Here is a 112,414-nt window from a genome sequence, read left to right on the forward strand (position 1 = left end):
CTGGCTCCCGACGCCGAGCTGGTCGCCGAGGAACACGATGAGGGCGGCGACGACGACGTTGGACAGGAACGAGACGAGGAAGACCTTGTCGTCGAACATGCCGTCGAGCATCGCGCGCAGGCCGCCGAAGAGCGCGTCGAGCGCGGCGACCACGGCGATGGGCAGGTACGGCTGGAGGTAGACGGGGACGGTGGGCTGCAGGACGAGCCCGGCCACGATGCCCACCACCAGTCCGACGACTGCGATCATTCGACGCTCTCCTGCCGTTCCTCGGTGGTGCCGGCCACGTCCCCTGGCGCGGGATCCTCGGGCGAGGACCCGTCGCCGGCGGGGTCCGGGTCGGATTCTACGGGCGCGCCCGGGACGCGCGCGAAGTACAGGGTGGGGTTGGGCCGGCCAGGGATCTCGAGCCTGCTCTGCGCGGTCACGCCCGACTGGATGCCGTACTGCGTGCTGAGCAGCCGCAGGTAGTCCGACGCGCCGGTGCGCACGAGCGCCGTCCGCATCGCGTCGGCGTCGCCGACGGCCTCGACGTGGTACGGCGGGACGAGGGGCTGCAGGTCGACGAGGATCGCGTCGCCCGCGCTGCGGATCGCGGACAGCCCCGTCAGGCGCTGGTCGTTGATCGCGACGGCCTCAGCCCCTCCGGACCACAGGGCGTTCACGACGCGCTGCAGGTCGGAGTCCTGGACGAGGTTCGCCGAGGACGTGTCGTCCGCCCCGAGCCCCCCGCTCGCGTCGTCGAGGGTGACGACGACGCCGGGCCCCTCGACGGCCTGGGACCCGGTGGCCGCGCCTTCCCGCTGCAGGTCGGCGAGCACGTCGTCGCTGAGGCCGCCGAGCGCCTCGTCCTGCAGCGCCTCGATCTCCGCGGAGACCTCGTTGGAGCGGGTCGCGAGCGCGTCCGCGTCGGCCTGCCGGTCCGTGATCTCCTGCTCGAGCGTCGCGCGAGCCTCGATGACCGCGGGCTGCGGCGCTCGCAGGTCGAGGGTCGCGGCGGTGGTGACGAGGCCGAGGACGACGGCGAGCACGACGAGGAGGACGGTCCGCCCCCGCCCGCGCGGCGCGTCGCCGTCCCTGGCGCGGCGGGCCGCGGCGGCCGCGTACCCGGGGTCGAGCGGGCGGTGCATCACCTCGTTGAGCAGCGTCATGGACGCGTCGACGGGGCCGGTGCGCGCGGGCTGCGGGTCCTGGCTCACGGCGTCCCCTCCGGACCGTGCGCGCCCGCACCGGTGCCGAGGTCGCCGCTCGCCGCGAGGGATCGGGTCTGCGCGACGTACTGCACGCCGGCCAGCCAGTACAGGCCGATGCCCCACCAGGTGAACGCCCACCCGACGACCGCGGCCACGTCGCCGAGCCAGCCCGGCATCTCCGCGAGGAGCAGCAGCGGGAACGCGTACAGCAGGGCGAAGGTCCCGGCCTTGCCCGCGAAGCTCACGGGCAGGGGCCCGTACCCGTGGCGGGCGAGCCACGGCAGCAGGCAGACGAGCAGCAGGTCGCGCGCGACGATGACGACCACGAGCCACACGGGCACGACGTCGCGCCACGCGAGACCGAGCAGCGTGACGAGGATGAAGAGCCGGTCCGCGGCGGGGTCGAGCATCTGCCCGAGGCGGCTCACCTGGTCGAGGCGGCGGGCCAGCACCCCGTCGAGCCAGTCGGACGCGCCCGAGACGGCGAGGACGACGAGCGCCCAGACGTCGTAGCCCTCGACGATGAGGACCGCGAACACCGGGACCAGCAGCAGGCGCAGGAAGCTGATGACGTTCGGGACGGTCACGACACGGGAGCTGACCCGCTGCCCTGGTGCCACGCTCACCGCCCCTGCTCGTCCTGCCTCGCCTGAGGATCGCGGCTCGCGCCGCGCGACCATCCTACGTACGGCGCACCCCGCCCGGGGTGCGCATTTCCGGGCGGGCGGGACGCGTCGTCCGAAATCACCCCGTCGCGTCCCGGGGAACGGTCTGCGGACGCGCGTCGCTCACCGGGTGAGCGACGTCACCGACCCGGTCACGGCCCCGGTCCGCCCGCTCCGGTAGGATGGTGGTCACCTGTGGAGTTCGTCGCTCGTCCCGCGTGTTCTGTGAGAGTGGCCGGATCCCCCGCCCGCACGGCCGTCATCGGCCGCGGTCGGCGCCCGGCCAGGTGTGTTCGGGAGTGCGACCTGCGAGAGCCGACCTGGCGACCGCACGCCACTCCCCACCCCGACACGAAACGGTCCTCACCGCCCCATGACTGCTGACGTCGTCGCGCCCTCGCGCGCCCTCGACCACTCCTCCACCGACTCCACCCCCGCCGCTCCCGCGGTGGACGACGCGACGTTCGCGTCCCTCGGGCTCCCCGCCGCGCTCGGGCGCGCCGTGGCCGACCTCGGCTTCGTCACGCCGTCGGCCATCCAGGCGCAGGCCATCCCCGCGCTCCTCGCGGGCCGTGACATCACCGGTGTCGCGCAGACCGGCACCGGCAAGACCGCCGCGTTCGGCCTGCCGCTGCTCGCCGCGATCGACCCCACGCTGCGGCGCGTGCAGGCGGTCGTGCTGACCCCGACGCGCGAGCTCGCCATGCAGGTCGCCGACGCGATCGAGACGTTCGCCGCGCAGCTGCCCAGGGTCGACGTCCTCGCGGTGTACGGCGGCTCGCCGTACCAGCCGCAGCAGCGGGCGCTCGCGGCCGGCGCGCAGGTCGTCGTCGGTACCCCGGGTCGTGTGATCGACCACATCGAGCGCGGCACCCTCGTGCTCGACGACGTGCGCTTCCTCGTGCTCGACGAGGCCGACGAGATGCTCCGCATGGGCTTCGCGGAGGACGTCGACACGATCTTCTCCCGCGCGCCGCGCGAGCGTCAGGTCGCCCTCTTCTCCGCGACCATGCCGGCCCCGATCCGTCGGGTGGCGGCCGAGCACCTCAACGACCCGGTCGAGATCGCGGTCTCGCGCCAGTCCTCCACCGTGACGAGCGTCCGCCAGACGTACGCGGTCGTGCCGTTCCGCCACAAGACCGGGTCGCTCGCCCGCGTCCTCGCGACGTCGGACGCCGACGCCGCGATCGTCTTCACCCGTACGCGCGGCGCGGCCGAGGAGGTCGGCTCCGCGCTCGTCGAGCGCGGCATCTCCGCCGCCACGATCTCGGGCGACGTCGCGCAGAAGGACCGCGAGAAGATCGTCGAGCGACTGCGCTCCGGCGCCCTCGACGTGCTGGTCGCGACCGACGTCGCGGCCCGTGGCCTCGACGTGGACCGCATCGGCCTCGTCGTGAACTTCGACCTTCCGGGCGAGCCCGAGGCGTACGTGCACCGCATCGGCCGCACCGGTCGTGCGGGCCGCACGGGCGAGGCGCTGAGCTTCGTCACGCCGCACGAGCGCGGGCGTCTGCGCGCGATCGAGCGCACCACGCGCACGCCGCTCCAGGAGGTCGAGATCCCCTCCCCCGCGGACGTGTCCGCGCACAAGGCGCGCCGCCTCCTCCAGCAGGTCCCGGAGCGTCGTGAGGCCGGGCGCCTCGCGATGTACGCCGACATGGTGCGCACGTTCGTCACCGAGCAGGACGTCGACCCGGTCGACCTCGCCGCCGCGCTGGTGGCGCTCGCCGTCGGGGACGACGGCCCGCGTGCCCTCGAGGAGCAGGAGCGGTTCGAGGCGGAGCGGGCGCAGGCCCGCGACCAGGCACGCTCGGCCCGCACCGAGCGCTCCGGCGACCGTGGTGCGTCTCGCGGCGACCGCGCGTCGGGCCGGCGCGACGGTGACGGGACGCGCGGCATCCGTCGCGACGCCGTCGGGACCCGGTACCGCCTGTCGGTGGGTCACACGCACGGCGCGCAGCCGGGCGGCATCGTCGGTGCGCTGACCAACGAGGCGGGTCTCAACGGGTCGGACGTCGGCAAGATCGACATCTTCCCGTCGTTCTCCCTCGTCGACATCGCCGCGCCGCTCGACGACGCGACGCTCGACCGCATCTCGCGGGCCCGGGTGGCGGGCAAGTTCCTGCGCATCCGCGTCGACGAGGGCGCGCCGCCGGCACGGGGCCGCGCACCGCGCCCCACGGGCGACCGTCCCCGCGGCGCCCACGGCCCCTCGGGTCGGAGCGACGAGCGTCGCGACCGCGCGGACCGTCACGACGACCGCAAGCCGCGCCAGCGCACGTCGTACTGACGACCTCAGGCCTGACGAGCCGAGGAGAGGCCCCCACCCGGACCGGGTGGGGGCCTCTCCCGTGCAGCAGCCTCAGCGGGACGACCGTCCCCGCAGCGTCCCCGGGGGCGATCGCGACGCGGCACGGATGCCGACCCGTGCTAGCGGTCGTGCCCTTCGCGCGCCTCGCCGTGCGCCTGGACCAGCGCGGCGAGGCGACGCGACTCGAGGTCGCCGCGTGCGCCGTCGGCCCGCTGGATCCCCATCACCGCGAGCGTGGACCCGTCCGCCAGGTCGAGACGCACCCAGGGGTCGCCGCTGCCGAACCGCACCGACACCACCTGGGCCCACTCGAGCTCGCGCGTGTAGATGACGTTGCGCACGCGCAGACCCGCACGGCTCGGCACGGCGTGCACCCCGCCGAGGCGCCACAGGAGCCACGCCGCGAACAGCGCGAACGCGGCGAGAGAGAGCCGGTTCACCCACGACGTCCCGAGCGGGCCCGTCGCGAGGACACCCACCACGACGCAGGCCCCCACCACCACTACGCCCGTCGCCCACGCCGACACCAGGCCGAAGCGAGGCCGGAACACCCGGTACGGATCGTCGCGGCGGTCTCCGGGCAGCCCCGCCTCCGGGAACGGCGCACCACTCATGCCGCCACCGTCTCACACCACGGCACGACCCACCGCGGCTCCGGGGCGGCGCACCGTGCGCCCGGCAAGCGGGCCGACCGACGGGGCCGTCAGATGCGGCAGGCGTGGATCGACGTCACCAGGATGGCGCGCGCACCCACGTCGTACAGGGCGTCCATCACCTGGTTCGTCCGGTCGCGGCGCACCATCGCCCGCACCGCCGCCCAGTCCCGGTCGTGCAGCGGCGAGACCGTCGGGGACTCCAGGCCCGGCGTGATCGCCACCGCCTGCTCCACGAGCGACACCGGCACGTCGTAGTCCATGAGCACGTACTGGCGCGCCGTGAGCACACCCTGCAGACGACGGCTCAGCACCTCCACACCCGCCGGCACGTCCGCCTCCGCGACCGCGCGCGGACGGATCAGCACGGCCTCCGACTCGAGGATCGGGTCACCGAAGACCTCCAGCCCCGCGCCCCGCAGCGTCGTGCCCGTCGACACCACGTCCGCCACGACGTCCGCCACGCCGAGCTGCACCGCCGACTCCACCGCGCCGTCCAGGTGCACCACCGTCGCGTCCACGCCGTGCGACCGCAGGTGACCCTCCACCAGCACCTCGTACGACGTCGCCACCCGCAGCCCCTGCACCTGCGCCAGCGACGTCACCGCCCCCGTCGGGGCCGCGTACCGGAACGTCGACCCGCCGAACCCGAGCTGCATGTGCTCCACGGCGTCCGCCCCCGAGTCCAGGAGCAGGTCACGACCCGTGATCCCGACGTCCACCGTCCCCGACCCCACGTACACCGCGATGTCGCGCGGACGCAGGAAGAAGAACTCGACGTCGTTGTCCGGGTCCGCGAGCACCAGCTCGCGCGAGTCACGCCGCTGGCGGTACCCCGCCTCGCGCAGCATCTCGACGGCGGGCTCGGACAAGGACCCCTTGTTGGGGACGGCGATACGCAGCATGGTGGAACCTTCGTTCAGGGGAGACGGTGGGCACAGGAGCACGGGCGGGAGATCGGACGAGCGGCGCTCGCGGACGGCGGCAGGTCACGCCACCCGCGCGGGCCGCTCACAGATGCTCGTACACGTCCTGCAGGCTCAGGCCCTTCGCGAGCATGAGCACCTGCAGGTGGTACAGCAGCTGGGAGATCTCCTCGGCCGTCTTCACGTCGCCCTCGTACTCGGCGGCCATCCACACCTCGGCCGCCTCCTCGACGACCTTCTTCCCGATCGCATGCACCCCGGCGTCCAGCTCCGCGACCGTGCCGGAACCGGCGGGTCGCGTCGTGGCCTTCTCCGAGAGCTCGGCGAACAGGGACTCGAACGTCTTCACACGACCCAGGGTATCCGGCGCCCCCGGCAGACCCGTCGCGGGTCCGCCCACCGGGCACGACGTCACACCGACCGACGACGCAGCACCCACCGTCACAGGGACCGCAGCGCCACGACCGTCGCCACCGCCGCCTCCGCCGCCTCCGCACCCTTGTCCTCGCGCGAACCCGGCAGACCCGCACGGTCCAGCGCCTGCTGCTCGTCGTCGCACGTCAGCACCCCGAACCCCACCGGCACCCCCGACCGCACGCTCACGTCCGTCAACCCCAGGGTCGCCGCCTGGCACACGTACTCGAAGTGCGGTGTCCCCCCACGGATCACCACACCCAGCGCCACCACCGCGTCCGCACCGTGCTCCACCGCCCGCGCCGCCGCCACCGGCAGCTCGAACGACCCCGGCACCCGCACCACCGACACGTGCGACACGTGCGCCGCCGCCAGCGCGCGCCGCGCACCCGCCACCAGACCGTCCATCACCTCCGTGTGCCAGCTCGCCGCGACCACCGTCACCCGCAGCCCCGACCCGTCCACCTCGATCGACGGCGCACCCGCACCACTCATCGCCCCTCCTCCGTCTCGCCCGACCCGTCCGACACCGACACAGCTGCCCCGACCCCACCCGGGGCCTCGATCGTCTCCAGCAGGTGACCCATCGCCACCTTCTTCGTCACCAGGTACGCCCGGTTGTGCTCCCCGTGACCCACCTCGATCCGCTCCGTCCCCGCGACGTCGATCCCGTGCGCCACCAGACCCGTCACCTTCGCCGGGTTGTTCGTCAGCAACGTCACCCGCGACAGCCCCAGGTCCGCCAGGATCGCCGCCGCCGCCCCGTACTCCCGACGGTCCGCCGGCCACCCCAGCTCCAGGTTCGCCTGCACCGTGTCCAGACCCGCGTCCTGCAGCTCGTACGCCCCCAGCTTCGCCAGCAGGCCGATCCCCCGACCCTCGTGCCCCCGCAGGTACACCACCGCACCACCCTCCGCCGCGACCCGCCCCATCGCCACCCGCAGCTGCGGACCGCAGTCGCACCGCAACGACCCGAACGCATCCCCCGTCAAGCACTCCGAGTGCACCCGCACCACCGGCGCCACCTCACCGCCGGCGCTCGCGGACGGGCGGGTCGAGACCGGCCCCCCCGGCACCTGCTCCGCCGGGACCAGCGCCACGTGCTCCGCCCCCGTCCGCAGGTCCCGGTACCCCCGCACGCGGAACACGCCGTGCTCCGTCGGCAGCGCCGCCTCCGCCGTCCGGTGCACCCGCCGCACCGACAGCCCCCGGTCCACCCCCGCAGCACCCGACGGCTCCGTCGCCGCAGGGTCGTGCACCCGCCGCCACGCCACCAGGTCCGCGATCGTCAGCAGCACCAGACCGTCCCGCTCCGCCAGCGCCGCCGCGTCCTCCAGACGCATCATCGACCCGTCGTCGCGCACCAGCTCCGCGATGCCCCCCACCTCGCCCGCGCCCGCCAGGCGCACCAGGTCCACCGCCGCCTCCGTGTGCCCCGCACGGTGCAGCACCCCGCCCGGGACGGCCCGCAACGGCAGCACGTGCCCCGGCCGGATCAGGTCGCCCGCACCCGACCCCGGGTCCGCCAGCACCCGCAACGTCCGCGCCCGGTCCTGCGCCGAGATCCCCGTCGTCACACCCGACGCCGCGTCCACCGTCACCGTGTACGCCGTCCGCCGCGGGTCCTCGCTCCGCGGCACCATCAACGGCAGCTCCAGCGCGTCCGCCCGCGCCGCCGGCATCGGCGCGCACAGGTAGCCCGACGAGTGACGGATCGTCCACGCCACCCACTCCGCCGACACGTCCCGCGCCGCGAACACCACGTCCGCCTCGTTCTCCCGGTCCGGGGAGTCCGCCACCAGCACCGGCCGCCCCGCACGGAGCGCCGCCAGCGCCTCCTCGACCGTGCCCAGCCGCACCCCGCCCGACCCCGCAGCCGCGGCGCTCGCGGCCGTGCCCGTCACCGCGTCGTCCGCCACGGCGTCGCCCCCGCTCACGACGACGCTCCGGTGGCGAGCAGCCGCTCGACGTACTTCGCGAGGACGTCGACCTCGAGGTTCACGCGGTCCCCGGGGGTCAGCGCGCCGAGGACCGTCGCCTCGAGCGTCGTCGGGATGAGGGAGACGCCGAACGTCGTGTCGTCGACGTGCGTGACCGTGAGCGAGACCCCGCTCACCGCGATCGACCCCTTCTCCGCGACGTAGCGCAGGAGCGCGGCCGGCGCGGAGAAGACCAGGTCGTCCCAGCGGTCTCCCGGGTCGCGGCTCGCGAGCGTCGCGACGCCGTCGACGTGCCCCTGCACCACGTGGCCGCCCAACCGGGCGTCCACGCGCACCGCCCGCTCGAGGTCGACCCGCGACCCCGGACGGAGGTCGCCGAGCGTCGTGCGGCGCAGCGACTCCGGCATGACGTCGGCACGGAACGTCCCGTCGTCGCCGAGCGCGGAGACGGTGAGGCACACGCCGTCGACCGCGATCGAGTCACCCGGCGACGCGTCCGACGTCACCAGCGGCCCCTCGATCGTCAGCACCGCGTCCGTGCCTCCGCCGCCCGGGAACGCGATCTCGCGCACCGAGCCGATCTCCTCGACGATCCCCGTGAACATGCGGTCTCTCCTGCCTCTCAGCCGATCCGTCTCGACACCGTCAGCGCGTCGTCACCGACACGCCGTACCTCGATCGTGCGGAACCGCCGCGCGGCCCCGATCGTCGTCACGCCCAGGTCGCCCACGACGCGCAGACCGGACCCCAGCAGCACCGGGGCGACGTAGGCGTGCAGCTCGTCGACCGCGCCCGCCGCGAGGAACGCCGTCGCGAGCGTCGGACCACCCTCGACGAGCACGTGCCGCACGTCGCGCGCGGCGAGCTCCGCGAGCACCTCGGCCACGTCGTGCGTGCGCACGTGCACGAGAGCGCCGCCCTCGCCGCGCAGCCGCGCGCGCGGTGGGATCCCCGAGCGCCCGACGACGACACGCAGCGGCTGGTGGTCGGCGAGCCGCTCGACGCCGTCGGGACCCGGCAGGCGCGCGGTGAGCGCCGGGTCGTCGGCGCGGACGGTGCCCGAGCCGACGGCCATGGCGTCGACGGTCGCCCGGACGCGGTGGGCGTGCGCACGCGACTCCGGGCCGGTGATCCAGCGGCTCGTCCCGTCCTGCGCGGCGACGAACCCGTCGAGCGTCGTGGCGGTCTTGAGCGTGACGTACGGCGACCCGCGGCGTACCGCGGTGAGCCACACGTGCAGCAGGGCGGACCCCTCGGCTGCGCGCACGCCCCTCACGACGCGGACGCCGGCGGCACGCAGGCGTGCGGCACCACCCGCCGCGGCGGGGTTCGGGTCGTCGACGGCGTGGACGACCTCGGCCGCACCGGCCGCGAGGAGCGCGTCCGCGCAGGGTGGGGTACGTCCGACGTGCGCGCACGGCTCGAGGGTCACGACCGCCGTCGCGCCGCGCACGTCGACCCCGCGCTCACGGGCGTCGGCAAGCGCCGCGGCCTCCGCGTGCGGCGTGCCCGCCCCCCGGTGGTACCCCTCGGCGAGCACGACGCGCACCCGGGTGTCGACGGCGTCGGCGGCCGCTCCGTCGGGCACGGGGCCCGCACCCGTGGGCGGGGCGAGCAGGACGCAGCCCACCCGCGGGTTGGGGCCGTACGCCGGGCCGCGCGCGGCGAGCTCGAGCGCGCGCGACATCGCGCCGTCGATCGTCAGGTGCTGCGCGCCCATCGGTCCTCGTCCTGCCGGGCACGGGTACTCCGGGGCGAGGGCGGGCGCGTCGCCAAGGCCCGTGGGACCCGACGCCGACGCTCACCACGGCGGGTCGGCTCGCCGAGGTCGACGGCTCACGCGGAACCGGACGACCGTCCGGGTCACACGTGGCCGGCTCCCCCGAGGGGTCGACCGCGCCGCACGTGCTTCCTCCCATCCGGACTGTCACCGTCGGTCCTGGAGTTCCACCAGGTCAACCGCGCGTAGGGCGCGGGTCGCGGACTGTCACCGCCGGCTCGGAATTGCACCGACCCCGGAGCACGTTCGTGCGTACTGCTGCCGTCCAGGATGCCACACCGGCACGGGCCCTCCCCCATGGTCCGGTGGCCGGACGGACGTGAACATGAACGTGAACACGAGCGTGAACGCCGACGCGCGGGAGCACGAGCTCGACCCGGGCGGCGTTCCTCGGGCGCCGGCCGAGGCCGGTCCTTCCGTGCTGGTGGTGGGTGCTGCTGGGTGGTGATCTGTGGCGAAGTGCGCTTGGCACACTTTTTTTGAAGGACGGACGTCGACGGCGATCGCGTAGCGGCAGCCGTTGCGACGGTCCCGCTCGCCGGGACGCGTCAGCGCGACGTCAGTGGACGTGCGCCGCCTCGGCCAGCTCCCGCAGCGCCTGGATCTCCCCCGGGATGCTCTCGGCCCCGTAGACCGCCGACCCCGCCACGAAGACGTTCGCGCCGGCGTCGGCCGCGCGCTCGATCGTGGACCGCGACACTCCCCCGTCCACCTGGATCCAGACGTCGAGGCCCGCCTCGCTCACCGCCTCCCGCGCGCGGCGGATCTTGGGCAGCGTGCCGTCGATGAACGACTGGCCGCCGAAGCCCGGCTCGACCGTCATGACGAGGATCATGTCGACCTCGGACAGCAGGTCGAGGAACGGCTCGACGGGCGTCGCGGGGCGCAGCGCGACGCCCGCCCGCGCCCCGAGCCGGCGCAGCTCGCGCGCGAGCCGCACGGGCGCCGTCGCCGCCTCCGCGTGGAAGGTCACCGACGCCGCGCCGGCCTCCGCGTACGCCGGCGCCCAGCGGTCCGGGTCGTCGATCATGAGGTGCGCGTCGATCGGCACCGGGGAGACCTGGGCGAGCCGCTCGAAGACCGGGAGCCCCAGCGTGAGGTTCGGCACGAAGTGGTTGTCCATGACGTCGACGTGCGCGTAGTCCGCGGACTCGATCGCGCGGAGGTCCCGCTCGAGGTTGGCGAAGTCGGCGGACAGGATGCTCGGGGCGATGAGGGCTGCCATGGGCACCAGCCTAGGGCGCCACCCTCTGCGCGCCGCACCCTACGATCGCCCCGTGGACTCCTCCCCTCCCCCGCCGCGTGCCACCGTCCGTCCGCTCGTCGCCGCCGACCTCCCGCGCGTCGTGGAGATCTTCGCCCCGTTCGTCCGCGACACGCAGGTGACCTTCGAGGAGGAGCCGTGGGACGTCGGGCGCTGGGAGGCCAAGCGACGCGAGCTCGCCGACGGGGGCCTCCCGTTCCTCGTGGCCGACGTCGACGGCGTCGTCGCCGGGTACGCCTACGCCGCCCCCTGGCGGCCGAAGGCCGCGTACCGGCACACCGTCGAGGACACGATCTACCTCGACCCCCGGTACACCGGTCAGGGCATCGGCACGGCGCTCCTCGACGCCCTGCTCGACGCGCTCCGCGCCTCGGGCGTGCGCCAGGTGGTGTCCGTCGTCGCCGACGTGCCCGACGCCGCGGGCTCCCTCCCGCTGCACCGCCGGTTCGGGTTCGTGGAGGCGGGACGGTTGACCGCGGTCGGCTTCAAGCACGGCCGGTGGGTCGACACGATCCTCCTGCAGCGCACCCTGACGACACCGGCGGACGACGCCGGGACCGCCGGGACCGCCGGGACGGTTCCTGGCTAGAGGCTCGCCGCCTGGCGGCGCAGGGTGGCCGTGCGCTCCTCGACCGTGCGCCACGCGCGCCGCCCGACCCCGGGGTGGGCGTCACGGTCGACGTCCGCGAGCGCCCCGGCGAGGTCGTCGAGGGTGCGGGTGACGACGCGGTGGGCGCGGCGTCGGGGCAGCCCCCAGGTGGTGCCTTCGGCGACGAGGTGCTCGGCGGTGAGGGCGTCCATGTCGCGGGTGCCGGCGACGTCCATGGCGAAGGTGCGGGAGGCGTGGGGGTGGTGGAGGTGCATGGAGACGTCGTAGGCGGGGGCGAGGCGGACGGTGCCGTCGTCGTGGCGCAGGAGCGAGATGTTCTTGGCGTGGGCGTCGGTGTTGCCGATGGCGAGGTTGAAGGTCGTGAGGGCGAGGAGGGGGTCGGGCCGGGTGCCGTCGTCGCGCAGGACGCGGGCGATGCGGGCGAGGGAGGGCAGGGCGCGGCCGTGCTGGAACTTGCGTTCGGGGTCCCGGGTGTTGATCCCGAGCGCTTGGGCGGTGTCCTCCTGGTGGACGCGGCGGATGCCGGTGGGGTGCGGGACGCGGTCGTAGCGGGTGACGACGATGCAGCGTTCGCCCTCGATCTCGGTGACGTGGGCGTCGACGGTGGTGAGGCCGGTGCGGCGGGCGAGGTCGAGGCTGGCGGCCTCGGTGTTGACGAGGTCGGCGGTGGGCGAGTCGGAGGGGCGGGCGAGCTTGAGGATGTGGGTGGTGGGGCTCGTGCCGTGGGGCCGGGCCCAGCCGTGGTGGTCGCGCAGGAGCGTGATCTTGGGCTCCATGCCGGGCAGGGAGCTGGTGAGGTGCTCGTGCCGTTCCGTGCCGCCGGCGCGGGCGGCGGCGGCGCGCAGGAGGCGTGCCACGGCGGCGTCGCCGAGGGGTTCGGGTGGTGCGGGTGGGGCGGGGGTGTGCCCGGCGGCGGTGAGGAGGACGGCGCCGGCGGTGTCGTGGCCGTAGCGGGCGAGGAAGGCGAGCGTGTCGTCGGGGTCGATGCCGGCGTCGATGGCGAGGGCGTCGCGGGTGCGTCCCTCGGGCAGGAGCCCGTCGAGCCAGGCGGCGACGCGGGCGGGGTGGGGTGGTGGGTCGTCCGGCGCCGTGAGGGGCAGGAGGTGGGACAGCACGCGGGCGTTGCGTCCCCAGCGGTCGAGCGCCTCGGGGGTCCAGGTGAGCGTGACGCGGTGGGTGCCGTCGGCGCTGCGGGCGTCGGCGGGTGCGAGGGTCGCGACGGGGGTGTCGTAGAGCCAGGCCGTGACGGTGGGTGTGAAGGTCACGGGCGCTCCTGGAGGCGCAGGTCGACCTCGAGGACGTCGAGGAGCTCGAAGAGCCGCTGGACCCAGAGGTTCTCGACGCCGTTCTCGAGCTCGGAGAGGTACTGGCGGGTGATGCCGAGGTCGTCGGCGACCTGCGCCTGGGTGAGGCCTCGGGCCCTGCGGACGTGGCTCAGGTAGGTGCCGAGGTCGCGCGGGTTGCGCGGCGTGGTCCAGGTGTCGGCCATGAGACCCTCCGGTGTCGTGATTCGCTGACGCGACCGTTGGGTCAGGTTAACACGACACCGGATCCACGGCGTGATATCCCGACACCCGGCGCGATCAGCCGGCCGTGCGTCGCAGGAGCGTGAGGTGCATGGCGTCGGTGCCGTGGACGTGCGGCCACAGCTGGACGTCCTGGCGCGCACCCAGGTCCACGGCGTCACGGGACTCCGGCCGGACGACACCACGGACCACCGCGGGCGTGTCCAGGATCTCGACGTCGTCGCGGCGGCGCAGCACGTCCGCGACGACCACCTGGGTCTCCGCGAGGTGCGGGGAGCACGTGACGTAGGCGACCACTCCCCCGGGCCGCACGGCGTCGAGCGCGGACGCGAGCAGCGCTCGCTGCAGGCCGGTGAGGACCGCGAGGTCTCCGGGGGTGCGCCGCCAACGAGACTCGGGTCGGCGGCGCAGCGCGCCGAGGCCGGTGCACGGGGCGTCGAGCAGCACACGGTCGTAGGCGGCGGGCTCGTCCTGCCCGACGTCGCGCCCGTCCCCGGTCCGCACGGCCTCCACCGCATGGGGCGGCACGGCCGCGAGCGCCTTCTCGACGAGGCGGGCGCGGTGCGGCTGGACCTCGTTCGCGACGAGGCGGGCCCCGCGCTCGGCGGCGAGGGCGCCGAGGAGCGCGGCCTTGCCGCCGGGGCCGGCGCACAGGTCAAGCCAGCGGGCGTCCGGGCCGACCGACGGGCCGTCCGCGCCGCCGTCGCCGAGCGGGGCGGCGGCGAGGGCCAGGGCGACGAGCTGGCTGCCCTCGTCCTGCACGCCGGCGCGCCCGTCGCGCACGGCGCCGAACGCGGCGGGGTCGCCGCCGTCGAGGACGAGCGCCGTGGGGGCCCAGCGGCCGGGGGTGGTGCGGTCGTCGGCGAGCTCGTCGGGGTCGGCGAGCCCGGGGCGGGCGACGAGCGTGACGCGGGGCGCGTCGTTGTCGGCGGCGAGGAGGTCGGCGAGCTCTCCTGGGTCGCGGCCCGTGCCGGCGAGGGCGTCGCGCAGGGCGCGGGCGACCCACACGGGGTGCGAGCCGGTGGCCGCGAGCGCCGTGAGCTCGTCCGGGGCGTCGGCGGCGACCTGGGCGAGCCAGTCGTCGAGCGGGGTGCGCGCGACGCGGCGCAGGACGGCGTTGACGAGCTGGGCGCTGCCCGCCCCGGTGCACGCGCGGGCGAGGCCGACGGTCTCCGAGACCGCGGCGTGCTGCGGGACCCGCATGCCGAGGAGCTGGTGGGCGCCGAGCCGCAGGATGTCGAGGACGGGCGGGTCGAGGCGGCCGAGGGGTCGGTCGAGGCACCGCGCGAGGATGGCGTCGTAGCGTCCGCGCAGGCGCAGGGTGCCGTAGGCGAGCTCGGTGGCGAACCCGGCGTCGCGCCCGCGGATCTCGCGCTGGCGCAGCAGCGGGGGCAGCACGAGGTTGGCGTAGGCGTCGGAGCCGTCGACCTCGCGCAGGACGTCGAACGCGGCGGTGCGCGCGGGGTCGGTGCCCTTGCGGCGCTGCGACGGGGCGACGGAGGAGCGGCTCGCCTCGCCGCGGGAGCGGGCGGCGCCGCGCTGGCGCCCGCGGGCGTCGCGGCGGGCGTCCTCGGCACCGCCGTCGCGGCTCGAGCGACTGCTGCCGGAGGCGGCCGTCGAACGCGTGTTCGACGCACCGGTCCCTCCTCGTGGGGCCGGGTTCGAACGTGAGTTCGACCCCGTGTCGTCACGCGCGCCTCGATCGGGGCGACCGCTCGAACGTGCGTTCGACCCCTGGTCCCGTCGGCGGTCGTCGGACCCGCGCGTCCCGCTGCCCGCGGTCACGCCGCCACCTCCGCCGCGCCGAGCACGAGGCCCTCGCGAAGCCGTGCGCCGCGCGCCCAGTCGGCGGCGGGCATGTGCTTCTTGCCCACCGGTGCGACGTCGCCGAGCTGGACGGCGTGCGTGACCGTGCCGACGAGGACCTCTCGCTTGCCCGCCCTCAGCGCGCCGGGTGCGAGGTCCGTGACGTCGGGGCGCGGCGTCACCGGGCCGAGGCCGAGGCGCGTCGGACCTCCCGACGCGTCCGGGACGGTGGTCCAGGCACCCGGGGCGGGCGTGCAGCCGCGCACGAGGCGGTCGACCGCGAGCGCCGGCACGTCCCAGCGCACACGCGCGTCGGAGGTCGTGAGCTTCGCGGCGTGGGACACGCCGTCGGCGGGCTGGGGCTGAGGCCGCAGGGTGCCGTCCTCGAGCGCGTCGAGCGTCGCGACGAGCAGCCCGGCGCCCGAGACGGCGAGGCGGCCGAGGAGGTCGCCGGAGGTGTCGCGGGGGCGGATCGTCTCGGTCGTGGTCCCGAGGACGGGGCCCGTGTCGAGGCCCTCCTCGAGGACGAACGTCGTCGCGCCGGTCACCTCGTCGCCGGCGATGATCGCGCGCTGCACCGGCGCCGCACCGCGCCAGGCGGGCAGCACGGAGAAGTGCAGGTTCACCCATCCGTGCGTCGGCACGGCCAGGACGTCGGGGCGCAGGATCTCGCCGTACGCCACGACGGGCGCCGCGTCGACCTGCAGGTCGCGCAGCGTGGCGAGGAACTCCTCGCCGCGGGGTCGACCCGTCAGGACGGGGACACCCGCCTCCTGCGCCCGCACCCGCACGGGGCTCGGCGTGAGGCGACGCCCGCGTCCCGCGGGGGCGTCGGCGCGCGTGAGCACGGCGACCACCTCGTGGCGGGAGCCGAGCAGGGCGTCGAGAGAGGGGACCGCGGTGTCCGGGGTCCCGGCGAACAGCAGGCGCATGGGCCCGAGTCTAGGTCCCGGGCCGCGGGACGACGGCGCCCGGGGACGCGGCGCGACCGTGCCGCGGGCCCGGGACGGGCGGCACCGGCGGCCGGGCGGACGGGCGCGCGGCGGTCAGCTCGGGCGGGGACGGGCGACGTCGACACCGAGGTCCCGCAGCAGGGCTCGCAGGCCGGGCGTCCCCCGGAACAGGTGCGTACGGAACCCGAGCCGGGCGGCGGCGTCGACGTTCGCGGCACTGTCGTCGGTGAAGAGGGTGCGTCGCGGGTCGAGGCCGAAACGCCCGATCGCACGCTCGAAGATCGCGGGGTCCGGCTTCGCGAGACCTTCCCGGCCGGAGACGAGGACGTCGTCCATCAAGGTGGTCGCGGGCGCGGCGTCGGCGGCGTGGTGGAAGAGCTCGGCGGACCAGTTCGTCAGCCCGTACAGACGCAGCCCCAGCCCGCGCAGCTCGTCCACGAGCTCGGCCGAACCCTCCACGGGTCCGGAGAGGGTCGCGGTGAAGTGCGTGAGGTACCGGTCGAGCAGGTCGACGTGGTGCGGGTGGCTGCGGGCCACCGCCGCGCGGGCCTCGGCCCACGTCGCCCCCGCGTCCCTCCCGTGGTTGAGCGCGGGGAAGTCGACGTCGGCGAAGAACGTCTCGACGGCCTCGGCGTCGTGCCCGTCGTACGCGCGGTACGGGTCCCAGCCGACCAGGACGTTGCCGAAGTCGTACAGCACGGCGTCGACCGCTCGTGGGGCGGCACCCGTCTCGCGGTGGCGGTCGGTCACAGGATCTCCTTCGGGTCGAGCTGCACACGGACGGAACCGCTCTCGCGTCGTGCCGAGCGGACGGCGAGCGAGGCGCCGAGCTGGCGGGCGAGCTCGCGCCCGTCCCGGTGCGGGACGCGCACGACGGCGCGCACCGGACGAGCGGCACCGCCGGCGAGGTCGGGGGCGTCGTCGGGCCGCGAGGGGGCGACCTCGACCGGTCCGAGCACCGTGTCCGGTCCCGCCAGCCCCACCCTGTCGAGGACCGCCGCCACCGCGGCACGGTCGCCCGTGACGGCGGCGACGCGCACCGCGGGCGGCAGCGCGAGCTCGGCACGCTCGTCGAGCTCGCGGTCCGCGAGACCCGCGGGGTCCCACCGGACGAGCGCGTTCGTCGGCGCGGGCGCGGCGTCGCCGACGAGGAGCACCTGACCGCCGTCGCCCGCCGGGCGCACGAGCGAGGCCGCGGCGAGCCAGCGCGCGAGCGCGTCCTGCGCGACGTCGAGCCCGACGTGCGCGGTGCTCACCGCGGCGTCCAGCAGCAGGGCGGCCGTGTACCCGCCGTCGGCGACCGGCTCCGCGCCGGGCGTCGCGACGACGAGGGCCGGCTCGCCGCCCACCGCGGCCAGCACGCCGCCGGCCGCCCCCGCGCCGGACATCCGCACCGGCACGCCCGGGAACGCGCGGCCCAGCTCCTCCGCCGTGCGCTGCGACCCCACCCGGACCGAGCGCAGACCCGTCCAGTGGCACTCGGGGCAGGACCAGCCGCCCGCGAGCGCGCCGCACCACGCGCACTGCGGCGCCGCGCCCGGCCCCGGCAGGGCGAGCGGGCCGTGGCAGGCCGTGCAGCGCGCGGGCGTGCGGCACCGCGCGCACGCGACGACGGGAAGGTACCCCGACCGCGGCACCTGCACGAGGACGGGTCCGTGCTCGAGCGCGGACCGGGCCGCGCGCCACGCCGCGGTGGGGATGCGCGCCGCCGCACCCGGGCCCTCGGCGGCGAGCTCGACCGACGTCAGGGCGCGCACGCGCGGCGCCCGGGACCGCACGACGTCGCGCGCCGCCGCGAGGTCGTGCGCCCACCCGCGCGCGAGCAGGGCGTGCCCCGCGACGGTGCGCCCGTGACCGCCCAGCAGGTACGCCGCGCCCTCCTGCTCGCTGCGCAGCGCGAGGACCTCGCGCGCGTGCGGGTACGGGGCGCGCGGCTCCGCCAGCGTGTCCTCGCCGTCGTTCCAGCACACGACGAGCCCCAGGTCCGCGACGGGCGCGAACGCCGCCGCGCGCGTGCCGACGACGACGCGCGCGAGCCCGCGCCGGACCGCGAGGAAGCCCCGGTAGCGCGGCGCGGGTCCCTCGTCGGCCGTCAGCCGGACCACCTCGCCACCGCTCGCGGAGTCCCACGCACCCAGGCCCGCCGCCGCGAGCGCCGCGCACACCTGGTCGACGTCACGCGCGTCCGGCACGACGACGAGCGCGCCCCGTCCGACGCCACGCACCACGCGCACCGCCTCCGCGACCGCCGCCGCCCAGTGCGTGACGGGCAGGACCGTGCCCGCGCCCCCGCGTCGTCGACCGCGACCTGCCGCTCCGTCCCCGGCCGCGGGTCCGCCTCCCTCAGGGCGGTCCGGCGCGGGGGCGAGCCCCGGCAGCGCGGTCCAGACGGCGCGCGGCGCGCCACCGCGCGCGAGGTGGGCGAGGAACGCGGGACCGGCCCGGTAGGCGCCCCACACCGAGGCCGCGCCAGGACCGGTGGGCGCCGTCGCCGGCACGCCGGACGACGGTCCGGGCTCCGTCCCCGTCGTGGTCCCGGTCGTCGTGACGTGCGCGGTGGACTCCTCCGCCGCGTCGCTGCCGGCCGGCACCCGGACCGTCCCCGCGGTCAGCCCCTGCTCGGCGCGCGCGTGCCGGGGCGGGACCGCGAGACGCAGCACGTCCGGCAGGGTGCCCGCGTACAGGTCGGCGACGGAGCGGGCGAGCCGCAGCACCTGCGGCGCCAGCACCGTCTCGGGCGACACGACCCGCCGCACGGGCTGCAGCCGGCCGAGGTGCTCCGAACGGTCGAGCCGGGCCAGGACGTACCCGTCGACGTCCCGCCCGGCGAACCGCACCTTGACGCGCGCGCCCGGCTGCGCGGCGTCGGACATCGCCGCCGGCACGAGGTAGTCGTACGGACGGTCCAGGTGAGCGGGCGCGAGGTCGAGCACCAGCTGGGCGACCGGGAGCTCGGTGGCGAGCTCCAGCGCCCCCACGGGCGTCGTACGCCGCGGCGCCTCGGGAGCGGGGACGTCGATGCCGGGGAGCACGTCCTGGACCGTGCGTGCGGGGTCGCCGACGTCCTCGCCGTCCGCGTCCCGGAAGGGCACGCGCCCTCCCGCACCCCGAACGGTCCCGTCCTCGCTGCTCACGACCTCATCCCACCACGGCCCACCCGCACGGCCGGAGCCGGGCGCGGGCAGGACGTGCGGGCCGGTGCGGCGCTCAGACGGCGGACTGCAGGGCCGCGACGCGGTCCGTGCGCTCCCACGTGAAGTCCGGCAGCTCGCGGCCGAAGTGGCCGTAGGCCGCCGTCGCGGCGTACACGGGGCGCAGCAGGTCCAGGTCGCGGATGATCGCCGCCGGACGCAGGTCGAAGACCTCGCGGATCGCGGCCACGATGCGCTCGACCGGCACCGTCTCGGTGCCGAAGGTCTCGACGTACATGCCCACCGGGTGCGCCTTGCCGATCGCGTACGCGACCTGCACCTCGCAGCGGCGCGCCAGGCCCGCCGCGACCACGTTCTTCGCCACCCAGCGCGTCGCGTACGCGGCCGACCGGTCCACCTTCGACGGGTCCTTGCCGGAGAACGCGCCGCCGCCGTGACGAGCCATGCCACCGTAGGTGTCGACGATGATCTTGCGGCCCGTCAGGCCGGCGTCGCCGCGCGGCCCGCCGATGACGAACGTCCCCGTCGGGTTGACGAAGAGCCGCGTCTCGCGCGTGTCCAGGTCGACGCCAGCGGCCTCGAGCACCGGGGCGACGACGTCCTCGGCGATCAGGCGGTGCAGCTTCTCCTGCACGACGTCGGGGTCGTGCTGCGTGGACAGCACCACGGTGTCCAGGGACACGGCCCGGTCGCCGTCGTAGCCGATCGTCACCTGCGTCTTGCCGTCCGGCCGCAGGCCGGGGACCGTGCCGTCCCGGCGGACCTGGGCGAGGCGCTCCGCGAGCCGGTGGGCGAGCCAGACCGGCAGCGGCATGAGGCTCGGCGTGTCGTCGCTCGCGTACCCGAACATCAGGCCCTGGTCGCCCGCGCCCTGGGCGTCGAGCGGGTCGTGCCCCGCGGCCGCGTCGTCGCGATCCTCGAGGCTCTTGTCCACCCCCTGGGCGATGTCCGGCGACTGCTGGCCGATCGACACCGACACGCCGCACGAGTCCGCGTCGAACCCGATCGCGGACGACGTGTACCCGATGCGCCGCACGACGTCGCGCACCACCTGCGGGATCTCGACGTACGCGTCGGTCGTGACCTCCCCCGCGACGTGCACGAGACCGGTCGTGACCATGGACTCGACCGCGACGCGCGACGTCGGGTCCTGCGCGAGCATCGCGTCGAGGATCGCGTCCGAGATCTGGTCGCAGACCTTGTCCGGATGACCCTCGGTGACGGACTCGGACGTGAAGAGACGGAGATCAGCCATGGCGCACAGCGTACCGTCCCGCAGGGTGGGCGCAAGCATCCGACAGGTGAGACATCGCGTCTAGCGGGCGGCCGCCGCCGCCCGGGTCACGACGGCGTCCCACACGGCGTCCGCGACCTCCCGCTTCGAGCCGGACGCCGTGGCGACGACCTCGCCCGAGCCGTCGACGATCGTCACGTCGTTCACGTCGACGCCGAAGCCCCGACCGTCGCCCACCGCGTTCACGACGAGCAGGTCGGCGCCCTTGCGCCGCGCCTTCTCCCGCCCGTGGTCGAGCACCGAGCCCGCGCCGTCCCCCGTCTCGGCCGCGAACCCCACGACCACCTGTCCCGGGCGCAGCCGCTCGTGCGCGAGCTCGGCGAGCACGTCCGGGTTCTCCACGAGCACGATCGGCGCCGGCCCCTGACCGGGCACCTTCTTGATCTTCGCCCCCGGTGCGCTCACCGGACGGAAGTCGGCCACCGCGGCGGCCATGACGACGACGTCCGCCGTCGCGGCCGCCGTCCGCACCGCCTCGCGCAGCTGCGCCGTGGTCTCGACCGGGACGACGTGCACGCCGGGGACCGGTGCCGAGGCGGTGCCCTCGTCGGGCCCCAGCACCTCGCCGTCGAGGTTCGCCGCGACGAGCGTCACGCGCGCCCCGCGCGCCTGCGCCGCGCGCGCGAGCGCCGCACCCTGGCGACCGCTGGACCGGTTGCCGATGAACCGCACGGGGTCGATCGGCTCGCGGGTCCCGCCCGCGGACACCACGACGTGCAGCCCGGCGAGGTCCTGCCCCTGCACCGGCGGCTCGCCCTGGCCCGGGTCCGTGGCCGGCACCGGGTCCGCGGCGCCCGTCGCGATCTCGAGCGCCGTGCGGGCGATCTCCTCGTGCTCGGGCAGCCGTCCCGGTCCCGTGTCGGCGCCCGTGAGCCGGCCCGACGCCGGCTCGATCACGTGCACGCCCCGGGCCCGCAGCGTCGCGACGTTCGCCACCGTGGCGGGGTGCTCCCACATCTCGGTGTGCATGGCGGGAGCCATCACCACCGGGCAGCGCGCCGTGAGCAGGGTGGACGTGAGCAGGTCGTCCGCGCGCCCCGTCGCCGCCCGCGAGAGCAGGTCGGCGGTCGCCGGGGCCACGACCACGAGGTCCGCGCCCTGGCCGAGCGCGACGTGCGGCACGTGCTCCACGTCCTCGAACACCTGGTCCGTGGCGGGCTCGCCCGACAGGGCCTCCCACGTGGGCGCGCCCACGAACCGCAGGGCCGACGCCGTCGGCACGACCCGCACCCGGTGCCCCTGCTCGCGCAGGAGCCGCAGCAGCAGCACGGACTTGTACGCCGCGACACCGCCGCTGACGCCGAGCACGATCCTCATGGGGCTCCTCGCGCACGAGACCGCCCCGCCCGGCAGCAGCCGGGCGGGGCGGTCGGTGACTCAGTCCTCGGAGCCCTCGGCGGGCTCGGAGCTCTCGATCGTCAGGAGGCCGGCGCTGATCTCGCGCATGGCGATCGACAGCGGCTTCTCCTGGTTGCGCGTCTCGAGCAGCGGGCCGACGTTCTCCAGCAGGCCCTCGCTCAGCTGCGAGTAGTACGCGTTGATCTGACGCGCGCGCTGCGCCGAGTAGATGACGAGCGCGTACTTCGAGTCGACGTGCTCGAGCAGGTCGTCGATCGGCGGGTCGGTGATGCCCTCGGGGGCGGCGACGGTTCCGGACACAGTTCGCTCCGTGGGGTTCTCGGGTCCTGCAGCCGGTCGCTGCAGCGGTTTCGTACGGTGGTGCGGCGCGCGGGAGGGGATGACGCGGCCGACGACGACGCCCGCGACGGTCGTCCCGGGAGGTCGGCGGCGGCGGCTCGCCGCACGCACCGACCTCCCAGTCTACTCCGTGCGCGCCGCCGCCCGCTGCGCACCGCTCCCTGGTGCCGGCCCGGCGCCGGGTCCCGCGTCGACTGGACGCGGCTCGAGCCCCATCACCCGGACGAGCTCGTCGGTCGCGCGGTGCACGTCGTCGTTGACGATGACGTGGTCGAACTCCGACTCCGCGGCGAGCTCCACGCGCGCGGTGGTCAGCCGCCGCTCGCGCTCCTCCGCGTCCTCGGTGCCGCGCCCCACGAGGCGGCGGACCAGCTCGTCCCAGCTCGGTGGGGCGAGGAACACGAACCGGGCCTCGGGCATCGACGCCCGCACCTGCCGTGCCCCCTGCAGGTCGATCTCGAGGAGCGCGGGCACCCCCGCGGCGAGCCGGTCCTCGACCGCCCGCCGCGGGGTGCCGTAGCTGTTGCGGCCGTGGACGACGGCCCACTCGAGCAGCTCGTGCTCCGAGACCATGCGGGCGAACTCGTCCGTGCCGACGAACAGGTAGTGCACGCCGTCCTGCTCGCCCGGGCGGGGGTCGCGCGTCGTCGCCGACACGGACAACCAGACCTCCGGGTACCGGGCGCGGATGTCCGCGGACACCGTGCCCTTCCCGACGGCGGTCGGTCCCGCCAGGACGGTCAGACGGGCAGGACGGGGCACGGGCGGGTGTGCGGAAATGTCAGCCAAACCTCTCGATGAGGGCCGCGGACTGGTGGGGGCCGAGGCCGCGGACACGACGTGTCTCGGCGATCCCGATCTCCTCCATGATCGCGCGAGCCTTCACCTTACCCACGCCGGGCAGCGACTCCAGCAACGAGACGACCTTGAGCTTGCCGATCATGTCGTCCGTCTGCCCGCGCTCGATGACCTCCTTCAACGAGCCCTGCGAGTACTTCAGGCGGTTCTTCACCTCGGCGCGGACCCGTCGGGCCTCCGCGGCCTTCTCGAGCGCGGCCGCGCGCTGTTCTGGGGTCAAGGGTGGTAGTGCCACTCAAGTCACCTACTCGTCGTCAGGCGGATGGGCCCACTCTGCCGGATCCGCGCGGGTACCGCACGCCGGGTCGTTCCCCGGCCCACCTGCGCGGACGTCGGCCCTTCGAACGTAGCGACCCCGCACGCGGCAGGCAACGACCGGGAACCGCGCGTCGGGGCGCCGTCAGGGCACGAGCCGCGCCGCGAGCGCGTCCCGCACGTCGTCCGTGACCCCGCAGGCCGCGAGGTACCCGTCGATGTCGCCGTGCTCGCGCTCCGCGAGCTCCCACGCGCTGCTCAGGTAGTCGGGCTCGACCGTCAGCAGAGGACCGAGCGCGGCCGCGTCGAGACCCGGGATCGGCGGGACGACCGCCGCGAGCCCGTCGGCTGCGGCCGCGCTCGCGAGGTACTCCGTCATGCGGTCGTCCTCGCCGACGCCCGCGACGTGCTGGGCGAGGGCGACCACCCACCCCGTACGGTCCTTCCCGGCAGAGCAGTGCACCACCACGGCTCCGGGCGCGGCCGCGAGGTCCGCGAGGACCCGGCCGACCGTCGCCCGGATCCCGGGGTCGCGCACGAACGTCTCGTACACCCCGAGCATCATGCGCCGCGCGACGACCGCCGGGTCGGGCGCCGTGACGAGGCTCGCGACGAGCGCCGCGGGGTCGGCCGACCGGCTCCCGCCGACCTCGTCCGACCCGGACCCGAGGCCGCGCGCGGGGTCCATGCCCCGGCGCAGCACCGTCACCCCGCCGGGCACGACGTCGACCCCGTCCCGCTCGAGCTCGTCGTCGCCGCGCAGGTCCAGCACGGTGGTGACCCCGAGGTCGGCGAGCGCCGCCTGGCCGCTCGCGGTGAGGCGCGACAGGCTCGCCGTGCGCAGGAGGACGCCCGGGCGCAGCGGCCCGGTGCCCCCCACGGGCACGGCGCGCCCACCGACGTCGCGCGCGTTCCAGGTGCCCTCGATCTCCAGCGCCCCGGGCACGGCGGGGCCCGGTGAGGCCGTCGGCGCGCCGAGGGGCGGGATCGCGGTGGTCGGGGCGGTGGCGCGCGTCGCGGCGTCGTCGGTGCTCATGCGGGCAGTGTCGCAGGTCGTGGCCCCGGCCACCCCCGCACGGGCCCGGTCCCCCGTCCCGGCGGCGCGCCGGTGCGGACCGGTACCGGCGGGCCCCGGGATCAGCCGCGCAGCGCGGCCGTCGCCTCGTCGGACGCCGCGCGCGCCGACGCGCGCAGGGCCGCGACGTCGGGCCCGGCGCGCAGCACACCGCGCGAGCTCGAGGCGAGGACCTGGCTGCGCGCGGCGCCGAACACGGCGGCGAGCTCGGCCGCGCCGGCACCCTGCGCGCCCACGCCCGGCGCGAGCAGGGGCCCGTGCACCGCGGCGAGGTCGCTCCCGGTCCGGGCTGCGGCGTCGCCGACCGTCGCCCCGACGACGAGGCCGATCGACCCGAGCGCGTCACCCGCCGCCACGGCCGGCGCGTTGAGCAGCGCCGCCTCGCGCGCGATCTGCGCCGCCACGGTCTCGACGTCCGCCCCCGCACCGCGGCGCGCGTGCTGCACCTCGTGGCCCTCCTTGTTGGAGGTCAGGCACAGCACGAACAGTCCACGTCCCGAGCCGAGCGCGAGGTCGACCGCGGGCTGCAGCGAACCGAACCCGAGGTACGGCGACACGGTGAGCGCGTCGGCCGCGAGCGGCGAGCCGTCCCGCAGGTAGGCGTCGGCGTAGGCGGCCATCGTCGAGCCGATGTCGCCCCGCTTGGCGTCCATGACGACGAGCGTGCCCGCCGCCCGGGCCGCCGCGACGACGTCCTCCAGGGCGGCGACGCCCCGCGACCCGTGCCGCTCGAAGAACGCCGACTGCGGCTTCACGGCGGCGACTCGGCCGCCGACGGCCTCGACGACGCGCAGGCCGAAGTCGCGCAGCCCGGACGCGTCGTCGGGCAGGCCCCAGTCCGCGAGCAGCTCGGCGTGCGGGTCGATCCCCACGCACAGCGGCCCGTGGTCGTCCATCGCCGCCGCGAGGCGGGCGCCGAACGCCGCGCTCACGCGCCGGCCCGCTGCCCGGCGACCGCAGCCGCCGCGCTCGCGACCGTCCGTTCCGTCGCTGCCGTGGCTCCCCCGAGACCGGTCCCGTTCATGTGCTCCTGCAGGCTCGCGACCTCGAACGGCCCCGCGAGGACCGCCTCGATGCCCTGCACCGCCGCCGCGAGCTGGTCGACCGTCGTCGCGATGGGCTTGTCCGCCGCGGTCGTGGCGGCACGGATCTCGTACCCGTCGGCGCGCGCGCCCTGCCCGGACGGGGTGTTGATGACCATGTCGACCTCGCCCGCGGTGATGAGGTCGACGATCGTCGGCTCGCCGTCGGCGCCACGACCCGAGGAGAACTTGCGCACCACGGTCGACGCGATGCCGTTGCGGCGCAGCACGCTCGCCGTGCCGGCGGTCGCGAGGATCTCGAAGCCGAGCTCCGCGAGGCGCTTGACCGGGAAGACCATCGAGCGCTTGTCGCGGTCGGCGACCGAGACGAACACGCGACCCGACGTCGGCAGGCCGCCGAACGCCGCCGCCTGCGACTTCGCGAAGGCCAGCGGGAAGTTCCGGTCGAAGCCCATGACCTCGCCCGTCGAGCGCATCTCCGGGCCGAGCACCGTGTCGACCACCGTGCCGTCCGCCGTGCGGAACCGCTTGAAGGGCAGCACCGCCTCCTTGACGGCGATCGGCGCGTCGAGCGGCAGGTCTCCCCCGTCGCCCTCCGCGGGCAGGACGCCCTCGGCGCGCAGCTCCGCGATCGACTCGCCCGCCATGACGCGGGCCGCGGCCTTCGCGAGCGAGGTGCCCGTCGCCTTCGACACGAAGGGCACGGTCCGCGACGCGCGCGGGTTCGCCTCGAGCACGTAGAGCACGTCGGACACGAGCGCGTACTGGACGTTGAGCAGGCCCCGGACGCCGACGCCCTTCGCGATCGCCTCCGTGGAACGGCGGATGCGCTCGATCTCCTGCTCGGACAGCGAGACCGGCGGCAGGACGCACGCCGAGTCGCCCGAGTGGATGCCCGCCTCCTCGATGTGCTCCATGACGCCGCCGAGGAACATCTCGGTGCCGTCGTACAGCGCGTCGACGTCGATCTCCATCGCGTCGTCGAGGAACCGGTCGATGAGCAGCGGCGCGGGCAGCAGGCCGCCCGCGGTGCGCTCGTCGGCGGCCGCGGCGGCCAGCGCGCGCTCGACGTACTCGGTGAGCTGGTCGACCGAGTAGACGATCTCCATGCCGCGGCCGCCGAGCACGTAGGACGGGCGCACGAGCACCGGGTAGCCGATGCGCGCCGCGACCTCGGTGGCCGCCTCGAGCGTGCGGGCCGTGCCGAACGCCGGGGCGGGCAGGCCCGCCTCGCCGAGCACGCGCCCGAACTCGCCGCGGTCCTCCGCGGCGTCGATCGCCTCGGGGCTCGTGCCGAGGATGGGCACGCCCGCGTCGGCGAGGCGCTGCGCGAGCGCGAGCGGCGTCTGGCCGCCGAGCTGGACGATGACGCCCTTGACCGGCCCCGCCGCGAGCTCGGCCTCGTAGACCTCGAGGACGTCCTCGAACGTCAGCGGCTCGAAGTACAGGCGGTCGGACGTGTCGTAGTCGGTCGAGACCGTCTCGGGGTTGCAGTTGACCATGACGGTCTCGTACCGGTCGCGCAGCGTGAGCGCCGCGTGCACGCACGAGTAGTCGAACTCGATGCCCTGGCCGATGCGGTTGGGGCCCGAGCCGAGGATGATGATCGCCTCGCGCTCGCGCGGCGCGACCTCGGTCTCCAGGTCGTAGGACGAGTAGTGGTACGGAGTGCGGGCCGCGAACTCCGCCGCGCACGTGTCCACCGTCTTGTAGACCGGACGCACGCCGAGCGCGCGGCGCACCTCGCGGACCGTCGCCTCCCCCGCCGGCCCCATGCCGCGCAGCCGCGCGACCTGGACGTCGGACAGGCCGTGCTTCTTCGCCTCGCGCAGCACGTCCTGCGTGAGCGCCGGAGCGCCGGCCACCGCGGCGGCCACCTCGTTGACGAGCTGGATCTGGTCGAGGTACCACGGGTCGATCTTCGTGGCGTCGAACACCTGCTCCACGCTCGCGCCGGCGCGCAGCGCCTGCTGGACGCCGATGATGCGGTTCTCCGTCGGGCGCGCGATCTGCACGAGCAGCTCGTCGAGCTCGGCACCTGCCACGGGCTCGCCGTCCCAGTGGAACACCGACCCGCCCTTGTCGATCGAGCGCAGCGCCTTGCCGAGCGCCTCGGTGAAGTTGCGCCCGAGGGCCATCGCCTCGCCGACGGACTTCATGGTCGTCGACAGCGTGTCGTCCGCGGCGGGGAACTTCTCGAACGCGAACCGCGGCACCTTGACGACGACGTAGTCGAGCGTCGGCTCGAACGAGGCCGGGGTGACCTGCGTGATGTCGTTGGGGATCTCGTCGAGCGTGTACCCGACGGCCAGCTTCGCCGCGATCTTCGCGATGGGGAAGCCCGTCGCCTTCGACGCCAGCGCCGAGGAGCGCGACACGCGCGGGTTCATCTCGATGACGATGACGCGCCCGGTGTCGGGGTGCACCGCGTACTGGATGTTGCAGCCACCGGTGTCGACGCCGACCTCGCGGATCACCGCGATGCCGATGTCGCGCAGGCGCTGGTACTCGCGGTCCGTGAGCGTGAGCGCCGGCGCGACGGTGATCGAGTCGCCCGTGTGCACCCCGACCGGGTCGACGTTCTCGATCGAGCACACGACGACGACGTTGTCGTTCTTGTCGCGCATGAGCTCGAGCTCGTACTCCTTCCAGCCGAGGATGGACTCCTCGAGGAGCACCTCGGTGGTCGGCGAGTAGTGCAGGCCCTGGCCGACGATCCGCCGCAGGTCGGTCTCGTCGTAGGCGATGCCCGAGCCCAGTCCGCCCATCGTGAAGGACGGGCGCACGACCATCGGGTAGCCGAGGTCGTCCGCCGCGGCCAGGGCCTCGTCGACCGTGTGGATGATCGCCGAGCGCGCGGACTCCCCGCCGCACTTCTCGACGACGTCCTTGAACTGCTGGCGGTCCTCGCCCTTCTCGATCGCGGCGATGTTCGCCCCGATGAGCTCGACGCCGTACTCCTCGAGGACGCCCGCCGCGTCGAGCGCGATCGCCGCGTTGAGGGCGGTCTGGCCTCCGAGCGTCGGCAGGAGCGCGTCGGGGCGCTCCTTGGCGATGATCGACGTGAGGACCTCGGTCGTGATCGGCTCGACGTACGTGGCGTCGGCGAACTCGGGGTCGGTCATGATCGTCGCCGGGTTCGAGTTCACGAGGACGACCCGCAGGCCCTCCTCCTTGAGCACGCGGCACGCCTGGGTGCCCGAGTAGTCGAACTCGCAGGCCTGGCCGATGACGATCGGGCCGGACCCGATGACCAGGACGCTGGAGATGTCGGTTCTGCGAGGCACGGTCAGCTCTCCTTGGTGGTCTGCAGGTCGGCGGCAGCCTCGGAGCTCGCGGCCCCGCCGTCGGGGCGGGAGGCCATGAGCTCGACGAAGCGGTCGAAGAGGTACGCGGCGTCGTGCGGGCCGGCCGCGGCCTCGGGGTGGTACTGGACGGAGAAGGCGGGCAGGTCGAGGCACTCGAGCCCCTCGACCACCTGGTCGTTGAGACCGACGTGGGACACGACGACGCGCCCGTAGCGGCCGCCGTCGTGCGGTGCCACGGACTCCGCGTCCACCGGTGCGTCGACCGCGAACCCGTGGTTGTGCGCCGTGACCTCGACCTTGCCCGTACGGCGGTCCATGACGGGCTGGTTGATGCCCCGGTGCCCGTACGCGAGCTTGTACGTGCCGTAGCCGAGCGCGCGGCCGAGGATCTGGTTGCCGAAGCAGATGCCGAAGAACGGCGTGCCGCGGTCCAGGACGCCGCGCAGGAGCTCGACCTCGTGCGTCGCGGCGCCCGGGTCGCCGGGGCCGTTGGAGAAGAAGACGCCGTCGGGCGCGAGCTCGTCGATCTCGTCGTTCGTCGTCGCGGCGGGCACGACGTGCACGCGCACCCCGCGCTCCGCGAGCCGCTGGGGGGTCATGGACTTGATCCCGAGGTCGACCGCGACGACCGTCGCGACGGGCTCGCCGTCCGGCGTCGAGCCCGCCACGGGCTCCACGACGTACGCCTCGGGCGTGCTGACCTCGCGGGCCAGGTCGGCGCCGGCCATCGCCGGGGCGGCCTTCACCTCGGCGACGAGGTCCTCCGTCGTGCGGGGGTACCCGTCGCGCACGAGCGCGTCGCCGGAGAAGATGCCGGCGCGCATGACGCCGAGCTCGCGCAGGTGGCGCGTGAGCGCGCGCGTGTCGACGTCGCTGATGCCGACCACGCCCTGCTCGGCGAGCTCGTCGTCGAGCGTGCGCACCGAGCGCCAGCTCGACGGCCGGCGCGCGGCGTCGCGCACGACGTACCCGGCGACCCAGATCTGCCGCGACTCCGGGTCCTCGTCGTTGACGCCCGTGTTCCCGATGTGGGGGGCGGTCATGACGACGATCTGGCGGTGGTAGGAGGGGTCGGTGAGCGTCTCCTGGTAACCGGTCATGCCGGTGTTGAAGACGATCTCGCCGACGGTCGTGCCGCGCGCGCCGTAGGCGCGCCCGGCGTGGACGGTGCCGTCCTCGAGGACGAGCAGGGCCCGGTCCGCGGTCACGGAGGTCGCTGAGCTGGTCACTGTGCTTCCTTGTCGTTCTGGTCGGCGACGTTCGGGTCGGCGACGTTCGTGTCGGCGGGCACGAGCGCGAGCACCGCGTCGAGCAGGCGCGGCACGTCGTCGTCGTGGCGGGGCATGAGGCCGGTGTCCAGGAGCACCGGGGCGGGTGACGGCGGGGTCTCGGCCGGTGCCGGCGCACCGCCGTCGGTGGCGGGCACGGGTTCGGCGGGCACGGCCCAGGAGACGACGACGATCGCCTCCTTGCCGACGAACTTGCCGGCCATGCCGGGGGTGAGCGCCGCGCCGGAGACGGCAGCGGCGGGGACCCACAGGTCCGGCGCGCCCGACCGGGCGGCGTGCAGGCCGCCGTCGTGCACGGTGACGACGGCGCGCGACCGGTCGCCCAGACCGTGGGCGCCCACGCGGGCGAGCCAGTCGCCCGCGAGCGTGCTCGAGACGTAGAGCGCGTCGAGGGGACCGAGCGTGACGGCACCGCGGTCGCCCGGGGCGGGCACGGCGGGAGGCGTCGGGACGACGCCCTTCGACCGGCCCGCGAGGCGGCGGCGCCCGATCAGCACGAGCGTGAGCAGGACGACGCCGAGGACCACCCAGATGCCGACCGCGACCGGCTGGGGCAGGTTCACGCGCGCACCTCCTCGACCGGGGCGCCGTCGAGCACCGTCGCGCGGCCCCGCAGGAAGGTCGCGACGACGCGGCCCGGCAGCTCGCGGCCCTGGAACGGCGTGTTGACGCTCGCCGTGGCCTGGGTCGAGCCGTCGACGACGCGGCGCGCCGCGGGGTCCACGAGCGTGACGTTCGCGGGCTCGCCGACCTCGAGCGGGCGACCCTGGGCCGTCGGGCCGGTGTCGATGCGACCGATCCGGGCCGGGTTCGCGGACAGCACGCGCGCGACGTCGGCCCACGTCAGGCGGCCCGTGTCGACCATCGTCTCCTGGACGACGGCGAGCGCGGTCTCGAGCCCCGTCATGCCGAAGGCCGCGGCGGCCCACTCGCAGTCCTTGTCCTCGACGGGGTGCGGCGCGTGGTCGGTGGCGACGATGTCGATCGTCCCGTCGGCCAGCCCGGCCCGCACCGCGTCGACGTCCGCGGCGGTGCGCAGCGGCGGGTTGACCTTGAACGTCGGGTCGTACCCTCGCGCGAGGTCGTCCGTGAGGATCAGGTGGTGCGGCGTGACCTCGGCGGTGACGTCGATGCCCCGGCCCTTCGCCCACCGCACGATCTCGACCGAGCCGGCCGTGGACAGGTGGCACACGTGCAGGCGCGAGCCCACGTGCTCGGCGAGCAGCACGTCGCGCGCGATGATCGCCTCCTCCGCGACCGCGGGCCAGCCCGCGAGGCCCAGCTCCGCGGACACGACGCCCTCGTTCATCTGGGCGCCCTCGGTGAGGCGCGGCTCCTGCGCGTGCTGCGCGACGACGCCGTCGAACGCCTTGACGTACTCCAGCGCGCGACGCATGAGGATCGGGTCCGACACGCACTTGCCGTCGTCGGAGAACACGCGCACGCGCGCGGCGGAGTCGGCCATCGCGCCGAGCTCGGCGAGCTGCTCGCCCGCGAGGCCGACCGAGACGGCGCCCACGGGGTGGACGTCGACCCAGCCCGCGTCGCGCCCGATGCGCCACACCTGCTCGACGACGCCCGCCGTGTCGGCGACCGGCGTCGTGTTGGCCATCGCGTGCACCGCGGTGAACCCGCCCGCCGCCGCGGCGCGGGTGCCGGACTCGATCGTCTCGGCGTCCTCGCGCCCTGGCTCTCGCAGGTGGGTGTGCAGGTCGACGAGGCCGGGCAGCGCGACGAGGTCGGTGGCGTCGACCACGACGACGTCGTCCCCGGCGCGGCGCCCCGCGGCGGAGCCGCCCGTGGGCGCGATCTCGGCGACCACGCCGTCGGCGAGGACGAGGTCGACCGGCTCGCCGCCGAGCGGGCGTGCCCCGCGCAGGACGTACGTGGTGCTGGTTGCGGCGCTGCTCACGGGGTGGCGACCCTTTCGGTGGAGGTGACGGGCGGGGCGGTGACGGGGGCTGCGGCGGGCACGGCCGGGTCCCCGACCGTCCCGGGCGCGTCCGTCCCCGCGAGGAGGAGGTAGAGCACGGCCATGCGGACCGCGACGCCGTTCGCGACCTGCTCCACGATGACGGCGCGCGGCGAGTCCGCCGCCTGCGCCGAGATCTCCAGGCCGCGGTTCATCGGCCCCGGGTGCATGACGACCGCGTGCTCCGGCAGCAGGGCCAGACGCCGGGCGTCGAGGCCGTACTTGCGCGAGTACTCGAGCGGGTTGGGGAAGAACGCCCCGCCCCCGGCGCCCGAGCCGCTCATGCGCTCGCGCTGCACGCGCAGCATCATCACGGCGTCGGCCGCCCCGTTCGGGCCGTCGCCCGCGAGCGTCGGGTCGAGGCCGTACGACACGTCGCACGGCCACGTCTCGACGCCCACCGGCAGGAGCGTCGGCGGGGCGACGAGCGTCACGCGCGCACCGAGCGTGTGCAGGAGGTGCACGTTGGAGCGCGCGACGCGCGAGTGCAGCACGTCGCCGACGATCGCGACGTGCCGGCCCGAGAGGTCCGCACCGCGCGCCGCGGCGTCGTCCGGCCCGGACGCGCCCGGCGCCTCCAGAGCGCTGCCCGACAGGTGCCGGCGCAGCGTGTAGGCGTCGAGCAGGGCCTGTGTCGGGTGCTGGTGCGTGCCGTCCCCGGCGTTGACCACCGCCGCGTCGAGCCAGCCCGCGTGCGCGAGCAGGTGCGGCGCGCCCGACGCCTGGTGCCGCACCACGACCGCGTCGGCACCCATCGCCTGGAGCGTCAGGGCCGTGTCCTTGAGCGACTCGCCCTTCGACACGCTCGACCCCTTGGCCGAGAAGTTGATGACGTCCGCCGACAGCCGCTTCGCGGCTGTCTCGAACGAGATGCGGGTGCGGGTCGAGTCCTCGTAGAAGAGGTTGACGACCGTGCGCCCGCGCAGCGTCGGCAGCTTCTTGATCTCGCGAGACTGGGTCGCGGCCATCTGCGCGGCGGTGTCGAGGATGCGGATCGCGTCCTCGCGGGCGAGCTCCTGGGTCGACAGCAGGTGCCTCATGCGCCGGCCTCCCCGCTCGCGTCGGGCTGCGGCGCCGAGCGGATGACGACCGCGTCCTGCGTCCCGGCGCCGTCCACCTCGTGCAGGCGTACGCCGACGCGCTCGCTCGTCGAGGTGGGCAGGTTCTTGCCGACGAAGTCCGGGCGGATCGGCAGCTCGCGGTGCCCGCGGTCGACGAGCGCGGCGAGCTGCACGGCGCGCGGGCGACCGAGGTCGCTGATCGCGTCGAGCGCGGCGCGGATCGTCCGGCCGGAGTAGAGCACGTCGTCGACCAGGACGACGACCTTGCCGTCGATGCCCGACGCCGGCAGGCGGGTCGCGCCGATCGGGCGCGTCGGGTGCCGGTGCAGGTCGTCGCGGTACATGGTCACGTCGAGCTCGCCGACGATCCCGTGCGCGTCCGCCGACGCGGAGGTCTCGCCGTCGATCGCGGCGAGGCGCTCGGCGAGCCGGTCGGCGAGGGGGACGCCGCGCGTCGGGATGCCGAGGAGGACGAGGTCGCGCACCCCCTTGTTGCGCTCCACGATCTCGTGGGCGATGCGGGTCAGCGCGCGGGAGATGTCCGCGGCCGTCATGACGACGGTCCCGTCGGACGGGGGTGTCGAGGGGGATGTGGGCACAGCAGCGCCAGAGCTCATGTCCGGCGACCTCCTTCCCCGCCTCACAGGACGGGCCTTAAAGGATGTCTGACGGTCCTCACCCTACCCGGCGGCGGGGGCGGACCAGGGGCGGGTCCGCCCGGTGGGACGCGGCGTCGGTCACACCGGGCCGACGCCGCGCCGCCACCGTCCAGGCGGGCCGCGGTGGGACTCAGGCCGTGATCGTCGGCTTCATCTCGACGATGCGGGCGAGGAGCCCGTTGACGAACGACGGCGAGTCGTCCGTGGAGAGCGAGCGGGCGAGGTCGACGGCCTCGTCGATCGCGACGACGTCCGGGACGTCGTCGTTGAAGAGGATCTCCCAGCCGCCGATGCGCAGCAGCGCGCGGTCGACCGCGGGCATGCGCTCGAGCGTCCACCCGTGGGAGTACGTCTCGAGCAGCTCGTCGATGCGGTCGCGGTGCGCGAGCACACCCTCGACGATGTCGACCGTGTACTGGGGCACCGCGGACTGCGCGGCGCCCGGGTCGACGATGCGGTCCGCGAGCAGCGTCGCGGGGTCGACCGTGCGCTGCTCCGCCTCGAAGAGGACGTCGAGCGCGCGCTTGCGCGCCTTGGTGCGTGCTCCCATGTGAGTGCGCCGGCCCGTCAGTCGTTCACGCGGCCGAGGTACGACCCGTCACGCGTGTCGACCTTGACCTTCGTGCCCTGCTCGAGGAAGAGCGGGACCTGGATCTGCGCGCCGGTCTCGAGCGTCGCCGGCTTCGTGCCACCGGTCGAGCGGTCGCCCTGCAGGCCCGGCTCGGTGTAGGTGATCTCGAGCACGACGGAGGGCGGGAGCTCGACGTACAGCGGCTGCCCGTCGTTCGACGCGATGAGCACGTTCTGGCTCTCGAGGAGGTAGTCCTTCGCGTCGCCGACGGTCGCCGCGGAGACGGTGATCTGGTCGTAGGTCGAGGTGTCCATGAACACGTAGTCCGCGCCGTCCATGTACAGGTACTGGAAGTCGCGGCGGTCCACGTTGGCCGTCTCGATCTTCAGGCCGGCGTTGAACGTCTTGTCGACGGTCTTGCCCGTGAGGACGTTCTTGATCTTCGTCCGGACGAACGCGCCACCCTTGCCGGGCTTGACGTGCTGGAACTCGATGACGCTCCACAGCTGGCCGTCGATCCGGAGCACGGTGCCGTTCTTGATGTCGTTGGTCGTCGCCACGTTCGTCTTCCTGTCGCAGGGTCTTCTGGGGGCTGCACGTGGCCGTCCCACCGGGCTCGGCACGAGGCGCCGGGCACGCGATGAACGCGCGGCTCTGGCGGACGGTCACGTCCGCTCGAGGGCGGAGCGGCAGATGGGCCTCGTCGATCCTACCGGAGCGCGCCGAGCACGCCGTCGGCGACGACGCCGACGACCGCCGCCCACGACATCGAGGCGAGCGTGCCGACCACGAAGCGCTCGGACGCCACGGGGTGCTCGCGCAGCTCGGGGTAGCGTCCGAGGCCTTTGATCGCGACGACGAACGCGATGCCGGAGGGGTACCCCGCCAGCAGGCAGCCGGTGATCGCGAAGCGCTCGAGGAAGCCGATCCAGGTGCCGCCACGCAGGGCCTTGACCGCCTCGGTCCCGATCGTGCCCGTCGTGGGAGGCGGCGGCACGGGCACCGACGCCGGGTCGGCAGCGCCCTTGCGCCCCAGCCTCCGCGGCCTCCCGGGGCGCGCTGCCGCACGCAGCACGCCCTGCGTCACGGGTGCGCCGCCGAGCACGCTCGCCGCGAGCGCCACCGCCCAGACGACGACGGTCCACACGATCGTCACCGGCTCCGTCATGCGTCGGTCTCCCCCAGCAGCCTCACGACGACGGGCCGTGCCGCCGCCTCCTCGGGCCAGAGCGCGGAGCGCAGCCTCTGGCTCACCGCCTGCTCGCTGATCGCGAGCCGGCGGGCCACATCCTTCTGGGTGCCACCGACATCCGCGAGGGTGTCGACGGCCTCCCACCCGGGCGAGCTCCGTCGTGCGGCGACGGCCGCGAGGAGCCGCACGAGCGCCTCGACCTCCTCGGCCCGACCGGGCCGACCGCCGCGCACGGCGACGGGCGCCGTGGCCGTGCGGGACTTCGCCTGGTCGACGGCCTCCCTCGCCCGGACGAACGCCTCGCCCGACGCCTCGCGGGACACGGCCGGGAGCGGCTCGTCGACCGGTCCGATGCCCAGGCCGACGCTCCAGCCCCCGTCGCGCAGGAGGTCGAGGACGACGTCGAGGACGGTCTCGGGGTCGTCGAGCACCCCCTGCACCTCGTCCCCCACGGTGCGGTCGAAGCCCACCACGACGCCCGGGCGTCCGTCGAGGAGCTCGCGCAGGTGGCGCAGGAGCGCCGGCACGCGGTCGGCGTGCCCCGTGCTCCCCCGCTGGTCGACCGTCAGGACGAACATGTTCTCCAGGCTATGCCCTTGATCCGTGGCGATCAATACTCCAGCCTTGACGCGGAGCCATCAAGGCTGGGCACCGTCACCCTTCAGGCGGGCGCCCACCGCCTCCAGCGCGAGCCGGTAGGAGTCGAACCCGAAGCCGGCGACCGTCCCGGTCGCGACCGCGCCGACGACCGAGTGGCTGCGGAACGACTCACGCGCCGCGGGGTTGCTCAGGTGCACCTCGACGAGGAGCAGACCCGACGTCGTGACCTGGGCCGCGGCGTCGCGCACCGCGTACGAGTAGTGCGTGAAGGCGGCGGGGTTGAGCACCACGTGCGCCCGGGTGTCGACGGCCTCGTGGAGCCACGCGAGCATCTGCGACTCGTCGTCCGTCTGGCGCGCCTCGACGTCGAGACCGAGCTCGCCGCCCCACCGCACCGCCGCCTCGCGCAGGTCGGCGAGCGTCGCCGACCCGTAGATCTCGGGCTCCCGCACGCCGAGCCGGCCGAGGTTGGGTCCGTTGAGCACGAGCACGCGTTCCATGCCCCGACCCTAACGCCGGGCGCGCCCGGGCTGCCGCGCCGTCCGCCGGCGTCGTCCACCCGCGTCGAGCACCCGCGCCGTCCGCACCGCGCCGCGCACCCGCCGGCCCGGCGGGCGAGGCGACGCGCCGTCGGGCACGCTGGCACGGTGACGACCGACGCTTCCCGCACCACCCCGTACCTGCACGCGGGCTTCGTCGCGCTGGCCCACCGCGGGTTCGCGCCGACCGGCCTGGAGAACTCCCTCGCGGCGTTCGAGGCCGCGCGCGACCTCGGCTACCGCTACGTCGAGACGGACGCGCACGCGACGAGCGACGGCGTCGCCGTCGCGCTGCACGACGCGTCCCTCGACCGGACGACCGACGGGCACGGCCTCGTCGCGCGCCAGCCGTGGCGCACTGTGCGGCGTGCGCGCATCGGCGGGCGCGAGCCGGTCCCGGCCCTGGAGGACCTGCTCGGCGCGTGGCCGGACCTGCGCGTCAACGTGGACGTCAAGTCGTCGGCCGCCGTCGCTCCCGTCGCCGAGGTCATCGAGCGCACGCGCGCGCACGACCGGGTCTGCGTGGCGTCGTTCTCCGCAGCACGGCGCCGCGCCACGGTCGCGCGCCTGTCCCGGCCCGTCGCCACGTCCGCCGCGCAGCCGGAGGTCGCCGCGGTGGTGATCGCCGCTCGGACCGGGGCGCCGCTGCGGCGTCGCCGGGTGGGCGTGGACTGCTTGCAGGTGCCCGAGCGCGTGGGCCGTGTGCGGGTCGTCGACCGCCGGTTCGTGCGCACCGCCCACGCCGCGGGTCTCGCGGTGCACGTGTGGACCGTCAACGCGGTCGAGGACATGGAGCGCCTGATCGACCTCGGCGTGGACGGGATCGTCACCGACCGCGCCGACATGCTCCGCGACGTCCTCGCCCGTCGCGGGCGGTGGCGCGCGCCCCGCCCCTGACAGGACGGTTCCGCCCCGACGTCGCACCCCGTGCACGAGGGTGCGACGGGCGGCGTCAGTACCGCGAGAGGTCCGGGGTGTGGCGGCGTGGCTCGCGCCGACGCGGCCGGGACTCGTCGCTGAGCTCGAGCGTCGCGGCCCACGCGACGCGGCCCGCGCACCCCACCCGCACCGGGCCGCCGGAACGACCGTCCGGTGCGAGCCGGAAGACCTCGAGCGTCACGGATCCTCGCAGCGCGCGCGGGCGGTAGAGCTCGAGATGCGCGTAGCGGGCCGTGGGGACGGGGACGAGCTCGCGGGCCAGCTCCACCACGGTGACGCGCGACGACGGCTCCGGGCTCCCGCGGCCCGTCCCCGTCCAGCGCGCGACGGGTACCGCGCCGACCGCCGGCGCCCATCGTCGGTGCACCCCCACGAGCGCGACCACCGACCCGGCGGCGGCCAGCAGGAGCAGGCCGGCGACGACGGCGACCGCCCAGCGCACGGCGCCGGAGGCGAGGAGGGCCGAGGCTGCAGCGACGACACCCCCGGCACCCAGGCCCACGGCGAGCGCCCTCGGCATCCGCTGTTCGCGCCGGCGGATCGCCGCGAGGTCGGGGTCGTCGGGCGGAAGGTCCTCGACCGGCTCGTGAGCGGTCGGTCCGTCGGCCGGTCGCGCCATCGGGTCAGAGGGCGACGGGACCGCGTCCGACGGGAGCGTCGGCGCTGATCTCCGCGTACGCGGCGGCGAGCAGGGTCGGGTCGGGGCCCTCGAGCCGCGTGGGACGTGCGACGTCGTCGAGCACGACGAACCGCAGGAGGTCGCCGCGCGACTTCTTGTCGCGGCGCATCGCCGAGAGCAGCTGCTCCCACCGGTCGCCGCGGTACGTGAGGGGCAGGCCGAGCGTGCCGAGGATCGTCCGGTGACGCTCGACGACGTCGTCGTCCAGCTTGCCCGCGAGGCGCGCCAGCTCGGCGGCGAACACCATCCCGACGGACACCGCCGCGCCGTGGCGCCACTGGTACCGCTCGGTGAGCTCGACCGCGTGGCCCAGCGTGTGCCCGTAGTTGAGGATCTCGCGCAGGCCCGACTCCTTGAGGTCCTCCCCCACGACCCTCGCCTTGACCGCGACGGACCGCTCGACGAGCTCGGCGACGACCGCCCACGTCTCGGGCGTCGTCTCCCGCACGCCCCACTCCCGCAGCGCCTCGGCGTGCTCCTCGACGAGCTCGAGGATGCGCTCGTCGGCGATGAACCCCGTCTTGACGACCTCCGCGAGCCCCGCGACGAAGTCCCAGCGGCCGAGCGACTCGAGCGACGCGAGGTCGCACAGGACGCCCGCCGGCGGGTGGAACGACCCGACGAGGTTCTTGCCCTCGGCCGTGTTGATGCCCGTCTTGCCGCCCACCGCCGCGTCGACCATCGCGAGCAGCGTGGTCGGGACGTGGACCACGCGGATGCCGCGCAGCCACGTCGCGGCGACGAAGCCGCCGAGGTCCGTGGTCGCGCCGCCGCCGACCGTGACGATCGCGTCGGAGCGCGTGAAGTCGGCCTGGCCCAGAACGCCCCACAGGAACGCGGCCACCTGGGCGGTCTTCGCCTCCTCGGCGTCCGGCACCTCGGCGACGAACGCCTCGTAGCCCGACGCCTTGAGGTCCTCGTGGACGACGTCGGCGGTCGCGGCGAGCGCCGCGGGGTGCACGACGAGGACGCGGCGCACGCCGTCGCCGAGCAGCGAGGGCAGCTCGCCGAGCAGGTGGCGCCCGATGACGACGTCGTAGGGCTGGTCGCCGGACACCCGCACCCGGGCAGGTGCCGGGGCGGAAGCGTCGGCCGGGGTGGTGTCGGTCACGCGGGGTCCTCCGTGGTCGTGCGTCCTGCGGCGGGCGCGAGGTGGTCGGGGGCGCTCCCCTGCTGCGCCAGGTGCGCGCGGATCTCGTCCGCCACCTGCGCGGGCGTGCGCGCGTCGGTGAGGACGCGCACGGTCGCGAGACGCTCGTAGACGGGACGGCGGGCCTCCATGAGGGCGGCCCAGCGAGCGCGGGGGTTGCCGAGCAGCAGGGGCCGGGACTGGTTGAAGCCGACGCGCGGGGCGGCGTGCGCGAGGCTGACGTCGAGGAACACCACGACGCCGCCCTGGGCCGCGTAGGCCTCCAGCGCCGCCTGGGCGTGCTCGTCGAGGACGGCGCCGCCGCCGAGGGCGAGCACCCCGTCGTGGGTCGCGAGGGCCGTCGTGACGGCCTCGCGCTCGAGCTCGCGGAACCGCGGCTCGCCGTGCTCGACGAAGATGTCGGCGACGGGCATGCCGGCCACCGTCTCGACGTCGGTGTCGGTGTCGCGCTGCGCGAGACCGAGCCGGTCCGCGAGGTGGCGCGCGACGGTGGACTTGCCGCTGCCGGGCGGCCCGAGGAGGACGACGACCGGGCGGGTGCCGGGGGCGACGGGGGTCATCAGCGCTGCAGTTCCGGGATCGCCGAGAGGTAGGCCTCGGCGTTGCGCCGGACCTCCGCGACGGAGTCGCCCCCGAACTTCTCGAGCGCCTGCTCCGCGAGCACGAGCGCGACCATCGCCTCGGCGACGACGGCCGCCGGCGGGACGGCGCACACGTCGGAGCGCTGGTGTTGCGCGGTCGCGGTCTCCCCCGTGGCCACGTCGACGGTCGCGAGCGCGCGCGGCACCGTGGAGATCGGCTTCATCGCGGCGCGCACGCGCACGACCTCGCCGTTGCTCATCCCGCCCTCGACGCCGCCCGCGCGGTTGCTCAGGCGACGGATGCGGCCGTCGTCGCCGCGCTCGATCTCGTCGTGCGCGGCCGACCCGCGGCGGCGCGCGGTGCGGAACCCGTCGCCCACCTCGACGCCCTTGATGGCCTGGATGCCCATGAGCACCGCGGCGAGGCGTGCGTCGAGGCGGCGGTCGCTCTGCGCGTACGTCCCGAGCCCCGACGGCACGCCGTAGGCGAGCACCTCGACGACCCCGCCGAGCGTGTCGCCCGCCTTCTGGCAGTCGTCGATCTCCGCGACCATCGCGGCGGAGGTCGCCGCGTCGTAGCAGCGCACCGGGTCCGCGTCGAGCGCGGCGACGTCGTCCGGGCCGGGGACGGGCGCGTCGTCCGGCACCTCGACCGGGCCGATGGCCACGACGTGCGAGACCAGTCGGACGCCGAGCGCCTGCTCGAGGAACTTCGCCGCTGCCGTGCCGAGCGCGACGCGCGTCGCGGTCTCCCGCGCCGACGCGCGCTCGAGGACCGGGCGCGCGTCCTCGAAGCCGTACTTGCGCATGCCCACGAGGTCGGCATGGCCGGGGCGCGGGCGCGTCAGCGGCCGGTTGCGCGCGATCTCGCGCGTGTCGCCCGTGCCCGCGTCGACGAGGAGGGCCTCGGGCGGCACCGGGTCCGCCGACATGACGTCGACCCACTTCGGCCACTCGGAGTTGCCGATCTCCAGCGCGAGCGGGCCGCCCTGGGTGCGCCCGTGACGCAGGCCGGCGAGGATCCGCAGCTCGTCCTGCTCGAACTTCTGGCGCGACCCGCGACCATAGCCGAGGCGACGGCGCGCGAGCGCGGCCTGCACGTCGGCCGTCGAGAGCTCGACCCCCGCGGGGAGCCCGTCCAGGATCCCGACCAGCGCCTGACCGTGCGACTCACCCGATGTCAACCAACGCAGCATGATCGCCATCCTCCCACGCGCGCAGGACGCGTCCGGCGGGCGCCCGCAGTGCGGACCACCCGCGACGGAAGGGCCTGTGGACGACGGCGGCGCGGGTCCCCGCGGGCGCGCTACGGTGCCGCGCATGACGCAGCAGGGGGTAGCGCCGGTCCGGGCCCCGCGGGCCCGCTGCCGGGAGGTCGACGGGCACGAGCGCGCCGCGGGTGACGCAGCGCCGCGGACGGTGTCCGGGACGAGGGCGCCCTGGACGCGGCGTGCTCGGACGGAGCTCGCCGTCGCCGGTCGTGGCGCCCGTCTCGCGGCGCTGGGTGCCGGTGCCGTCGCGGCGTGGTGGTCGGGCCTCGCCTGGGGAACGCCGGCCGTCGCTCTCGTCGCTGCGGCGTGCACGCTGCTGGCCGTCGTCGACGCGCGGACCCACCGCCTGCCCGACGCGATCCTGCTCCCGACCTGGGCGGCGGGCGCGACGCTCCTCGGCGGTGCCGCGCTGGCGACGGGTGACGGTCCGGCGCTCGTGCGCGCGCTCTGCGGCGGGCTGCTCGGGTTCGGCGCGTACGCCACGCTGCGCCTCGTGCACCCGCCAGGTCTCGGCTTCGGCGACGTCAAGCTCGCCGGTCTTCTCGGGACCGCGCTCGCGTGGCTCGGCTGGTCGGAGCTCGCCGTCGGGCTCGTCGCGCCGTTCGTCCTCGGGGGCACGTGGGCGGTCGCGCTGCTCGCGCTGCGCCGGGCGTCCCGCACCACGGCGATCCCCTTCGGACCGTTCATGGTGCTCGGCGCCGCCCTGGCCGCGGGCGGCGGCGACGTCGTCGCCCGGGCGTACGGCCTGGGCTGATCATCGGGCTGAACACCGGGCTGAACACCGGGCCGCACCCGGAGGCCAGGCGAGCACGGCGAGGGCGCAGGACGGGCGAGCCGTACGCGTCCGGCGGCGGTGAGGGTCAGACGGTGGCGAGCGCCGACTCGAGAGCCGTGTCCATCGCCGCCAACGGGGCCAGGCGACCCGTCATGAGACGGACCTGCTCGGCGGCCTGGTGCAGGAGCATGCGCTCGCCCCCGACGACGGTCCCGCCCGCCGTGGACCATGCCGCGGAGAGCGCTGTCGGCCGGGGGTCGTAGACCACGTCGAGAAGGACTCCGCCGGGCGTCGTCCCCGAGGTCGCGAGCGCGTCCGCGACCGGGTCCGCGGCGTGGGAGGGCAACGTCGCGACGACGACGTCGGCACCGGCGAGGCGACCGAGCACCGCTGCGCCCGACGGGTCGAGGACCTCGAACCGCGGCTCGACCCCCATGCGGTGCGCGGCACGCTGGAGACCGCCGGTGCGGCCGAGCGAGCGGACGAGCACGGTCGGTGAGGTGCAGCCCAGCTCGGCGAGGGCCGCGAGGGTGGACGCGGCCGTCGCACCCGCGCCGAGCACGACGGCCGACGTCACGGAGCGCTCTCCGAGCCCCTCGCGGAGCGCCGCGACGAGGCCGTGCACGTCGGTGTTCGTCCCGACGAACGTCGGGCGCCGACCGCCCGTCGGCTGCACCACGAGCGTGTTCACCGCGCCGACCACGTTCGCCAGCGGGTCGACGTGGTCGAGCAGCGGGATCACGGCGTGCTTCAGCGGCATCGTCAGGCTGAGCCCGGCCCACGACGCGTCGAGCGACGCGACGAGCGCAGGAAGCTGCTCCTCGGTCGTGTCGATCGCCTCGTAGCGCCAGCCGTCGAGCCCGAGCGCGTCGTAGGCGGCGCGGTGCAGAACCGGCGACAGGGAGTGTGCGACCGGATGACCGAGGACCGCGGCACGGCGGCCCGTCACCCGCCGTTCGCTTCCTGCCACGCGCGGAGCTCCGCGACGTTGGTCTGGTGCTCGGCGTAGGTCGTCGCGAACCGCGTCTCACCCGTCTCGAGGTTGACGGCGGTCCAGAAGATCCACGTCCCGGGCTCCGGGTTCAGCACCGCCGCGACCGACTCCGATCCGGGACTGGCGATCGGTGAAGGCGGCAGCCCCTTGTGCTCGTAGGTGTTGAACGGGTTCGAGGCGTCGTCCAGGTCTGCCCGCGTGAGCTCGGTCCCGGGCTTGTCGAGCCCGTACGCGACTGCTGCGTCGATCTCCAATGGCATACCGGCCTCGAGCCGGTTGTCGATCGCCTGCGCCATCATGGGGCGGTCCGGTGCGTACTTCGCCTCGCGCTCGATGAGCGACGCCTTGATGAGCACCGTCTCGCGGTCGGCCGGGGGCACGCCCGCCTCGTCGAGCTTCATGACGGTCTGGCCGACCATGCGCGCGATGATCCCGGTAGCCGTCGTCTCGTCGGGCTCGAGGACGTACGTCGTGGGGAACAGCCAGCCCTCGTAGTTCCCGTTCGCCTCCGCGGGCAGGCCCGTCGCCGCGGTGTCCCCCATCGCGGTCTCGAACTCCTCGATCGGGATACCGGTCACCGACGACGCCCGATCCAGCACCTGCTGGACCGTCCACCCCTCCGGGATGGTGATCTTCGTCTCGACCCGGCTGTCGTTCGCCACGAGGCGCGCGACCGCGTCCTTGGCCGGCATGCCCTGCAGGAGCGTGTGCGTCCCGGGCTGGATCGTCCCCGCGTTGCCGTTCGCCTCGAACGCGTCGACGAACGCCGCGGCGCTCGCGACCACGCCCGCGTCGACGAGCGCCGCCCCCATGTCGCGTCCCGTCGAGCCCGGCTCGATGGTGACGTCCACGGGCTCGGTGCCCGGCCCCTCGAAGTCCTTCGCCTCGAGCGGGTTGTCGAACCCGAACAGGCTCGTGACGTTCTGCGAGATGACGTACCCGGCGCCGCCCACGACGAGCAGCGAGACGAGCACGACGATCGCGGCGCGACGACGCCGCCGCGCCTTGCGCTTCTTCGCCGCGCGGCGCGCGCGCTCCGCCGAGCGCGACGAGCGCGCCGGCTGCTGGTCCCCCTGGACGGTGGGCCGTTCGAACAGGTCGGTCACTGTCGGTGGTCTCCTGTCGGGTCTACAGGCTCTCCGGCGCGCGCTCCCGCGCCCCGCTCGGCGTCGAGAGCGGTCTGCAGGATGATAACGGCCGCCGCCTGGTCGACGACCGCGCGGTGCTTGCGGCCCGAGCGCCCTGCGGCGTGCAGCGCCTGGTGGGCGCTGACCGTCGTCATCCGCTCGTCGACGAGGTGGACCGGGACGGGTGCGACGGCACGAGCCACCGACTCAGCGTACGCCCGGGCGTCCTGCGCGGCGCTGCCCTCGGCGCCGGAGAGGTGCCGCGGCAGGCCGACGTACACGACGGCCGCGCCCCGCTCCTCGACCTCCGCCGCGATGCGGGCGACGCTCCGAGGGACGCCCTGACCTGCGGCGGCGTCCCGGGCAAGCGTCTCGACCGGCGTCGCGACGAGACCGTCGGGATCGCTCGCGGCGAGGCCGACACGCACGCTGCCGACGTCGACGCCCAGGCGTGCCCCCCGAGGGAGGGCACGCCCGGCGTCGGGCGAGGGACCGGCGGCCACCGTCACGCGGCCGCGGCCGCGCCGTCGCGCACGCCCTGCAGCGCGGCGGGCAGCGCCGAGACGTCGGTGCCGCCGCCCTGGGCCATGTCGTCCTTGCCGCCGCCGCCGCCGCCGAGCGTCTGGGCGGCGGTCTTCGCCAGCGCGCCGGCACGCAGCCCTGCCGCGCGGGCCGACGCGTTCGTCACGACGACCACCTGCGGGCGGCCCTTCGCGACGCCGCCGACGGCGACGACGCTCGGCTCGGACTCGCCGAGGCGACCCCGCACGTCGAGCGCGAGCGCTCGCAGGTCGTCCGCCGAGGCGACCTCCCCGGCGTCGTGCACGACGACGCGCACGTCGCCCGCACGCTCGGCACCGGCAGCGAGCGAGCCGGCGACCGCGAGCAGCTGCGCCTGCCGCAGCTGGGCGAGCTCCTTCTCCGCGTCGCGCAGGCGCGACACGAGCGAGCCCACGCGGTCGGGGAGCTCGTCGCTGCGCACGTTGAGCAGGCCGGTGAGCTGCCCGACGAGGGCGTGCTCCTTGGCCTGGAAGCCGTACGCGCCGTCGCCCACGAGAGCGTCGACGCGGCGCACGCCGGAGCCGATCGACGACTCGCCGAGCAGCGTGACGAGGCCGAGCTGGCCCGTGCGCTGCACGTGCGTGCCCGCGCACAGCTCGCGCGACCAGTCGCCGCCGATCGACACGACGCGCACCACGTCGCCGTACTTCTCGCCGAACAGGGCCATCGCGCCCATCGCGCGCGCCTCGGTGATCGGCATGAGCTGGTCCGTGACGTCGAGGTTCTCGGCGAGCTGGGTGTTCACCCGCTCCTCGATCTCCGACAGCGCGCCGCCCGGCACCGCCGACGAGCGGCGGAAGTCGAAGCGGATGCGGCTCGGCGCGTTCTCCGACCCGGCCTGCGTCGCGTCCTTGCCGAGCGACTCCTGCAGCGCCTTGTGGATCATGTGGGTCGCCGAGTGTGCGCGGCTGATCGCCTTGCGACGCGCGGTGTCGATCGTCGCGGTGCCCGGGTCGCCCAGCGCCGCGGTCCCCTCGACGAGACGACCGCGGTGCACCGACAGGCCCTTGAGCGGGCGCTGCACGTCGTCGACCTCGATGGTCGCGCCGCCGTCGAGCACGATCGTGCCGTGGTCGGCGAGCTGGCCGCCGGCCTCGGCGTAGAACGGCGTGCGGTCGAGGACGACCTCGACGTCCGCCGGGGCGGTCGCCGCGGGGGCGGAAACGCCGTCGACGAGCAGACCCGCGACCTTCACCGCCGCGGTCGACTCGGTGTAGCCGAGGAACTCGACGGGCGCGGAGAGCTCGGTCGCGAGCGACTCGTACGCAGCGGTGTCCACGCCGCCCGAGCGCTTGGCGAGCGCGTCGGCGCGGGCGCGCGTGCGCTGCTCGGCCATGAGGGAGCGGAACGCCTTCTCGTCGACCTGGACGCCCTGCTCGGCCGCCATCTCGAGCGTGAGGTCGATCGGGAACCCGTAGGTGTCGTGCAGCGCGAACGCCTGGTCCCCACCGAGCACGGGCGTGCCGCTCGCGCCGGCCGTCGCCTTCGCCCTCGACACGGCCGTGTCGAGGATCGTCGTCCCGGACGTCAGCGTGCGCCGGAACGCGTCCTCCTCCGCGTACGCGATCGAGGAGATGCGCTCGAAGTCGGTCGCGACCTCCGGGTAGGAGGCGGCCATGGCGTCGCGGCTCACGGGGAACAGCGCGGGCAGCGCCTGGTCCTCCACGCCGAGCAGGCGCATCGCGCGCACCGAGCGGCGCAGCAGGCGACGCAGGACGTAGCCGCGGCCCTCGTTCGAGGGACGCACGCCGTCGCTGATGATCATGAGGGCGGAACGCACGTGGTCGGCGACGACACGCATGCGCACGTCGTCGTCACGGTTGGCCCCGTAGCGCTTGCCCGAGAGCTCCTGCGCGGCCGAGATGACCGGGAAGACCTCGTCGATCTCGTAGAGGTTGTCCTTGCCCTGGAGCAGGTACGCGACGCGCTCGAGCCCCATGCCGGTGTCGATGTTCTTGCGCGCGAGCTCGGAGACGATGCGGAACTCCTCCTTGGAGCGCACGTCGTCGATCGCGTACTGCATGAACACGAGGTTCCAGATCTCGAGGTAGCGGTCCTCGTCGACGACGGGCCCGCCCTCCTTGCCGTACGCGGGCCCCCGGTCGACGTAGATCTCCGAGCAGGGGCCGGCCGGCCCGGGCTGGCCCGTCGTCCAGTAGTTGTCCGCCTTGCCGCGCGCCTGGATGCGCTCGTCGGGCAGCCCGGCGATGCGCTTCCACAGCTGACGCGCCTCGTCGTCGTCGTGGTAGACGGTGACCCAGATGGTCTCGGGGTCGAAGCCGTAGCCACCCTCGGCCTGCGGCCTCGTGATGAGGTCCCAGGCGTAGGTGATCGCACCTTCCTTGAAGTAGTCGCCGAACGAGAAGTTCCCGTTCATCTGGAAGAACGTGCCGTGGCGCGTCGTCTTGCCGACCTCGTCGATGTCGAGCGTCCGCACGCACTTCTGCACGCTGGTCGCGCGGTCCCACGGCGGCGTCTGCTCGCCGGTCATGTACGGGATGAACGGGACCATGCCGGCGATGGTGAAGAGCGTCGACGGGTCGGGCGAGACGAGGGACGCCGAGGGGACCACGGTGTGATCGCGGTCGGCGAAGTAGTCGAGCCAGCGCTTGCGGATCTCGGCGGTGCGCATGATGTCCTTCGGTCTTCGTGGGGTCTGCGGGCCCGTCAGGGCCTCAGGGTTCGGGCTGGCGTTCGGCGTCAGAAGGAGTAGCCGAGGAGGTCCTCGACGTCGTCGGTGTCGGCTCGGGCGTCCGGCCTCGTGTGCCGGCCGGCGGTGGCGCGACGCGCCCGGACCGCGTCGGGGTCCTCCTGCCCCTCGGCGAGCAGGGCCGCCATGAGCTCGCGCTCGCGCGCGTCGCGCGCCGTCGTGAACTCCGTGCGGAAGTCGCGGACGAGGTGCACGGCCCTCTCCCCGAGGCCGTTGACCCCGTCGGTCGCCTGGTCGACGAGCGACGCCGGCGCGTAGCGCGCGAGGACCTGCCGGCCCTTCACGACCACGACGACGGTGATCGCGACGCCGACGCCGACCCAGAAGACGCGGCGCATCAGCGCGCGCCCTTCTCACCGGACGGGGTGCCGCCGGACGAACGACCGAACGAGCGGGCGAACGCCTGCCGGACGCCGTAGGTGAACGCCGCGACCTTGACGAGCGGCGCACCGAAGGTCGCCGCGTACAGGCCGGTGAGCGCGGAGACGTTCTCGCTCACCTGGGCGGCCGACGTCGTGATGGTGTCGACCTTGACGAGCTGGCTGTTGGTGGTCGCCACCGTCGTCGCCGCCTCGTCGAGGATCGGCACGGAGTGGTCCGTGACCTCCTTGATGCTCGCGCGCGCCTCGTCGAGCACACGACCCAGCTTGAGGAGGGGCACCGCGAGCAGGCCCACGAGCAGCACGAAGGCGACGGCTGCGATGAGGCCGGCCACATCTCCCAGGGACATTCTTCCTCCTGTGCCTGATCACGACGGATCACGTTCGGCGGGTGCGCGCCCGACGGTCGCCGTGCGGGTCACCTGCTGGACACGTGCAGGTCACGCCGCACGCGCGGGCTCCGCGAAACACTACCCGCCCTGCGCCGTCGAAGGGCCGCAGGGCGGCCCGGGCGGCCGGTCGGCACCTGTCGGCCGGACCGGCCCGGACGCACGAACGCCTCGCTCGCCGACGAAGCGGTGAGCGAGGCGTCCGGAGCGGGACTCAGCGAGCGTAGTACTCGACGACGAGCTGGACCTCGCAGGTCACGGGGACCTCGGCACGCTTCGGGCGACGCACGAGGATCGCGCTGAGCTTCTCGAGCTGGACGTCGAGGTAGGCCGGGACGGCCGGCAGCACGTCGCGGTGCGCGCCCGCGGCCGCGACCTGGAACGGCGTGGTCGCCTGGCTCTTCGGCTTGACCTGGAGGGTCTGGCCCGGCTTCACGCGGAACGAGGGGCGGTCCACGATCTTGCCGTCCACGAGGATGTGGCGGTGCGTCACGTGCTGGCGCGCCTGGAGGATCGTGCGGGCGAAGCCGGCACGCAGGACGAGCGCGTCGAGACGGGTCTCGAGGTTCTCGACGAGCGCCTCACCGGTCAGGCCCTTGTCCTTGCGGGCGTCCTCGTACGCGCGGGCGAGCTGCTTCTCGCGGAGCATGTACTGCGCGCGCAGACGCTGCTTCTCGCGCAGACGGACCGCGTAGTCCGACTCGGTGCGGCGACGGGCGCGGCCGTGCTCGCCCGGGGGGTACGGACGCTTCTCGAAGTGCTTGACGGCCTTCGGGGTCAGGGCGATGCCCAGTGCGCGGCTCAGGCGGACCTGGCGGCGCGAGCGCTTGACAGACGTCACAGCGGTATCTCATTCCTGTCGTGTGGGTACTGACGTCACACCCGTCGTCCTCGACGAGACGTCGAGACCCGGGTGCGGGACCAGCCGATGGACCGCGACGTCCTCCGGAGCGGAGGACGTGGGGTCGGGGCCGAGGTCCCAGGTGGTCGCCGGAAGGCAACCTCAGAAGTCTACCGCACCCGGGAGCCGAGGATCTCCCGCACGCGCGCCAGCCGCTCGGCGACCTGACGCTCGTAGCCGCGGTCGCTCGGCGTGTAGTACCGGGCGCCGTCGAGCGAGTCCGGCAGGTACTGCTGCGGGGCGACGGCGTGCGGCGCGTCGTGCGCGTACCGGTACCCCGCGCCGTGGCCGAGCTGCTTCGCCCCCGGGTAGTGCGCGTCGCGCAGGTGCGGTGGCACGGAGCCCGCCCGGCCGGCGCGCACGTCGGCCAGGGCCGCGTCGATGCCGAGGTACGCCGCGTTCGACTTCGGTGCCGTCGCGAGGTGCACGACCGCCTCGGCGAGGACGATGCGTCCCTCCGGCATGCCGATGAGCTGCACGGCCTGTGCGGCGGCGACGGCCGTCTGCAGCGCCGAGGGGTCCGCCATGCCGACGTCCTCGGCGGCCGCGATGACGATGCGGCGTGCGATGAACCGCGGGTCCTCCCCCGCCGCGATCATGCGCGCGAGGTAGTGCAGCGACGCGTCGACGTCGGACCCGCGCATCGACTTGATGAACGCGGAGACCACGTCGTAGTGCTGGTCGCCGTCCCGGTCGTACCGCACGGCCGCGACGTCGACGGCACGCTCGACCGTGTCGAGGTCGACGACGGCGGCGTCGGGCCGCGCCGCGGGCGGGGCGTCCTCCGAGGGAGCGGCGCCCTCCGAGGCGTGCCCGCCCTCGTCGGCGGCGGCTTCCCCCGTCGGCCCGACGACCCCGGCGTCCGGTGCGTCGGAGAGCGCGGCGCCGGCCGCGGCCTCGAGCACCGTGAGCGCCTTGCGCGCGTCCCCGCCGGCGAGCCGGACGAGGTGGCCCTCCGCCTCGTCCGTGAGCGCGACGAGGCCGTCCAGCCCGCGCCCGTCGGCCACGGCGCGCCGCACGAGGGCCCGCACGTCGTCGTCGTCGAGCGGCTGGAGCGTGAGCAGGAGGGACCGGGAGAGCAGCGGGGAGTTCACGGAGAAGCTCGGGTTCTCCGTGGTCGCGGCGACGAGCGTGACCCAGCGGTTCTCCACGCTCGGCAGCAGCGCGTCCTGCTGGGACTTGGAGAAGCGGTGGACCTCGTCGATGAAGAGGACGGTCTCCTCGCCACCGGTCGCGAGGCGGCGGCGCGCGTCCTCGACGACGGCGCGCACGTCCTTGACGCCGGCGGTGACGGCGGACAGCTCGACGAACCGGCGCCCGGACGCCGTCGCGATGAGGTACGCGAGGGTCGTCTTGCCCGTACCGGGCGGGCCCCACAGGATCACGGAGCCAGGTGCCGCGCGCGACGCGCCCGGCGCGCCCACCTCGATGAGCCGGCGCAGCGGCGAGCCCGGCACGAGCAGGTGCGACTGACCGGCGACCTCGTCGAGCGTCGCCGGCCGCATGCGGACGGCGAGGGGCGCGCCGGGACCGGGGCGCGGCGTCCCCTGGGTGCCGGAGGTCGCAGCACCGAACAGGTCGCCGCCGAAGAGGTCGGCGGAGGGCGCGGTGGGCATGAGCACGAGCCTACGCACCGCCACCGACGGCGACGCCGCTCGGGGAGGTCGGGTGAAGGTCGTCCACAGCGGCACGGCGCGATCTGACAGCCCACGAGGCCGGGTGCGATGCTGACGCTCGTGTTCTCCAGCCTCGGTCGCCGCATCGCCCGTCATCCCCGTCTCACGGTCCTCGTCTGGGTCGTGCTCACGACCGTGGGGTTCGCGCTCGCGCTGTTCGGCGTCCAGGGCGAGGGCCTGTTCGACCGCGTGACGACCGGCGCACCGACCGTGCCCGGCTCCCCGAGCGAGCGGGCGGACGAGATCCTCGCGGAGAACGACGACAGCGGGCCCGAGGTCACGCTCCTGGTCCGTGGCGTCGACCCGGCGGACCCCGCGGTCGCGGACGCCATGACGGACGTGAACGCGGGCCTCGTCGCGATCGAGGGCGTCGAGACCGTCATCAACCCGTACGTCCTGCCCGGCGGCGTCGAGGACGAGGCGGCCCGGCCGCTCGTCGCGGAGAGCGGCGACGGCTTCCTCACGGTGGTCACCCTGCGCACCGACCTGGAGCCCGAGCGGTCCGACGACGTGACCGCCCAGGTCATCCAGGACTTCGAGGCGGTGCCCGGGGAGCTCACCGAGGCCGCCCCCGACGCCGCGGCTGACGCGACCGGGCTCGTCGCGTCGAACGGTCTGATCATCGACGCGATCACGGCGCAGGTCCAGGAGGACCTCACGACGGGCGAGAAGGTCGCGCTCCCGGTCGCGCTGCTCATCATGGTGCTCGTCTTCGGCGGGTTCCTCGCCGCGGCGATGCCCATGGCCGGGGCCATCGCGTCGATCGGCAGCGGCCTGGGCGCGCTGTTCGGCCTGACGTACCTGCTCGACGTCGACGCGTCGGTCGTCAACGTCGTCACCGTCCTCGGGCTCGGGCTGTCGATCGACTACGGGCTCCTCGTGGTCTCGCGGTTCCGCGAGGAGCTCCACCGGCTCATCGACGCCGGTGACGACCCGTCGTTGCGACGACGACGCGGCGACGGCGTGGTGCACGCCGCGCTCGTCCGCACGATGGCGACGGCCGGTCGCACCGTCGCGTTCTCGGCGCTCACGGTCGCGATCTCGATCGCGGGCCTCATGGTCTTCCGGCCGGACATCCTGCGCTCCGTGGGTGCGGGGGGGCTCGCCGTCGTGCTGATCGCCGTCGCCACCGCGCTCACGCTCGTGCCGGCGCTGCTCGCGTTCACGGGTCGCCGGCTCGCCCGCCCGGGGCTCCTCGGGAGGGTCCCCGGGCTGCGGCGCGTCCTCGAGCGCACCGCCGACGTCCAGTCCGACGAGGGCGTCTTCTCACGTCTCGCCGGGCGCGTCCAGCGCCATCCGCTGTGGGTGCTCGTCGGGACCGTCGTCGTGCTGGTCGTCCTGGCGCTCCCGGTGCTCGGGATCCACGTGCGCAACTCCGGGATCGAGCTGCTCCCGACGAGCTCGCCCCAGCGCGAGTTCGTCGACGAGCTCGCGGCAGAGTACCCGTCGAGCGCGGGCCCGCAGGTCCTCGCCGTCGTCGACGGCGGGGTCGAGGACGCCCAGGCCTGGGCCGACGAGGTCGAGGGCGTCGAGGGTGTCGCGCGCGTGGACCCGGCGACGCCGCTCGACGGGTACGCGGTCGTGGGGATCCACGTCGAGGGCGGCGACGCCGGCAGCCCGGAGGCCGTCTCGGTCGTGCGCGACGTGCGCGCGCTCGACGCGGGCACCGACGTGTGGGTCACGGGCCAGGCAGCCGGGCAGGTCGACTTCCTCGACGCGCTCGGGGACCGGGTGTGGTGGGCGGTGGGGATCGTCGTGGGCGCGACCCTGGTCCTGCTGTTCCTCATGACCGGCTCGGTCGTGATCCCGCTCAAGGCGCTGCTCACGAACGTGCTCTCGCTCGCGGCGTCGCTCGGCGTGCTGGTGTGGGTGTTCCAGGACGGCCACCTCGAGGGTCTGCTCGGGTTCTCGTCGGTCGGCGGGATCGAGACCTACGTCGTCGCGCTCGTCGTCGCCTTCGCGTTCGGGCTGGCGATGGACTACGAGGTCTTCCTCCTCGCGCGCGTCAAGGAGCTCTACGACGCCGGGTACGCGAACGACGAGGCGGTCCGGCTCGGGCTCCAGCGGTCCGGCCGGATCATCACGTCGGCGGCCGCGATCATCGTCGTCGTGTTCACGGGCTTCGTGTTCGGCGAGCTCCTCGTCATCAAGGAGGTGGGTTTCGCCCTCGCGGTCGCGGTGCTCATCGACGCGACGATCGTGCGCCTCCTGCTCGTCCCGGCCACGATGACCCTCCTCGGCCGGTTCAACTGGTGGGCGCCGGGACCCCTGCGCCGGGTCCACCGGCGGTTGTCGATCTCGCACTGAGTGCGCCGCCCGACGGGCTGCGACGTGCGAGGACCGCGGCTAACGTGACGCCATGCCGGCAGGACAGCACCCGCGTGACGCAGCCCCCGGTGGGGACGACGGCCGCTCGGCCGTGATCGTCGAGGACGACCCGGACATCCGGGACCTCCTCGACACGGTGCTCACCCAGGCCGGCTTCGTGACGCGCACGGCGGCGACGGGCCGCGAGGGTGTCGCGCTCGTGCAGGAGATCGACCCGCTCGTGACCACCCTCGACGTCAGTCTCCCGGACATCGACGGGTTCGAGGCCTGCCGGCGCATCCGCGCCGTGTCGGACACGTACGTCGTCATGCTCACGGCCCGCACGGACGAGATCGACGCGCTCATGGGCCTCGACGCCGGTGCTGACGACTACCAGACCAAGCCCTTCCGGCCGCGGGAGCTGCGGGCGCGCATCGAGGCGTTGCTGCGCCGCCCTCGACGCGCCCCGAGCGCGGACGGGGCGGGAGCACCGGTGGTCGCGGAGCAGGGCGGGGACGACACCCGACCGGGAGCGTCCGCTCCGGCCACCGCTCGCGTCGTCGCCGACGGTCTCGTGGTCGACGTGGACGCTCGGACGACCCACGTGGACGGGGCCGAGGTCCAGCTCACGCGCAGCGAGTTCGACCTGCTGGCGGCGCTCGCCGCGGCACCGGGCCGGGTGCTCGCCAAGGACGCGCTGGTCCGGGTGCTCTGGGGGGACGAGTACGACGCCGGCACGCCCGTAGCGGACGCCGACCGGCGTGGCGTGGAGGTCCACCTCGCCAACCTCCGGCGCAAGCTCGGCGACGACGCCGCGCGTCCGCGCTGGATCCGCACCGTCCGCGGCGTCGGCTACCGGTTCGACCACGTCGGCTGAGCGGAGCCGTCGCGCCACGTGAGGAGCACCGCGGCGACGTCACCGAGGGTGTGCGCGGCCGCTGCGCGCAGCAGCGGGCCCTCGCGCACGACCGCGGCGGGCCCGTCCGTGCCCAGGAGGGCGAGGGCGTGCGTCGCGCTCGTCTCGACCAGGTCCGCCCCGAGCATCGCCGACGTGCAGCGTACGGAGAGCAGCGCCGCCCGGGCGTCCGCGGTGTCCCCGGCGGACGCCGAACGTCCCACGCGCACGACGCGGGCCTCGAGCCGCTCCGCGTACGACAGCGCGAACCGCTCGACGGAGGCGTGGTCGCCGTCGAGCTCGTCCGCGAGCGCCGCCCACGTGCGCCGCATGCGGGCCCGTCGCAGGCCGACGGCCCGGCTCACGCGCGCAGGCCGTGCTGGCGGCGCACGAGCCGGCGCAGCATGAAGAGCGTCTGCAGGACGGTGACGACCCCGAGGACGGGCCAGCCGATCGTGAGAGCGGTCGACTGGGCCGCCAGGGGCAGGGTGGTCCACATCCAGGCGACGGCAGCCAGCGCCACCGCGCCGACGAGGAGCGGGCTGAGGTAGGCCCACCCGCTGCCACGCTCGGCCTTCGCCTGCGCGGCCCAGTTGTCGGTGCGGGACTGGGAGAGGAACTTCGACCATGCGCGGACGAAGTGCCCGACGCGGATCCACATGTACGTCTCGGCGGGGACGAGCGTCGCCGCGAAGAGCACGTCGCGCCACGTGCGGTCCTTCATGGACAGGGCGATGCGCACGTTGAGGGCGACGGCGACGACCGGGGGCAGGAGCCAGATCGGGGAGAACTCGAACGCGCTGATGCTCAGCGCGCCCGCGAGCAGCAGCCCGAAGAGGAGCCGGGTCGCGGCGTTGACGAGCATGCCGACGTTCTCCATCCAGCGCAGGCGCAGGTTGGGGTGGAAGGGCTGGCCGCGGGTGTCGCCGCGCTGACCGGGCCACATGAGGTCGATCGCGCCGTAGTTCCACTTGACCTGCTGACCGTCGAGCGCGCGCAGCGTGGTCATCCCGCCGACGACGGCGCGGGCGGTCGCGCTGATCTTCGTGGAGTACCCGAGGGACTTGATCTGGAGGCTGAGCAGGGAGTCCTCGACCTCGGAGTCGCTCACCCAGGGGTTGCGCTGGTGGTGTGCGGCCATGACGTCCTCGAGCGCGGTCGTCCGGAAGAGCGACGCCTGCCCACCGAGGACGGCCATGTTCCGTCCCCGCAGGAGGTTCTGCATGTTGAACGCCGCGAACTGGGCGCGCTGCCCGGTGAGCAGGAAGCGGCGGAGGGGGCCGCGGGTCGCGGTGGCGTCGACGGTGTAGATCGCGGAGATGCCCCCGATGCGCGGGTCGGAGTCCATCTCCGCCTCGAGGCGCTCGACGGCGTCCTTCGCGAGGACGGTGTCGCCGTCGACGCCGAGCAGGTAGTCGGCCCCGCGCACGAGACGGAAGCCGTAGTTCAGGGCGCCCACCTTCTTGTCGGCGAGCGCGCCGAGGTCGTGGACGTAGACGCGCGTGGTCTGGCGACGGCCCTTGCGCTCGACCGTGTGCTCCCCTGCGAGCTTGGAGGCCTTCGCGAACGTCTTGTCGGTCGTGTTGTTCACGACGACGTGGATCACGTCGGGCAGCCGCGTCTGTCGCAGCAGGCCCTTGAGCACCGAGCGGATGGTCGCAGCCTCGTTGTAGGCCGGGATGACGGCGCCGATCGTGGCGCTGCGCGGCGCCTCGTGGACGACGATCTCGTCGGGGGTGAACTCGTAGCGGTCGAGCTCGGCGCCGAAGGTCGGGACGTCGTCCGTCGTCGCGGCCGTGGTCGGCTCGGTCAGCACTGCGGTCAAGAGGCACCTCGTAGGTCGTTGCGGATTCAACTACGCAGATCCTGACCGCCGGACCTCGGCATCGCCCCGCGTCGAGCGCAGCGGACCCTCAAGATCCGCTCAAGATCGACGACCGCCCCGTCGGGCGTGCGAGGCGTCGAGGAACGTCGCGTCACCGTCGGGGACGAGAGACCGGTCGAGAAGCGCGCGACCGACGCCGCGGGCCAGCACGAACGCGGCGCGGCGGCCCGCCGGATCAGCGGCGGGACTCGAACGCCTGCGTGACGCGGTAGCCCACCTGCTCGTACGCCCGCCGGGCCGCACCGTTGTCCGCGTACATCCAGAGCACGACCATCGGGTCCTCCCGCAGCCCCGCCCGGGTCGCCGCTGCCGTCACCGCGCGCGCGATGCCCCGGCCCCGCGCGGCCGGGTCCGTGGCGATCCCTCCGAGCACCCACGGGACCCCCGGGCCGGCACCCCGGGCGCCCCCGACCCCACGCACGACACCCGCGTCGTCCTTCCAGCCCCACCACCGCGTGGCCGGGTCGTGCGGGTCGAGCTCCGCCGCGGGGTTCGCCCGGTCGAGCAGCGCGCGCGCCGCCGCCCGTCCGTCCCGCCCGTCGAGCCCGACGACGCGGCTCTCCCCCGGCTGGGCCGGCGGGTCGGTCGTCGCGGTGAACCAGTCCCATCGCGAGACGGGTTCCGTGCGCAGGTGCGCCGGCAGGCGCTCGACGGAGCCCCGGACGAGGGCAGACGCCGCGGCTGTCGTCCCTCGGGGGAGCGACGAGCGCACGACGCCCGCGGCGAGCTGCGGCGCCCCGAGGAGGAGGTGCGCGACGCCGTCAGGCGTGCCGAGTCCCCACAGCCCCGCACCGCCGTCGTCGAGCGCGCGCAGCACGACGAGCGCGTCGTCCCCCACGACGACGTCGAGGAGGGCGCAGGCGTGCAGCTCCAGGCGCATCACGGGGTGCCGTGCCCACGCCGCCGGCACCTGCGCGCCCCGTGAGACGCGCGTGGACGCACCGTCCCGGTCGTCCCGGGTCGGTGCGCCCTCGCGGGAGGCGCTGGTGGTCACTCCGCGGCGGCGGCCGGGAGGTTCCCCGGCTCCCCCTTCGCGGCGGGCTTCGCGTCGACGCCGGCCTCCTTGCGCTGCTCCGGCGTGATCGGCGCAGGCGCCTGCGTCAGCGGGTCGTAGCCGCCGCCCGACTTGGGGAACGCGATGACGTCGCGGATCGAGTCCGACTGCGTGAGCAGCGCGACGATGCGGTCCCAGCCGAACGCGATGCCACCGTGCGGCGGCGCGCCGAACTTGAACGCGTCGAGGAGGAAGCCGAACTTCTCCTGCGCCTCCTCGGGCCCGATGCCCATGACGTCGAACACGCGCTCCTGCACGTCGCGACGGTGGATACGGATCGAGCCGCCGCCGATCTCGTTGCCGTTGCACACGATGTCGTACGCGTAGGCGAGCGCGTCCCCCGGGGAGGACTCGAACGTGTCGACCCACTCCGGCGTCGGGGACGTGAACGCGTGGTGCACCGCCGTCCACGCGGAATGGCCGAGAGCAACGTCACCGTCGTCGGCGGCATCTCCGGTCGGCTTGAACAGCGGTGCGTCGACGACCCACACGAACGCCCACGCGTCCTCGTCGATCTGGCCGGTGCGCTTCGCGATCTCCTGGCGCGCGGCGCCGAGCAGCGCACGCGAGTCGGACGTCTTCCCCGCGGCGAAGAACACCGCGTCCCCCGGCTGCGCGCCGGTCGCGGCCTGCAGCCCTTCGCGCTCGGCGTCGGACAGGTTCTTCGCGACCGGACCGGCGAGCGTGCCGTCCTCCTGGAACGTCACGTAGGCGAGGCCACGGGCGCCGCGCTGCTTGGCCCACTCCTGCCACGCGTCGAACTGGCGGCGCGGCTGCGACGCCCCGCCGGCCATGACGACGGCGCCCACGTACTCCGCCTGGAAGACGCGGAACGGGGTGTCCTTGAAGTAGTCCGTGAGCTCGACGAGCGGGTTGCCGAAGCGCAGGTCCGGCTTGTCCGAGCCGTACAGGCGCATCGCGTCGTGGAACGTCATGCGCGGGATCGGCGTCGGGATCGTGTACCCGACGAGCTCCCACAGCGCGACGAGGATCTTCTCGGCGAGCGCGATGACGTCGTCCTGCTCGACGAAGCTCATCTCGACGTCGAGCTGCGTGAACTCGGGCTGGCGGTCGGCGCGGAAGTCCTCGTCGCGGTAGCAGCGCGCGATCTGGTAGTAGCGCTCCATGCCGGCGACCATGAGGAGCTGCTTGAACAGCTGCGGCGACTGCGGGAGCGCGTACCAGGAGCCGGGCGACAGGCGCGCGGGCACGAGGAAGTCGCGCGCACCCTCGGGCGTCGAGCGAGTGAGCGTCGGCGTCTCGATCTCGACGAACTCCTCGGCGTCGAGCACGCGGCGCGCCGCCTGGTTGACCTTGGAGCGCAGGCGCAGCGCGTGGGCCGGCGCGGGGCGGCGCAGGTCGAGGTAGCGGTGCTTGAGCCGCGCCTCCTCGCCGATCGTCTCGGTGTCCGCGAGCGCCGTCGACACCTGGAACGGCAGGGCCTCGGACGTGTTGAGCACGACGACGTCGCTCGCCAGGACCTCGATCGCGCCCGTCGGCAGGTTCGGGTTCTCGTTGCCCTCGGGGCGCCGCGAGACCTCTCCCGTCACCTGGAGCACGAACTCGTTGCGCAGCGGGTGGGCGACGGACTCGTCGCGGACGACGACCTGGGCGATGCCGGACGCGTCGCGCAGGTCGATGAAGGCCACTCCCCCGTGATCGCGCCGACGGTCGACCCAGCCCGTGAGGGTGACGGTCTGACCGGTGTGCTCGGCCCGCAGTGAGCCGGCCGTGTGGGTGCGGAGCACGGAGTTCGTCCTTCCAGGGAGTGCGTCGGGGGGTCGGGGCGCGCGAGCGCCCGTGCGAGTCTAGTCGGTGACCCACACGAGCCCACCAGGAGGTTCCGCATGCCCCGCACCATCGCCACCGCCCGCCGGATCGAGCGCGACGAGCTCGTCGGCCTGCTCCGCTCGCGCCACGACGGGGTGCTCGTCACGACGCGTTCCGACGGCTCGCCGCAGCTGAGCCCGGTGACGTACGGGGTCGACGACGCCGGCCGGGTCGTCGTGTCGACGTACCCCGAGCGTGCGAAGGCCGCGAACCTGCGTCGTCGCCCGCAGGCGTCGCTGCTGTCGCTGGGGCCGGGGTTCTCGGACCCGTGGGTCCAGGTGGACGGGACGGCCGAGGTGATCGAGCTGCCCGACGCGGTCGAGCCGCTCGTCGACTACTACCGCGCGATCTCCGGCGAGCACCCGGACTGGGACGAGTACCGTGCGGCGATGGTGGCCCAGGGCAAGTGCCTCGTGCGGGTGACGATCACACGCTGGGGTCCGGTGGCGACGGGTGGCTTCCCGGCCCGCCTCGCCGACGGCTGACGCGACCACGCGTCCGGGCGTACCGTGCGGCGCATGACGATCATGGTGTGCGTCCTGCTGTGGCCGACCGGTGACGCCGACGCGCTGTCCCGCTACGAGGACGAGGTCCTCGCGCTCGTGCCGGTTCACGGCGGTCGCGTGGTGCAGCGCGTGCGCGCGCTGCCCGGCCAGGACCCGACCGCGCCCTGCGAGGTGCAGGTCATCGAGATGCCCGACGACGCGGCGCTCGCCGAGTACATGGCGGACCCGGCGCGTGTCGCGCTGGCCGAGGTGCGCGACCGCGTCGTGGCCCGCACGGAGATCGTGCGTGTCGCTCCGGTGCCGGCGAGCACCGCCTGAGCGAGCCTCAGAACAGCACCTGCTCCACGCCGCCGCCCGCGAGGTCGAGCGCGCCGCCGTCGACCGGCATGCCCGCGAGCGCTCCGGCGGTCGGCGCCGCGGTGGTGTCGCGGGCGAGGCTGCCACGGGGGTACGCGCCGTCGACGGGCGGCTCGGCCGCTCCGAGGCCGCCGAGCTCACCGCGTCGGTAGCGACCCTCGACGCCCGACGGGCCGCGGTGGCCCGAGACGGCGAAGCCCCGGGTCTCGAGCATCGGGCGCACGCGGTCCCACAGCCAGGACCGGTAGGCCTTCGACGCGTACGTGCCGCGCTCGTAGACCCGCTCGTACCCCGGGACGAGGCGCGGATGCTCGCGCGCGAGCCACGCCATGAACCACTCGCGCGCCCCGGGCTTGAGGTGCAGCGGCAGCACGGTCACGCCGGTGGCGCCCGCGTCCTTGACCGCGTCGAGGAGGTCGGTGAGCGCGCGCGTGGAGTCGGTCAGCCAGGGCAGCACGGGTGCGACCATGACGCCGCACGGCAGGCCCGCGTCGCGGACCGCGCGGATCAGGTCCAGGCGCGCGCGAGGACTGGGTGTGCCGGGCTCGACCGACGCCTGCAGACCGGGGTCGAGGAGCGCGAGCGACACCCCGATCCCGACCTCGACGCGCGACGCCGCGTCGACGAGCAGCGGCAGGTCGCGGCGCAGCAGCGTCCCCTTGGTGAGGATGGACAGCGGCGTGCCGGAGTCCGCGAGCGCCCTGATGATGCCGGGCATGAGCCGGTAGCGACCCTCGGCGCGCTGGTAGGGATCGGTGTTCGTGCCGAGCGCCACGGGTTCGTGCACCCAGGACCGCTTCGCGAGCTCGGCGCGCAGCACGTCGTCGACGTTGACCTTCACGACGACCTCGCGGTCGAAGTCCTCGCCCGCGTCGAGGTCGAGGTACTGGTGCGTCGGACGCGCGAAGCAGTTGTGGCTCACGACCCCGTCGGCGACGAAGTCGCGTGTCCCGGTCGTGATGTCGACCAGCTCGACCTCGTCGCCTGCGCCGCCGAGGGCCTCGAGCGCCTCGACCCGCAGACCCTCGCCGCCGGTGACGTCGCGACCGAGGACCGGCGCGGAGCCGTCCGGCGCGGCCGCGAGGTCGCGCAGCGCGTGACGTCCCGGCCCGACGAGCACGTCGCCCAGCGCGAGGTGGGCGCGACGCCCGTCGCCCCCCACGACGTGTCGCCACCCCCGTTCGGTGAGGAACCGGTGGTCGCCGCTGGCGACCAGACGCGTCCCGTCGGCCAGCGTCACGCGATAGGCACGCTTGCGCATGGTCCAGCGGTCGAGCACGCGCGTGCGGACGTACCGGCGGTAGGCGCCGTGCGCCTCGGTACCGACGATCTCGTCGCCCACCCGCAGCTCGCCGACGGGCCGGTGCGTGCCGTCGGCCAGGAGCACCGGGGTCTGCGGGCTCAGGCAGTACGAGCAGGCGTGGCTGCAGCCGCGGTACGGGTTGACCGTCCAGCGGAACGGCATGCGCGACATCGCGGGCACCTTGGACAGCGCGCTCTTGGCGGTGACCTCGTGGAACGTGATCCCGGCGAACTCGGGCGTGCGGACGCTGCGCACGAGACCGGCGCGCTCCAGCCCCGGGAGCGCCCCGTCGTCGACGCCGATCGCCTGTCCGTCCCACCTCACGCCATGATTCGAACAGGTGTTCGACGCCGGTGTCAAGGTGGCGTGCTGACGAGGCGGGCGGCCGGCGAGGCGGAGGCCGACGCGCCCGCTCCCCGAGACGGGGGATTGTCCCGAGCCGCGTCTGCCCCTAGGGTCGGCACGAACGCCCCCGGGGAGCGCACGAGCGCTGAGAGTGCCGGCCGGACATCCGTGTCCCACCGGCAGACCCGTGGAACCTGATCTGGTTCGTACCAGCGAAGGGAGCAGGGCCGACGTCACCGTCCCCTGCGCCTGCACGCGCCCGCGCGACCGCGCACCCGGGGCACGTGCGCGCGCGGGTGCGGGACGCGCCGTCGTGCACCCGTCGCGGCCCGACGAAGGGACCCGCATGACCGAGCCCACCGCCCGACCCGTCGCACGACCCGTCACACCCCGGCCAGGAGCGTCCCGGCGACCTCGCGGCCTGACGCTCCACGAGACCGTTCTCGTCGCGGTCCTGGGCGTCGTGTTCGGCTTCGTGTACTGGGCGCTCGTCCAGCTCTGGGCGCCGCTCCAGCTCGCGATGGGACCGCTCGCCGACCTCGCCGCGAACGTGCTCGCCGGCGCCTGGATCGTCGTCGGACCGCTCGCGACGTACATCGTGCGCAAGCCGGGCGTCGGGATCCTCACGGAGACGCTCGCCGCGCTCGTCGAGGTCGTGTTCCTCGCCTCGCCCGCCGGACCGCTCCTGCTGCTCGTCGGGCTCGTGCAGGGGGTGGGAGCCGAGCTGCCCTTCGCCCTCACGCGCTACCGCCGCTACGGATGGTGGGTCTTCGTCGCCTCCGGCGTGAGCGCGGCCCTCGTCACGTACGCGTTCAACGCGGTCCGGTTCGGCTGGCTCGGCCAGGACTACGCGATGCTCCGGCTCGGCGTCCAGGTCGTGTCGTGCGTGCTGCTGTGCGGGATCGCGGCACGCCTGCTCGGCGACGCGCTCGCGCGCACCGGCGCCCTCGACGCGTTCGCCATCGGGGCGCGCCGTGGCTGAGGTCGCGCCCGCCCCCGCCGCGCCCGGGACCGCGGCCGTGCGGACGCGGCGCCTGTCCGTCAGCGTCGGCCACGACGCCGTCCCCGTGCTCGACGCGGTGAGCCTCGAGGTCGCGGAGGGGACCGGGCTGCTCGTCGTCGGACCGTCCGGGTGCGGCAAGTCGACGCTCCTGCGCGTTCTCACCGGGGTCGTCCCGCACACGCTGCCCGGGCACGTGACCGGCGACGTGCAGGTCGCCGGCCACGACCCCCGGGAGATCCCTGTGGCACGCCTCGCCGCGGAGATCGGCCTGGTGCAGCAGAGCCCCGGCGACCAGCTGTGCCTCGGCGGCGTCGAGGACGAGCTGCGCTTCGCGCTCGAGAACCGCGCCGCCGACCCGGCCACGGTCGACGACCGGACCGCGCACGCCCTCGCCACGGCGGGGGCGACGCACCTGCGCGCGCGGTCGACGCACGCGCTCTCCGGCGGCGAGGCGCAGCGCGTCGCGCTCGCCGCCGCGCTCGTCACCGACCCCGCGCTGCTCGTCCTCGACGAACCCACCGCGCTCCTCGACCCGCAGGGCGCGCGCGAGGTGGGTGCCCTCGTCGCCCGGCTCGCCGACGGCCCGGGGCGGCGGGCGCTCGTCGTGGTCGAGCACCGCCTCGACGAGCTCGGCGACCTGCCCGACGCCACGCTCGTGCTCGACGACGGCGGGCGCGTCGTCGCGCACGGCTCCACCCGCGCCGTCCTGCGCGAGCACGCGCAGCGGCTCCTCGAGCTCGGCTGCTGGCTCCCTCTCGACGTCCTGCTCGAGGCCGCAGGGGCCCCCGGGCCTCTCGGCTCCGACCGCACCGACGCGTGGCTCGTCGACCTCGCCTCCTCCTCGCGCACCGGCCCGTCCGCCGACCGTCCGGCGCGGGCCGGGCGGGCCCTGCCTGCCACGGCAGGCACGCCGGCACCCCCCGTGGCGCTCCGTGCGCGCGCGTTCACGGTGACACGGTCCGGCGCACCGGTCGTGCGCGACGTCGACCTCGACCTGTGTGTCGGCGAGGTGCTCGCCGTCGTCGGACCCAACGGGAGCGGGAAGTCCACGCTGCTGCGCGGGCTCGCCGGGCTGGAACCGAGGTCGGGCACGCTCACCGTGGCGGGGCCGGCGCCCGTCGCGATGGTCTTCCAGGACCCCGAGCACCAGCTCCTCGCACGGACCGTGCGCGACGAGGTCGCGTGGTCGCCGCGCCTCGCGGGCGTCGCGGACCTCGACGAGCGCGTCGCGCGGACGCTCGCGGCGTACGGGCTCACCCACCTCGCCGACGCGAACCCGTTCCGCCTGTCGGGCGGCGAGCAGCGGCGGTTGTCCCTCGCGACCGCGACGGTGCTCGATCCCCCGGTCCTGCTCGCGGACGAACCGACCTTCGGCCTCGACCGCGCCCAGTCCGACGCGACCGCCCGGGTCCTGCGGGACCTCGCCGACCGGGGGGGCGCGGTCGCGCTCGTCACGCACGACCTGACCCTCGTCGCGCGGGTCGCCGACCGCGTGGCCGTCGTCGTCGACGGCGAGGTCGTCGCGGACCGTGAGACGTCGGCGGCGCTCGCCGACGACGCGCTGTGCGCCGGTGCGCGGCTCGCCCGGCCGCCGCTGCTCGAGTGGTGGGCGCGCACGGGCCGGTGCGAGGGCGTCGGGCTGCGCGCGCTCGTCCGTGCGCTCGACGACGCGCTCCTCGCCCGGTGCCGGCCCGGCCACGGCGACCGCGTCCCGGCGGTGCACGGATGAGCCCGCTCGCCCGGTGGAACCCGACCGTGAAGCTCGCGACGGTGCTGGTGCTGTCGACCGCCGCGCTGCTCGTGACGGACCCCGTGACCCCCGCGATCGGCTACGTCCTCGCGCTCGCCGCGCTCCTGGCGCTCGGGCGGGTGCCGCTGCGGGCCGTCGCCGTGGGCCACGTGCCGTTCCTCGTGCTCGCGACGAGCCTGCTCGTGGTCAACGTCCTGACCCGCCCGGGCGGCGACACCGTCGTGATCGGCCCCGTCACCGTCGGCGCGACCGGGCTGACGATCGGCGCCTCGCTCGCGCTGCGCACGCTGTTCGTCGGCGTCCTGTCCCTGGCCCTCGTGCTGACGACGGATCCGGTGCGCCTCATGACGAGCCTGCACCAGCACGCCCGGCTGCCCGCCACGTGGACGTTCGCCGTGCTCGCGGCGCACCGGCTGCTGGAGGAGCTCCCCGGCACGTGGCACACGATCCGGTGCGCGCAGGCGGTCCGGGACCCGCGTCGCACCGCGGGGAACCTCCCGCGCTCTCCCCGCGCGCTGGGCGCCGCGGCCTTCGCGCTGCTCGTCGGCGCGATCCGGCGGTCCGAACGCCTCGCGATCGCCCTCGAGTCCCGCGGGCTCGGGGCGGGGCCGCGCACGACCTCCCGACCGGTCGCTCTCGTCCCGCTCGACGTCCTCGCGGGCGTGGCCGTCCTCGCCGCGGCCGCGGGCGTCGTCGTGCTCGGCGCGCGCGCGGGCTGGCTGACCGGCCTCGGTGCGCTCACCGGCTGACCGGCGAGCACCCCGACGCCGCGCACCGCGGTGCGCGGGGATCAGGCCCCGGGCACGGCCCGGGGCCAGAGGTCATCGGCGGGCGGAGCCCACGACGCCGCGTCCGCGTCGACCTGCTCGCCGGACCGGATGTCCTTGACCTGGTCGGGTCGCGTGTCGCCCGCGTCGTCGAGCTGCCCGTCGGCGGGGAACCACACGAACGGGATGCCACGTCGGTCGGCGTACCGGATCTGCTTGCCGAACTTCGCCGCGCTCGGCGCGACCTCGACCGGGATCCCGCGCGCACGCAGCGCGGTGGCCACCGCGTCCGACGCCGGTCGTGACTCCTCGCTCGTCACGGCCACCACGACGGCGCTGGGCACCGAGCGCGTGGCACGCACCAGACCCGCCGACAGCAGGCGCGAGACGAGGCGCGAGACGCCGACCGAGAGCCCGACTCCCGGGTAGGTCGTCGCGCCGTCGGACGCGAGCGTGTCGTAGCGGCCGCCGGAGCAGATCGAGCCGAGCTGCTCGTGCCCCACGAGCACGGTCTCGTAGACGGAGCCCGTGTAGTAGTCGAGGCCGCGCGCGATCTTGAGGTCCGCGACGACGACCCCGGGAGCGCGGACGCTCGCCGCCTCGACGATGGCGGCGAGCTCGGCCAGCCCCGTCTCCATGAGCTCGCTCGTCACGCCTCGCTCGGCGGCGAGCGCCCGCACGCGGTCGACGACGGACGTGTCCGTGCCGCTGATCGCGGCGAGCGCCAGGCACGCGTCCGCCTGCTCGGGCGTCGCGCCGGCCTCCGCGACGAGGAGGTCGGCGACCTTGTCGGGGCCGATCTTGTCGAGCTTGTCGATCTGGCGAAGCACGTCGTCGACGGCGTCGAGCCCGAGCCCGCGGTAGAAGCCCTCGGCGACGCGCCGGTTGTTGACGAGGACGCGGACCTCGGGGACGCCGATCTCGCGCAGCGCACCGAGCGCCTCGGCCATGACGAGCGGGAGCTCGACCTCGAAGTGGTACGGCAGCTCGCCGGCGCCGACGACGTCGATGTCCGCCTGCGTGAACTCACGGAACCGCCCGTCCTGGGGGCGCTCGCCACGCCAGACCTTCTGGATCTGGTACCGCTTGAACGGGAACGCGAGGTGCCCGGCGTTCTCGAGCACGTAGCGGGCGAACGGGACGGTGAGGTCGAAGTGGAGGCCGAGCTGCTTCTCGGGTCGCCCGGTCCGGGCCTCGTCGCCCTCCCCCGGCTCCTCCTGGAGCCGGCGCAGGACGTAGACCTCCTTGGACGTCTCGCCCTTGCGCAGCAGCTGGTCGAGCGGCTCCACCGCGCGCGTCTCGACCCCCGCGAAGCCGTGCAGCTCGAACGTGCGGCGCAGCACGTCGAGGACGTGCTGCTCGACGATCCGTCCGTCGGGCAGCCATTCGGGGAATCCGGAGAGGGGTGTGGGCCTGGCCATGGGACCTGATCCTTCCAGACACCGCCCGGTGACCGGCAATCGTCCCGCGGCCGGGCACACCGGTCGAGAACGCGGCGGGCCGGATCGCGTCGGGCCGGATCGCGGCGGGTCGCGGCGGGTCGCGGCGGACCGGTCGCGGGCGAGGGGGGTCAGCCGCGGGCGAGGAACGGGTTGGTCGCGAGCTCACGGGCGACGGTCGTCGTGGGACCGTGGCCGGGCAGCACGTCCCAGCGCGGGTCCAGGCGCCCGACGACGTCCCGCAGGGTCCGCGCCATCGTCGCCCCGTCGCCCCCGGGCAGGTCCGTGCGGCCGACGGACCCCGCGAAGAGGACGTCGCCGCTCAGCACGAGACCGGACCCCGGCGCGCCGAGCAGGTAGAGCGTGGAGCCCTCGGTGTGCCCGGGCGCCCCGACCGCGCTCAGGAGGAGCTCACCGAAGCGCAGCGCGTGCTCGTGTCCCGCGCCGGCCTCGAACGTCTGCACGTCGGACGGCTCCCGGTAGTCGGTCGGGTGCGCCCCGGCGGCGCGCAGCGCCTCGCCGAGCGGCCCCGAGACCAGCGCCGCTCCTGCGACGCCCGGCCCGGCCGAGGCCGCGGGCCGTCGCTCGAGCGTGCCGAACGGGTCCGCCAGCCGGTACGCGTCCGCGGCGTGGAGGACGAGCGGCACGCCGAAGCGCTCGCACAGCACGGCAGCGTCCCACGTGTGGTCGACGTGGCCGTGGGTCGCGAGGACGGCGCGCGGGACGAGACCACGTCGCTCGATCGACGCCGTGACCGCGTCCCCGACGCCCGCACCTGCGTCGACGACGACGCAGTCCCCGCCATGGGCGCTGACGAGCGAGCAGTTCGTCCCGAAGACCGGCGCGACGACCACCTCGACCTCGAGCCCCCCGGGGGGTGCGCCCCGGTCGGGACCGTCGTCGTCCGCCGTCGTCGTGCCGTCTCCCGTCCGTCCGTCCACGGCCCGAGGCTAGCGTCCCGACGCGCCGCCGTCCGGACCGGGAGCGGCGAGGTCGATACCGGACCGTGACCTGAGGCGCGAGAATCCGCGGGGCTCCGGCGCCCACGGTGCCTAGACTGTCCCGTACCGACCGCGGGCGCACCGTGGTCGACCGTGCGCGCCGTCACGGCGGACGACGAAGGAGCTGGGGTGTCGACGAAGAGCAGGGAGCGCGAGCAGGCGCGCCGCCGCCAGGAGAAGTGGGAGCAGCGCCAGGCGCAGCTGCGTGCACGACGTCAGCGCCGGTGGTCGATCGTCGGCGTCGTCCTGGCCCTGCTCGTCATCGGTGTCGTCGTCTGGTGGGCGCTGTCCGCCGCGCAGAGCTCCGAGACGGACCCCGGCGGGGAGCCCGGGGCCGCCGCCACGCCGGGCAGCACCGGCGAGCACACCCTGCCGCCGGCGTCCGCCGCCGAGGGGCGGGCATGGACCTCGTCGCTCACGACGAGCGTCGGCGACATCACCCTCTCGCTCGACGGCGCCGCCGCGCCGCAGGCGGTGGCGAGCTTCGTCGCGCTCGCCGACTCCGGGTACTTCGACGACACGTCGTGCCACCGGCTGACCACCTCGGGGATCTACGTGCTGCAGTGCGGCGACCCGACGGGCACGGGGACCGGCGACCCGGGCTACAGCTTCGGCCCCATCGAGAACGCCCCCTCCGACGACGTGTACCCCGCTGGGACGGTCGCCATGGCCCGCCAGGGCGGGGACGGCGAGTCGATGGGCTCCCAGTTCTTCCTCGTCTACGAGGACTCGACCATCCCGGCCGACGCGGCGGGCGGTTACACAGTGTTCGGCACCATCACATCCGGTCTGGACGTCGTCCAGGCAGTCGCTGACGCGGGGACCGCGGACGGGGCCGGCGACGGCTCCCCCGCGACCCCGGTCACCATCGAAGGAGTTGAGACCCAGTGAGCGATCCCGCGAACAACGAGGCGAGCACGCCGGTGACGGAGCCCGCAGAGGCGGACGCGACCGGACGGGTCGAGGCGACCGAGACCGAGACCGAGACGACCGAGGCGAGCGAGACCGAGGCGAGCGAGACCGCCTCGTCCGCCGCTCCCGTGGACGCCCCGGCGTCCGCAGAGGCGCCCGAGGCCGCGGCGGACGAGCCCGCTGCAGCCGCGGACGAGCCCGCTGCGGTCGAGGACGAACCTGCTGCTGCAGCCGCGGACGAACCCGCTGCGGTGGTCGAGGACGAGCCCGCTTCAGCCGCAGCGCAGTCGGAGGCGGCGACGGAGCCCCAGGCCGACGTGGAGGAGCCCGCTCCGGCAGAGGGCGCCGGCACGGCCTCCGCGACGGAGGACACCTCCGAGCACGACGAAGCACCTGCGCCCACCGCCGACCAGGGCGAGTCCACCGAGAAGGCCACCCCGGCCCCCGCCGCGCCGAGCGTCGCCGGTCGTCCGACCCCCCGCCCGGCACCGCGGCCCAAGCCCTCCGCCGTCCCGCACCCCCCGCGCAAGCCCGCGCCGTCCGGCACTCCCACCGCCACGTCCTCGGCCCCCGCGGTCCCGGTCGTGCCGGCGGTGCCCGCCCTCGCCGACGACTCGCCCGCCGCCAAGGCGGCCGCGGCGTTCGGCCGGGTGGACGACGACGGCACCGTGCACGTGCGCGAGGCGGCGGGCGAGCGCGTCGTCGGCCAGTTCCCGGGCGTCGACACGGACGAGGCGCTCACGCTCTACGTGCGCCGCTACCTCGACCTCCAGGCGAAGGTCGCTCTCTTCGAGGCCCGCCTCACCAGCACGGACCTGTCCGTCAAGGAGATCGACCAGACGCTCGCGCGGCTCTCCGAGGAGACGGCCGAGCCGTCCGCCGTCGGGGACCTCGACGCGCTGCGTGCCCAGGTCGAGGGCCTGCGCACGGTCGCGAGCGAGCGTCGCCAGCAGCTCGAGGCCGAGCGTGCCGCCGCGAAGTCGGCCGCTCTCGCCGCCCGCACGGAGATCATCGAGGCGGCCGAGAAGATCGCGGCGACCGACCCGAGCCGCATGCAGTGGCGACCTGCGGGCGAGGAGCTCCGCGGCCTGCTCGAGCGCTGGAAGGAGGCGCAGCGCTCCGGTCCCCGCATCGACCGGGCGAGCGAGGAGGCCCTGTGGAAGCGGTTCAGCCACGCGCGCACCGCGTTCGACCGCGAGCGGCGCCACTACTTCGCCGAGCTCGAGCAGCGCAACACCTCCGCCAAGGCGGAGAAGGAGAAGCTCGTCGAGGAGGCCGAGGCCCTCGCGACGAGCACCGACTGGGGCCCGACGGCCGGGGCGTACCGCGACCTCATGGCTCGCTGGAAGGCGGCCGGGCGCGCCAGCCGTCGTGACGACGACGCGCTGTGGGCGCGGTTCCGCTCGGCGCAGGACGCGTTCTTCCAGGCGCGCGACGCGGCCAGCTCCGCCACCGACGCCGAGTACGCGGCGAACCTCGAGGTGAAGGAGGCCATCCTCACCGAGGCCGAGGCCCTCGTGCCCGTTCGGGACCTCGCCGCCGCGAAGACGGCCCTGCGGGACGTCCAGGAGCGGTGGGAGCAGGCCGGTCGGGTGCCGCGCGGCGACCTCCAGCGTGTCGAGGGACGCCTGCGCGCCGTCGAGAACGCCGTCCGCGACGCGGAGCAGGCGCAGTGGACACGCACGAACCCGGAGACGCGGGCCCGTGCCGAGGGTGCCGCGGCCCAGCTCGAGTCCGCGATCGAGGCCCTCGAGGCCGACCTCGCCGCGGCGCAGGAGCGCGGGGACAAGCGCGCCGTCGCCGACCTCGAGACCGCTCTCACGGCTCGTCGCGCCTGGCTCGAGCAGGTCGTCCGCGCGGCGGAGGACTCGCGCGGCTGAGTCGTCCCGAACCGACCAGGGGCCGGCACCCGTCCACAGGCGGGCGCCGGCCCTTTCGCGTCCGCTCGTCGTCGTGCACGGTGTGGGGATGAGCACCGGCACGCACCAGCGCCCCGCCTCAGGCCTCCGGGACGACGCGCCCACCGAGACCTACCCACCCCTCGCGCGCCTGCTCGCGCCGCGCGCCGTGGACGTCGAGCTGCTAGTGCGGCCGTCCGAGGTGGGCGGCCAGGTCGCGTACGGCGACCTCGTGCGACGCGGAGCGCTCGTCGAGGTCTGGGACGGCGTCGCCGCACCCGCGCGCGTCCCGCAGACCCCGACCCTGCGGGCCCTGGCCGTCCGTGACCTCGTGCCGGCGCGGACCGTGCTCGCGGGTGCCGGCGCCGCCTGGGTGCTGTGCGGCGGTCGACGCCCCGTCCGGCTCGACGTCCTCTACCCGCCGGGCACCCATCGACCGACGCCGCTGCCGGGCCGTGTCCCCCGGCAGTCCGCGGTGCTGCGCTCGGAGACGGAGGTCGTCGCCGGCGTCCTGGTGACCGACCCGCGACGCACCGCGCTCGACGTCGCGACCCGCTGCGACCGCGCCACCGCGCTCGAGATCCTGCGGCGCCTGCGGTCGGCGCGCGAGCTCGACGTGGCCGCCGCCGCGCGCTCCCTCGAGCTCCGGTTCCGCTGGCCCGGGCGCGAGAAGGCTCGCGAGGTCCTCGACGTCCTGCTCGCCGAGGCCACCCCGCCGGGCTAGGTTGGGCGCCATGGCCGCAGCGAAGACGCCACCGGTGGAGCTCGACGTCCGAGGACGCACGGTGCGCGTGACGAGCCCTGACCGGGTCGTGTTCCCCCGCCGGGACCTCACCAAGCTCGACGTCGTGGAGTACTTCCTCGCCGTCGGCGACGGCATCCTCGGGGCACTGCTCGACCGGCCGACGACGCTCGAGCGCTGGCCGAAGGGCGTGTTCGAGGGTGCTCGCATGAGCACCCGGACGGACAACAGCGGCGACGCCTTCTACCAGAAGCGCGTGCCCAAGGGCGCGCCCGACTACGTGCAGACGGCCCGCATCGCGTTCCCGAGCGGGCGCACGGCCGACGAGGTGTGCCCCACCGAGCTCGCCGTCGTGGCCTGGGCCGCGAACCTCGGCACGCTGACCTTCCACCCGTGGCCCGTGCGCGGCGAGGACGTCGAGGCGGTCGACCAGCTCCGGATCGACCTCGACCCGCAGCCGGGGACGGACTTCGACGACGCCGTCCGCGTCGCACCGCACCTGCGCGAGGTGCTCGACGAGCTCGGCCTGACGGGCTTCCCGAAGACGTCGGGCGGGCGCGGCATCCACGTGTTCGTGCCGGTCGCGCCCGAGTGGGACTTCGTCGCCGCGCGCCGCGCGACGATCGCGATCGGGCGCGAGCTCGAGCGACGCCTCCCCGACCAGGTCACGACGAAGTGGTGGAAGGAGGAGCGCGGCGCCAAGATCTTCGTCGACTACAACCAGATGGCCCGCGACCGCACCATCGCGTCGGCGTACTCGATCCGGTCGAACCACCGTGCGACCGTCTCCGCCCCGGTGACGTGGGACGAGCTCGCGGACGTCCACCCGGACGACTTCGACATCCGGACGATGCCCGCGCGGTTCGCAGAGGTCGGCGACCTGTTCGCACCGCTCCGGGCCGACCGCGACGACCCCGGTGCGTCGCTCGAGGCGACGCTCGAGCTCTCCCGGCGCGACGAGGCCGAGCACGGCCTGGGCGACCTCCCCTATCCCCCGGAGTACCCCAAGATGCCGGGCGAGCCGAAGCGGGTCCAGCCGAGCAAGGACCGCGACCGCCCGCAGGTGTGACGGTCCACCGACGACGGGCGAGCCGTCAGCCGACCCCCGGCGCCCCCGGGAGGATGCTCGTCAGGTCGTAGCGCACGGGCTCCTCGAGCTGGTCGTAGGTGCACGACGACGGCTCCCGGTCGTCTCGCCACCGCCGGAACTGCGCGGTGTGGCGGAACCGCGCGCCCTCCATGTGGTCGTAGGCGACCTCGAGCACCCGCTCGGGGCGCAGGGGCGTGAACGACAGGTCCTTGCCCGAGCTCCACCGCGACACCGCACCGGGCATGCGCTCCCCGGCCGGGTTCTCCCAGCCCGACCACGGGTGCGCGTCCGCCTCGGGTGTGCCCGGCTCCACCACGAGCGGCGCGAGCTCGGCCACGAGGGCCGCACGGCGCGCCGTCGGGAAGGACGCGGCGACGCCCACGAACTGCAGCTGCCCCGCGTCGTCGAACAGGCCGAGCAGGAGCGAGCCGAGCAGCGGCTCCGCGGGCGTCGAGGTCTTGTGGAGCCGGTAGCCGGCGAGCACGACGTCGGCCTCTCGACCGTGCTTGATCTTGAGCATCGCGCGCTTGTTCGGCTGGTACGTGCCGTCGAGCGGCTTCGCGACGACCCCGTCGAGCCCGGCGCCCTCGAAGGTGTCGAACCACTCGCGCGCGACGGCGACGTCCCGTGTGCGCGGGGTGGCGTGCACCTGCGGCCCGTCGAGCGCGAGCTTGTCGAGGGCCTCCTGGCGACGCGCGAGCGGTGCGCCGGTCAGGTCGTCGTCGCCCAGGGCGAGGACGTCGAACACGACGAGGCTCGCGGGCGTCTGCTCGGCGAGGAGGCGCACGCGTGAGGCCGCGGGGTGGATGCGCTGCTGGAGCACCTCGAACTCGAGCCGACCGTCCTGCACCAGGACGATCTCGCCGTCGACGACGCACCGCTCCGGCAGCGCGGCCCGCACCGCGTCCACGACCTCCGGGAAGTACCGTTCCATCGGGCGGGCGTTGCGGCTGTCGAGCCGCACCTCGTCCCCGTCGCGGTAGACGATCGCGCGGAAGCCGTCCCACTTCGGCTCGTAGACGTAGCCGCCGGGCGTGGCGTCCGGCTCGGGCACGCCGGGGACCGACTTCGCGAGCATGGGCAGGACGGGCGGCATCACGGGCAGGTCCATGCGCCCGATGCTGCCACCGGCCCGCAGGCGACGCCCGGCGGGCGCGCCGTGCTGCACCCACGCGGACCGCGACGCCCCGCGAGATCGCGACACGCCCGGCGGGCGGTCCGACGTCAGGCGGGCAGCGGCGGCGCCGGCTCGGCGCGCGATCCCGTCATGCGGTAGACGTCGAACACGCCGTCGACCTTGCGCACTGCGCTGAGCACCTGGGCGAGGTGCGCCGGCTCGGCCATCTCGAAGACGAAGCGCGACATCGCGACGCGGTCGTTCGACGTCGAGACGGTCGCCGAGAGGATGTTCACGTGGTGGTCCGACAGGACGCGGGTCACGTCCGAGAGGAGCCGCGCGCGGTCGAGCGCCTCGACCTGGATCTGGACGAGGAACATCGCGTTGCTGCCGGTCGTCCACGTGACGTCGACGATGCGCTCGGGCTGGTTCCGCAGCCCGACGACGTTCGCGCAGTCCGCGCGGTGGACGCTCACGCCCTGCCCGCGGGTGATGAACCCGATGATCTCGTCACCTGGCACGGGCGTGCAGCACTTGGCGAGCTTGACCCAGATGTCGTCAACGCCCTTGACCATCACGCCGGGGTCGCCGGTGCGGACGCGCCGCGCCGTCTGGCCGGGGCGAGCCGTCTCGGCGACGTCCTCGACCGTGCCCTCGTCCCCGCCCATCGACTGCACGAGCTTCGACACGACGTTGGCCGCCGAGACCTGGGCCTCGCCGATCGCGGCGTACAGCGCCGTGACGTCGGCGAACCGCATCTCGTTCGCGAGCGCGACGAGCGTCTCGTGGGACAGCAGGCGCTGGATCGGGAGGTTCTGCTTGCGCATCGCCTTGGCGAGCGCGTCCTTGCCGTGCTCGACGGCCTCCTCGCGACGCTCCTTCGAGAACCACTGGCGGATCTTGTTGCGTGCGCGAGGGCTCTTGACGAAGGCGAGCCAGTCACGGCTCGGGCCGGCGTTCTCCGACTTGGACGTCAGGACGTCGACGGCGTCACCGTTCTCCAGCGTCGAGTCGAGCGGGACGAGCCGTCCGTTGACGCGGGCGCCCATCGTGCGGTGCCCGACCTCGGTGTGGACCGCGTACGCGAAGTCGACCGGGGTCGATCCCGCGGGCAGCGCGAGGACGTCGCCCTTCGGCGTGAAGACGTAGACCTCCGCGCCGCCGATCTCGAACCGCAACGAGTCGAGGAACTCCGCAGGGTCCGCGGTCTCGCGCTGCCAGTCCACGAGCTGGCGCAGCCAGCGCATGTCGTTGGCGGCGGGGTCGCCCTTCTCGGTCCGCCCCGCCGTCTTCGCGGTCTCCTTGTACTTCCAGTGCGCGGCGACGCCGTACTCGGCGCGCCGGTGCATCTCGTGCGTGCGGATCTGGATCTCGACGGGCTTGCCACCCGGGCCGATGACCGTCGTGTGGAGCGACTGGTACATGTTGAACTTCGGCATCGCGATGTAGTCCTTGAACCGCCCCGGCACCGGGTTCCACCGGGCGTGCAGCGCGCCGAGCGCCGCGTAGCAGTCCCGGACGCTGTCCACGAGGACGCGCGCACCGACGAGGTCGTAGATCTCCGCGAAGTCGTGCCCGCGCACGATCATCTTCTGGTAGATCGAGTAGTAGTGCTTCGGCCGGCCCGTGACGGTCGCGCGGATCTTGGCGCTGCGCAGGTCGGCCGTGACCTGCTCACGCACGACCGCGAGGTACTCCTCGCGCGCCGGTGCGCGCTCGGCGACCAGGTGGACGATCTCGTCGTACACCTTGGGGTACAGGGCCTGGAACGACAGGTCCTCGAGCTCCCACTTGATGGTGTTCATGCCGAGCCGGTGCGCGAGCGGCGCGTAGATCTCGAGCGTCTCGCGCGCCTTGCGCTCGGCGGACGACGACGAGACGTACTTCCACGTGCGCGCGTTGTGCAGCCGGTCCGCGAGCTTGATGACGAGCACGCGGATGTCGCGCGCCATGGCGACGACCATCTTGCGCACGGTCTCCGCCTGCGCGGCGTCCCCGTAGGTCACCTTGTCGAGCTTCGTCACGCCGTCGACGAGCATCGCGATCTCGTCGCCGTATTCGTCACGGAGCTGGTCGAGGGAGTACTCGGTGTCCTCGACGGTGTCGTGCAGGAGCGCCGCGGCGAGCGTCGAGCCGTCGAACCCGAGGTCCGCGAGGATCGTCGCGACGGCGACAGGGTGCGTGATGTACGGGTCGCCGCTCTTGCGCAGCTGGCCGCGGTGCGCCCGTTCGGCGGTCCCGTAGGCCCGCTCGATGACGGAGAGGTCGGACTTGGGATGGTTCGTGCGCACCGCCTGCAGCAGCGGCTCGAGCGCCGGGCTTCCCCCGCCGGTCCGCGTCCCGAACCGCACGAGGCGCGACCGCACGCCACGGCCTCCGGTCCCGCCGCCCCCCGGGGTCACGGGAGCCTGGCCGGCAGGCGCGGACGACGTCCGGGTGTCCTCGCTCATGTGCGCCTCCCTCCGTGTGCGGCCGACGTGCGCCGACGTTCGTGCGACGACCTGCCGCACCGACCGGAGTGGCAATCCTACGACCCCACGTGCAGGAGCGTGGTCACCCCGCGTCCCGCGAGGCGGTCGCGACCGCCCAGACCGTCGAGCTCCATGAGGAACGCCAGCCCGACGACGACGCCTCCGGCCCGCTCGACCAGCTCCGCTCCCGCGGCGGCAGTACCGCCCGTCGCGAGCACGTCGTCCACCACCAGAACGCGTGCGCCGGGTCGCAGTGTTCCCGCGCGCAGCTCGATCGTGGCGGTGCCGTACTCGAGGTCGTAGGTCACGGCGTCCGTCGGCGGCGGGAGCTTGCCCGCCTTGCGCAGCGGGACGAAGCCGACCCCGAGGTGCGTCGCGAGCGGCGCGCCGAGCAGGAAGCCACGGGCCTCCAGCCCGGCGACGAGGTCGATGCCCCCGTCGACGGCGTCGACCACGTGACCCAGCGCCTCGATCACGTGCCGGAACGCGTCACCGTCGGCGAGGAGGCCGGTGATGTCGCGGAACGTGATCCCCGGTTCCGGGTAGTCGGGCACCGACCGCACCAGCTCGAGCACCCGCGCCGACCGGTCGGGTCCGAGGCCGCCGAGACCGACGGCCCGCAGGCCGTCGGTCCCGGCGGCCGGGACGTGCTCGGCCGTCATCGGGCGGTGCGCCGCTTCCGCGGCTGCGCCCTGTTCCCCTGGTGCGCACCCGGCTGGAGCTGGCGGCTGCCGTCGACACCCGCCGCGGCGAGGACCGCGTCCTCGGCTCCCTCGTCGCCGAGCTCCGCCGCGCGGTCCGCGCGCAGGTCGAGGACCTTGCGCGTGTGCTCGGAGATCGCCGTCTCGCGCTCGCGGAACGCCACCTCGAGGGGGGTCGCGAGGAAGATCGACGAGTACGCACCGACCGCCATGCCGACGAACAGCGCGAGCGCGATGTCGCGCAACGTGCCGGCCCCGAGGAGGAACGCCCCGATGAAGAGGATCGCGGCGACCGGGAGGAGCGCGACGACGGACGTGTTGATCGACCGGACCATCGTCTGGTTGATCGCGAGGTTCGCGCGCTCGGCGTACGTGCTCCGGGTCTGGTTGAGGATGCCGGTCGTGTTCTCGCGCACCTTGTCGAAGACCACGACGGTGTCGTAGATCGAGTACGCGAGGATCGTCAGCAGACCGATGACCGTCGCCGGGGTGATCTCCCAGCCGATGAGCGCGTAGATGCCGACCGTGACGATCAGGTCGTGGAACAGCGCGACGACGGCCGCGAGGGCCATGCGCCAGTTCCGGAAGTAGACCGTCATGACGAGGCTCACGAGCAGGAGGAAGACGACGAGACCGACGATCGCCTTCTGCGAGACGTCCTGGCCCCAGGTCGGGCCGATGAACGCGCTCGTGACGTCCCCGACCTCGACCTCGTAGGCGTCGGCGAGCGCTGCCCGGACGTCCTCGACCTCCTCGTTGCTCAGCTGTGCCGTCTGGACGCGGACGCTGTTCGCGCCGACCGTCGAGATCCGCGGCACCTCCTCGGGCGCGACGGACTGCACGGCCTCGATCGCCGGCTGCTGCGACGTGTCCGCGGCCTGCGAGACGGTGAACTCGGAGCCACCGCGGAACTCGATGCCGAGGTTGAGGCCGCCTCCGGCCATCCGGACGCCGATGATCGCCAGCGAGAGCACGACCGCGACGATCGCCGCGACGAAGTACCGCCTGCGCCGCGCGACGATGGCGTAGGACCGGCGACCGGTGTAGAGGTCGTTGCCCCACTGGGCGAATCCGCTGGCCATCAGTGCTTCTCCTCGTTCTCGCCCGCGGACGACGGCGCGTCGGAAGGCTGGTCCTCGACGGTTCCCTCGACGGCGGCCCGCCGCTGCGCAGCCCGCCGCTCGGCGATCGTCATGCGTGGCCCGTCACCGCCTCCGACGCCGGCCGCGACGGTCTCGCGAGCGGGCGTCTCGGCGCGGGTGCGTGCCGGGGCGGCGTCCGGCTCCGGGGACGAGGGCGCGTCCTCGACGGCGCTGCTCGACCCGGGCGTGGTGACGACCCGGCCACGGCCCGCGTACCGGATGCTGCGCGCCCCGAGGCGACGCGGGTCCAGGCCCGACCACGGGTGGCCGGTCGCGAAGAACTTCGTCCGCGCCAGGAGCTGCATCAGCGGGTGCGTGAAGAGGAAGACCACGACGATGTCGATGAGCGTCGTCAGCCCGAGGGTGAAGGCGAAGCCGCGCACGCCACCGACCGCGAGGAAGTACAGCACGATCGCCGCGACGAAGTTCACCGCGTCGGAGGCGAGGATCGTGCGGCGTGCGCGCTCCCAGCCCTTCTCGACCGCGGAGTTCAGCGTGCGACCGTCGCGCAGCTCGTCGCGGATGCGCTCGAAGTACACGATGAACGAGTCGGCGGTGATACCGATCGCGACGATGAGGCCCGCGACGCCCGCGAGGGAGAGGCGATAGCCGATCGTCCACGACAGGAGCGTGATGATCCCGTACGCGAAGAGGCCTGCGACGGTGAGCGACGCCACCGTGACCAGCCCGAGGACCCGGTACTGGAAGAGCGAGTAGATCACCACGAGCAGCATGCCGATCGCGCCCGCGAGCAGGCCCTTCTGGAGCTGCTCGGAGCCGAGGGTCGCAGAGATCTGCTGCTGGCTCTGCACCTCGAAGGTCAGGGGCAGCGAGCCGAAGTTCAGCTGGTTCGCGAGGGTCGCGGCGCTGTCCCGCGTGAAGCTCCCGGAGATCTCGGCCTTGCCGTCCGGGATGGCGACCTGCGAGACGGGCGCCGAGATCACGAGGCCGTCGAGGACCATCGCGAACTGGTTCTGCGGGGACGGCAGGGTCGTGAGGCGCGTCGTCACCTCGCGGAACTGGGTGGTGCCCTCGCCGTCGAACTCGAGGTTGACGACCCACTCGTTGGTCACGGCGCCGGTCTGGCCGACGCGGAGCCCGGAGCTGGCGTTCGCGATGTCGGTGCCCTCGACCTCGACCGGGCCGAGCACGTACTTGGCCAGGCCGTCCGCGGAGCACGCGACGAACGCGCTGTCCGTCGGGCCGCTGTCGCCGCCCACGAGGTTCTCGGGGACCGTGCAGTCGAGCGCGTCGAACTGCTCCTGGACCTCGGGGGTGATCTGGGCGAGGTCGCTCGGGTTCTCCGGGCGGACGGTCTCGCCGTCCTCCGTGCCCGACGTCGCACCGTCGGTCGGTTCCTCGGTCGCACCGTCGGTCGCCGCGTCGGCGGGGGCGTCGGCAGACTCCGTCGCGTCAGGCGCAGCGTCGTCGGCGGCCGCGTCGTCCGCGGCCCCGTCCTCGGCGGCCGCGTCCTCGGCGGGGACGGCCGTCGGGGCGCCGACCGCGAGCACGGGCCGGAAGCGCATCTGGGCCGACTGGCTGACGAGGTCGATCGTCTCCTGGCTCGGCTCACCGGGGATGCCGACGACGATGTTGCCCGATCCCTGCCGGGTGATCTCCGACTCCGACACTCCCTGCGCGTCGATGCGCTGGCGGATGACGTTGATCGCCTCGTTGATCGCCTCGGGCGTCACCTCGGAACCGTCGGTCGTGACGGGCTCGAGGATGATCTGCGTGCCGCCCTCGAGGTCCAGCGCGAGACCCGGGGTCAGGCTCGCGCCGCCCGGGTCGTCGGCGGTCTGCGGGTCGAGCTTCGTCCCCGCGAAGAGGCTCCCGAAGAGGGCGACCACGAGGACGCCCAGGAAGACGAGGGTCCGTACAGGCCTCGCTCGTGTGCTGCTGGTGGCCAACTGTCCGTCTCTTCTCGTGCGAGTGCGATGGGCCCGGGGGCCCATCGCGTCAGTCCGGCCGCGCGTGCGGCCGGCGGGTGGTCACTTGCTGTCCGTGCCCTCGTCGCGACGGTCGCGGTCCTTGTCCGCCTTCTCGTCGGTGAGGCCGGACAGGTCGTCGGGGACGACGAGGTCGTCGGCGTCGTCCTTCGACGAGCCGGAGGAGATGGTAGCCGCACTGCCGTAGGCGGCGGCCGGAGCAGCCGGCTCCTCGCCCTCGACGAGCTCCTCGGTCTCTTCCTCCACCGGCACGTCGACGCGCTTGGCGATCGCCGCACGCAGCCAGCGCGTCTGCGCGCCGGGGGTGGACTCGATGGTGATGATGTCCGCCTCGTCGTCGACGTCGACGATCGTGCCGAACATCCCCGAACCCGTCATGACCTCCTGGCCCGGAGCGAGCTCGGACCGGAAGTTCTGGGCCTCGCGCTGCTGCTTGCGGGTGCGGCTGGTCATGAGGAACATCGCACCGGCTGCGAGGGCGAGGATGAGGATGAAGCTGATATCCATGACGGGGTCTCACGTGTCCTGTTCGTCGGCGGGGTTCTGCGCGGCAGTCTAGGCGCGCGCGCACGGTTCACCAACGAGCCGTTCGGTCGTGGAGTTCCCCGCAGGTCCGTCCAGTCTAGGCCCTCCGCGGCACGCCCTGTGACGGCCGTCACGGCGCCCCGGGTGGTTCGGGCCGCTGGTGCGTCGCACCGTCAGGCGTCGAAGAGCGTGCCGCCGTCGCGCGGTGGGGTCAGCCCGAGGTGCGCCCACGCGGCGGGCGTCGCGACGCGACCCCGTGGCGTCCGTCCGATCAGCCCTTCCCGCACGAGGTACGGCTCGGCGACGGTCTCGACCGTCTCGGCCTCCTCACCGACCGTGACGGCGAGCGTCGTCAGGCCGACCGGGCCCCCGTTGAAACGGGTGCACAGCGCCGTGAGCACCGCGCGGTCGAGCCGGTCGAGCCCGATCGGGTCCACCTCGTACACCTCGAGCGCGGCGCGCGCGGCGCGCAGGTCGAGGCTGCCGTCGCCGCGGACCTGCGCCCAGTCGCGCACGCGCCGCAGCAGGCGGTTCGCGATGCGCGGCGTCCCGCGCGAGCGACCCGCGATCTCGTGCGCGGCGTCGGGGTGGAGCGCGACGCCGAGCAGGCCCGCGGAGCGGGTCAGGACGCGCTCGAGCTCCTCGCCCGAGTAGAAGTCGAGGTGACCCGTGAACCCGAACCGGTCGCGCAGCGGCGCGGGCAGCAGGCCGGCGCGCGTCGTCGCGCCGACCGCCGTGAACGGCGGCAGGCTCAACGGGATCGCGCTCGCGCCCGCACCCTTGCCGACCACCACGTCGACGCGGAAGTCCTCCATCGCCATGTAGAGCAGCTCCTCGGCGGGCCGCGCGAGGCGGTGGATCTCGTCGATGAACAGCACCTCGCCCTCCTCGAGCGAGGACAGCACCGCGGCGAGGTCGCCCGCGTGCTGGATCGCCGGCCCCGAGGTCACGCGCAGGGACGCGCCGAGCTCGGCGGCGATGATCATCGCCAGGGTCGTCTTGCCGAGACCCGGCGGCCCGGAGAGCAGCACGTGGTCGGGCGCGCTCCCCCGCGCGAGCGCGGCCTGCAGCACGAGCGAGAGCTGGTCGCGCACGACCCGCTGCCCGACGAACTCCTCGAGCCGCCGTGGGCGCAGCGCCGCCTCGGCCGCGCGCTCGAGGTCGTCGGCGCCCGCGGCGACGATGCGCTCGGACGTGAAGCCGTCCTCGGGGAAGCCGCCCGCCCCGACCCGGTCGAAGTCCGCCATCGTCAGCCCCTCTGCCCGCCGAGCACGCGCAGCGCGGCGCGCAGTGCGCCTGCCACGTCGGCGGCCTCGACGACGTCGACCCCCGCCTGGGCGAGGACCGTCGAGACCGCGTCGTCCGCGGCCTTGACGTTCCACCCGAGCCCGACGAGCGCCTCGACGACCTGGTCCCGACGGTCCTCGACGGCGGCCGGCGTGCCGGCTCCCGACCCGGCGACGGGCGCGTCGGCCCCGGTCGGCGCGCCGAGCTTGTCCCCGAGCTCGAGCGCGATCCGCTGGGCGCCCTTGTTCCCGATGCCGGGGACGCGCACGAGAGCCGCGATGTCCGCACCCGCGACGGCCCGCCGCAGCGCGTCGGGCGTGTGCACGGCGAGCATCGCGAGCGCGAGGCGCGGGCCGACACCGCTGACGGTCTGCACGGTCTCGAAGACGGAGCGCTCGTCGTCGTCGGCGAAGCCGAAGAGCGTGAACGAGTCCTCTCGCACGACGAGGCTGGTGGCGAGGCGCGCGGTCTCGCCCACGCGGAGCCCGGCGAGCGTCGCGGGTGCGGCGTGCACGAGGTAGCCCACACCCCCGACGTCGAGCACCGCCCGGTCGAGCTGCACGCTCGCCACCGTCCCGCTCAGCGACGCGATCACGCGGTGTCCTCCGATCGACGGGCGCCGGGCCCGTGGGGCGCGGCGCAGGGGCGCGCACGTGCGGGACGAGTCACGGCACGAGCGGTGCGAACAGGTGTACGACGGGTCACTCTAGCCCGGGGCTCCGACGCGGCCTACGCACGCCCGCGGCGTGCCGTGCGCTCGGCGGCCGCCCAGGCGCGCTGGGCCGGGGTGAGCTCGTGCCGCTCGCCGCCCTGCAGCGCTCCGGCGGGCCGCCACAGGTGGCAGATCGCCAGCGCGAGCGCGTCGGCGGCGTCGGCGGGCTTCGGCAGCTCGGCCAGCCCGAGGATGCTCGCGACCATGCGCTGCACCTGCTCCTTGCCCGCCCGCCCGCTCCCCGTCACGGCGGCCTTGACCTCCGACGGCGTGTGCAGCGCGACCGGGACCTGGCGGCGCGCCGCCGCGACCATCGCGAGCCCGGCGACCTGCGCCGTGCCCATCACGGTGCCGACGTTGTTCTGCGCGAACACCCGCTCGACCGCGACGACGTCGGGCACGTGCTCGTCGAGCCACGCGTCCAGTCGTTCCGAGATGCGCAGCAGCCGCAGGTCCACGCTGAGCTCGGGGTCGGATCGCAGCACCCCGACGGCCACCATCTCGGCCTTGCGCCCGGGCAACGAGTCCACGACCCCCACGCCGCACCGGGTCAGTCCAGGGTCCACTCCGAGCACGCGCACCCCGTCACCCTTTCACGACCTGCTGCCTCATCCGCCGAGGCGCGCAGCGGGACCGTCGAGCCGACGACGCCGCATCACGCGGACCGCCGGCCGGAAGCAGGACGGGCGGGCGGGGTGCGCGCGGTCGTGGCGGGCCTGGCGGGAGCGCCCGAGGGACGAGGGCGCGGATGGTAGACCGCGCGCACCCCGCCCGCCCGGCCTCCCCGACCACGACCGCCGTCGGTCGAGCGAGGGGTCAGTCGTCGTTCTCGAGCTCCGCCATGACGTCGTCCGACGCGTCGAAGTTCGCGTAGACGTTCTGCACGTCGTCGCTGTCCTCGAGCGCGTCGATGAGGCGCAGGATCTTGCGCGCGCCGTCGGCGTCGACCTCGACCTCCATGGACGGGTGCCACACGGAGTCGGCGGAGTCGTACTCGATCCCGGCGTCCTGGATGGCGGTGCGGACGGCGACGAGGTCGCTCGCCTCGCACAGCACCTCGATGACGTCGCCGGAGTCCGTGACGTCCTCGGCCCCGGCGTCGAGCGCGGCGAGCATCACGTCGTCCTCGGTGACGCCGTCGGCCTTGGGCACGACGACGAGGCCCTTGCGCGAGAAGAGGTACGAGACCGAGCCCGGGTCGGCGAGACTGCCGCCGTTGCGGGAGAACGCGGTGCGCACCTCGGCGGCGGCGCGGTTCTTGTTGTCGGTGAGGCACTCGACGAGCACGGCGATCCCGTTGGTGCCGTAGCCCTCGTACATGATCGTCTGGTAGTCGACGGCGTCGGCACCTTCGCCGCTGCCGCGCTTGACCGCACGCTCGATGTTGTCGTTCGGCACGGACGACTTCTTGGCCTTCTGGACGGCGTCGAAGAGCGTCGGGTTGCCGGCCAGGTCACCGCCGCCGGTGCGCGCCGCCACCTCGATGTTCTTGATGAGCTTCGCGAAGAGCTTGCCGCGCTTGGCGTCGATGGCCGCCTTCTTGTGCTTGGTCGTGGCCCACTTGGAGTGCCCTGACATGCGTTCCTACCCCTTCGCGATCTGGACGAACCGCTCGTGCACGCGCGCGTCGCCGGAGATCTCCGGGTGGAACGACGTGGCGAGCAGCGATCCCTGCTGTACTGCGACGATCCTACCGGCGGCGGCGTCGGGGATCCCCGGCGTGCTCGCGTCCGGGATGCGGGCGAGGACCTCGACGCCCGGTCCGGCGTCCTCGACCCACGGCGCGCGGATGAACACCGCGTGCACCGAGGGGTCGTCCCCGGGCAGCCCGGCGAACGCGAGGTCGGTCTCGAACGAGTCCACCTGGCGGCCGAACGCGTTGCGCCGCACGGTCACGTCGAGCCCGCCGATGGTGCGCTGGTCGGCCGTGCCGCCGAGGATGCGGTCGGCGAGCAGGATCATGCCGGCGCACGAGCCGTAGACGGGCAAGCCCTCGGCGATCCGCGCACGCAGGGGCTCGTCGAGCTCGAAGATCCGCAGGAGCTTGTCGATGGTCGTCGACTCGCCCCCGGGGAGCACGAGGCCGTCGACCTGCGCGAGCTCCTCGGGTCGGCGGACGCCGACGGTGCGGGCACCTGCGGACTCGAGCGCGGCGGCGTGCTCGCGCACGTCGCCCTGCAGGGCGAGAACCCCGATCGTGATCGTCACGAGGGGTGATGATACGTCGGCCGGTAGGGTCGCCGACGTGACGTACCCGCCTGCAGCGCAGCCCGGCGCTCCTCCCGGTCCCCCCGCACCGGCGTGGGGCGGCCCGCCGCCGGTCGCACCGACGCCTCGCCGCGCTCCGCGCGGCGCGACCGTGCTGATCGTCGCCGGCGCCGTGGTGCTCGTGGGCGCGCTCGTCGCGGGCGTGCTCGGCGTGACGCTCTTCCTGCGCGCGATCCCGACGGGCGTCGTCACGAGCGGAGGGTCGCCGGGTTCGGCGTCGATCGCGTCCGGCGCGGTGCCCGGCGAGGCGGACGTCACGGTCGCCGGCGGGGAGCCGTACACCGTGTGGGCGGTCGGCGGCCCCGGGGACGCCGCGTTCGCCGCGGACGACGTCACGGTGACGTGCGGCGGCACCACCGTCCTCGTCTCGTCCCCTGCCGTGACCGGGTCGTCCGGCGTGGGCACGACGTCGGCCGCGACCGTCGCGGAGTTCACGGCGACCGGCGACGGCGCGTGCACCGTGTCGGTCGCGACGTCCCAGGACGCGGACGCCGGGTCCTTCGTCGTGACGGAGGGCTGGCGCTTCGGCGAGTTCTTCGCGACCGTGGGCGGCACGGTGCTGCTGTGGATCCTCGCGATCGGCGGCGGTCTGCTCGGCCTCGGCCTGCTGCTGGGCGGCATCGTGTGGCGCGTCGCCGCGCGCCGCGCCTGACCTCGGCTGTCCGCTCGCTCCCGGCCCGGCGTCAGTGCTCGCGCGCGAGCCCGAGGTGGCGGGTCACACCGTCCCAGCCGTGCAGCAGGGGCCGCACGAGGTCGACGAGTCCCTCAGGGAACACCTCGATCTCGACCCGCGCGAGCTCGTCGAGGTCCCACCACCGCATCTCGTCGACGACGTCGAGCTCGACGTCCGTCCATCCGTCGCGGCTGAGGTCCTCGCCCGCGAGGACCTCACCGTGCAGCCGCGCGAGGTAGATGACCTCGTCCTGGCGGCAGTGCTGCCGGTAGAAGTCGAAGACTGCGCTGCGGGTGTAGACCGGCCCGACGAGATGGGCGGGGTCGAGCGCGATGCCGGTCTCCTCGCGCACCTCGCGCAGGGCCGCCGCGGCGTCGTCCTCCCCCTCGTCGATGCCACCGCCGACGGTGAACCACCACGACCGTTCGGGCTGGTCGACGTCGTGACCCCGGACGAGGAGGACGCGGTCGGCGTCGTCGAGCAGGACGACGCGCGCGCCGCGCCGGAAGAAGAGGCCGTCGTCCCCGAGCACCCAGTCGGGGCCCAGGGACGACGGCGCGTCCGTCCGGTCCGTCACCGCGACGCCCGGCCGTCCAGGCTCGCCGGCGGTGCCGGCAGGTGCGCGGACAGGGTCACCAGCCGCGCTCGGCGAGGCGGTGCGGCACGGGGATGTCGTCGACGTTGATGCCGACCATCGCCTCGCCGAGCCCGCGGGACACCTTCGCGATCACGTCGGGGTCGTCGTAGAACGTCGTCGCCTTGACGATCGCGGCAGCTCGCTGCGCCGGATTGCCCGACTTGAAGATGCCGGAGCCCACGAAGACGCCCTCGGCGCCGAGCTGCATCATCATCGCCGCGTCGGCCGGCGTCGCGATGCCGCCGGCGGTGAACGTGACGACCGGGAGCTTGCCGGTGGCGGCGACCTCCTTGACGAGCTCGTACGGCGCCTGCAGCTCCTTGGCGGCGACGAACAGCTCGTCCTCAGGGAGCGAGGTGAGGCGGCGGATCTCGCCACGGATGGTGCGCATGTGGGTCGTCGCGTTGGACACGTCGCCCGTCCCGGCCTCACCCTTCGACCGGATCATCGCGGCGCCCTCGGTGATGCGGCGCAGCGCCTCTCCGAGGTTGGTCGCGCCGCACACGAACGGCACGGTGAACTGCCACTTGTCGATGTGGTTCGCGTAGTCGGCCGGCGTGAGGACCTCGGACTCGTCCACGTAGTCCACGCCCAGCGACTGGAGCACCTGCGCCTCGACGAAGTGCCCGATGCGCGCCTTCGCCATGACGGGGATCGAGACGGCCGCGATGATGCCGTCGATCATGTCGGGGTCCGACATGCGGGAGACGCCGCCCTGGGCGCGGATGTCGGCCGGGACGCGCTCGAGCGCCATGACCGCGACGGCGCCGGCGTCCTCGGCGATCTTCGCCTGCTCGGCGGTGACGACGTCCATGATGACGCCGCGCTTGAGCATCTCCGCCATGCCGCGCTTGACCTTCGCGGTGCCCACGGAGCCCTCTGCGGCGGGCGCGGCGCCTGCGGGGACCTTCTCGGCGGGGACGTTCTGCTCGGACACGTTGGTCACCGGTACCTCACACGTTCGGTTCGAGGGAGCGCACGGCCGTCACGAGGCGGACGGCCGGGCCTCCGCGGGTCGCGCCGACGGCCCCCGGCGAGGTGGAGAGAAGCCGGTGGGAGCGGTGCGTGCGCGGTGGCGGGCACATGCTCGCACACCACGACCATCCTACTGCGGCGCGTCCGGGCCCCAGGCGCTCAGGAGGTCCCGCCGGCGGGCTCGAGAGGACGGCCGAGACCGGGCGGCCAGGCGTCGTCGAGCTCGACGGTCGCGGGCATCGGCGCGTGCCCCGCGAGCCGGAACAGCCGGACCCACCACTTGCTCCGCACGCGCTGCGCCTGGGCGACGGCCTCGTTGTGGAAGCGACGCGCGAGCTGGGCCCGGTACCAGGCCGCCGAGAGGTTGCCGAGGAGCTCGTCGCCCGCCGGGACGTCACGCAGCTCCGCGACGTCCTCCGCGTCCTCGAGGGCGGACCGCAGCGTCGCCGACAGGTCGGACTCGGCGAGCGCGCGCGACGGCGCCATGCCACCGAGCAGCAGCCGTGGGCGGGGCGCGTCCTGCGTACCGAGTCCCGGCACGCTCTCGACGAGGCGCCGCGCGTCCGCGTCGTCGTCCAGCACCGCGTGCGCGGCCTCGGCCAGGAGGACCGAGGTCACCGGGTCGAGCTCGGCCGACGCCGCGAGGTCGACGACGGCCGACGCGCGACGCACCAGCTGGGCGTCGAGCGCGAGGCGCGACGCCATGACCTTGCGGTGCAGGCGGTCGAGCCGGGACGCGGCGACCCACAGGAGCCAGCCGACGAGCACGACGACGGCCACGACGAGGATCGCGATCTCCGACCAGGTCATGCGCGAGCCTCCTCGTCCCGGTCGCCGCGCGTCCGTCCGAGGAGGCGACCGCCGCGGCGGGACCGCGGGTCCTCGTGCACCGGGATGACCGCCTCGGACGCGGCGAGGACCATCTCGTACACGGCGAGCACCTCCGCGGTGACGGCGGACCAGTCGAAGCGCCGGACGAACTCCCGGGCCCGGTCGCGGTACGCCTCGCGCCGGCCGGCGTCGGCGAGGACCTCGACGACCGTCGCCGCGAGCGCTGCGCCGTCGCCGACGGGGAACAGCGCACCGGCCGCACCGTCGTCGAGCACGCGACGGAAGGCGCCGAGGTCGCTCGCGACGACGCACGCGCCCGCGCTCATCGCCTCGACGAGCACGATGCCGAAGCTCTCGCCGCCCGTCTGGGGCGCGATGTACAGGTCGACGGAGGCGAGCATGCTCGCCTTGTCCTCGTCGCTCACGCCGCCGAGGAACTCCACGGACGACGCGTGCTCACCCAGGGCGGCGACGGCCTCGTCCTTCCCCGCGTCGCCGCGGCCGGCGACGAGGAACCGCGCCCCCGGCACCTCCGCGAGGATGCGCGGGATCGCGTCGGTCAGGACGGGCAGTCCCTTGCGCGGCTCGTCGAGACGGCCGAGGAACCCGATGGTCGGCGCGTCCGGCGTGCCCTGCCAGCGCGGCTGCGGCACGGCGCCGGCGAACGTGTCGACGTAGACCCCGTTGGGGATGACGACGGCGTCCCCGCCCAGGTGCTCGACGAGCGTGCGCCGCGCGTCCTCCGACACGGCGATGCGCGCGTCGATCTTCTCGAGGCTCTGGCGCACGAGCGGGTAGGCGACCTGCAGCGCCCGGGAGCGCACGAGCGAGGTGTGGAACGTGGCGACGATGGGCCCCTGCGCGGTCCAGAGCGCGCTCATGGACAGGGACGGGTTGACGGGCTCGTGCAGGTGCAGGACGTCGAAGCGTCCCGCGTCGAGCCAGCGCCGCACCCGGCCGATGGTCCGGGGGCCGAACGTCACGCGGGCCACCGACCCGTTGTAGCGGACCGGGATCGCGCCGCCCACGGGAGTGAGGTAGCCGGGGACCGGGGTGTCGTCGTCCGCGGGCGCCAGCACGGAGACCTCGTGCCCCTGGGCGATGAGCGCCTCGGCGAGGTCGCGCACGTGGAACTGCACGCCGCCCGGCGCGTCGAACGAGTAGGGGCACACGATGCCGATGCGCAGGCTCATGCGGCGGGCTCCTGGTCGCCCTGCGCCGGGGCGACGGCGGCGTCCTCGCCCGCCGCGGCCTGCGTGCGGGCGTACCGCTCGGGATCGAGGTCCTCGACGAAGACCTTCTGCAGCATGTGCCAGTCCTCGGGGTGCTCGCGGATCGCCACGCTCAACGCGTCGACCCAGGCCTGCGTCGCGACGGCCACCCGCTCCGAGCGCGGCACGTCCGCCGGCACGTCGACCGGGGGGAAGAAGCGGATCACGAGGCCCCACGGCGTCCCCGCCGCGCGGCGTCGGGCACCGCGCAGGCGCTCGTACCAGATGGCGGCCGGGACCAGGGGGGCCCCGGCGGTGACGGCGAGGGCGGCCGGGCCGGCGGCCACGCGGGCCCTCCGACCGTAGAGGTCGACCTCGATGCCCCGGGCGGTGAGGTCGCGGTCGGCGAGCAGCGGGATGATCCGCCCGGGACGGCGCGCCCCGCGCACGAGGTCGCGGAACACGTCGCCGTCGCCGAGAGCGAGGATCTCGAGCCCGATCCCCGTCCGGAACGCGAGGAACTCCTGGAACACCTCCTCGGGCTCGAGCCGCTCGGCGACCGTGAGGACCGTGGCGAGACGGCGGGTCGCCCAGGCTCCCGCGAGGTCCCAGTTCCCCTGGTGCGACAGCGCGAGCACGGGGCTGCGGTCGCCGTCGAGGAGTCGGCGGACGTTCTCCTCGCCCACGACGCGCACGCGCGCCGCGACCTGCTCGGGCGTCCACGCCGGCAGGGTGAAGGCCTCGCGGTAGTAGCGCATGTAGGACCGCATCCCGGCGCGCGACAGCCGGCGCACCCCGCGGTGACCCAGGTCGGGGCGCACGCGCGCGAGGTTCTTCTCGAGCTGGCGCACACCGCCGCCGTGCAGGAGCCACGTCACGTCCGCGACGGCGGTGAACACGCCGCGCAGGATCGGCTCGGGCACCTTGTGCGCGTTGCGCCACGCGAAGGTGAACGCCTTGCCGGTGTCGATCCCCATCGTCAGCGGGCACCTTCCGTCTCGTCGGTCCGTCCGTCGTCGCCGCCCGCGAGGGCCAGCGCCTGCCGGCGCACGGTCGCCACGCGCTGCACGATCGTCACGGCGCTCGCGACGGCCAGCAGGCCGAGCACGACGACGAGCACGACGGGCGGCACGCCCAGCCCGACGATCCCCGCGGCGACGAGCGCCGCGACGAGCCGGTCCGCACGCTCCGCGATCCCGACCTGCGCCGTCATGCCGACGCTCTCGGCGCGCGCTCGCGCGTACGGCACGACGGCGCCCAGCGCGAGGCACGCGAGCGCGACGCACGTCCCCCAGGCCGCGAGGTCGGGGGTGAGGCGCGCGTCGTCGGCCCGGACGAAGTACAGCGTGAGCCCGACGAACAGCGCCGCGTCGGCGAGCCGGTCGAGCGTGGAGTCGAGGAACGCGCCCCAGGGGCCCGAGCGCCCGGCGCGGCGGGCCATCACGCCGTCCAGCACGTCGGAGAACGCGAAGACCATGACGACCATGGTCCCGGCGAACAGGTGACCGGTCGGGAAGAGCCAGAGCGCGCCGGCCACGACGCCGAGCGTCCCGGCGACGGTCACGGCGTCGGGGCTCACGCCGAGGCGCAGCAGGAGCGCGGCGAGCGGCGTGAAGAGCCGGGTCGTGAGGGCCCGGAGACGGCCGAACATCAGTGGTTCCCCTCCCCCGCGCCGGCCGTCCCGTGCTGCGACTGCTGCGGCTGCGCTTCCCAGGCCGCGGCGAGCTTGGCGCGCGTGTCCGCGAGCAGCTCCGGCACCGCCTTCGTGTGCGCGACGACGGGCAGGAAGTTCGCGTCGCCCGTCCACCGGGGCACGACGTGCTGGTGCAGGTGCGCGGCGATGCCCGCGCCGGCGACGGTCCCCTGGTTCATGCCCAGGTTGAAGCCGTCGGGCGCGGACACCGCGCGCACCACGCGCATGGCGGTCTGCGTGAGCTGTGCGACCTCGGCCGTCTCGGCCCCGGTGAGCCCGGTGTAGTCCGAGACGTGGCGGTAGGGCACGACCATGAGGTGGCCCGGGTTGTACGGGTACAGGTTGAGCACGGCGTAGGCGACCTCGCCGCGCGCGACGATGAGCCCGTCCTCGTCCGAGCGGGACGGGATCCGGCAGAACGGGCACTGCCCCGCGGTGTCGTCGGTCGGCTTGTCCTGCCCACCGACGTACACCATGCGGTGCGGCGTCCAGAGCCTCTCGAGACCGTCGTCGAACCGCGGGTGGTCCCCCGGCGGCTCGACCGTCGCGTCGTCCACGCCCGACCTGCCCCTCGCGTCGTCCCCCACCGCGGCGTCAGACCTGGACGCGGTCGCGCACGGCGGACACGATGCGCTCGATCGCCTCGGCGACCGGCACGCCGTTGTCCTGGCGCCCGTCGCGGTAACGGAACGACACGGCACCCGCCTCGACGTCCTCGCCGCCCGCGATGAGCGTGAAGGGCACCTTCTGGGTGCTCGCGTTGCGGATCTTCTTGCCGAACCGGTCGTCCGAGTAGTCCACCTCGGCGCGGATGCCCTGCGCGCGCAGCTGCGCGACGACGTCGGCCAGGTAGTCGTTGAACGGCTCCGCGACGGGGACCGCGACGACCTGGACCGGGGCGAGCCACGCCGGGAAGGCGCCCGCGTAGTGCTCGAGCAGCACTGCGAAGAAGCGCTCGATGGACCCGAACAGCGCGCGGTGGATCATCACCGGGCGCTGGCGCGAGCCGTCGGGGGCGGTGTACTCGAGCTCGAACTTCTCCGGCAGGTTGAAGTCGAGCTGGATCGTCGACATCTGCCACGTCCGGCCGATCGCGTCCTTGGCCTGGACGGAGATCTTCGGCCCGTAGAACGCCGCGCCGCCCGGGTCCGGCACGAGGTCGAGGCCCGACGCCGTGGCGACCTCCTCGAGCGTGCGGGTCGCCTCCTCCCACGTCGCGTCGTCGCCGACCGACTTCTCGGGGTCGCGCGTCGACAGCTCGAGGTAGAAGTCGTCGAGGCCGTAGTCCTTGAGGAGGTCGAGCACGAAGGTCAGGAGCGAGGTGAGCTCGTCGCGCATCTGCTCGCGCGTGCAGTAGATGTGGGCGTCGTCCTGCGTGAAGCCGCGCGCACGGGTCAGGCCGTGCACGACGCCCGACTTCTCGTACCGGTACACCGTGCCGAACTCGAACAGGCGCAGCGGGAGCTCGCGGTACGAGCGGCCGCGCGCGTCGAAGATGAGGTTGTGCATCGGGCAGTTCATCGGCTTGAGGTAGTAGTCCTGGCCGGCGCGGCGCACGGTGCCGTCGTCGTCCAGCTCCTCGTCGAGGTGCATGGGCGGGTACATGCCCTCGGCGTACCAGTCGAGGTGGCCCGACACCTGGAACAGCTTCGCCTTGGTGATGTGCGGGCTGTTGACGAACGAGTAGCCCGCTTCGACGTGCCGCTTGCGCGAGTACTCCTCCATCTCCGAGCGGATGATGCCGCCCTTGGGGTGGAAGACCGCGAGGCCGGAGCCGATCTCGTCCGGGAAGGAGAAGAGGTCCATCTCGCTGCCGAGGCGGCGGTGGTCACGGCGCTCGGCCTCGGCGAGCCGCTCGAGGTACGCCTTGAGCTCGTCCTTCGTGGGCCACGCCGTGCCGTAGACCCGCTGGAGCTGCGGGTTCTTCTCGCTGCCGCGCCAGTAGGCGGCGGCCGACCGCATGAGCTGGAAGCCGTTGCCGATGAGCTTCGTCGAGGGCAGGTGCGGGCCGCGGCACAGGTCCTTCCAGACCACGGTCTCGCTCTCGCGCCCGGCGCCGCGCACGTTGTCGTAGATCGTCAGCTCGCCGCCGCCGACCTCGACGCTCGCGCCCTCGGCCGCCGTGTCGGACGACCCCTTGAGCCCGATGAGCTCGAGCTTGTACGGCTCGTGCGCGAGCTCGGCGCGCGCCTCGTCCTCGGTGACCACGCGGCGGCGGAAGGTCTGGCCCTCGCGCACGATGCGCGCCATCGCCTTGTCGAGCGCCTTGAGGTCCTCGGGCGTGAAGGGCGTCTCGACGTCGAAGTCGTAGTAGAACCCGTCGGTGATGGGCGGCCCGATGCCGAGCTTTGCGTCCGGGTTCACCTGCTGGACTGCCTGGGCGAGGACGTGCGCCGCGGAGTGGCGCAGCACGGACAGCCCGTCGGGCGAGTCGATCGTGACGCCCTCGACCTCGTCGCCCGGGGCGAGCGCGGTGTCGAGGTCCTTGAGCGCGCCGTTCACGCGCACGACGACGACGTCGCGGCGGTCGGCGAAGAGCTCCGTGCCCGTCGTCGCCGTCTCCACCGTGACGGTCCCGGACTCGGGGGCGGTGGTGACTGGTGGCTGGACGACGTCCGACACGTGCTGCTCCTTGCAGGCGGGAGGACGCCGTGGCGTCCTCGGTGAGCGGTCATCGAGGCTCACGGCCGGTGCCGGGGCGCTCGAAGGGGCGCCGTCGTCGACGGCGCCCCCCGATCGTACCGACCCGCGCACGCGGGACGAACCGGATACCTCTGGACGGGCCGCGACGCCGCGCCGAGGGCTACCTGCCCCCGACGCCCGTGCCGGGGACGTCCCGGCGGTCGGCGTCGTCGCCGTTGGCGTCCTTCGCCTTGTCCGCCAGCGTGTCGACGTGCTTGTCCACGGAGTCCGGCGCGACGCCCTTGATCGCTCCCGCGACCTGGTCGATGCGCTCGTCGGTGAGGAACTCCTTGGCCTGGCCCAGGAGGTCGCCGAGACCCCCCTCGCTCTTCGGTGCCTTCTCCGTCATGGCCGCTCTCCCTGGTGTGCGCGGTGGGTCGGCGCGGTCGGCCCGCGCCCGTCTCGCACGCTAGCCCGGAGACGGACCGACCGCCACGGCACGGCGGTGCGCCACCGGGGCCGTTCCGGTGCCCTCGGTCAGCGCGCGGTCCACCGGCGGTAGCGCTTGCGGCGAGCCCGCTCCCACGCGTCGTCGAAGTCCGCGAGCGCCCGGTCGGCGCGCTCCCGCTCGATGCCGACGAGCAGCCCGTAGCTGAACCCGTTCTCGCCGGAGAGGTTCGCCCGCATCCCCAGCCCGCGCAGCGACCGAGCGAGCGCTACCGCGTCGTGGTGCTCGCCGAGCGCGTCCTGCACGGCTTCGAGGCGCTCCGCGAAGCGCGCGGCGTCCTTGCCGAGCGCCGGCTCCATGGACTCCCCCGCGTACCGCGCGCGCTTCGCCGCCTTGCGGACGTCGTGCAGCAGCTCGTCGCGGCGCTCTCCCTCCACCGCGGCCGCACCCCTCGCCCGACGGCGCGTGCGCTTCCAGGCCGTGCGGGCGAGCGCGGGCAGGACGTCGGGAGCGGCGCCGGCGGCCCGGTCGGTGAGGGGCGGGTCGTCGGCGAGGTCCTCGAGGGCGGTCAGCAGGTCGAGGTAGCGGTCCTCGCCCATCTGGGCGACCGCGGTGCGCAGCGCCTCCCGGTACCGGCCGTCGAGCTCGTCGACGACACGCGCCCGGACCGGCCCGACGACGAGCTCGTCCGGCAGCCGGTCGAGCACGACGCGGATCCGGTCGCGGGCGACCTCGGCGTCGCGCGCCTCGCCCAGGACGCGGCCCCACCACCGCAGCTCCTCCCGCACGGGCTCGGCGACCTCGCGGTCGAGGAGCGGCCGGAACGTCGCGAGCGCGCTGCGCAGGCGTCGTGCGGCGACGCGGGCCTTGTGCACCGCGTCCGGTGCGTCGCGGCGCACGTCGGGGTCACGGTCCAGGAGCGCGTCGACCTGCTCGCGCAGGTACCGCACGACGACGGCGCCCGCCGAGCCGTCCCGGTCGCGGTCCGACGTGCTCGTCGCCCGAGGGGCCGGTACGGCGTCGCCGAGCGCGCGCGAGAGCTTCGGACCGCTCGGCTCCGCGTGCGCGCCGGAGCCGACCAGCGCGTCGACCACCGCGTCGAGCAGCGCCTGCGGGTCGTCCGTCTCGTGCCCGGCGGGCAGGATCTCGACCTCGATCTCGCGCCAGGCGTCGGTGCGGCGCCCCCGGTGCGGCTCGGCGTTCGTCCCCGGCGCGGCGTCGGCGTCCTCCTCGGACGCCGCCGCGACGAGCCGCTCCGTGGCGACCCGGTCCTCAGCGACCTCGACGAGCGCCGCGCCCCGCGCGTCGCGCAGCACGACGACGCGGCGCTGCGTGCGCAGGCGCGCGACGGGGACGAGCGGCGCGCGCCGTGCCAGGCCGGCGACGAGCCGGACGAGGTCGTCCGGAGGTGGCGGTGCGGCGTCGGGCTCCGGGAGCTGGTCCGGCAGCGCGTCGCCGTCGTCGCCGAGCGGTCGGCGCTCCTCGTCCCGCGCGTCACCGGGGGCAGGCAGCTTGAGGTGCCATCCCGCGTCGTCGCCGCCGGTGCGACGGCGCAGCGTCACCCCACGGGCGAGCAGCCGCAGGTCCGGCGTGTCGTAGTAGAGGGCGTCGAGACGCACGGTCCCGGCGCGCTCGACGGTCGTGCCGTCGACCTCCAGGTCGGGCACGGTCCAGTCGTCCGGTGCGCTCAGGGTGCGTTCGTGCTCGCGGTAGGCCATCCGTCCTCCGTCGTCGGGCGGTCGTCTCCCGACCCTAGGAGCGCTCCCCGGTCGTCGCACGCAGGCCACCGCCGGCGGAGCGGTGACGACCGACCTGCACGAGCGTCTCAGGGCCGCGAGCGCAGCGTCGCGACGACCGACGACCACCCGCCGCGCGGTCGCACGAGGACGAGGTCCGCCCGGGCGCCCGGGACGAGCGAGCCGCGGTCGTCGAGGCCCGCGGCCCGGGCCGGGCCCGACGTCACGAGCGCGACGGCGCGGGGCAGCGTCGCCAGGCCCTCGCGCACGAGGACGTCCACCGCCGCGAGCATCGTCGCCGGGACGTAGTCCGACGCGAGCCCGTCGACGAGGCCGAGTGCGACGAGCTCGCGGGCCGACACGTTGGCGGTGTGGGACGCCCCGCGCACGACGTTCGGCGCACCGGCCACCACCGACAGGCCCGCGGCCCGTGCCGCGCGGGCGGCGACGAGCGTCGTCGGGAACTCCGCGACGGCACCTCCGCGCGCCGCGAGCGCCTCGACGTCCTCGACCGTCTCGGGGTCGTGACCGGCGAGCCGGACCCGCCCCGCCCGGGCGAGCGACCCGAGCCAGTCGAGCGTCGCGGCCGCGACCTCGGACCGCTCCTCGCGGTCGGCGCGCCAGCGGGCGACGTGCTCGCGCGCGCCGGCCGACGACATGCCCGCGCGCTCGACGAGCCAGCGCTCCATGGTCTCGGGGCGCGCGTACTGGCCGATGCCGGGCGTGTGGTCCTCGTGCGACACGAGCGACGCAACCCCGCGTGCGCCGTCCGCCTGCCGACCCGGGTCCCCCAGCACGCCGCGCAGCGTCGCGACCGCGGACGGGCACCGGATGTCGACCCGGTGCAGCACGCGCGCGCCGTCCTCGCGCGCGGCGTCGACCACGAGCGCCGCGAGCACCTCCGCGGGCTCGGGCTCGCCCACGGGCAGCCCGACGGGCGTCCGCTCGCCGTAGGCGACGCCGTGGAACGCCGTGAGGACACCGGCGGTCGCGAGCCGGTCGGTCGCGGTGCGGACCGCGAGGTCGAGCGGTAGCCGTGCGCCCGGACGGGGGCGCGCCTCGTGCCCGAGCACGTCGGTGTGCACGTCGACGAGCCCGGGCAGGCAGAGCGCGCCCCCGCCGTGCAGCTCCGCACGGCTCCCGGGCGGGGCCACGCCCACCTCCACGACCCGGCCGTCCCGCACGACGACCCGGGCGTCGTCCACGACCCGGTCGGGCAGCACCGCGACGACGCCGTCGAGCGTGTAGTCGCGCGGCGCGCGGCTCACGTCGCGCGTCTCGTCCCGGGTCTCGTCGTCGGGTCGGCCGGAGGCTCCTCCCGGTCGGGACGGGACGGTGGCAGCGGTCGGTGCGGGCATGGCGGCATGTTGTCCGGACGACCTGGCGAGACGGTGAACGACCGTTCATGCCCCGTTCACCGTCCCAGGGCCGACGGTTCTCCCGGCTCTCCCAGACTCCTCGACGGCGGCCACCCCGGACGCCCCCCGAAGACGTCACGACCGGAGACGACCCCATGAAGACGACCACCACCACCTTCGCCGCCGTGGCGCTCGCCGGTGTCACGGCGCTCACGCTCTCGGCGTGCAGCGGGACGAGCGCCGCGTCGGACGCGTCCGAGGCCGCCACGACGACCTCGGGCTTCCCCGAGGTGCTGCGCCTCGGCGCGATCCCCGCCGAGAACTCCACCGACCTCGCCGCCGGCTACGAGCCGATCATCGCGATGCTCGAGGAGGAGACCGGCTCCACGGTCGAGGTGAGCCAGGCGTCCGACTACGCGGGCGTCATCGAGGGCCTCATCGCGGACAAGGTCGACATCGCGTTCCTCGGCTCGTTCGCCTACGTCATCGCGACGCACAACGACGCGGCGATCACGCCGCTCGGCGCCGTCATCGAGGCGGAGGGCGCCGAGACCGGCTACTACTCCCTCGGCATCACGCAGGGCGACAACGCGGACATCGACGGCCTGGAGGACTTCGAGGGCCGCAGCGTGTGCTTCGTCGACCCCGGCTCGACGTCCGGCTTCCTCTACCCGAGCTCGGGCCTCATCGACGCCGGCGTCATCGAGTCCGGCACGGAGAAGGACCTCGCCGCGGGCGTGCAGCCCGTCTTCGCGGGCGGCCACGACGCCTCGGCGCTGGCCGTCGCCGCAGGCGACTGCGAGGCCGGGTTCGCGATGCAGTCGATGGTCGAGGACACGCTGCCCGCCGCCGGCGACCTCGCCGAGGGCGACCTCAAGGAGGTCTGGAAGTCCCCGAAGATCTCGGGGTCGCTGTTCGTCGGCAACGACGCGCTCGGCGAGGAGAGCATCGCCACGCTGACCGAGCTCATCACGGAGAAGGCCAACTCGGAGTACCTGCTGTCGCAGGGCTTCTGCGATGGCGAGTGCCTGCTCACGGACGAGGACGCGTGGGGCTTCGCCCCGGCGGAGGACGCCGACTACGACGGCACGCGCGAGGTCTGCACGCTCACCAAGTCCGACAAGTGCGAGGGCTGACGGTGCGCTCGACGACCCCCGCGGGCCGCACCGTCCCCGGTCCCCCCGCAGGTCCGACGGCAGGCGGGCCCCTCGTGAGGGTCCGTGGTCTCGTCAAGGAGTTCGACGGGACGACGGCCCTCGCGGGGGTCGACCTCGACGTCGCGCGCGGCGAGCTGCTCGTCCTGCTGGGGCTCTCGGGCTCGGGCAAGTCGACGCTCCTGCGCTGCCTCAACGGGCTGCACCGCCCGACCTCGGGGGAGGTCGAGGTGGCCGGTACGCGCGTCGACCGGGCGTCGTCGCGCGAGCTGCGCCGGCTGCGCACCGACGTGGGCTTCGTGTTCCAGCAGTTCAACCTCGTCGGGCGGCTCACGTGCCTCGAGAACGTGCTCGTCGGCGGCCTGGGCCGCGTGCGCGGGCCGCGGTACGGCATCGCGACCTACCCGCGCCGGATGCGCGAGGAGGCGCTGGCCCACATCGAGCGCGTCGGCCTCGCCGACCAGGCGTACCAGCGCGCGGACACGCTCTCCGGCGGGCAGCAGCAGCGCGTCGCGATCGCGCGCACGCTCATGCAGCGCCCGCAGCTCGTCCTCGCCGACGAGCCGGTCGCGTCGCTCGACCCGGAGAACGCGGGTGCGGTGATGGACCTGTTCGTCCGGGTGTGCGCCGAGGAGGGCCTCACGGTGGTGTGCACCCTGCACCAGGTCGACCTGGCGCTCGGCTGGGCGGACCGCCTCGTCGGTCTGCGGCACGGCGAGAAGGTGCTCGACCGCCCCGCCGCGGGTCTCACCAAGGACGAGGCGATGGCGATCTACCGGCGGGTCGCGCCCGGGACGCCGGCCGAGCCCGTGGCCGTCGGGGCGAGCGCGTGACGGCCCCGGCCCCGGCGCCCCACCGGCCGCTGCCTGCACCGTCGCGGTCCATGCGGCCGCGCAGGGACGACCGGTCCGGGGGCAGGTTCCCCGTCCGGCCCCGGCCCACCCGGCAGCAGCGCACGCTGCGCTGGCTCGCCGGCGGGTCGGTGCTGCTCACGCTCGGCGCGGCGTCGTCGATCGGCCTCGACCTCCCGACCCTCGTCGCGGGCGGCGAGGACGTCGCGAACCTCGTCGAGCGGATGATGCCGCCACGCCTCGACGACCCGGCCCGCGTCGCGACGCTCGCCCTGGACACGGTCCTCATGGCGTTCCTCGGCACCGTGCTCGCCACGGTCCTGTCGGTGCCGCTCGCGTTCCTCGCCGCCCGCACGACGACGCCGCACCCGCTGGTCGCCACGCTCGCCCGCGGCGTCATCACGTTCTGCCGCGCCGTGCCGGACCTGGTGTTCGCCGTGCTCTTCGTCCGGGCGCTGGGGCTCGGCGTCCTGCCGGGCGTCCTCGCGCTCGCGCTGCACTCCGTCGGGATGCTCGGCAAGCTCTTCGCCGACGCGATCGAGGACGCCGACCCCGGCCCGCGCGAGGCGGTCCGCAGCGTGGGCGTCGGGCGGCTGCGCGAGCTGCTCAACGGCGTCGTGCCCCAGGTGGTGCCCGCGTGGGTCTCGGCGTTCGTCTACCGCGTCGACATCAACCTCCGCACGTCGGTCGTGCTCGGGTTCGTCGGGGCCGGCGGCATCGGGTTCGCGCTGCAGGACGCCCTGCGCGGCCTCGTGTACCCGAAGGCGCTCGGGATCGTCGCCGTGATCCTCGTCCTGGTGGCCGCCATGGAGCTGGTGTCCATGGCGATCCGCCGCTCGCTGCTCGCGCCGCGCCGACCGCGCTACCACCGCGACCGGGTGGTGCGCCTCGCGTCGGGCGCCACAGCCCTCGCTCTCACGGTCTTCTCGTTCGTCCGGCTCGACATCGACCCGCGCGAGCTCGTCACCTCGATACCGGACCTGTTCGCGGTCGCCGGCCGGATGTTCCCCCCCGACCTCACGTCGCTCGGCCCGGCGCTGTGGGAGGCGATGCTCCAGACGCTCGCCATCGGGCTCGTCGCCACGGGCATCGGCGTCGTCCTGTCGCTCCCGCTCGGCCTCCTGGCGGCACGGACGGTCGCGCCCCACCCCGTGGTCCACGCGGCGGCGCGCACGACGATCCTCGTCGTCCGCGCGATCCCCGAGCTCATCCTCGCGGTCGTGTTCGTCGCGGCGGTCGGGCTCGGCCCCGTCGCGGGCGCGATGGCGCTCGGTATCGGGTCGATCGGCTTCCTCGGCAAGCTCGTCGCCGACGCCGTCGAGGAGATCCCGACCGACGCCGCCGAGGCCGTGCGCTCCGTGGGCGGCGGGTGGTGGAAGGTCCTGTTCTCCGCCGTCCTCCCGCAGGGCATGCCGTCGATCGTCGGGTCGTCGCTCTACCTCCTGGACGTCAACATCCGCACGTCCACGATCCTCGGGATCGTCGGCGCGGGCGGCGTCGGCTTCCTGCTCTTCGAAGCGATCCGCACCCTCCACTTCGAGGTGGCCGGCGGGATCGTCCTCCTCGTGTTCGTCGTCGTCCTGCTCATCGAGAGGCTCTCCGGATGGATCCGCGCACAGCTGACCTGACCACCGTCGCGCTCTGGGAGGGCGGTGACGTGGTCCGACTGACCGACGTCCCGCTCCCCGACCTCAAGCCGCGCGAGGTCCTCGTCCGCGTCCGCCTCACGACCGTGTGCGGCAGCGACCGGCACACCGTGTCGGGGCGCCGGTCGGCGCCCGCCCCGTCGGTCCTCGGGCACGAGGCCGTCGGCGACGTGGTCCGCCTCGGCCCGGACGCCCCGCTCGCCGACGACGGCGTGCCGCTCGCCGTGGGCGACCGCGTCGTGTGGGGCGTGACCGTGGCATGCGGCGCGTGCGACCGCTGCCTCGCGGGCCGCAGCGCGAAGTGCCGTGCGGTCCGCAAGGTGGGGCACGAGGCGTTCGCGTCCGAGTGGCCGCTCAGCGGCACCTACGCGCGTCACGTCGTCCTGCCCGACGGCGCGACGCTCGCCCGGGTGCCCGACGGCCTGCCCGACACGGTCGCCGCCCCCGCGGGCTGCGCGACCGCCACCGTCACGGCGGCCGTCGAGGCGGCAGGACCGCTCGAGGGACGGCGCGTGCTCGTCAGCGGCGCCGGGATGCTCGGCATCACGGCCGTCGCGGCGGCGCGGGACGCGGGGGCGGCGGAGATCGTCGTGACCGACCCCGACCCCGGGCGACGCGGCCTCGCGCTCCGGTTCGGCGCGACCTCGGCGCGCGCGACGGACGAACCCGTCGGCCTCGTCGACGTCGCGATCGAGCTGTCGGGCGCGAGCACCGCGGTCGCTCGCGCGCTCGACGTCCTCGACGTCGGCGGTCGTCTGGTCCTCGCCGGCTCCGTGGCGCCCGGCCCCGAGGTGCCGCTCGACCCCGAACGGGTCGTGCGCGGTTGGCTCACGGTCACCGGGGTGCACAACTACGAGCCGCGGCACCTGCGCGCCGCCCTCGACCTGCTCTCCCGGACCCGGGACGTCGCCCCGTGGCACGACCTCGTGACCCCGGCCGTCGACCTCGCCTCGGTCGGCGCGCTCCTCACCGGGCCGCCCGCCGCCGCGCCCCGCACGGCGGTGGCCCCGTGAGCCGGCACGGCCTTCGGGTACCGAGGGCCTCAGCCCTCGCCGAGCTCGACGACGACCCGCACCGCATCCGCGCGCACCCACCGCTCGGTCGACAGCAGCGGACGCCCGTCCGCGGCGTCGCGCGCGAGGCTCGCGATGAGCCACGCCGGGTCGCCGGGCCGGCAGCCGAGGCCCGTGCTCGCCTCCTCCGGCGCGGACTCCATGCTGGCGCGCGTCCACGCGCGCTCCGGCAGCACGCGTGCCGTCGAGCGGAGGATCGCGTCGAGCGACTCCTCGTGCCGCAGGGCGGCCGGCAGCTCCGGCACGAGGCTCGTCGCCAGCCACTCCACGCCCCAGGCCGCGGGCATGCCGTCGATGAACGACCGGCGGACCAGGCGGAACCCCGGCGTGCCCGCCGCGCAGGCGAGCGCCGCGGCGACGTCGTCGGGCAGCGGCACCTCGTCGCACGCGAGGACGACCGTGCGAGGTGTCGCCCCGGCCTCCCGCAGGGTCCGGCTCCACGACGGGGCGCGGCCCGGCGCGACGAGGTAGTCGACCCGACGCCGCGTGAACGTGCCGACGCCCTGGATGCGGCTCACGAGCATGCGGCGCTCGAGCTCCTCGAGCGCCGCCCGGGCGGCGGCGCGGCCGACGCCGAACCGGCGCCCGACGTCCGCCTCCGACGCGACCCGGCTCCCGGACGGGAGGCGGGTCAGCTCGTCGGACAGCACGCGCACGATCTCGGTCGACCTGGTCACGCGCGGACCGTACCCGGGCCGGATGGCCCGCAGGTGAACGCCGCCTGCGGCACGGAGAGGACACCATGAGCACGATCTCCCCCGAGAGGCGCCGCGCGTCGTACCGCGGTCAGCACGTCGTCGTGGTCGGCGCGGGCGTCGTCGGCCTCGGCGCGGCCGCCGAGGCGCACCGGCGCGGCCACCGCGTGACCGTGGTCGAGCAGGCGGCGGGCGTCGTCGGCTCGTCCGTCCAGAACTTCGGCCACGTGTGCGTGACGGCCCAGGCCGGGCAGGCCCGGGCGTACGCGCTCGCGGCGCGCGAACGCTGGCTCGCGCTCGGCGCAGCCGCGGGCTTCCGGGTCGCGCGGACGGGGACGCACGTCGTCGCCCGGACGGCCGCCGAGCTGCGCCTGCTCGCGGAGCTCACCGAGCAGCGCGGCGACGACGAGGTACGCCTCCTCGACGCCGGCGACGTCCGCGCGGTCCTGCCCGTGCGACCGGACGCCGTGGTCGGTGGCGCGTTCCTCCCGCTCGACCTGCAGGTCGACCCGCGGTCGGCTGCGCCGGCGCTCGCCGCGTGGCTCGAGACGCAGGGCGTGCGGTTCCTGTGGCGCACCGCGGCGCGCGCGGTGTCGACAGGCCGCGTCGAGACGACGCGCGGCACGCTGACGGCAGACCTCGTCGTCGTCGCGACGCACCACGACCTCGACCGGCTCCTGCCCGACGTCGCTGCCCACGCCGGGCTCCGCAGGTGCCGCCTGCACATGCTGCGCGTCCGGCCCGGCTCACGGATCCCGCTCACGACGCCGCTCCTCACCGGCTGGTCTACGGTCCGGTACGCGGCGCTCGCGGCGTGCCCGTCCGCGGCGGACGTCGCCACCGAGCTCGCCGCGGCGGACCCCGACGCGGCCGCGTGGGACGTCAACCTCATGATCACCCCGCAGGAGGACGGGACCCTGATCCTCGGCGACACGCACGTGCGCGACGTCGACGCGCCCGTGTTCCAGGACGAGGCCGGCTACGACGTCCTGCTGCGCCTCGGGACCGACCTGCTCGGCCGCGACGACCTGCGCGTCGTCGAGCGCTGGCAGGGCACCTACGCGACCGCCCCCGACCGGGAGGTCCTCCTCGCCGAGCCCGAGCCCGGCGTCCACGTCGCCACGCTCACCACGGGCATCGGCATGACGACGGGCCTCGGCCTCGCCGTCGACGTGCTCGACCGCGCGGGCCTCGACCACGTCGAGCCCGATCGGGCCGAGCCGGCCCCGGGCGCCTGACGAACCGCACGCACCCGCCGCACCACGACCCCGCACACCCTCGGAAGGAACCACACCGTGATCGCACTCGCCGCCCTGGACGTCGCCGGCACCACCGTCGAGGAGGGCAGCGCCGTCTACCGCGCGCTGCACGACGCCGTGGCCCGGCACGGCAGCTCCGCCACCGTCACCGACGTCGCACGCTGGATGGGCGCGGACAAGCGGACCGCCATCCGCGCCCTGCTCGAGCTCGGGGGTGACACGTCCGCCGTCGAGAAGACCTTCGTCGACTTCGAGCGCCTCCTGCGCGAGGCGTACGACGCCGACCCGCCCGTCCCCATGCCGGGCGTCCTCGACGCGTTCGCCGTGCTGCGCGGGCTCGGCGCGCGGATCGCCCTCACCACGGGGTTCTCGGCCGACGTGACCGGGCTCCTGCTCGAGCGTCTCGGCTGGCAGGACGGCGTCGTCGACGCCGTCGTGACCACCGACGACGTCCCTGCCGGGCGGCCCGCGCCCTACATGGTCTTCCGCGCGATGGAGCGCACGGGCGTCACCGACGTGCGGCGGGTGCTCACGGTCGGCGACACCGTGCTGGACCTCGAGGCCGGGACCAACGCGGGTGCCGGACTCGTGGTCGGCGTCCTCAGCGGCGGCGTGCCACGTGACGTCCTCGAGGCGGTGCCGCACACGCACGTCGTCGACAGCGTCGCCGACCTGCCCGACGTGCTGGACGGCGTCCTCGTCCCGACGTCCTGACGTCCGCCTCCTGCGGCTCGGCCGGCGGGACGGCTCCGGCCCGGGCGCCCGGAACGGACAGCAAGAGGCCCCCGGACCGGCGTCTTCCGCCGGCCCGGGGGCCTCTCGTCTCGGTGGGCGATACTGGGTTCGAACCAGTGACCTCTTCGGTGTGAACGAAGCGCGCTACCACTGCGCCAATCGCCCGAGTGCGAGGTCGATACTAGCCTGAACCGGACCGGATCGAGAAACCGGCACGAACGGTCACGGATCGAGGCGCTCACGCCGCCTGCGCTCGAACAGCTCGCGCGCCGCGAGCGACACGGTCCCCGCCTCGACCTCCACGCCGTCGAGCCACGCGACGGGCTGCACGTTGCGCACGGACCCGGTCAGCAGCAGCCCGGCACGGCCGTCGGCCACCTCGTCGAGCACGTCGAACGGCAGCTCGCCCGGGAACGCCTCCCGCACGGGCAGTCCGTCCTCGGCGGCCCACTCGAGGAGCAGCTCGCGCGTGATGCCCGCGAGGCACCCCGCCGACAGCAGCGGCGTGACGAGCTCGCCGTCGCGCTCCACGAAGACGTTGGCGCCCGTCCCCTCGCACAGCTCGCCCTGCGTGTTCGCGAGGAGCGCCTCGTCGCCGCCCTTCGCGACGGCGTCGGCGAGCGCCACGACGTTCTCGGCGTACGACGTCGTCTTGAGGCCCACGACGGCCGACCGCTCGTTGCGCGTCCAGGGCGAGCGCACGGCCCGTCCGCGCGCCACGATCGTCGCCGGACCGGCCGCGACCACGACCGTCTGCGCGCCGGGCGTGCGGCCCGACCCGAGCGGCCCGATCCCCGCGGTGACGGTGATGCGCAGCCGGCCGACCGCGCCCGCACCGCCCGACGCCCGGGTGCGCGCCTCGTCGAGGACCTGCGCGACGGCGTCGCGCACGAGGGCGTCGTCCGGCGCGTCGAGCCCGAGGCCCGCCGCGGAGCGCGCGAGGCGGCGCAGGTGGCGCGTGAGCGCGAACGCCTGGTCGTCGAAGACGGCGCACGTCTCGAACACCCCGTCGCCGACGGTGATGCCGTGGTCGACGGCGCTCAGGGCACGGTCGCCCGGCGTGACGAGACGGCCGTCCGCCCACACGACGAGGTTCTCGGGCGGTGCGGTCGGGGCTCCGGGAGTCGGCAACGGCTGCGTCATGGTTCCAGTGTGCCGGAGGCGAGCCCGACGAGGCGGCGCGCCTTGAGCTCCGTCTCCTCCCACTCGCGCGCGGGGTCGCTCCCCCACGTGATGCCCGCTCCGGTCCCGAACCGCAGCACGCCGTCCGACCACCAGAACGTGCGGATCCCGACCGCGAGGACCGCGTCGTCGCCGTCGACCCACCCGACCGCCCCGCAGTACGGGCCGCGCGGCGCCGTCTCGAGCGCGGCGATGACCCGCAGGGCGGAGGACTTCGGTGCGCCGGAGACGGACGCGGGCGGGAACGTCGCGTCGAGCACGCGCCGCCACCGGTCGGGCGCGTCGAGCACGTCGTCGCGCACCCGGCCGGCGACGCGGCTGACGAGGTGCACGAGCCCGGGGTGCTCCTCCACGGCGAGCAGGTCCGTGACCTCGACCGTCCCGGGGTCGCACACGCGCTGGAGGTCGTTGCGCACGAGGTCGGTGATCATGACGTTCTCGGCGTGGTCCTTCGCGGTGAGGCCGTCCGCGGTGGGGGCGGTCCCCTTGATCGGCCCCGACGTGAGCACGCCGTCGCGCAGCTCCAGGAACAGCTCCGGGGACGCGCTGACGACCCACACCGGGTCGACGCCGCTGCTCGCCGGGACGTGCACCATGCCCGCGTACGGGGCCGGGTTCCCACGGGCCAGACGCCGGGCGAGGGCCTGCGCGTCCGGCTCGCCCGCGCCGCCGGGAACGAGAGGCGCGCTCAGGACGCGGCACACGTTCGCCTGGTAGACCTCGCCCTCGCGCACCTCGTCACGCACGTGCGCGACAGCGCTCTCGTACGCCTGGCGGCTCAGCGAGCTCGTCCACGACGTCGGCGCGGGGCCCTGCCACACTGGCGCGGCGGCACCCTCGGGGCTGCCGGTCGCGTCGGCGCCTCCGGTGCCGTCGGTGGCGGACCAGGTCGCGTCGTCGGCCTCGACGCGCTCGGCGAAGCGCCAGGCGCGCACGCGCCCGCCGACCTCGGGCCCGTCGAAGTCGGCGACGACGAACCAGGGACCTCCGGTGCGCAGCCGCTCGGGCGTACGCCGCACGTCGACGCACTCGAGCACGCCGCGCGCGGCGCGGCCGGAGAAGCGCGCAGCCCCGGCGTCGTCGGGCGTCCTCCCAGGTCCTGGCACGGGCCCACGCTACCCATCGCCTCGCCGGCCGCGTCGCCCCGAACCCCGTGTCCGCCGACCGCAGGTTGACGGCAGGCTGACGGCAGGCTGACGGCGGGCCAAGCCCCGGTTGGACGTCGGGCGCTCCGGTCGACTAATGTCTGGGACGCGCCGGAACGCCGGGGACACCGAAAGGGTCTTCTGAAGGACCGGCCGCGCGGATGTGGCTCAGTTGGTAGAGCATCACCTTGCCAAGGTGAGGGTCGCGGGTTCGAATCCCGTCATCCGCTCGGAGGCCCACTCTCGACGGCTCCCTCGGGGGCGTCGGAGCAGGTCGCGGTGGAGTGGCCGAGAGGCGAGGCAGCGGCCTGCAAAGCCGTATACGTGGGTTCGAATCCCATCTCCACCTCCTACGCAGTACCAGCACCACCTGCAGGACCACCTGGGCGATTGGCGCAGCGGTAGCGCGCTTCCCTGACACGGAAGAGGTCACTGGTTCGATCCCAGTATCGCCCACCAGCACGACACGAAGGCCGTCCCGGCATGACCGGGGCGGCCTTTCGCGTCCCTCGGGCCGGGTGCACGCGCGCGTAGCCCACCGCACACCGACGTGCCCCCCGGATGCGGGAACTCGGCCGAAAGTCGGCTAGTATGTGGACGCGCCGGAACGCCGGGTACGCACGATCTCGTGACCTTCGAGTCCCGATCGACGTCCTCCGAGAGTCCGGCCGCGCGGATGTGGCTCAGTTGGTAGAGCATCACCTTGCCAAGGTGAGGGTCGCGGGTTCGAATCCCGTCATCCGCTCGGAGGCCCTTCTCAGACCGGCTCTCTCGAGAGCGAGAGAGAGGACGTGTCTCACGGTGGAGTGGCCGAGAGGCGAGGCAGCGGCCTGCAAAGCCGTATACGTGGGTTCGAATCCCATCTCCACCTCGCGAGCAGCAACCCTGAAGCACTCCTCGGGGTTGCCACTCGGGCGATTGGCGCAGCGGTAGCGCGCTTCCCTGACACGGAAGAGGTCACTGGTTCGATCCCAGTATCGCCCACCGAGCAGCAGCACGGGCCGTTCCGGAGCACTCCGGAGCGGCCCGCTGTCGTCGGGGGTCCTGCGTGGTCGTGAGGTCCGGCCGCGCCCTGTCCGCGACGTGCCGAACCGTCGCCACCCGCGCCCGCTACGCTCACCGCCATGGCGCACGATCGCACGACCGAGGACACCAGCATCGACGATCGCCGTCGGGCCGACGACCGGCCCGACGTCCTGCCGCTGGGCCGCGCGCCCCGCCCGGTGACCGGTGCCGAGCTGGCCGCACGTGTGCGGTCCGCGCTGGTGGTGGAGGTCGCGGGCGACCTCGCGGAGGGTGCGGTCGAGCACCTCGACCGGCTGCGCGTGAGCGCGACCGTCGACGGCCCGGACGTCCTGACCCTCGACGTCGACCTCAGCGGAGTGGTCGTCAGGCCGACGGTCTCGGCGGACCGCGACGCCACCGACGAGCGTGCGGCTCCGGTGCCCGCCGACGCGGCCGCGCGCGAGGACGGCATCCTGCGGCGCCTGCGCGTCGACGCGCACCCCGTCACGATGGAAGGCGTCCCCGTCGACCTCGTGCTCGAGGCGCAGGACGTGCCGTTCCGGTGGGTCGAGGGCACGGACGGGTCGCTCGGCGTCGAGACGGTGGAACCGGACGACGACGCTCCGCTCGTCGGGCACGTGCGCGTCGCCGCACCGCAGGACGCGCTCGTCGCGACCGCGCGCCGGCTGGTCGAGGAGCCGCTCCGCACGCTGGGCGGCCTCTCCCTCTCCTCCTTCGACGTCGAGATCGAGTCGACGGGATCACGCTCCGCTCGAGGGACCGGGTTCGCCCGTGTCCGCAAGGGCATCCTGTCGGCGAGCATCCATGCGCGGGCGAGCATCGAGGTCGACGCGGCGATGGTCCTCACCGTGCGGGAGCTGAGCCTGACGAGCCGCAACCCGGTGGTCGCCGCCGCCCTGCTCGCGGCGCGCAAGCACGTCGACGAGGCGCAGGGCCAGACCGTCGACCTCGCGGCCGAGCTGCCGGCAGGCATCCGGCTCGCGGACGTCCGGCTCGACGTCGGCGAGTCGGTCGCGGTGTCGGCCCGGTTCGCCTGACCACGACGACCCCGCTCGGAGCCCGGGCTCCCGGAGCTCGGTCAGTCCCGACGTCGTGGCCGCGGGGTGCCGCGCAGCGGCGCCGCCGTGGTGGGGTCCTCCGGCCACGCGTGCTTCGGGTACCGGCCGCGGAGCTCCGCACGCACCTGCGGGTAGCCCTGCGCCCAGAACGACTCCAGGTCGGCCGTGACCGCGGCCGGTCGGCCCGCCGGGGAGAGCAGGTGCAGGAGCACGGACACGCGACCGCCCGCGACGCGCGGCGTGCGGGTCCAGCCGAACGTCTCCTGGAGCCGCACGGCGAGCACCGGCTGGTCCTCGGCGTAGCTCACGGCCACGCGCGACCCGCTCGGGACCTCGAGGCGCTCGGGCGCGAGCTCGTCGAGCCGCGCCGCCTCGGGCCACGGCAGGAGCCGGCGCAGCGCGCCGACGAGGTCCGCGCCCCTCCCCCGGGCGACGGCGGGCAGGTCGGGACCGAGCCAGGCGTCGAGACCGTCGAGGAGCGCGTCGTCGTCGACGGCGGGCCACGGCTCCCCCACCACGCGGTGCAGGAACCGGAGCCGGTCGCGCAGCCGGACCGCACCCTCGCTCCACCGGAGGGAGTCGAGCCCGTCCCGGCGCAGCCCCTCGCGCACCGCCGCGGCGACCGCGTCGGCGGGCGGGTCCCGCCACGGGTCGCGCACGAGCTCGATCGCGCCGAGCGACGTCACGCGCGACGCGCGCACGCGGCCCGACTCCCACTCGACGACGCCTGACGTCCGGAGCTCGCCCGCGGCCGCGGCGCGCGCCGTCGCCTCGTCCAGGGGAGCCGCGGACCGGACGACGGCGTCCGCGCGGCCCGCGGCGCGGTCCACGTCCGCGACGGCGAGCCAGGGCATGCCCTGCAGCGGCGAGCCCGGGGGCAGGGACGCGCCGGCGCCCGACACCATCAGGTACGACTCCCCACCGGGCCGCAGGCGCACGACCCGGTCCGGGTGGGCGAGCGCGACGACGTGGCCGACCGCGGCGTCGTCGGGCAGGCGCGGGCCTCCCTCGGCGTCCGCCGGTCGCCGACCGGTGGCACCGCCGACCGCGTCCCGTGCGACACGCTCGAGCCGGTCCCGCTGCGCCGCCCAGGCGGCGGACCCCGGGCCGCCGCGGCGCAACCCGCGCAGCGCGGCAGGCAGGTCGGCACCCGGCGCACGGACGTCCTCCGACAGCAGCGCGACGACCTCTGCCGCACGTCGCGCGCCGACCCCGGGGACGGCGTCGAGCAGCGCTCGCGCACGACGCGGGTCGGCGGGGACCGCGGCGATGCGGCGCCCGAGGGGTGTCACGCCGTCCGGCCCGACCGCGCCCAGCCCGTGCAGCACGTCGCGCGCCGCAGCGAAGGCGGCCGGGGGCGGCGGGTCCAGGAGCGCGAGCCCGGCGCCGTCGGGACTGCCCCAGCACGCGAGCTCGAGCGCGAACCCGGTGAGGTCGCCGGTCCGGATCTCCGGCTCCGGGTGCCGTGCGAGGCGCGCATGATCGCCCTCCGACCAGCACCGGTACACCGCCCCCGGCGCCTCACGGCCTGCTCGGCCTGCGCGCTGCTCCGCGCCCGCCCGGCTCACGGCGACCGTCACGAGGCCGGGCAGGCCGCGGCGCACGTCGGTGCGCGGCTCGCGCGCGAGCCCGGCGTCGACGACGACCCGCACGCCGGGGACCGTGATCGAGGACTCCGCCACCGCGGTCGAGACCACGACCCGGCGTCGCGGACCGGGATCGAGCGCCCGGTCCTGCTCGCGCGGGGGCAGACGGCCGTGCAGCGGGCGCACGTCCGCGTCCACGCCGGCGAGACCCCGCGACACGAGGTCCACCTCGCGTGCTCCCGGCACGAACACCAGCACGTCGCCCGTGCGCTCGTCCAGCGCCCGGCGGGTCGTGGCGACGACGTGGTCGCAGAACGCACGCGCCGTACCCCGGGCGTCGGTGCGCGGACCCCTCGCCGGGCACCAGACGACGTCGACCGGGTGGAGCGCGCCCTCGACGCGCACCACCGGGACGACGTCCCGGTCCGTACCGGCACGACCCGCGAGCACACGGGCGGTGCGCTCGGCCTCGACGGTCGCGGACATCGCGACGAGGACGAGGTCGTCACGCAGGTTCTCGCGCACGTCCGCCACGAGGGCGAGGGCGAGGTCGTCCTCCAGGTGGCGCTCGTGCACCTCGTCCAGGACGACGGCGGCCACGCCCGGCAGCTCGGGGTCGCGCTGGAGCCTGCGCACGAGCGTGCCGGTCGTGACGATCTCGACCCGGGTGCGCCGCGACGTCCGCGACTCGCCGCGCACGGTGTACCCGACGGTGCCGCCGAGCTCCTCGCCGAGCAGGGACGCGAGGCGCCGCGCCGCGGCGCGCGCGGCGAGCCGGCGGGGCTGCGTCACGACGACGCGCCCCTCCAGCGCGTCCGCGAGGGCCGGCGGGACGAGCGTCGTCTTGCCGGTGCCGGGCGGCGCCTGGACGACGACGGCCCCGACGTCGTGCGCGCCGCCGACGACCTCGGCCAGGTGGCCCCCCACGGGCAGGTCGGGCGGTGCGGCGAGGAGACGGGCTTTCGGGTCCACCCCCGTAGTGTCCCGTGCACGCCCCCTTCCCCGGGCAGCGGCGCCCGGCGTACGGTCGAGGGCATGTGCCGGAACATCACGACCCTGCGCGGCCTCGTCCCCCCGGCGACGGAGGAGGAGGTCGAGGCCGCCTCCCGTCAGTTCGTCCGCAAGGTGACCGGGATCCAGCGCACGAGCGCCGCGACGGAGGAGCCGTTCGAGCGCGCCGTGTCGGAGATCCAGGAGATCGTCGCGCGCCTGCTCGACGAGCTCCCCGAGCGCCGCCAGCCCCCGCCGACGGTCCCGCCGCTGCGCCGCGAGGAGGTCCGCGCGCGCATCGCCGCGCGCGAGGCGGCGGAGCGCGAGCACGAGCGCGCGCACGCCCTCGGCGTCGCCCACTCGCACGACCACGCCGAGGAGGACGCGCCGACCGCCCGCACCGCCGGCGTCTAGGCTCGTCCCGTGGAACTCGCTCCCCCGACCCTCGACAGCGCGACCTCAGGCAGCGGCACCCACGACGTGGAGCGGCCCGAACCCGTGAGCGCGTCGATGCGCCGGGCCAAGGCGGGTGCGCGCGCCGCGCACGTCACCACGGGCCAGGTGCGCGAGGACGGGTCGGGCCGCGTGACGATCGAGTGCTCGTGCGGGATGGTCCTGACGAACGGACCGGACTGGACCGTCGACGAGCACATCCGCCTGCACCGCGCCGAGGCGCGCTACCTCGCGCTCAGCGCCGTCGCGCCCGCCGGTATGCCCCGCATCCTGCCCGTCGACGCCGCGCGTCTGCCGCGACTGGACTGAGCCCTCCCGCGACCGGGCCGCGCGCAGACCGGCCGGTGCGGCCCGTGGTGCGGCCCGCCCGGCTCAGAGCTCGTCGGGGTCGTCCCACGACGTCCCGGACGACGCCCCCTCGATCGGACGTCGCTCGGTCTCCGACAACGAGTGCGGCGCCTTCGTCGCGTCGCCCCCCGTCAGGACGTCTCCGCGCTCCTCCTCGTCGTCGCGGTGCGGGGACAGCCGGGCCGAGGCGATGTCGGACTGGTTGAGATCGTCGGTGCGGCGCGGGTCGGTGCTCATGCCACGGGTCTACCAGGTCCCCCGGGCACCCGCACGCGGTCCCTCGTCCGGGCTCGGTGGTGAGGCCAGGACAGGCTTCCGCGGAGACGACGAGGTGTGCTTGGCACACTTTTTCTTAGCCGTCGACATGTGGTGCGCGTCTCAGTCCCGACGGCGACTCCCCAGGGCGACGGTCGGTGGCCCGTGACATCCTCTGGGGATGCAGACCTGGCCTGGCCACCCCTACCCCCTCGGGGCCACCTACGACGGCTCGGGGACCAACTTCGCCCTCTTCTCCGAGGTCGCCGAGCGCGTCGAGCTGTGCCTGCTCCACGACGACGGCACGGAGCAGCGCGTCGAGGTGGAGGAGGTCGACGCCCACGTGTGGCACGTCTACCTCCCCGGCGTCGACCCCGGTACCCGCTACGGCTACCGCGTGCACGGTCCGTACGACCCGGCGAACGGGCACCGGTGCAACCCGTCGAAGCTCCTCCTCGACCCGTACGCCAAGGCGATCGAGGGTCAGATCGACGGTGACGAGTCGCTGTTCTCGTACCGGTTCGGCGAGGACCAGCCGGACGCGGCCGCCCCCGGTGCCGCCGGTGACGGCGCGGACGCCGGCGAGGCCCCCGACGCCGGCGGCGACCGGGAGACCGGGCGACCGTCGTCGGGCGCCGCGCTCAACGACGACGACTCCGCCGAGCACACAATGGTCTCCGTCGTGGTGAACCCGTTCTTCGACTGGGGCCACGACCGCCCGCCGAACCGGGACTACCACGACAGCGTGATCTACGAGGCGCACGTCAAGGGCATGACG

The 112,414-nt window shown here is 74.7% G+C and carries 108 protein-coding genes, 7 tRNA genes and 2 riboswitches (2 of these 117 only partly in view); of the genes, 33 read left to right on the forward strand and 82 right to left on the reverse strand.

Annotation, left to right across the window (positions count from 1 at the left end; all coding sequences use genetic code 11):
- The 3 genes in view from ACZCLJ_RS03540 to ACZCLJ_RS03550 are tightly spaced (each overlapping or abutting the next) and all read right to left on the reverse strand, a layout consistent with a single transcriptional unit that may run on beyond the window.
- Window positions 1-249 carry the 5' portion of a small basic family protein gene (locus ACZCLJ_RS03540; protein WP_251150960.1) on the reverse strand. It extends 84 nt beyond the left edge of the window, so the window shows 249 of its 333 coding nt (coding positions 1-249); its start codon is at window positions 247-249; its stop codon lies off the left edge, out of view.
- The gene (locus ACZCLJ_RS03545) at window positions 246-1,199 is read right to left on the reverse strand and encodes a DUF881 domain-containing protein (RefSeq protein ID WP_463105493.1); all 954 of its coding nucleotides are present in this window, start codon (window positions 1,197-1,199) and stop codon (window positions 246-248) included. The genes ACZCLJ_RS03540 and ACZCLJ_RS03545 overlap by 4 nt, the downstream gene beginning before the upstream one ends.
- Entirely contained in the window at window positions 1,196-1,813 is a 618-nt protein-coding gene (locus ACZCLJ_RS03550) for a CDP-alcohol phosphatidyltransferase family protein (RefSeq protein ID WP_463106346.1), read from the reverse strand. Before ACZCLJ_RS03550 ends, ACZCLJ_RS03545 begins: the two co-directional genes overlap by 4 nt.
- Before the next feature lie 418 nt (window positions 1,814-2,231).
- Between ACZCLJ_RS03550 and ACZCLJ_RS03555 the strand changes: the two genes are divergently transcribed.
- On the forward strand, window positions 2,232-4,148 hold the full coding sequence (locus ACZCLJ_RS03555) for a DEAD/DEAH box helicase (protein WP_463105494.1): 1,917 nt from the start codon (window positions 2,232-2,234) through the stop codon (window positions 4,146-4,148).
- 140 nt (window positions 4,149-4,288) lie between these two features.
- Here ACZCLJ_RS03555 and ACZCLJ_RS03560 read toward each other — a convergent pair whose 3' ends face one another.
- The 7 genes from ACZCLJ_RS03560 to ribD all read right to left on the reverse strand — a co-directional run bounded on the left by ACZCLJ_RS03560 (window position 4,289) and on the right by ribD (window position 9,822).
- Complete coding sequence (locus tag ACZCLJ_RS03560) at window positions 4,289-4,783, reverse strand: PH domain-containing protein (RefSeq protein WP_251150957.1); 495 nt, start codon at window positions 4,781-4,783, stop codon at window positions 4,289-4,291.
- An 89-nt stretch (window positions 4,784-4,872) separates the two neighbouring features.
- Window positions 4,873-5,727 (reverse strand): ATP phosphoribosyltransferase, encoded by an 855-nt coding sequence (gene hisG, locus ACZCLJ_RS03565; protein ID WP_463105495.1) that lies wholly within the window; start codon window positions 5,725-5,727, stop codon window positions 4,873-4,875.
- Between the two features lie 106 nt (window positions 5,728-5,833).
- The gene (locus ACZCLJ_RS03570; RefSeq protein ID WP_024839663.1) at window positions 5,834-6,097 is read right to left on the reverse strand and encodes a phosphoribosyl-ATP diphosphatase; all 264 of its coding nucleotides are present in this window, start codon (window positions 6,095-6,097) and stop codon (window positions 5,834-5,836) included.
- Between the two features lie 92 nt (window positions 6,098-6,189).
- Window positions 6,190-6,657, reverse strand: coding sequence for a 6,7-dimethyl-8-ribityllumazine synthase (gene ribH, locus ACZCLJ_RS03575; RefSeq protein ID WP_251150955.1), 468 nt, complete (start codon window positions 6,655-6,657; stop codon window positions 6,190-6,192).
- Window positions 6,654-8,066 carry a 3,4-dihydroxy-2-butanone-4-phosphate synthase gene (gene ribB / locus ACZCLJ_RS03580; protein ID WP_463106347.1) on the reverse strand — a complete coding sequence of 471 codons (1,413 nt, stop codon included), beginning with the start codon at window positions 8,064-8,066 and terminating at the stop codon, window positions 6,654-6,656. The genes ribH and ribB overlap by 4 nt, the downstream gene beginning before the upstream one ends.
- A gap of 29 nt (window positions 8,067-8,095) precedes the next feature.
- Window positions 8,096-8,707 carry a riboflavin synthase gene (locus tag ACZCLJ_RS03585; protein WP_463105496.1) on the reverse strand — a complete coding sequence of 204 codons (612 nt, stop codon included), beginning with the start codon at window positions 8,705-8,707 and terminating at the stop codon, window positions 8,096-8,098.
- 17 nt (window positions 8,708-8,724) lie between these two features.
- The gene (gene ribD / locus ACZCLJ_RS03590) at window positions 8,725-9,822 is read right to left on the reverse strand and encodes a bifunctional diaminohydroxyphosphoribosylaminopyrimidine deaminase/5-amino-6-(5-phosphoribosylamino)uracil reductase RibD (RefSeq protein WP_463105497.1); all 1,098 of its coding nucleotides are present in this window, start codon (window positions 9,820-9,822) and stop codon (window positions 8,725-8,727) included.
- 181 nt (window positions 9,823-10,003) lie between these two features.
- Window positions 10,004-10,130, reverse strand: a riboswitch (FMN riboswitch).
- 77 nt (window positions 10,131-10,207) lie between these two features.
- Here ribD and ACZCLJ_RS03595 point away from each other — a divergent pair.
- The gene (locus tag ACZCLJ_RS03595) at window positions 10,208-10,330 is read left to right on the forward strand and encodes a hypothetical protein (protein ID WP_463105498.1); all 123 of its coding nucleotides are present in this window, start codon (window positions 10,208-10,210) and stop codon (window positions 10,328-10,330) included.
- Between the two features lie 111 nt (window positions 10,331-10,441).
- On the opposite strand, the gene rpe is transcribed toward ACZCLJ_RS03595, so the two are convergent.
- Complete coding sequence (gene rpe / locus ACZCLJ_RS03600; RefSeq protein WP_463105499.1) at window positions 10,442-11,107, reverse strand: ribulose-phosphate 3-epimerase; 666 nt, start codon at window positions 11,105-11,107, stop codon at window positions 10,442-10,444.
- 52 nt (window positions 11,108-11,159) lie between these two features.
- Between rpe and ACZCLJ_RS03605 the strand changes: the two genes are divergently transcribed.
- A complete protein-coding gene (locus tag ACZCLJ_RS03605; RefSeq protein ID WP_463105500.1) occupies window positions 11,160-11,735 on the forward strand; it encodes an N-acetyltransferase family protein in 576 nt (191 codons plus the stop codon).
- Here ACZCLJ_RS03605 and ACZCLJ_RS03610 read toward each other — a convergent pair.
- From ACZCLJ_RS03610 to ACZCLJ_RS03725, 24 genes are all read right to left on the reverse strand, one after another.
- Window positions 11,732-13,021 (reverse strand): HipA domain-containing protein, encoded by a 1,290-nt coding sequence (locus tag ACZCLJ_RS03610; RefSeq protein ID WP_463105501.1) that lies wholly within the window; start codon window positions 13,019-13,021, stop codon window positions 11,732-11,734. The genes ACZCLJ_RS03605 and ACZCLJ_RS03610 overlap by 4 nt on opposite strands.
- Window positions 13,018-13,245: a helix-turn-helix domain-containing protein gene (locus ACZCLJ_RS03615; protein ID WP_251150949.1), complete on the reverse strand. Its 228-nt coding sequence runs from the start codon at window positions 13,243-13,245 to the stop codon at window positions 13,018-13,020. Before ACZCLJ_RS03615 ends, ACZCLJ_RS03610 begins: the two co-directional genes overlap by 4 nt.
- A 94-nt stretch (window positions 13,246-13,339) precedes the next feature.
- A complete protein-coding gene (locus tag ACZCLJ_RS03620) occupies window positions 13,340-15,067 on the reverse strand; it encodes an RsmB/NOP family class I SAM-dependent RNA methyltransferase (RefSeq protein WP_463105502.1) in 1,728 nt (575 codons plus the stop codon).
- Window positions 15,064-16,020: a methionyl-tRNA formyltransferase gene (gene fmt, locus ACZCLJ_RS03625; RefSeq protein ID WP_251150947.1), complete on the reverse strand. Its 957-nt coding sequence runs from the start codon at window positions 16,018-16,020 to the stop codon at window positions 15,064-15,066. Before fmt ends, ACZCLJ_RS03620 begins: the two co-directional genes overlap by 4 nt.
- 114 nt (window positions 16,021-16,134) lie before the next feature.
- The gene (locus ACZCLJ_RS03630) at window positions 16,135-16,791 is read right to left on the reverse strand and encodes an HAD family hydrolase (protein ID WP_463105503.1); all 657 of its coding nucleotides are present in this window, start codon (window positions 16,789-16,791) and stop codon (window positions 16,135-16,137) included.
- Window positions 16,788-19,133 carry a primosomal protein N' gene (locus ACZCLJ_RS03635; RefSeq protein ID WP_463105504.1) on the reverse strand — a complete coding sequence of 782 codons (2,346 nt, stop codon included), beginning with the start codon at window positions 19,131-19,133 and terminating at the stop codon, window positions 16,788-16,790. The genes ACZCLJ_RS03630 and ACZCLJ_RS03635 overlap by 4 nt, the downstream gene beginning before the upstream one ends.
- Before the next feature lie 115 nt (window positions 19,134-19,248).
- The gene (gene metK / locus ACZCLJ_RS03640; RefSeq protein WP_251150945.1) at window positions 19,249-20,448 is read right to left on the reverse strand and encodes a methionine adenosyltransferase; all 1,200 of its coding nucleotides are present in this window, start codon (window positions 20,446-20,448) and stop codon (window positions 19,249-19,251) included.
- Between the two features lie 60 nt (window positions 20,449-20,508).
- Window positions 20,509-21,804, reverse strand: coding sequence for a bifunctional phosphopantothenoylcysteine decarboxylase/phosphopantothenate--cysteine ligase CoaBC (gene coaBC / locus ACZCLJ_RS03645; protein ID WP_463105505.1), 1,296 nt, complete (start codon window positions 21,802-21,804; stop codon window positions 20,509-20,511).
- A gap of 60 nt (window positions 21,805-21,864) precedes the next feature.
- The gene (rpoZ, locus tag ACZCLJ_RS03650) at window positions 21,865-22,146 is read right to left on the reverse strand and encodes a DNA-directed RNA polymerase subunit omega (RefSeq protein WP_251150943.1); all 282 of its coding nucleotides are present in this window, start codon (window positions 22,144-22,146) and stop codon (window positions 21,865-21,867) included.
- Window positions 22,147-22,308: 162 nt separating this feature from the next.
- Complete coding sequence (gmk, locus tag ACZCLJ_RS03655; RefSeq protein ID WP_251150942.1) at window positions 22,309-22,947, reverse strand: guanylate kinase; 639 nt, start codon at window positions 22,945-22,947, stop codon at window positions 22,309-22,311.
- 19 nt (window positions 22,948-22,966) lie between these two features.
- The gene (mihF, locus tag ACZCLJ_RS03660; RefSeq protein ID WP_021482878.1) at window positions 22,967-23,278 is read right to left on the reverse strand and encodes an integration host factor, actinobacterial type; all 312 of its coding nucleotides are present in this window, start codon (window positions 23,276-23,278) and stop codon (window positions 22,967-22,969) included.
- 165 nt (window positions 23,279-23,443) lie between these two features.
- The gene (locus ACZCLJ_RS03665; protein WP_463105506.1) at window positions 23,444-24,334 is read right to left on the reverse strand and encodes a tyrosine-protein phosphatase; all 891 of its coding nucleotides are present in this window, start codon (window positions 24,332-24,334) and stop codon (window positions 23,444-23,446) included.
- 101 nt (window positions 24,335-24,435) lie between these two features.
- Window positions 24,436-25,305, reverse strand: coding sequence for an orotidine-5'-phosphate decarboxylase (pyrF, locus tag ACZCLJ_RS03670; RefSeq protein ID WP_463105507.1), 870 nt, complete (start codon window positions 25,303-25,305; stop codon window positions 24,436-24,438).
- Complete coding sequence (gene carB, locus ACZCLJ_RS03675) at window positions 25,302-28,703, reverse strand: carbamoyl-phosphate synthase large subunit (RefSeq protein WP_463105508.1); 3,402 nt, start codon at window positions 28,701-28,703, stop codon at window positions 25,302-25,304. Before carB ends, pyrF begins: the two co-directional genes overlap by 4 nt.
- Before the next feature lie 2 nt (window positions 28,704-28,705).
- Complete coding sequence (carA, locus tag ACZCLJ_RS03680; protein ID WP_463105509.1) at window positions 28,706-29,953, reverse strand: glutamine-hydrolyzing carbamoyl-phosphate synthase small subunit; 1,248 nt, start codon at window positions 29,951-29,953, stop codon at window positions 28,706-28,708.
- Window positions 29,950-30,576, reverse strand: a complete 627-nt coding sequence (locus ACZCLJ_RS03685) for a PH-like domain-containing protein (RefSeq protein ID WP_463105510.1) — start codon at window positions 30,574-30,576, stop codon at window positions 29,950-29,952. The genes carA and ACZCLJ_RS03685 overlap by 4 nt, the downstream gene beginning before the upstream one ends.
- Window positions 30,573-31,925: a dihydroorotase gene (locus tag ACZCLJ_RS03690; RefSeq protein ID WP_463105511.1), complete on the reverse strand. Its 1,353-nt coding sequence runs from the start codon at window positions 31,923-31,925 to the stop codon at window positions 30,573-30,575. Before ACZCLJ_RS03690 ends, ACZCLJ_RS03685 begins: the two co-directional genes overlap by 4 nt.
- On the reverse strand, window positions 31,922-33,025 hold the full coding sequence (locus ACZCLJ_RS03695; RefSeq protein ID WP_251150936.1) for an aspartate carbamoyltransferase catalytic subunit: 1,104 nt from the start codon (window positions 33,023-33,025) through the stop codon (window positions 31,922-31,924). The genes ACZCLJ_RS03690 and ACZCLJ_RS03695 overlap by 4 nt, the downstream gene beginning before the upstream one ends.
- Complete coding sequence (gene pyrR / locus ACZCLJ_RS03700; RefSeq protein ID WP_463105512.1) at window positions 33,022-33,663, reverse strand: bifunctional pyr operon transcriptional regulator/uracil phosphoribosyltransferase PyrR; 642 nt, start codon at window positions 33,661-33,663, stop codon at window positions 33,022-33,024. The genes ACZCLJ_RS03695 and pyrR overlap by 4 nt, the downstream gene beginning before the upstream one ends.
- A gap of 172 nt (window positions 33,664-33,835) precedes the next feature.
- The gene (gene nusB / locus ACZCLJ_RS03705) at window positions 33,836-34,255 is read right to left on the reverse strand and encodes a transcription antitermination factor NusB (RefSeq protein ID WP_463105513.1); all 420 of its coding nucleotides are present in this window, start codon (window positions 34,253-34,255) and stop codon (window positions 33,836-33,838) included.
- Window positions 34,256-34,272: 17 nt separating this feature from the next.
- Entirely contained in the window at window positions 34,273-34,836 is a 564-nt protein-coding gene (efp, locus tag ACZCLJ_RS03710; protein ID WP_251150934.1) for an elongation factor P, read from the reverse strand.
- A 149-nt stretch (window positions 34,837-34,985) separates the two neighbouring features.
- Window positions 34,986-35,444, reverse strand: a complete 459-nt coding sequence (locus ACZCLJ_RS03715; protein WP_251150933.1) for a hypothetical protein — start codon at window positions 35,442-35,444, stop codon at window positions 34,986-34,988.
- A complete protein-coding gene (locus ACZCLJ_RS03720; protein ID WP_251150932.1) occupies window positions 35,441-36,046 on the reverse strand; it encodes a SatD family protein in 606 nt (201 codons plus the stop codon). Before ACZCLJ_RS03720 ends, ACZCLJ_RS03715 begins: the two co-directional genes overlap by 4 nt.
- 60 nt (window positions 36,047-36,106) lie before the next feature.
- Window positions 36,107-36,568, reverse strand: a complete 462-nt coding sequence (locus ACZCLJ_RS03725; protein WP_251150931.1) for a type II 3-dehydroquinate dehydratase — start codon at window positions 36,566-36,568, stop codon at window positions 36,107-36,109.
- 147 nt (window positions 36,569-36,715) lie between these two features.
- On the opposite strand from ACZCLJ_RS03725, the gene ACZCLJ_RS03730 reads away from it, so the two are divergent.
- Window positions 36,716-37,504, forward strand: a complete 789-nt coding sequence (locus ACZCLJ_RS03730; protein WP_463105514.1) for a glycerophosphodiester phosphodiesterase family protein — start codon at window positions 36,716-36,718, stop codon at window positions 37,502-37,504.
- A 55-nt stretch (window positions 37,505-37,559) separates the two neighbouring features.
- On the opposite strand, the gene ACZCLJ_RS03735 is transcribed toward ACZCLJ_RS03730, so the two are convergent.
- The 4 genes from ACZCLJ_RS03735 to aroC are packed head-to-tail and all read right to left on the reverse strand — an operon-like array spanning window position 37,560 to window position 41,152.
- On the reverse strand, window positions 37,560-38,165 hold the full coding sequence (locus ACZCLJ_RS03735; protein ID WP_463105515.1) for a hypothetical protein: 606 nt from the start codon (window positions 38,163-38,165) through the stop codon (window positions 37,560-37,562).
- Between the two features lie 4 nt (window positions 38,166-38,169).
- Window positions 38,170-39,336: a 3-dehydroquinate synthase gene (aroB, locus tag ACZCLJ_RS03740; RefSeq protein ID WP_251150928.1), complete on the reverse strand. Its 1,167-nt coding sequence runs from the start codon at window positions 39,334-39,336 to the stop codon at window positions 38,170-38,172.
- Window positions 39,333-39,935, reverse strand: a complete 603-nt coding sequence (locus tag ACZCLJ_RS03745; RefSeq protein ID WP_251150927.1) for a shikimate kinase — start codon at window positions 39,933-39,935, stop codon at window positions 39,333-39,335. The genes aroB and ACZCLJ_RS03745 overlap by 4 nt, the downstream gene beginning before the upstream one ends.
- Entirely contained in the window at window positions 39,935-41,152 is a 1,218-nt protein-coding gene (aroC, locus tag ACZCLJ_RS03750) for a chorismate synthase (RefSeq protein WP_463105516.1), read from the reverse strand. Before aroC ends, ACZCLJ_RS03745 begins: the two co-directional genes overlap by 1 nt.
- Window positions 41,153-41,276: 124 nt before the next feature.
- Here aroC and ACZCLJ_RS03755 point away from each other — a divergent pair, with 124 nt between their 5' ends.
- Entirely contained in the window at window positions 41,277-41,981 is a 705-nt protein-coding gene (locus ACZCLJ_RS03755; RefSeq protein WP_463105517.1) for a prepilin peptidase, read from the forward strand.
- Window positions 41,982-42,087: 106 nt separating this feature from the next.
- Here ACZCLJ_RS03755 and ACZCLJ_RS03760 read toward each other — a convergent pair whose 3' ends face one another.
- The 8 genes from ACZCLJ_RS03760 to ACZCLJ_RS03795 form a co-directional block, all read right to left on the reverse strand.
- Entirely contained in the window at window positions 42,088-42,972 is an 885-nt protein-coding gene (locus tag ACZCLJ_RS03760; protein ID WP_463105518.1) for a shikimate dehydrogenase, read from the reverse strand.
- Window positions 42,948-44,102, reverse strand: coding sequence for an endolytic transglycosylase MltG (mltG, locus tag ACZCLJ_RS03765; protein ID WP_463105519.1), 1,155 nt, complete (start codon window positions 44,100-44,102; stop codon window positions 42,948-42,950). Before mltG ends, ACZCLJ_RS03760 begins: the two co-directional genes overlap by 25 nt.
- A complete protein-coding gene (ruvX, locus tag ACZCLJ_RS03770) occupies window positions 44,099-44,626 on the reverse strand; it encodes a Holliday junction resolvase RuvX (RefSeq protein ID WP_463105520.1) in 528 nt (175 codons plus the stop codon). Before ruvX ends, mltG begins: the two co-directional genes overlap by 4 nt.
- Before the next feature lie 2 nt (window positions 44,627-44,628).
- On the reverse strand, window positions 44,629-47,316 hold the full coding sequence (gene alaS, locus ACZCLJ_RS03775; RefSeq protein WP_463105521.1) for an alanine--tRNA ligase: 2,688 nt from the start codon (window positions 47,314-47,316) through the stop codon (window positions 44,629-44,631).
- Window positions 47,317-47,384: 68 nt separating this feature from the next.
- A complete protein-coding gene (locus tag ACZCLJ_RS03780; protein WP_463105522.1) occupies window positions 47,385-47,732 on the reverse strand; it encodes a hypothetical protein in 348 nt (115 codons plus the stop codon).
- On the reverse strand, window positions 47,732-48,124 hold the full coding sequence (locus ACZCLJ_RS03785) for a DUF948 domain-containing protein (protein WP_251150919.1): 393 nt from the start codon (window positions 48,122-48,124) through the stop codon (window positions 47,732-47,734). Before ACZCLJ_RS03785 ends, ACZCLJ_RS03780 begins: the two co-directional genes overlap by 1 nt.
- Window positions 48,125-48,377: 253 nt before the next feature.
- On the reverse strand, window positions 48,378-49,004 hold the full coding sequence (gene rpsD, locus ACZCLJ_RS03790; protein ID WP_251150918.1) for a 30S ribosomal protein S4: 627 nt from the start codon (window positions 49,002-49,004) through the stop codon (window positions 48,378-48,380).
- Between the two features lie 170 nt (window positions 49,005-49,174).
- Window positions 49,175-50,680, reverse strand: a complete 1,506-nt coding sequence (locus tag ACZCLJ_RS03795; RefSeq protein ID WP_463105523.1) for a replication-associated recombination protein A — start codon at window positions 50,678-50,680, stop codon at window positions 49,175-49,177.
- A 108-nt stretch (window positions 50,681-50,788) separates the two neighbouring features.
- On the opposite strand from ACZCLJ_RS03795, the gene ACZCLJ_RS03800 reads away from it, so the two are divergent.
- On the forward strand, window positions 50,789-53,047 hold the full coding sequence (locus tag ACZCLJ_RS03800) for an MMPL family transporter (RefSeq protein ID WP_463105524.1): 2,259 nt from the start codon (window positions 50,789-50,791) through the stop codon (window positions 53,045-53,047).
- A 52-nt stretch (window positions 53,048-53,099) separates the two neighbouring features.
- Entirely contained in the window at window positions 53,100-53,924 is an 825-nt protein-coding gene (locus ACZCLJ_RS03805; protein WP_463105525.1) for a response regulator transcription factor, read from the forward strand.
- Here the strand turns inward: ACZCLJ_RS03805 and ACZCLJ_RS03810 are convergent.
- The 4 genes from ACZCLJ_RS03810 to aspS all read right to left on the reverse strand — a co-directional run bounded on the left by ACZCLJ_RS03810 (window position 53,900) and on the right by aspS (window position 58,629).
- The gene (locus ACZCLJ_RS03810) at window positions 53,900-54,307 is read right to left on the reverse strand and encodes a hypothetical protein (RefSeq protein WP_463105526.1); all 408 of its coding nucleotides are present in this window, start codon (window positions 54,305-54,307) and stop codon (window positions 53,900-53,902) included. The genes ACZCLJ_RS03805 and ACZCLJ_RS03810 overlap by 25 nt on opposite strands.
- A complete protein-coding gene (locus ACZCLJ_RS03815) occupies window positions 54,304-55,758 on the reverse strand; it encodes a glycosyltransferase family 2 protein (protein ID WP_463106348.1) in 1,455 nt (484 codons plus the stop codon). Before ACZCLJ_RS03815 ends, ACZCLJ_RS03810 begins: the two co-directional genes overlap by 4 nt.
- 244 nt (window positions 55,759-56,002) lie before the next feature.
- Entirely contained in the window at window positions 56,003-56,707 is a 705-nt protein-coding gene (locus tag ACZCLJ_RS03820; protein ID WP_463105527.1) for a GNAT family N-acetyltransferase, read from the reverse strand.
- A 110-nt stretch (window positions 56,708-56,817) separates the two neighbouring features.
- A complete protein-coding gene (gene aspS, locus ACZCLJ_RS03825; RefSeq protein WP_251150911.1) occupies window positions 56,818-58,629 on the reverse strand; it encodes an aspartate--tRNA ligase in 1,812 nt (603 codons plus the stop codon).
- Between the two features lie 99 nt (window positions 58,630-58,728).
- Between aspS and ACZCLJ_RS03830 the strand changes: the two genes are divergently transcribed.
- On the forward strand, window positions 58,729-59,196 hold the full coding sequence (locus tag ACZCLJ_RS03830) for a PPOX class F420-dependent oxidoreductase (RefSeq protein WP_463105528.1): 468 nt from the start codon (window positions 58,729-58,731) through the stop codon (window positions 59,194-59,196).
- Window positions 59,197-59,229: 33 nt separating this feature from the next.
- A complete protein-coding gene (locus ACZCLJ_RS03835) occupies window positions 59,230-59,535 on the forward strand; it encodes a DUF1330 domain-containing protein (protein ID WP_463105529.1) in 306 nt (101 codons plus the stop codon).
- 7 nt (window positions 59,536-59,542) lie between these two features.
- Here the strand turns inward: ACZCLJ_RS03835 and ACZCLJ_RS03840 are convergent, their stop codons facing one another.
- Window positions 59,543-61,201, reverse strand: coding sequence for an Rv2578c family radical SAM protein (locus tag ACZCLJ_RS03840; protein ID WP_463105530.1), 1,659 nt, complete (start codon window positions 61,199-61,201; stop codon window positions 59,543-59,545).
- 139 nt (window positions 61,202-61,340) lie between these two features.
- Window positions 61,341-61,462: riboswitch (TPP riboswitch) on the forward strand.
- Window positions 61,463-61,568: 106 nt separating this feature from the next.
- Here ACZCLJ_RS03840 and ACZCLJ_RS03845 point away from each other — a divergent pair.
- The 3 genes from ACZCLJ_RS03845 to ACZCLJ_RS03855 are packed head-to-tail and all read left to right on the forward strand — an operon-like array spanning window position 61,569 to window position 64,724.
- Entirely contained in the window at window positions 61,569-62,204 is a 636-nt protein-coding gene (locus tag ACZCLJ_RS03845; RefSeq protein WP_463105531.1) for an ECF transporter S component, read from the forward strand.
- Window positions 62,197-63,954: an ABC transporter ATP-binding protein gene (locus ACZCLJ_RS03850; RefSeq protein ID WP_463105532.1), complete on the forward strand. Its 1,758-nt coding sequence runs from the start codon at window positions 62,197-62,199 to the stop codon at window positions 63,952-63,954. The genes ACZCLJ_RS03845 and ACZCLJ_RS03850 overlap by 8 nt, the downstream gene beginning before the upstream one ends.
- Window positions 63,951-64,724 carry an energy-coupling factor transporter transmembrane component T family protein gene (locus tag ACZCLJ_RS03855; protein WP_463105533.1) on the forward strand — a complete coding sequence of 258 codons (774 nt, stop codon included), beginning with the start codon at window positions 63,951-63,953 and terminating at the stop codon, window positions 64,722-64,724. Before ACZCLJ_RS03850 ends, ACZCLJ_RS03855 begins: the two co-directional genes overlap by 4 nt.
- Window positions 64,725-64,765: 41 nt before the next feature.
- Here the strand turns inward: ACZCLJ_RS03855 and hisS are convergent, their stop codons facing one another.
- Window positions 64,766-66,163: a histidine--tRNA ligase gene (gene hisS, locus ACZCLJ_RS03860; RefSeq protein WP_463105534.1), complete on the reverse strand. Its 1,398-nt coding sequence runs from the start codon at window positions 66,161-66,163 to the stop codon at window positions 64,766-64,768.
- A 149-nt stretch (window positions 66,164-66,312) separates the two neighbouring features.
- On the reverse strand, window positions 66,313-67,122 hold the full coding sequence (locus ACZCLJ_RS03865) for an MBL fold metallo-hydrolase (RefSeq protein ID WP_463105535.1): 810 nt from the start codon (window positions 67,120-67,122) through the stop codon (window positions 66,313-66,315).
- Between the two features lie 189 nt (window positions 67,123-67,311).
- On the opposite strand from ACZCLJ_RS03865, the gene ACZCLJ_RS03870 reads away from it, so the two are divergent.
- The 4 genes from ACZCLJ_RS03870 (at window position 67,312) to ligD (ending at window position 71,803) form a co-directional block, all read left to right on the forward strand.
- Window positions 67,312-68,073 carry a peptidylprolyl isomerase gene (locus ACZCLJ_RS03870; protein WP_251150902.1) on the forward strand — a complete coding sequence of 254 codons (762 nt, stop codon included), beginning with the start codon at window positions 67,312-67,314 and terminating at the stop codon, window positions 68,071-68,073.
- Window positions 68,070-69,974 (forward strand): DUF349 domain-containing protein, encoded by a 1,905-nt coding sequence (locus tag ACZCLJ_RS03875; protein WP_463105536.1) that lies wholly within the window; start codon window positions 68,070-68,072, stop codon window positions 69,972-69,974. The genes ACZCLJ_RS03870 and ACZCLJ_RS03875 overlap by 4 nt, the downstream gene beginning before the upstream one ends.
- 88 nt (window positions 69,975-70,062) lie before the next feature.
- Window positions 70,063-70,716 carry a hypothetical protein gene (locus ACZCLJ_RS03880; protein ID WP_463105537.1) on the forward strand — a complete coding sequence of 218 codons (654 nt, stop codon included), beginning with the start codon at window positions 70,063-70,065 and terminating at the stop codon, window positions 70,714-70,716.
- A 10-nt stretch (window positions 70,717-70,726) separates the two neighbouring features.
- On the forward strand, window positions 70,727-71,803 hold the full coding sequence (gene ligD, locus ACZCLJ_RS03885) for a non-homologous end-joining DNA ligase (RefSeq protein ID WP_463105538.1): 1,077 nt from the start codon (window positions 70,727-70,729) through the stop codon (window positions 71,801-71,803).
- Between the two features lie 25 nt (window positions 71,804-71,828).
- Here ligD and ACZCLJ_RS03890 read toward each other — a convergent pair whose 3' ends face one another.
- The 11 genes from ACZCLJ_RS03890 to pdxT all read right to left on the reverse strand — a co-directional run bounded on the left by ACZCLJ_RS03890 (window position 71,829) and on the right by pdxT (window position 83,936).
- On the reverse strand, window positions 71,829-72,935 hold the full coding sequence (locus ACZCLJ_RS03890; protein WP_463105539.1) for an ATP-dependent DNA ligase: 1,107 nt from the start codon (window positions 72,933-72,935) through the stop codon (window positions 71,829-71,831).
- A 113-nt stretch (window positions 72,936-73,048) separates the two neighbouring features.
- Entirely contained in the window at window positions 73,049-75,391 is a 2,343-nt protein-coding gene (locus ACZCLJ_RS03895; RefSeq protein ID WP_463105540.1) for a RelA/SpoT family protein, read from the reverse strand.
- Window positions 75,392-75,468: 77 nt separating this feature from the next.
- Complete coding sequence (locus ACZCLJ_RS03900) at window positions 75,469-76,074, reverse strand: adenine phosphoribosyltransferase (RefSeq protein WP_463105541.1); 606 nt, start codon at window positions 76,072-76,074, stop codon at window positions 75,469-75,471.
- Window positions 76,071-77,195: a protein translocase subunit SecF gene (gene secF / locus ACZCLJ_RS03905; protein WP_251150895.1), complete on the reverse strand. Its 1,125-nt coding sequence runs from the start codon at window positions 77,193-77,195 to the stop codon at window positions 76,071-76,073. Before secF ends, ACZCLJ_RS03900 begins: the two co-directional genes overlap by 4 nt.
- Entirely contained in the window at window positions 77,195-79,165 is a 1,971-nt protein-coding gene (secD, locus tag ACZCLJ_RS03910; protein ID WP_463105542.1) for a protein translocase subunit SecD, read from the reverse strand. The genes secF and secD overlap by 1 nt, the downstream gene beginning before the upstream one ends.
- 81 nt (window positions 79,166-79,246) lie before the next feature.
- Window positions 79,247-79,711, reverse strand: a complete 465-nt coding sequence (yajC, locus tag ACZCLJ_RS03915) for a preprotein translocase subunit YajC (RefSeq protein WP_251150893.1) — start codon at window positions 79,709-79,711, stop codon at window positions 79,247-79,249.
- A gap of 191 nt (window positions 79,712-79,902) precedes the next feature.
- Window positions 79,903-80,976, reverse strand: coding sequence for a Holliday junction branch migration DNA helicase RuvB (gene ruvB, locus ACZCLJ_RS03920; RefSeq protein ID WP_463105543.1), 1,074 nt, complete (start codon window positions 80,974-80,976; stop codon window positions 79,903-79,905).
- 2 nt (window positions 80,977-80,978) lie between these two features.
- Window positions 80,979-81,611: a Holliday junction branch migration protein RuvA gene (gene ruvA / locus ACZCLJ_RS03925; RefSeq protein WP_251150891.1), complete on the reverse strand. Its 633-nt coding sequence runs from the start codon at window positions 81,609-81,611 to the stop codon at window positions 80,979-80,981.
- Window positions 81,612-81,745: 134 nt separating this feature from the next.
- Window positions 81,746-82,309, reverse strand: coding sequence for a crossover junction endodeoxyribonuclease RuvC (gene ruvC / locus ACZCLJ_RS03930; protein WP_251150890.1), 564 nt, complete (start codon window positions 82,307-82,309; stop codon window positions 81,746-81,748).
- A 235-nt stretch (window positions 82,310-82,544) separates the two neighbouring features.
- Window positions 82,545-83,306 carry a YebC/PmpR family DNA-binding transcriptional regulator gene (locus ACZCLJ_RS03935; RefSeq protein ID WP_251150889.1) on the reverse strand — a complete coding sequence of 254 codons (762 nt, stop codon included), beginning with the start codon at window positions 83,304-83,306 and terminating at the stop codon, window positions 82,545-82,547.
- A 6-nt stretch (window positions 83,307-83,312) separates the two neighbouring features.
- Window positions 83,313-83,936, reverse strand: a complete 624-nt coding sequence (gene pdxT, locus ACZCLJ_RS03940; protein WP_463105544.1) for a pyridoxal 5'-phosphate synthase glutaminase subunit PdxT — start codon at window positions 83,934-83,936, stop codon at window positions 83,313-83,315.
- 37 nt (window positions 83,937-83,973) lie between these two features.
- Here pdxT and ACZCLJ_RS03945 point away from each other — a divergent pair, with 37 nt between their 5' ends.
- A complete protein-coding gene (locus tag ACZCLJ_RS03945) occupies window positions 83,974-84,648 on the forward strand; it encodes a hypothetical protein (RefSeq protein WP_463105545.1) in 675 nt (224 codons plus the stop codon).
- A 31-nt stretch (window positions 84,649-84,679) separates the two neighbouring features.
- Here ACZCLJ_RS03945 and ACZCLJ_RS03950 read toward each other — a convergent pair whose 3' ends face one another.
- The 11 genes from ACZCLJ_RS03950 to ACZCLJ_RS04000 all read right to left on the reverse strand — a co-directional run bounded on the left by ACZCLJ_RS03950 (window position 84,680) and on the right by ACZCLJ_RS04000 (window position 96,180).
- The gene (locus ACZCLJ_RS03950; RefSeq protein ID WP_463105546.1) at window positions 84,680-85,246 is read right to left on the reverse strand and encodes an NUDIX hydrolase; all 567 of its coding nucleotides are present in this window, start codon (window positions 85,244-85,246) and stop codon (window positions 84,680-84,682) included.
- Window positions 85,247-85,301: 55 nt separating this feature from the next.
- Complete coding sequence (gene pdxS / locus ACZCLJ_RS03955; protein ID WP_463106349.1) at window positions 85,302-86,177, reverse strand: pyridoxal 5'-phosphate synthase lyase subunit PdxS; 876 nt, start codon at window positions 86,175-86,177, stop codon at window positions 85,302-85,304.
- A 263-nt stretch (window positions 86,178-86,440) separates the two neighbouring features.
- Window positions 86,441-87,091, reverse strand: a complete 651-nt coding sequence (locus ACZCLJ_RS03960) for a hypothetical protein (RefSeq protein WP_463105547.1) — start codon at window positions 87,089-87,091, stop codon at window positions 86,441-86,443.
- The gene (locus tag ACZCLJ_RS03965; protein ID WP_463106350.1) at window positions 87,088-88,299 is read right to left on the reverse strand and encodes a glycosyltransferase family 4 protein; all 1,212 of its coding nucleotides are present in this window, start codon (window positions 88,297-88,299) and stop codon (window positions 87,088-87,090) included. Before ACZCLJ_RS03965 ends, ACZCLJ_RS03960 begins: the two co-directional genes overlap by 4 nt.
- 2 nt (window positions 88,300-88,301) lie before the next feature.
- Window positions 88,302-89,300, reverse strand: coding sequence for a phosphatidylinositol mannoside acyltransferase (locus tag ACZCLJ_RS03970; protein WP_463105548.1), 999 nt, complete (start codon window positions 89,298-89,300; stop codon window positions 88,302-88,304).
- 2 nt (window positions 89,301-89,302) lie between these two features.
- Complete coding sequence (gene pgsA, locus ACZCLJ_RS03975; RefSeq protein WP_463105549.1) at window positions 89,303-89,974, reverse strand: phosphatidylinositol phosphate synthase; 672 nt, start codon at window positions 89,972-89,974, stop codon at window positions 89,303-89,305.
- Window positions 89,974-90,573 (reverse strand): HIT family protein, encoded by a 600-nt coding sequence (locus ACZCLJ_RS03980; protein WP_463105550.1) that lies wholly within the window; start codon window positions 90,571-90,573, stop codon window positions 89,974-89,976. Before ACZCLJ_RS03980 ends, pgsA begins: the two co-directional genes overlap by 1 nt.
- Window positions 90,574-90,610: 37 nt before the next feature.
- Window positions 90,611-92,638: a threonine--tRNA ligase gene (gene thrS / locus ACZCLJ_RS03985; protein ID WP_463105551.1), complete on the reverse strand. Its 2,028-nt coding sequence runs from the start codon at window positions 92,636-92,638 to the stop codon at window positions 90,611-90,613.
- Window positions 92,639-92,819: 181 nt separating this feature from the next.
- On the reverse strand, window positions 92,820-93,047 hold the full coding sequence (locus tag ACZCLJ_RS03990) for a hypothetical protein (protein WP_251150881.1): 228 nt from the start codon (window positions 93,045-93,047) through the stop codon (window positions 92,820-92,822).
- Between the two features lie 128 nt (window positions 93,048-93,175).
- Window positions 93,176-94,804 (reverse strand): CYTH and CHAD domain-containing protein, encoded by a 1,629-nt coding sequence (locus tag ACZCLJ_RS03995; RefSeq protein WP_463105552.1) that lies wholly within the window; start codon window positions 94,802-94,804, stop codon window positions 93,176-93,178.
- 107 nt (window positions 94,805-94,911) lie between these two features.
- Window positions 94,912-96,180, reverse strand: a complete 1,269-nt coding sequence (locus ACZCLJ_RS04000; RefSeq protein ID WP_463105553.1) for an alpha-D-ribose 1-methylphosphonate 5-triphosphate diphosphatase — start codon at window positions 96,178-96,180, stop codon at window positions 94,912-94,914.
- 155 nt (window positions 96,181-96,335) lie between these two features.
- On the opposite strand from ACZCLJ_RS04000, the gene ACZCLJ_RS04005 reads away from it, so the two are divergent.
- The 4 genes from ACZCLJ_RS04005 (at window position 96,336) to ACZCLJ_RS04020 (ending at window position 100,844) form a co-directional block, all read left to right on the forward strand.
- Window positions 96,336-97,316, forward strand: a complete 981-nt coding sequence (locus tag ACZCLJ_RS04005; protein ID WP_463105554.1) for a phosphate/phosphite/phosphonate ABC transporter substrate-binding protein — start codon at window positions 96,336-96,338, stop codon at window positions 97,314-97,316.
- A 74-nt stretch (window positions 97,317-97,390) separates the two neighbouring features.
- A complete protein-coding gene (phnC, locus tag ACZCLJ_RS04010) occupies window positions 97,391-98,167 on the forward strand; it encodes a phosphonate ABC transporter ATP-binding protein (protein WP_251150877.1) in 777 nt (258 codons plus the stop codon).
- 50 nt (window positions 98,168-98,217) lie between these two features.
- On the forward strand, window positions 98,218-99,813 hold the full coding sequence (gene phnE, locus ACZCLJ_RS04015) for a phosphonate ABC transporter, permease protein PhnE (protein ID WP_463105555.1): 1,596 nt from the start codon (window positions 98,218-98,220) through the stop codon (window positions 99,811-99,813).
- Window positions 99,789-100,844, forward strand: a complete 1,056-nt coding sequence (locus tag ACZCLJ_RS04020) for a zinc-binding dehydrogenase (RefSeq protein WP_463105556.1) — start codon at window positions 99,789-99,791, stop codon at window positions 100,842-100,844. Before phnE ends, ACZCLJ_RS04020 begins: the two co-directional genes overlap by 25 nt.
- A gap of 29 nt (window positions 100,845-100,873) precedes the next feature.
- Here ACZCLJ_RS04020 and ACZCLJ_RS04025 read toward each other — a convergent pair whose 3' ends face one another.
- Entirely contained in the window at window positions 100,874-101,581 is a 708-nt protein-coding gene (locus ACZCLJ_RS04025; protein WP_463105557.1) for a GntR family transcriptional regulator, read from the reverse strand.
- Window positions 101,582-101,646: 65 nt separating this feature from the next.
- Between ACZCLJ_RS04025 and ACZCLJ_RS04030 the strand changes: the two genes are divergently transcribed.
- Window positions 101,647-102,837, forward strand: coding sequence for a TIGR03364 family FAD-dependent oxidoreductase (locus ACZCLJ_RS04030; protein WP_463105558.1), 1,191 nt, complete (start codon window positions 101,647-101,649; stop codon window positions 102,835-102,837).
- Window positions 102,838-102,894: 57 nt separating this feature from the next.
- A complete protein-coding gene (locus ACZCLJ_RS04035; protein WP_463105559.1) occupies window positions 102,895-103,572 on the forward strand; it encodes a phosphonatase-like hydrolase in 678 nt (225 codons plus the stop codon).
- Between the two features lie 114 nt (window positions 103,573-103,686).
- On the opposite strand, the gene ACZCLJ_RS04040 is transcribed toward ACZCLJ_RS04035, so the two are convergent.
- The 3 genes from ACZCLJ_RS04040 to ACZCLJ_RS04050 all read right to left on the reverse strand — a co-directional run bounded on the left by ACZCLJ_RS04040 (window position 103,687) and on the right by ACZCLJ_RS04050 (window position 105,881).
- Window positions 103,687-103,758: transfer RNA gene (locus ACZCLJ_RS04040), tRNA-Val, on the reverse strand.
- A 57-nt stretch (window positions 103,759-103,815) separates the two neighbouring features.
- Window positions 103,816-104,736, reverse strand: coding sequence for an aminotransferase class IV (locus ACZCLJ_RS04045; RefSeq protein ID WP_463105560.1), 921 nt, complete (start codon window positions 104,734-104,736; stop codon window positions 103,816-103,818).
- Complete coding sequence (locus ACZCLJ_RS04050) at window positions 104,733-105,881, reverse strand: chorismate-binding protein (RefSeq protein WP_251150870.1); 1,149 nt, start codon at window positions 105,879-105,881, stop codon at window positions 104,733-104,735. The genes ACZCLJ_RS04045 and ACZCLJ_RS04050 overlap by 4 nt, the downstream gene beginning before the upstream one ends.
- Window positions 105,882-106,077: 196 nt before the next feature.
- Here ACZCLJ_RS04050 and ACZCLJ_RS04055 point away from each other — a divergent pair.
- The 7 genes from ACZCLJ_RS04055 to ACZCLJ_RS04085 all read left to right on the forward strand — a co-directional run bounded on the left by ACZCLJ_RS04055 (window position 106,078) and on the right by ACZCLJ_RS04085 (window position 107,983).
- Window positions 106,078-106,150: transfer RNA gene (locus ACZCLJ_RS04055), tRNA-Gly, on the forward strand.
- Window positions 106,151-106,198: 48 nt separating this feature from the next.
- Window positions 106,199-106,269, forward strand: a tRNA-Cys gene (locus tag ACZCLJ_RS04060).
- Between the two features lie 35 nt (window positions 106,270-106,304).
- Window positions 106,305-106,379 (forward strand) — tRNA-Val (locus tag ACZCLJ_RS04065).
- Window positions 106,380-106,592: 213 nt separating this feature from the next.
- Window positions 106,593-106,665, forward strand: a tRNA-Gly gene (locus ACZCLJ_RS04070).
- Window positions 106,666-106,720: 55 nt separating this feature from the next.
- Window positions 106,721-106,791, forward strand: a tRNA-Cys gene (locus ACZCLJ_RS04075).
- A gap of 41 nt (window positions 106,792-106,832) precedes the next feature.
- A tRNA-Val gene (locus ACZCLJ_RS04080) sits at window positions 106,833-106,904 on the forward strand.
- 140 nt (window positions 106,905-107,044) lie between these two features.
- On the forward strand, window positions 107,045-107,983 hold the full coding sequence (locus ACZCLJ_RS04085) for a hypothetical protein (protein ID WP_463105561.1): 939 nt from the start codon (window positions 107,045-107,047) through the stop codon (window positions 107,981-107,983).
- 41 nt (window positions 107,984-108,024) lie between these two features.
- Here ACZCLJ_RS04085 and hrpB read toward each other — a convergent pair whose 3' ends face one another.
- Entirely contained in the window at window positions 108,025-110,562 is a 2,538-nt protein-coding gene (gene hrpB, locus ACZCLJ_RS04090) for an ATP-dependent helicase HrpB (RefSeq protein WP_463105562.1), read from the reverse strand.
- Window positions 110,563-110,625: 63 nt separating this feature from the next.
- On the opposite strand from hrpB, the gene ACZCLJ_RS04095 reads away from it, so the two are divergent.
- Complete coding sequence (locus ACZCLJ_RS04095) at window positions 110,626-110,994, forward strand: DUF2277 domain-containing protein (protein ID WP_463105563.1); 369 nt, start codon at window positions 110,626-110,628, stop codon at window positions 110,992-110,994.
- A 9-nt stretch (window positions 110,995-111,003) separates the two neighbouring features.
- Window positions 111,004-111,342 carry a hypothetical protein gene (locus tag ACZCLJ_RS04100; protein WP_463105564.1) on the forward strand — a complete coding sequence of 113 codons (339 nt, stop codon included), beginning with the start codon at window positions 111,004-111,006 and terminating at the stop codon, window positions 111,340-111,342.
- Between the two features lie 63 nt (window positions 111,343-111,405).
- Here ACZCLJ_RS04100 and ACZCLJ_RS04105 read toward each other — a convergent pair whose 3' ends face one another.
- Window positions 111,406-111,618 (reverse strand): hypothetical protein, encoded by a 213-nt coding sequence (locus tag ACZCLJ_RS04105; RefSeq protein WP_251150865.1) that lies wholly within the window; start codon window positions 111,616-111,618, stop codon window positions 111,406-111,408.
- A gap of 199 nt (window positions 111,619-111,817) precedes the next feature.
- Between ACZCLJ_RS04105 and glgX the strand changes: the two genes are divergently transcribed.
- Window positions 111,818-112,414: the 5' portion of a glycogen debranching protein GlgX gene (gene glgX / locus ACZCLJ_RS04110; RefSeq protein WP_463105565.1), read on the forward strand. 1,695 nt of this gene lie beyond the right edge of the window; the window shows 597 of its 2,292 coding nt (coding positions 1-597); its start codon is at window positions 111,818-111,820; the stop codon falls past the right edge of the window.

This window comes from Cellulosimicrobium sp. So1_17 (genome assembly GCF_055181235.1).

Excerpts from the sequence above, each read along its gene's own strand:
- pyrR (WP_463105512.1), bottom strand. The coding sequence starts at position 33,663 with ATGAGCTCTGGCGCTGCTGTGCCCACATCCCCCTCGACACCCCCGTCC.
- ACZCLJ_RS03555 (WP_463105494.1), top strand. The coding sequence starts at position 2,232 with ATGACTGCTGACGTCGTCGCGCCCTCGCGCGCCCTCGACCACTCCTCC.
- ACZCLJ_RS04005 (WP_463105554.1), top strand. The coding sequence starts at position 96,336 with ATGAAGACGACCACCACCACCTTCGCCGCCGTGGCGCTCGCCGGTGTC.
- ACZCLJ_RS03785 (WP_251150919.1), bottom strand. The coding sequence starts at position 48,124 with ATGTCCCTGGGAGATGTGGCCGGCCTCATCGCAGCCGTCGCCTTCGTG.
- ACZCLJ_RS04000 (WP_463105553.1), bottom strand. The coding sequence starts at position 96,180 with ATGCCCGCACCGACCGCTGCCACCGTCCCGTCCCGACCGGGAGGAGCC.
- ACZCLJ_RS03855 (WP_463105533.1), top strand. The coding sequence starts at position 63,951 with ATGAGCCCGCTCGCCCGGTGGAACCCGACCGTGAAGCTCGCGACGGTG.
- ACZCLJ_RS03780 (WP_463105522.1), bottom strand. The coding sequence starts at position 47,732 with ATGCGCCGCGTCTTCTGGGTCGGCGTCGGCGTCGCGATCACCGTCGTC.
- ACZCLJ_RS04030 (WP_463105558.1), top strand. The coding sequence starts at position 101,647 with ATGAGCACGATCTCCCCCGAGAGGCGCCGCGCGTCGTACCGCGGTCAG.
- ACZCLJ_RS03615 (WP_251150949.1), bottom strand. The coding sequence starts at position 13,245 with ATGGCCGACACCTGGACCACGCCGCGCAACCCGCGCGACCTCGGCACC.
- ACZCLJ_RS03805 (WP_463105525.1), top strand. The coding sequence starts at position 53,100 with ATGCCGGCAGGACAGCACCCGCGTGACGCAGCCCCCGGTGGGGACGAC.
- ACZCLJ_RS03845 (WP_463105531.1), top strand. The coding sequence starts at position 61,569 with ATGACCGAGCCCACCGCCCGACCCGTCGCACGACCCGTCACACCCCGG.
- ACZCLJ_RS03890 (WP_463105539.1), bottom strand. The coding sequence starts at position 72,935 with ATGGACCTGCCCGTGATGCCGCCCGTCCTGCCCATGCTCGCGAAGTCG.
- ACZCLJ_RS03935 (WP_251150889.1), bottom strand. The coding sequence starts at position 83,306 with ATGTCAGGGCACTCCAAGTGGGCCACGACCAAGCACAAGAAGGCGGCC.
- ACZCLJ_RS03800 (WP_463105524.1), top strand. The coding sequence starts at position 50,789 with ATGCTGACGCTCGTGTTCTCCAGCCTCGGTCGCCGCATCGCCCGTCAT.
- phnE (WP_463105555.1), top strand. The coding sequence starts at position 98,218 with ATGCGGCCGCGCAGGGACGACCGGTCCGGGGGCAGGTTCCCCGTCCGG.
- ACZCLJ_RS03820 (WP_463105527.1), bottom strand. The coding sequence starts at position 56,707 with ATGCGCCTGGAGCTGCACGCCTGCGCCCTCCTCGACGTCGTCGTGGGG.
- metK (WP_251150945.1), bottom strand. The coding sequence starts at position 20,448 with ATGGCTGATCTCCGTCTCTTCACGTCCGAGTCCGTCACCGAGGGTCAT.
- ACZCLJ_RS03960 (WP_463105547.1), bottom strand. The coding sequence starts at position 87,091 with ATGACCTGGTCGGAGATCGCGATCCTCGTCGTGGCCGTCGTCGTGCTC.
- ACZCLJ_RS03835 (WP_463105529.1), top strand. The coding sequence starts at position 59,230 with ATGACGATCATGGTGTGCGTCCTGCTGTGGCCGACCGGTGACGCCGAC.
- ACZCLJ_RS03665 (WP_463105506.1), bottom strand. The coding sequence starts at position 24,334 with ATGAGCACCGACGACGCCGCGACGCGCGCCACCGCCCCGACCACCGCG.
- ribD (WP_463105497.1), bottom strand. The coding sequence starts at position 9,822 with ATGGGCGCGCAGCACCTGACGATCGACGGCGCGATGTCGCGCGCGCTC.
- ACZCLJ_RS03895 (WP_463105540.1), bottom strand. The coding sequence starts at position 75,391 with ATGAGCGAGGACACCCGGACGTCGTCCGCGCCTGCCGGCCAGGCTCCC.
- fmt (WP_251150947.1), bottom strand. The coding sequence starts at position 16,020 with ATGCGCCTGCTGTTCGCCGGGACCCCGGACACCGCGGTCCCCTCTCTC.
- ACZCLJ_RS04020 (WP_463105556.1), top strand. The coding sequence starts at position 99,789 with ATGGATCCGCGCACAGCTGACCTGACCACCGTCGCGCTCTGGGAGGGC.
- ACZCLJ_RS03795 (WP_463105523.1), bottom strand. The coding sequence starts at position 50,680 with ATGCCCACCGCGCCCTCCGCCGACCTCTTCGGCGGCGACCTGTTCGGT.
- ACZCLJ_RS03970 (WP_463105548.1), bottom strand. The coding sequence starts at position 89,300 with ATGGGGATCGACACCGGCAAGGCGTTCACCTTCGCGTGGCGCAACGCG.
- pgsA (WP_463105549.1), bottom strand. The coding sequence starts at position 89,974 with ATGTTCGGCCGTCTCCGGGCCCTCACGACCCGGCTCTTCACGCCGCTC.
- ACZCLJ_RS03830 (WP_463105528.1), top strand. The coding sequence starts at position 58,729 with ATGCCCCGCACCATCGCCACCGCCCGCCGGATCGAGCGCGACGAGCTC.
- ACZCLJ_RS03735 (WP_463105515.1), bottom strand. The coding sequence starts at position 38,165 with ATGGCGCGACCGGCCGACGGACCGACCGCTCACGAGCCGGTCGAGGAC.
- ligD (WP_463105538.1), top strand. The coding sequence starts at position 70,727 with ATGGCCGCAGCGAAGACGCCACCGGTGGAGCTCGACGTCCGAGGACGC.
- alaS (WP_463105521.1), bottom strand. The coding sequence starts at position 47,316 with ATGCGCACCGCCGAGATCCGCAAGCGCTGGCTCGACTACTTCGCCGAC.
- secF (WP_251150895.1), bottom strand. The coding sequence starts at position 77,195 with ATGGCCAGCGGATTCGCCCAGTGGGGCAACGACCTCTACACCGGTCGC.
- ACZCLJ_RS04095 (WP_463105563.1), top strand. The coding sequence starts at position 110,626 with ATGTGCCGGAACATCACGACCCTGCGCGGCCTCGTCCCCCCGGCGACG.
- ACZCLJ_RS03995 (WP_463105552.1), bottom strand. The coding sequence starts at position 94,804 with ATGGCCTACCGCGAGCACGAACGCACCCTGAGCGCACCGGACGACTGG.
- nusB (WP_463105513.1), bottom strand. The coding sequence starts at position 34,255 with ATGGGAGCACGCACCAAGGCGCGCAAGCGCGCGCTCGACGTCCTCTTC.
- ACZCLJ_RS03595 (WP_463105498.1), top strand. The coding sequence starts at position 10,208 with ATGAACGTGAACACGAGCGTGAACGCCGACGCGCGGGAGCACGAGCTC.
- ACZCLJ_RS03990 (WP_251150881.1), bottom strand. The coding sequence starts at position 93,047 with ATGACGGAGAAGGCACCGAAGAGCGAGGGGGGTCTCGGCGACCTCCTG.
- ACZCLJ_RS03715 (WP_251150933.1), bottom strand. The coding sequence starts at position 35,444 with ATGACGGAGCCGGTGACGATCGTGTGGACCGTCGTCGTCTGGGCGGTG.
- ACZCLJ_RS03900 (WP_463105541.1), bottom strand. The coding sequence starts at position 76,074 with ATGACGGCCGAGCACGTCCCGGCCGCCGGGACCGACGGCCTGCGGGCC.
- hisG (WP_463105495.1), bottom strand. The coding sequence starts at position 5,727 with ATGCTGCGTATCGCCGTCCCCAACAAGGGGTCCTTGTCCGAGCCCGCC.
- ACZCLJ_RS03880 (WP_463105537.1), top strand. The coding sequence starts at position 70,063 with ATGAGCACCGGCACGCACCAGCGCCCCGCCTCAGGCCTCCGGGACGAC.
- aroC (WP_463105516.1), bottom strand. The coding sequence starts at position 41,152 with ATGCTGCGTTGGTTGACATCGGGTGAGTCGCACGGTCAGGCGCTGGTC.
- ACZCLJ_RS04085 (WP_463105561.1), top strand. The coding sequence starts at position 107,045 with ATGGCGCACGATCGCACGACCGAGGACACCAGCATCGACGATCGCCGT.
- ACZCLJ_RS03720 (WP_251150932.1), bottom strand. The coding sequence starts at position 36,046 with ATGTTCGTCCTGACGGTCGACCAGCGGGGGAGCACGGGGCACGCCGAC.
- yajC (WP_251150893.1), bottom strand. The coding sequence starts at position 79,711 with ATGGATATCAGCTTCATCCTCATCCTCGCCCTCGCAGCCGGTGCGATG.
- ACZCLJ_RS03745 (WP_251150927.1), bottom strand. The coding sequence starts at position 39,935 with ATGACCCCCGTCGCCCCCGGCACCCGCCCGGTCGTCGTCCTCCTCGGG.
- ACZCLJ_RS03725 (WP_251150931.1), bottom strand. The coding sequence starts at position 36,568 with ATGGAACGCGTGCTCGTGCTCAACGGACCCAACCTCGGCCGGCTCGGC.
- ACZCLJ_RS03755 (WP_463105517.1), top strand. The coding sequence starts at position 41,277 with ATGACGCAGCAGGGGGTAGCGCCGGTCCGGGCCCCGCGGGCCCGCTGC.
- ACZCLJ_RS03695 (WP_251150936.1), bottom strand. The coding sequence starts at position 33,025 with ATGAGGCACCTGCTGTCGACCCAGGAGCTCGCCCGCGAGGACGCGATC.
- ruvB (WP_463105543.1), bottom strand. The coding sequence starts at position 80,976 with ATGGCGGACTTCGACCGGGTCGGGGCGGGCGGCTTCCCCGAGGACGGC.
- ACZCLJ_RS03585 (WP_463105496.1), bottom strand. The coding sequence starts at position 8,707 with ATGTTCACGGGGATCGTCGAGGAGATCGGCTCGGTGCGCGAGATCGCG.
- coaBC (WP_463105505.1), bottom strand. The coding sequence starts at position 21,804 with ATGAGGATCGTGCTCGGCGTCAGCGGCGGTGTCGCGGCGTACAAGTCC.
- ribH (WP_251150955.1), bottom strand. The coding sequence starts at position 6,657 with ATGAGTGGTGCGGGTGCGCCGTCGATCGAGGTGGACGGGTCGGGGCTG.
- ACZCLJ_RS04105 (WP_251150865.1), bottom strand. The coding sequence starts at position 111,618 with ATGAGCACCGACCCGCGCCGCACCGACGATCTCAACCAGTCCGACATC.
- ACZCLJ_RS04045 (WP_463105560.1), bottom strand. The coding sequence starts at position 104,736 with ATGACGCAGCCGTTGCCGACTCCCGGAGCCCCGACCGCACCGCCCGAG.
- rpe (WP_463105499.1), bottom strand. The coding sequence starts at position 11,107 with ATGGCAGCCCTCATCGCCCCGAGCATCCTGTCCGCCGACTTCGCCAAC.
- hisS (WP_463105534.1), bottom strand. The coding sequence starts at position 66,163 with ATGGCCAGGCCCACACCCCTCTCCGGATTCCCCGAATGGCTGCCCGAC.
- ACZCLJ_RS03560 (WP_251150957.1), bottom strand. The coding sequence starts at position 4,783 with ATGAGTGGTGCGCCGTTCCCGGAGGCGGGGCTGCCCGGAGACCGCCGC.